Source organism: Caldimonas thermodepolymerans, from assembly GCF_015476235.1.
GTDB lineage: Bacteria > Pseudomonadota > Gammaproteobacteria > Burkholderiales > Burkholderiaceae_C > Caldimonas > Caldimonas thermodepolymerans.
Window position 1 is genome coordinate 1,504,249 of the sequence record NZ_CP064338.1, and the last position, 115,343, is coordinate 1,619,591.

83 protein-coding genes, 3 tRNA genes and 1 pseudogene (2 of these 87 only partly in view) are annotated in these 115,343 nt (G+C 70.5%); 51 read left to right on the forward strand and 36 right to left on the reverse strand.

The features are described from left to right. The 17 genes from IS481_RS07210 to IS481_RS07290 form a co-directional block, all read left to right on the forward strand. Positions 1-527 carry the 3' portion of an XrtA/PEP-CTERM system exopolysaccharide export protein gene (locus tag IS481_RS07210; RefSeq protein ID WP_232529498.1) on the forward strand. The gene continues 82 nt to the left of window position 1, outside the view, so 527 of the gene's 609 nt are visible here — the last part of the coding sequence; its start codon lies beyond the left edge, outside the window; its stop codon occupies positions 525-527. Between the two features lie 179 nt (positions 528-706). After that, the gene (locus tag IS481_RS07215; protein ID WP_104358123.1) at positions 707-2,251 is read left to right on the forward strand and encodes an XrtA system polysaccharide chain length determinant; all 1,545 of its coding nucleotides are present in this window, start codon (positions 707-709) and stop codon (positions 2,249-2,251) included. A gap of 14 nt (positions 2,252-2,265) precedes the next feature. Then, the gene (locus IS481_RS07220) at positions 2,266-3,207 is read left to right on the forward strand and encodes an XrtA-associated tyrosine autokinase (protein ID WP_104358122.1); all 942 of its coding nucleotides are present in this window, start codon (positions 2,266-2,268) and stop codon (positions 3,205-3,207) included. Between the two features lie 52 nt (positions 3,208-3,259). Next, positions 3,260-4,858, forward strand: a complete 1,599-nt coding sequence (locus IS481_RS07225; protein ID WP_170067477.1) for a TIGR03016 family PEP-CTERM system-associated outer membrane protein — start codon at positions 3,260-3,262, stop codon at positions 4,856-4,858. Positions 4,859-4,865: 7 nt separating this feature from the next. Next, complete coding sequence (locus IS481_RS07230; protein ID WP_104358120.1) at positions 4,866-7,013, forward strand: XrtA/PEP-CTERM system-associated ATPase; 2,148 nt, start codon at positions 4,866-4,868, stop codon at positions 7,011-7,013. A gap of 141 nt (positions 7,014-7,154) precedes the next feature. After that, positions 7,155-8,666 (forward strand): lipopolysaccharide biosynthesis protein, encoded by a 1,512-nt coding sequence (locus IS481_RS07235; RefSeq protein WP_104358119.1) that lies wholly within the window; start codon positions 7,155-7,157, stop codon positions 8,664-8,666. Next, positions 8,663-9,454, forward strand: coding sequence for a polysaccharide deacetylase family protein (locus tag IS481_RS07240; protein WP_104358118.1), 792 nt, complete (start codon positions 8,663-8,665; stop codon positions 9,452-9,454). The genes IS481_RS07235 and IS481_RS07240 overlap by 4 nt, the downstream gene beginning before the upstream one ends. Then, positions 9,451-10,626: a glycosyltransferase family 2 protein gene (locus IS481_RS07245; RefSeq protein WP_104358117.1), complete on the forward strand. Its 1,176-nt coding sequence runs from the start codon at positions 9,451-9,453 to the stop codon at positions 10,624-10,626. Before IS481_RS07240 ends, IS481_RS07245 begins: the two co-directional genes overlap by 4 nt. A 7-nt stretch (positions 10,627-10,633) precedes the next feature. Further along, complete coding sequence (locus tag IS481_RS07250) at positions 10,634-11,827, forward strand: glycosyltransferase (protein WP_104358116.1); 1,194 nt, start codon at positions 10,634-10,636, stop codon at positions 11,825-11,827. Continuing rightward, the gene (locus IS481_RS07255) at positions 11,811-13,001 is read left to right on the forward strand and encodes a glycosyltransferase (RefSeq protein ID WP_165908594.1); all 1,191 of its coding nucleotides are present in this window, start codon (positions 11,811-11,813) and stop codon (positions 12,999-13,001) included. The genes IS481_RS07250 and IS481_RS07255 overlap by 17 nt, the downstream gene beginning before the upstream one ends. A 43-nt stretch (positions 13,002-13,044) precedes the next feature. Next, the gene (locus IS481_RS07260) at positions 13,045-14,847 is read left to right on the forward strand and encodes an asparagine synthetase B family protein (protein ID WP_232529518.1); all 1,803 of its coding nucleotides are present in this window, start codon (positions 13,045-13,047) and stop codon (positions 14,845-14,847) included. Further along, positions 14,840-16,006: a glycosyltransferase gene (locus IS481_RS07265; protein WP_170067476.1), complete on the forward strand. Its 1,167-nt coding sequence runs from the start codon at positions 14,840-14,842 to the stop codon at positions 16,004-16,006. Before IS481_RS07260 ends, IS481_RS07265 begins: the two co-directional genes overlap by 8 nt. 39 nt (positions 16,007-16,045) lie before the next feature. Continuing rightward, positions 16,046-17,941 carry an asparagine synthase (glutamine-hydrolyzing) gene (gene asnB / locus IS481_RS07270; protein WP_104358112.1) on the forward strand — a complete coding sequence of 632 codons (1,896 nt, stop codon included), beginning with the start codon at positions 16,046-16,048 and terminating at the stop codon, positions 17,939-17,941. Between the two features lie 38 nt (positions 17,942-17,979). After that, positions 17,980-19,035, forward strand: coding sequence for a polysaccharide deacetylase family protein (locus tag IS481_RS07275; protein ID WP_146079550.1), 1,056 nt, complete (start codon positions 17,980-17,982; stop codon positions 19,033-19,035). A gap of 15 nt (positions 19,036-19,050) precedes the next feature. After that, on the forward strand, positions 19,051-20,385 hold the full coding sequence (locus tag IS481_RS07280) for an O-antigen ligase family protein (protein WP_104358110.1): 1,335 nt from the start codon (positions 19,051-19,053) through the stop codon (positions 20,383-20,385). Between the two features lie 460 nt (positions 20,386-20,845). Next, positions 20,846-22,225: an InlB B-repeat-containing protein gene (locus IS481_RS07285; RefSeq protein ID WP_147280031.1), complete on the forward strand. Its 1,380-nt coding sequence runs from the start codon at positions 20,846-20,848 to the stop codon at positions 22,223-22,225. Between the two features lie 312 nt (positions 22,226-22,537). Further along, positions 22,538-24,790 (forward strand): InlB B-repeat-containing protein, encoded by a 2,253-nt coding sequence (locus IS481_RS07290; RefSeq protein ID WP_114699292.1) that lies wholly within the window; start codon positions 22,538-22,540, stop codon positions 24,788-24,790. Between the two features lie 137 nt (positions 24,791-24,927). Here IS481_RS07290 and IS481_RS07295 read toward each other — a convergent pair whose 3' ends face one another. From IS481_RS07295 to IS481_RS07330, 9 genes and pseudogenes are all read right to left on the reverse strand, one after another. After that, on the reverse strand, positions 24,928-25,698 hold the full coding sequence (locus tag IS481_RS07295; RefSeq protein WP_104358107.1) for a YdcF family protein: 771 nt from the start codon (positions 25,696-25,698) through the stop codon (positions 24,928-24,930). 19 nt (positions 25,699-25,717) lie between these two features. Then, on the reverse strand, positions 25,718-27,019 hold the full coding sequence (locus tag IS481_RS07300) for a WD40 repeat domain-containing protein (RefSeq protein WP_104358106.1): 1,302 nt from the start codon (positions 27,017-27,019) through the stop codon (positions 25,718-25,720). Further along, positions 27,016-27,879, reverse strand: coding sequence for an alpha/beta fold hydrolase (locus IS481_RS07305; protein WP_104358105.1), 864 nt, complete (start codon positions 27,877-27,879; stop codon positions 27,016-27,018). Before IS481_RS07305 ends, IS481_RS07300 begins: the two co-directional genes overlap by 4 nt. Next, complete coding sequence (locus IS481_RS07310; protein WP_104358104.1) at positions 27,876-28,676, reverse strand: serine aminopeptidase domain-containing protein; 801 nt, start codon at positions 28,674-28,676, stop codon at positions 27,876-27,878. The genes IS481_RS07305 and IS481_RS07310 overlap by 4 nt, the downstream gene beginning before the upstream one ends. 16 nt (positions 28,677-28,692) lie before the next feature. Next, a complete protein-coding gene (locus IS481_RS07315; protein WP_104358103.1) occupies positions 28,693-29,394 on the reverse strand; it encodes a 4'-phosphopantetheinyl transferase family protein in 702 nt (233 codons plus the stop codon). A 310-nt stretch (positions 29,395-29,704) separates the two neighbouring features. After that, entirely contained in the window at positions 29,705-38,146 is an 8,442-nt protein-coding gene (locus tag IS481_RS07320) for a non-ribosomal peptide synthetase (protein WP_114699293.1), read from the reverse strand. A gap of 272 nt (positions 38,147-38,418) precedes the next feature. Continuing rightward, on the reverse strand, positions 38,419-38,871 hold the full coding sequence (locus IS481_RS18345) for a phosphopantetheine-binding protein (RefSeq protein ID WP_259376937.1): 453 nt from the start codon (positions 38,869-38,871) through the stop codon (positions 38,419-38,421). A 3-nt stretch (positions 38,872-38,874) separates the two neighbouring features. Beyond that, positions 38,875-39,882 (reverse strand): annotated as a pseudogene (locus IS481_RS18475) (amino acid adenylation domain-containing protein); the annotation flags it as partial. Continuing rightward, on the reverse strand, positions 39,807-51,461 hold the full coding sequence (locus IS481_RS07330) for a non-ribosomal peptide synthetase/type I polyketide synthase (RefSeq protein ID WP_259376936.1): 11,655 nt from the start codon (positions 51,459-51,461) through the stop codon (positions 39,807-39,809). The gene IS481_RS07330 and the pseudogene IS481_RS18475, both read right to left, overlap by 76 nt. Positions 51,462-51,713: 252 nt before the next feature. Here IS481_RS07330 and IS481_RS07335 point away from each other — a divergent pair, with 252 nt between their 5' ends. The 5 genes from IS481_RS07335 to IS481_RS07355 all read left to right on the forward strand — a co-directional run bounded on the left by IS481_RS07335 (position 51,714) and on the right by IS481_RS07355 (position 57,458). Beyond that, positions 51,714-52,937 carry an SGNH/GDSL hydrolase family protein gene (locus IS481_RS07335; RefSeq protein WP_114699296.1) on the forward strand — a complete coding sequence of 408 codons (1,224 nt, stop codon included), beginning with the start codon at positions 51,714-51,716 and terminating at the stop codon, positions 52,935-52,937. Between the two features lie 103 nt (positions 52,938-53,040). Next, the gene (locus IS481_RS07340) at positions 53,041-54,321 is read left to right on the forward strand and encodes a nucleotide sugar dehydrogenase (RefSeq protein WP_104358946.1); all 1,281 of its coding nucleotides are present in this window, start codon (positions 53,041-53,043) and stop codon (positions 54,319-54,321) included. Then, positions 54,309-55,352, forward strand: coding sequence for an SDR family oxidoreductase (locus IS481_RS07345; protein ID WP_272867894.1), 1,044 nt, complete (start codon positions 54,309-54,311; stop codon positions 55,350-55,352). Before IS481_RS07340 ends, IS481_RS07345 begins: the two co-directional genes overlap by 13 nt. A gap of 119 nt (positions 55,353-55,471) precedes the next feature. After that, positions 55,472-56,314 (forward strand): N-formylglutamate amidohydrolase, encoded by an 843-nt coding sequence (locus IS481_RS07350; protein WP_104358947.1) that lies wholly within the window; start codon positions 55,472-55,474, stop codon positions 56,312-56,314. 22 nt (positions 56,315-56,336) lie between these two features. Then, a complete protein-coding gene (locus IS481_RS07355) occupies positions 56,337-57,458 on the forward strand; it encodes an NAD(P)/FAD-dependent oxidoreductase (protein WP_104358948.1) in 1,122 nt (373 codons plus the stop codon). A gap of 4 nt (positions 57,459-57,462) precedes the next feature. Here the strand turns inward: IS481_RS07355 and IS481_RS07360 are convergent, their stop codons facing one another. After that, positions 57,463-58,500 (reverse strand): quinone-dependent dihydroorotate dehydrogenase, encoded by a 1,038-nt coding sequence (locus IS481_RS07360; RefSeq protein WP_104358949.1) that lies wholly within the window; start codon positions 58,498-58,500, stop codon positions 57,463-57,465. 58 nt (positions 58,501-58,558) lie between these two features. Between IS481_RS07360 and rpiA the strand changes: the two genes are divergently transcribed. After that, entirely contained in the window at positions 58,559-59,221 is a 663-nt protein-coding gene (gene rpiA / locus IS481_RS07365) for a ribose-5-phosphate isomerase RpiA (protein ID WP_104358950.1), read from the forward strand. A gap of 34 nt (positions 59,222-59,255) precedes the next feature. Here rpiA and IS481_RS07370 read toward each other — a convergent pair whose 3' ends face one another. The 5 genes from IS481_RS07370 to IS481_RS07390 all read right to left on the reverse strand — a co-directional run bounded on the left by IS481_RS07370 (position 59,256) and on the right by IS481_RS07390 (position 66,078). Continuing rightward, on the reverse strand, positions 59,256-59,897 hold the full coding sequence (locus IS481_RS07370) for a glutaredoxin family protein (protein WP_104358951.1): 642 nt from the start codon (positions 59,895-59,897) through the stop codon (positions 59,256-59,258). A gap of 38 nt (positions 59,898-59,935) precedes the next feature. Further along, a complete protein-coding gene (locus tag IS481_RS07375) occupies positions 59,936-61,969 on the reverse strand; it encodes a M3 family metallopeptidase (protein ID WP_104358952.1) in 2,034 nt (677 codons plus the stop codon). 5 nt (positions 61,970-61,974) lie between these two features. Next, positions 61,975-62,826 carry a bifunctional methylenetetrahydrofolate dehydrogenase/methenyltetrahydrofolate cyclohydrolase FolD gene (folD, locus tag IS481_RS07380; protein ID WP_104358953.1) on the reverse strand — a complete coding sequence of 284 codons (852 nt, stop codon included), beginning with the start codon at positions 62,824-62,826 and terminating at the stop codon, positions 61,975-61,977. 75 nt (positions 62,827-62,901) lie between these two features. Continuing rightward, entirely contained in the window at positions 62,902-63,525 is a 624-nt protein-coding gene (locus tag IS481_RS07385) for a response regulator transcription factor (protein WP_104358954.1), read from the reverse strand. 9 nt (positions 63,526-63,534) lie between these two features. Further along, positions 63,535-66,078 carry a PAS domain S-box protein gene (locus IS481_RS07390; protein WP_104358955.1) on the reverse strand — a complete coding sequence of 848 codons (2,544 nt, stop codon included), beginning with the start codon at positions 66,076-66,078 and terminating at the stop codon, positions 63,535-63,537. A gap of 163 nt (positions 66,079-66,241) precedes the next feature. Between IS481_RS07390 and aceE the strand changes: the two genes are divergently transcribed. From aceE to lpdA, 3 genes are read left to right on the forward strand one after another with little or no spacing between them, the layout of a single operon-like run. After that, positions 66,242-68,947, forward strand: coding sequence for a pyruvate dehydrogenase (acetyl-transferring), homodimeric type (gene aceE / locus IS481_RS07395; RefSeq protein ID WP_104358956.1), 2,706 nt, complete (start codon positions 66,242-66,244; stop codon positions 68,945-68,947). Positions 68,948-68,965: 18 nt separating this feature from the next. Then, the gene (gene aceF, locus IS481_RS07400) at positions 68,966-70,627 is read left to right on the forward strand and encodes a dihydrolipoyllysine-residue acetyltransferase (RefSeq protein ID WP_114699297.1); all 1,662 of its coding nucleotides are present in this window, start codon (positions 68,966-68,968) and stop codon (positions 70,625-70,627) included. A gap of 10 nt (positions 70,628-70,637) precedes the next feature. Continuing rightward, positions 70,638-72,416 carry a dihydrolipoyl dehydrogenase gene (gene lpdA, locus IS481_RS07405; protein WP_132763139.1) on the forward strand — a complete coding sequence of 593 codons (1,779 nt, stop codon included), beginning with the start codon at positions 70,638-70,640 and terminating at the stop codon, positions 72,414-72,416. Between the two features lie 60 nt (positions 72,417-72,476). Here the strand turns inward: lpdA and IS481_RS07410 are convergent, their stop codons facing one another. Then, positions 72,477-74,600, reverse strand: coding sequence for a sodium-translocating pyrophosphatase (locus IS481_RS07410; protein WP_104356439.1), 2,124 nt, complete (start codon positions 74,598-74,600; stop codon positions 72,477-72,479). Positions 74,601-74,823: 223 nt separating this feature from the next. On the opposite strand from IS481_RS07410, the gene ppa reads away from it, so the two are divergent. Both ppa and IS481_RS07420 read left to right on the forward strand, forming a co-directional pair. Continuing rightward, the gene (ppa, locus tag IS481_RS07415; RefSeq protein WP_104356440.1) at positions 74,824-75,360 is read left to right on the forward strand and encodes an inorganic diphosphatase; all 537 of its coding nucleotides are present in this window, start codon (positions 74,824-74,826) and stop codon (positions 75,358-75,360) included. 91 nt (positions 75,361-75,451) lie between these two features. Next, positions 75,452-76,087, forward strand: a complete 636-nt coding sequence (locus IS481_RS07420; protein WP_146079513.1) for a class I SAM-dependent methyltransferase — start codon at positions 75,452-75,454, stop codon at positions 76,085-76,087. Positions 76,088-76,106: 19 nt separating this feature from the next. Here IS481_RS07420 and IS481_RS07425 read toward each other — a convergent pair whose 3' ends face one another. Beyond that, complete coding sequence (locus IS481_RS07425; RefSeq protein ID WP_147280032.1) at positions 76,107-76,553, reverse strand: hypothetical protein; 447 nt, start codon at positions 76,551-76,553, stop codon at positions 76,107-76,109. Between the two features lie 343 nt (positions 76,554-76,896). Further along, entirely contained in the window at positions 76,897-77,316 is a 420-nt protein-coding gene (locus tag IS481_RS07430) for a GreA/GreB family elongation factor (RefSeq protein ID WP_104356443.1), read from the reverse strand. Positions 77,317-78,279: 963 nt separating this feature from the next. Here IS481_RS07430 and IS481_RS07435 point away from each other — a divergent pair. Next, positions 78,280-78,480: a hypothetical protein gene (locus IS481_RS07435; RefSeq protein WP_104356444.1), complete on the forward strand. Its 201-nt coding sequence runs from the start codon at positions 78,280-78,282 to the stop codon at positions 78,478-78,480. Between the two features lie 282 nt (positions 78,481-78,762). On the opposite strand, the gene IS481_RS07440 is transcribed toward IS481_RS07435, so the two are convergent. From IS481_RS07440 to IS481_RS07480, 9 genes are all read right to left on the reverse strand, one after another. After that, positions 78,763-78,838 (reverse strand) — tRNA-Asn (locus tag IS481_RS07440). Between the two features lie 54 nt (positions 78,839-78,892). Further along, positions 78,893-79,978 carry an NAD(P)/FAD-dependent oxidoreductase gene (locus IS481_RS07445; RefSeq protein WP_104356445.1) on the reverse strand — a complete coding sequence of 362 codons (1,086 nt, stop codon included), beginning with the start codon at positions 79,976-79,978 and terminating at the stop codon, positions 78,893-78,895. 8 nt (positions 79,979-79,986) lie between these two features. Further along, positions 79,987-80,310 (reverse strand): ferredoxin FdxA, encoded by a 324-nt coding sequence (fdxA, locus tag IS481_RS07450; RefSeq protein ID WP_104356446.1) that lies wholly within the window; start codon positions 80,308-80,310, stop codon positions 79,987-79,989. 102 nt (positions 80,311-80,412) lie between these two features. Beyond that, positions 80,413-81,195 (reverse strand): uroporphyrinogen-III C-methyltransferase, encoded by a 783-nt coding sequence (gene cobA, locus IS481_RS07455; RefSeq protein ID WP_104356447.1) that lies wholly within the window; start codon positions 81,193-81,195, stop codon positions 80,413-80,415. A gap of 20 nt (positions 81,196-81,215) precedes the next feature. Beyond that, positions 81,216-82,493: a sulfate adenylyltransferase subunit 1 gene (locus IS481_RS07460; RefSeq protein WP_104356448.1), complete on the reverse strand. Its 1,278-nt coding sequence runs from the start codon at positions 82,491-82,493 to the stop codon at positions 81,216-81,218. Continuing rightward, a complete protein-coding gene (cysD, locus tag IS481_RS07465) occupies positions 82,493-83,452 on the reverse strand; it encodes a sulfate adenylyltransferase subunit CysD (protein ID WP_104356449.1) in 960 nt (319 codons plus the stop codon). The genes IS481_RS07460 and cysD overlap by 1 nt, the downstream gene beginning before the upstream one ends. Then, complete coding sequence (locus IS481_RS07470) at positions 83,449-84,288, reverse strand: phosphoadenylyl-sulfate reductase (RefSeq protein ID WP_104356450.1); 840 nt, start codon at positions 84,286-84,288, stop codon at positions 83,449-83,451. The genes cysD and IS481_RS07470 overlap by 4 nt, the downstream gene beginning before the upstream one ends. Continuing rightward, a complete protein-coding gene (locus IS481_RS07475) occupies positions 84,285-84,680 on the reverse strand; it encodes a DUF934 domain-containing protein (protein ID WP_104356451.1) in 396 nt (131 codons plus the stop codon). Before IS481_RS07475 ends, IS481_RS07470 begins: the two co-directional genes overlap by 4 nt. Before the next feature lie 31 nt (positions 84,681-84,711). Further along, positions 84,712-86,499, reverse strand: a complete 1,788-nt coding sequence (locus IS481_RS07480; protein ID WP_104356452.1) for a nitrite/sulfite reductase — start codon at positions 86,497-86,499, stop codon at positions 84,712-84,714. Positions 86,500-86,710: 211 nt separating this feature from the next. Here IS481_RS07480 and IS481_RS07485 point away from each other — a divergent pair, with 211 nt between their 5' ends. Next, complete coding sequence (locus IS481_RS07485) at positions 86,711-87,658, forward strand: patatin-like phospholipase family protein (RefSeq protein ID WP_104356453.1); 948 nt, start codon at positions 86,711-86,713, stop codon at positions 87,656-87,658. A 174-nt stretch (positions 87,659-87,832) separates the two neighbouring features. Here the strand turns inward: IS481_RS07485 and phaP are convergent, their stop codons facing one another. After that, complete coding sequence (phaP, locus tag IS481_RS07490; protein ID WP_104356454.1) at positions 87,833-88,390, reverse strand: TIGR01841 family phasin; 558 nt, start codon at positions 88,388-88,390, stop codon at positions 87,833-87,835. Positions 88,391-88,596: 206 nt separating this feature from the next. Between phaP and IS481_RS07495 the strand changes: the two genes are divergently transcribed. The 8 genes from IS481_RS07495 (at position 88,597) to IS481_RS07530 (ending at position 96,034) form a co-directional block, all read left to right on the forward strand. Continuing rightward, positions 88,597-89,028, forward strand: coding sequence for an acyl-CoA thioesterase (locus IS481_RS07495; protein WP_104356455.1), 432 nt, complete (start codon positions 88,597-88,599; stop codon positions 89,026-89,028). Continuing rightward, the gene (locus tag IS481_RS07500; RefSeq protein WP_104356456.1) at positions 89,025-89,723 is read left to right on the forward strand and encodes a nitroreductase; all 699 of its coding nucleotides are present in this window, start codon (positions 89,025-89,027) and stop codon (positions 89,721-89,723) included. Before IS481_RS07495 ends, IS481_RS07500 begins: the two co-directional genes overlap by 4 nt. 10 nt (positions 89,724-89,733) lie before the next feature. Continuing rightward, positions 89,734-90,108, forward strand: a complete 375-nt coding sequence (locus IS481_RS07505; RefSeq protein ID WP_198425461.1) for a DnaJ family domain-containing protein — start codon at positions 89,734-89,736, stop codon at positions 90,106-90,108. 94 nt (positions 90,109-90,202) lie between these two features. Further along, positions 90,203-90,868 (forward strand): LutC/YkgG family protein, encoded by a 666-nt coding sequence (locus IS481_RS07510; protein WP_104356628.1) that lies wholly within the window; start codon positions 90,203-90,205, stop codon positions 90,866-90,868. A gap of 52 nt (positions 90,869-90,920) precedes the next feature. After that, positions 90,921-92,336 (forward strand): sodium:proton antiporter, encoded by a 1,416-nt coding sequence (locus IS481_RS07515; protein ID WP_104356458.1) that lies wholly within the window; start codon positions 90,921-90,923, stop codon positions 92,334-92,336. 20 nt (positions 92,337-92,356) lie between these two features. Continuing rightward, entirely contained in the window at positions 92,357-93,352 is a 996-nt protein-coding gene (locus tag IS481_RS07520; protein ID WP_104356459.1) for a 2-hydroxyacid dehydrogenase, read from the forward strand. Positions 93,353-93,386: 34 nt separating this feature from the next. Next, positions 93,387-94,841: a DNA recombination protein RmuC gene (locus IS481_RS07525; RefSeq protein WP_104356460.1), complete on the forward strand. Its 1,455-nt coding sequence runs from the start codon at positions 93,387-93,389 to the stop codon at positions 94,839-94,841. Then, the gene (locus tag IS481_RS07530; protein WP_104356461.1) at positions 94,838-96,034 is read left to right on the forward strand and encodes an MFS transporter; all 1,197 of its coding nucleotides are present in this window, start codon (positions 94,838-94,840) and stop codon (positions 96,032-96,034) included. Before IS481_RS07525 ends, IS481_RS07530 begins: the two co-directional genes overlap by 4 nt. On the opposite strand, the gene mnmC is transcribed toward IS481_RS07530, so the two are convergent. From mnmC to earP, 3 genes are all read right to left on the reverse strand, one after another. After that, complete coding sequence (mnmC, locus tag IS481_RS07535; protein ID WP_104356462.1) at positions 95,997-97,952, reverse strand: bifunctional tRNA (5-methylaminomethyl-2-thiouridine)(34)-methyltransferase MnmC2/FAD-dependent 5-carboxymethylaminomethyl-2-thiouridine(34) oxidoreductase MnmC1; 1,956 nt, start codon at positions 97,950-97,952, stop codon at positions 95,997-95,999. The genes IS481_RS07530 and mnmC overlap by 38 nt on opposite strands. Positions 97,953-98,019: 67 nt before the next feature. After that, positions 98,020-98,574 carry an elongation factor P gene (gene efp, locus IS481_RS07540; protein ID WP_104356463.1) on the reverse strand — a complete coding sequence of 185 codons (555 nt, stop codon included), beginning with the start codon at positions 98,572-98,574 and terminating at the stop codon, positions 98,020-98,022. Positions 98,575-98,752: 178 nt separating this feature from the next. Next, positions 98,753-99,832 carry an elongation factor P maturation arginine rhamnosyltransferase EarP gene (earP, locus tag IS481_RS07545; RefSeq protein ID WP_104356464.1) on the reverse strand — a complete coding sequence of 360 codons (1,080 nt, stop codon included), beginning with the start codon at positions 99,830-99,832 and terminating at the stop codon, positions 98,753-98,755. Between the two features lie 54 nt (positions 99,833-99,886). Between earP and uvrC the strand changes: the two genes are divergently transcribed. The 4 genes from uvrC (at position 99,887) to IS481_RS07565 (ending at position 103,915) form a co-directional block, all read left to right on the forward strand. Beyond that, positions 99,887-101,791 (forward strand): excinuclease ABC subunit UvrC, encoded by a 1,905-nt coding sequence (gene uvrC, locus IS481_RS07550; protein WP_104356629.1) that lies wholly within the window; start codon positions 99,887-99,889, stop codon positions 101,789-101,791. 51 nt (positions 101,792-101,842) lie between these two features. After that, on the forward strand, positions 101,843-102,349 hold the full coding sequence (locus IS481_RS07555) for a hypothetical protein (RefSeq protein WP_104356465.1): 507 nt from the start codon (positions 101,843-101,845) through the stop codon (positions 102,347-102,349). A gap of 75 nt (positions 102,350-102,424) precedes the next feature. Then, a complete protein-coding gene (gene pgsA / locus IS481_RS07560) occupies positions 102,425-102,994 on the forward strand; it encodes a CDP-diacylglycerol--glycerol-3-phosphate 3-phosphatidyltransferase (RefSeq protein ID WP_104356630.1) in 570 nt (189 codons plus the stop codon). 27 nt (positions 102,995-103,021) lie between these two features. Beyond that, on the forward strand, positions 103,022-103,915 hold the full coding sequence (locus tag IS481_RS07565) for a DMT family transporter (protein ID WP_104356466.1): 894 nt from the start codon (positions 103,022-103,024) through the stop codon (positions 103,913-103,915). On the opposite strand, the gene IS481_RS07570 is transcribed toward IS481_RS07565, so the two are convergent. Beyond that, positions 103,860-104,864 carry a LysR substrate-binding domain-containing protein gene (locus IS481_RS07570; protein ID WP_104356467.1) on the reverse strand — a complete coding sequence of 335 codons (1,005 nt, stop codon included), beginning with the start codon at positions 104,862-104,864 and terminating at the stop codon, positions 103,860-103,862. The genes IS481_RS07565 and IS481_RS07570 overlap by 56 nt on opposite strands. A gap of 158 nt (positions 104,865-105,022) precedes the next feature. Between IS481_RS07570 and IS481_RS07575 the strand changes: the two genes are divergently transcribed. From IS481_RS07575 to IS481_RS07610, 8 genes are all read left to right on the forward strand, one after another. Then, positions 105,023-105,478: a carboxymuconolactone decarboxylase family protein gene (locus tag IS481_RS07575; RefSeq protein ID WP_104356468.1), complete on the forward strand. Its 456-nt coding sequence runs from the start codon at positions 105,023-105,025 to the stop codon at positions 105,476-105,478. Between the two features lie 16 nt (positions 105,479-105,494). After that, positions 105,495-106,394 carry a sigma-70 family RNA polymerase sigma factor gene (locus tag IS481_RS07580; RefSeq protein WP_104356631.1) on the forward strand — a complete coding sequence of 300 codons (900 nt, stop codon included), beginning with the start codon at positions 105,495-105,497 and terminating at the stop codon, positions 106,392-106,394. 112 nt (positions 106,395-106,506) lie between these two features. Then, positions 106,507-107,403 carry an alpha/beta fold hydrolase gene (locus IS481_RS07585; protein ID WP_104356469.1) on the forward strand — a complete coding sequence of 299 codons (897 nt, stop codon included), beginning with the start codon at positions 106,507-106,509 and terminating at the stop codon, positions 107,401-107,403. Then, entirely contained in the window at positions 107,400-108,500 is a 1,101-nt protein-coding gene (locus IS481_RS07590) for a tartrate dehydrogenase (RefSeq protein WP_104356470.1), read from the forward strand. The genes IS481_RS07585 and IS481_RS07590 overlap by 4 nt, the downstream gene beginning before the upstream one ends. Positions 108,501-108,757: 257 nt before the next feature. After that, a complete protein-coding gene (locus tag IS481_RS07595; RefSeq protein WP_104356471.1) occupies positions 108,758-109,030 on the forward strand; it encodes an HU family DNA-binding protein in 273 nt (90 codons plus the stop codon). 59 nt (positions 109,031-109,089) lie between these two features. Then, a tRNA-Val gene (locus IS481_RS07600) sits at positions 109,090-109,165 on the forward strand. Positions 109,166-109,457: 292 nt separating this feature from the next. After that, positions 109,458-111,359, forward strand: coding sequence for a peptidylprolyl isomerase (locus IS481_RS07605; protein ID WP_104356472.1), 1,902 nt, complete (start codon positions 109,458-109,460; stop codon positions 111,357-111,359). Between the two features lie 64 nt (positions 111,360-111,423). Further along, positions 111,424-111,499: transfer RNA gene (locus tag IS481_RS07610), tRNA-His, on the forward strand. A 151-nt stretch (positions 111,500-111,650) separates the two neighbouring features. Here the strand turns inward: IS481_RS07610 and IS481_RS07615 are convergent. From IS481_RS07615 to IS481_RS07630, 4 genes are all read right to left on the reverse strand, one after another. Then, complete coding sequence (locus IS481_RS07615; RefSeq protein WP_104356473.1) at positions 111,651-111,932, reverse strand: hypothetical protein; 282 nt, start codon at positions 111,930-111,932, stop codon at positions 111,651-111,653. A 212-nt stretch (positions 111,933-112,144) separates the two neighbouring features. Then, complete coding sequence (locus IS481_RS07620) at positions 112,145-113,116, reverse strand: PDR/VanB family oxidoreductase (RefSeq protein ID WP_104356474.1); 972 nt, start codon at positions 113,114-113,116, stop codon at positions 112,145-112,147. Next, positions 113,113-114,165 carry an aromatic ring-hydroxylating dioxygenase subunit alpha gene (locus IS481_RS07625; protein ID WP_104356475.1) on the reverse strand — a complete coding sequence of 351 codons (1,053 nt, stop codon included), beginning with the start codon at positions 114,163-114,165 and terminating at the stop codon, positions 113,113-113,115. Before IS481_RS07625 ends, IS481_RS07620 begins: the two co-directional genes overlap by 4 nt. A 49-nt stretch (positions 114,166-114,214) precedes the next feature. Then, positions 114,215-115,090 (reverse strand): amidohydrolase family protein, encoded by an 876-nt coding sequence (locus IS481_RS07630; RefSeq protein WP_104356476.1) that lies wholly within the window; start codon positions 115,088-115,090, stop codon positions 114,215-114,217. A 225-nt stretch (positions 115,091-115,315) separates the two neighbouring features. Here IS481_RS07630 and IS481_RS07635 point away from each other — a divergent pair, with 225 nt between their 5' ends. Then, a protein-coding gene (locus IS481_RS07635; RefSeq protein WP_104356477.1) for a crotonase/enoyl-CoA hydratase family protein crosses the window boundary here: on the forward strand, positions 115,316-115,343 show its 5' end (the start). The gene runs 779 nt beyond the window's last position; only the first 28 of its 807 coding nucleotides appear in the window; the start codon lies at positions 115,316-115,318; its stop codon lies beyond the right edge, outside the window.

Below are 115,343 nucleotides of genomic sequence, written 5' to 3' on the forward strand. Positions count from 1 at the left end.
CGCCCGCCGTCGTCGATGCGCCCGATCATCGCTACAAGATCGGTGCGCTGGACACGCTCAACATCGTGGTCTGGCGCAACCCCGAGCTGTCGACCACGGTCACCGTACGTCCGGACGGCCGCATCTCGACGCCGCTGGTCGAGGACGTGATGGCGGCCGGCCGCGACCCGGCCGACCTGGCGCGCGAGCTCGAGAAGGTGCTGTCGAAATACATCCGTGACCCGGTCGTGACCATCGTCGTCAGCGGCTTCCAGGGCACGTTCTCCGAGCAGATCCGCATCGTCGGCGAGGCGGCGCGTCCGCAGGCCGTGCCGTACCGCCAGAACATGACCATCCTGGACGTGATGATCCAGGCCGGCGGGCTGACCGACTTTGCCGACGGCAATGGGGCGGTGCTGGTGCGCGGCGCCGAAGGCGGCAAGCAGTACAGCCTGCGCCTGAACGACCTGCTCAAGCGCGGTGACATCTCGGCCAACGTCGGCGTGATGCCGGGCGACATCATCATCGTGCCGCAAAGCTGGTTCTGAAGGCGGTACGGCGGCATGCACCGCAACGGCGATGCCGAGTGCCTTGCGGGCCGTCTCCTGCCGGGACCGGCACGCCGGTCCCGTTGCGTTTGTGGCAGGCGCAGCGCAGCCGCCAGTGCGGCTGGCGCGGCAGCGCCTCGGGGTGAATGAACAAGGCCGCCATGACGGGCGGAACCAGGATGGATACGACTGAGCTTCTACGCCAGATCAGGACGATACTGCGGGGCATGTGGCGCCGGCGCTGGTGGGGCCTGGCCGCTGCGTGCGTCACGGCCGTGCTCGGTGGCGTGGTGGTGGCGGTCATTCAGGACCGCTACGAGGCCAGCTCGCGCGTCTACGTGGACACGCAGTCGGTGCTCAAGCCGCTGATGGCCGGGCTCGCCTTCCAGCCGGACATCGACCAGCAGGTGCGCATGCTGGCACGCACGCTGGTGTCGCGTCCGAACGTGGAGCGCCTGATGGACTCGCCGGAGATCGGCCTGGCACCGGCGGACCCGCGCGACCGGGAAAAGGTGCTGATGCGGCTGATGGACCGGATCAAGGTCAACCCGAGCGGTGGCGGCAACCTCTACACGATCAGCTACCGCGACACCAGTCCTGAACGGGCACGGCGCCTGGTCGAGGGCCTGGTGAACCTGTTCATGGAGTCCAGCATCGACAGCAAGGCGCGCGACTCCCAGGAGGCCAGCCGCTTCATCGACGAGCAGATCGCCGACTACGAGCGCAAGCTGGTCGAGGCGGAGAACCGCCTGAAGGACTTCAAGCTGCGCAACTTCGGCATGACCGGGGTGTCCAACCAGGATTACTTCGCGCGCATCTCCGAGCTGTCCGACCAGGTGAGCAAGCTGCGCATCGAGCTGAGCGCTGCCGAGCAGTCGCGCGACGCGTTGCGGCGCGAGCTGGCCTCCGAGGAACCCCAGCTGCCCCCGGATGCACTGCCGGCGACCGGCGGTGCGGCGATGCTGTCGGAGCTGGACACCCGCCTGGAGGCGCAGAAGCGTCAGCTCGACGAGCTGCTGCGACGCTACACCGAGGAGCACCCGGACGTGGTGGCGACGCGCCGCACGATCGCGCAGATCGAGGAGCAGCGTCTGCGCGAGGCCCAGGCCCGCGGCGACAAGCGCGGTGCGGCGACCAACCCGGTGTTCCAGCGCATCCGCATGGCGCTGGCCGAGGCCGAGGCCAACGTCGCGTCGCTGCGCACCCGGCTGGCGGCGCAGCAGGCCCAGCTGGACCAGATCCGTGCGCGGGCCTCGCGCATCCCGCAGGTCGAGGCGGAGCTGGCACAGCTGAACCGGGACTACGACGTGATCCGGCGCAACTACGAACAGCTCGTGGCCCGCCGGGAGGCCGCCTCGCTCGGGGTGAAGATCGACCAGAGCTCCCCGCTGACCGATTTCCGGCTCGTCGAGCCGGCCCGGGTCGCGCCGACCCCGGTGTTCCCCAGCCGCAAGGTGCTGGCGGTGCTGGTGGTGCTGGCGGCGATCGGCGCGGGCGTGGCCGCGACCTTCGGCCTGTCGCAACTGAGCCCGTCGTTCGACAACGAACGCACGCTGCGTGAACTGTCCGGCCGCCCGGTGCTGGGCACTGTGTCGCTGGTGCTGAGCAACGCGGCCCGGGTACAGCAGCGCCGCGCGTTGGTCGGCTTTGCCGGTGCGGTGGCGTTGTTCTTCGTGGCCAATGCGGGGTGGGTGGCCTGGGTCGCCTTCCAGAGCCGCGTGTGAGAAAGGAAGCGTCGATGAGCATCATCGAACAGGCTGCCAAGCGACTGGAGGAGCTCCGGCGCGCGGGGGTCGAGGTGCCGTGGGCGGCCGCCGGGCTGAGCCGGCAGGAGTACGACCAGCTGGTGGAGGCCGGCCAGAAGGGCGGGCAGGGCGTCGCGCTGCGGGCGGTGGCCGGCACCGCGGAAAGCCTGGCGGAGCCGCCGGGCGTGCACCGCCTCGCGGAGTCCGACCGGCGCTCGCGCAAGGTCGACCTGCCGCTCGGGATGCTGGGGCAGGCCGGCTACCTCGTGCCGGACCAGCCGCGTACCAGCCTGGCCGACGAGTTCCGCGTGATCAAGCGTCCGCTGCTGAAGAACGTGCAGGGCGAGTCGGCCGCCCCGGTGGAGCGCGCCAACCTGATCCTGGTCACCAGCGCGATGCCCGGCGAGGGCAAGACCTTCACCGCGATCAACCTGGCCCTGAGCATCGCGATGGAGGTCGACAAGACCGTGCTGCTGGTCGACGCGGACGTGGTGCGCCCGTCGCTGATGTCGCGCCTGGGGCTGGACGAGCCGGCCAAGGGCCTGCTCGACGTGCTGAACGACCCGTCGCTGGACCTGGCCGACGTGCTGCTGCGCACCAACGTGCCCAAGCTCACGCTGCTGCCCGCCGGCACGCCGTGTCCCAATTCGACCGAACTGCTCGCCAGCGCGGCGATGGAGCAGCTGTTGCAGGAGCTGGCCACGCGCTATTCGGACCGCGTCGTCGTGTTCGACGCGCCGCCGCTGCTGCCGACCACCGAGTCGCGCGTGCTGGCGTCCCGTGCCGGGCAGGTGGTGATGGTGGTCGAGGCCGACCAGACCTCGCGCAACACGGTGGCCAAGGCGTTTGCCACCGTGGAGAGCTGTCCGGTCGTGATGTCGGTGCTCAACAAGTGTTCGAATCCTGCGGGAACCTACCGCTATGGCTACTACTGAGCGTTCCGGTGCCCCCCTGCGGCGGGTGAAGCCGCTGGCCTGGTTGATTGCCATGATCTGGGCGTCGGTGGCCCAGGCCCAGCAGCCCGCCGTCCAGCAGGAGCCCGTCCAGCCGGCGCAGACCGAGCCGTTGCAGCGCCCGCCGCGCACGACGGTCTGGGCGGTGCCGTTCGACGCCGAGCAGGCCGGCGTGCCCCGTGCCTGGCGCCTGGATGCCGGCGTGTCGGCCACGCTGACCGCGACCAGCAACAGCGGGTACACCGACCGGCAGCAGTCCCGCAGCGACAGGATCCTGAACCTGGAGCCCCGGCTGTCGTTCGCGCGGCGCGGCGGGCGGGTGCGTCTGGCGGGCGACCTGTCGGCCAGCGCGCTGCACTACTTCGACGACACGCAGCCCGACCGGGTGCTGCCCCGGGCGTCGCTGAACCTGGAGTCGATGCTGGTGGACCGCTGGGTCTACCTGGACGCCTCGGCCGAGGTGGACCAGACGGCCTCCGACCCGTATGCCTCGCGCCCGGACGGTCGCTCGGCGTTCAACCAGATCACCACCCGGCGCTTCCTGGTCAGCCCGCGCATCGACCACTGGTTCACGCCGTCCCTGTCGCTGCTGGCGCGCAGCGACTTCGCCTGGACCCGCCGCAACGGCGACTACGCCGCCGACGATCCGCGACGCGACTCGCGCGAGCAGCAGCATTTCGTGCGCCTCGAGCAGCAGCCCCTGCCGCTGGGCGGCTCGCTGGAGTACGTGCACCAGGACACCCGCTATGACGGCGACGTCGATTCGGTGCTCACGCTCGACACGCTGCGTGCCGTGGTCAGCTACGCGATCACGCCGCAGCTGTCGGTCGGCATCGTGGGGGGACGCGAGCACAGCGAGTTCTCGCTGAGCGAGCACACCGACAGCCTCTACGGCGTGCGCCTGCGCTGGCAGCCGACCGAGCGCACGCTGCTGACCGGCGCGGTGGAAGACCGCTTCTTCGGCACCGGCTGGGACCTGCAGTTCACCCACCGCATGCCGTTCCTCGCGGTGCATTTCCGCTCGTTCCGCGAGCCGACCGCGCAGCCGAGCTCGCAGATCCTGGAGCCGGGTGGCGGCTCGGTGCGCAACCTGCTCGATGCCATCCTGACCACGCGGTATCCGGATCCGGTGGCGCGCGAGGAGCTGGTGCGCCGCATCATCCGCGACCTGAACCTGCCCGAGACGCTGCGCGGGCCCATCGAGGTGTTCGCCGACTACGCGCAGCTGCTGCGCGGCAACCACCTGAGCGTCGCGCTCCTGGGGCGGCGCACCACGGTGGCCGTGAACCTGTACCAGCGCCGCTACTGGCAGCTGACGCGCGAGGACGACGTGCTCGCCCCCGACCCGTCGTTCGCGTCCGACCACGAGCAGGTGGGTGCGGCGCTGGACGTGACGCGCCGCCTGACGCCGCAGACCTCGCTGGGGCTGCTGCTGCAGTATTCCCGCATCGAGGGGCTGGGTTCGCGCGAAGACGACTTCAGCCGCGAGCGCATCGTCCGCGTCACGCTGCAGCACCAGCTCTCGCCGGACACCGCCGTCACGCTCGGGGCGCGGCGACAGCTGCTGCGTTCCAACGTGTCGTCCTCGGCACGGGAGGCGGCCGCCTTCGTCGGGGTGAGCCACAGTTTCTGAGCAGACGATGTACGAATCCCACTTCGGGCTCAGCGGCCCGCCGTTCCAGCTCAATCCTGATCCGGCCTTCTACTTCGACAGCCGGGGGCACAGCAACGCGCTGGCCTACCTGAAGTTCGGCGTCTACCAGGGCGAGGGCTTCATCGTCGTCACCGGCGAGATCGGTGCGGGCAAGACCACGCTCGTGCGCACGCTGCTCGAAGGCCTGAACCCGGACCAGGTCGTGGCCGCCCAGGTGGTCAGCACGCAGCTGGAATCGGGCGACCTGCTGCGCTCCATCATCACGGCCTTCGGCATCCCGCCGCTGGGCACGACCAAGGCCCACCTGATCGCGACGCTGGAAGGCTTCCTGACCGCGCTGGCCACCAAGAACCGGCGTGCACTGCTGATCGTCGACGAAGCGCAGAACCTCAGCCTGGAGGCCATCGAGGAGCTGCGCATGCTGTCCAACTTCCAGCTGGGCAAGCATGCGCTGCTGCAGAGCTTCCTCGTCGGGCAACCCGAGCTGCGCACCCTGCTCGAGTCCAAGTCGATGGAGCAGTTCCGCCAGCGCGTCATCGCCTCGTGCCACCTGGGGCCGCTGGACGACCTGGAAACCCGGGCCTACATCGAGCACCGCATGCGCCGTGTCGGCTGGAAGGATCAGCCGCACTTCGAGCCCGACGCGTTCGCGGCGATCCACCGTTGGACCGGAGGCATCCCGCGCCGCATCAACCTGCTGTGCAACCGGCTGCTGCTGGCCTGCTTCCTGAACGGCGAGAACGACATCAGCGCCGCGCAGGTGGAGCAGACGGCACGCGAGCTGCGCGGCGAGGTGGGCGAACCGACCGTGCTGCCGCAGACCAGCCCGTCGGCGGCCAGGGTGCAGCCCGAGCCGGGGCCCGAGACCGCGCCGGCGGGGGCCGAGCCGGTGCCCGCCGTCGACCGGGAGCGTGCCTTGTCCGAGGTGGTGCGCTATCAGCTGGGGCCGGCGGGGCCGTTGCATGCGCCCCTGGTCTGCCTGATCGACGGGCCCGTGGGCTACATGAAGGCCGGTGCGCTGGCGCAGGCGCTGCGCGAGCAGGCCGAGTTGCCGGTGCTGGTGGCGGTCAACCCCGGGCCGGAATCGGCGGTCTCGGCGGCCAAGGCCCTCGACGGCGCCTTGCCGCTGCCGGCGGTCGAGATGCACCTGGGTGCCGCACCGCAGGGGTATGCCGCGATGGCCGCGCAGGCGCAGGTCCGCTTCGACGCGCTGCTGGACGAGCTGCAACCGTGCGCCGTGCTCGCGCTGGGTGCGGGCGACGCGGTGCTGGCCTGCAGCCTGGTGGCGGTCAAGCGCGGCCTGCCGCTGCTGCGCGTCGATGCCGGGGTGCGGGGCACGCACCGTCCGGCGACCGACGAGCTGAACGCGGTGCTGATGGACCGCATCGCCGAGGTGCTGTTCACGAGCAAGCTGACCGCGCACTACACGCTGTACCGGGAAGGCATCGCGTCCAGCCGCGTGCACTGCGTCGGCAGCCTGATGGAGAACGTGCTGCACGTGGCGCTCGAGCGCGCGATGTCGCCGGAGCAGGCGCTGGCCAGCGCCGCGGTGCCGGACGACTGCCTGCGTCAGCCGCAGGGCTACCTGCTGGTCACGCTGGGCCTGTCGGGGCCTGACCCGGCGCGCGAGCTGCGCGAGGTGCTGCAGGTGCTGACGCTGCTCAAGGGCGAGATCCCGGTGCTGTGGCCGGCCGATGCCTCGGTGCTGGCGACGCTGCAATCGGCCGGGATGGAGAAGCAGCTGCGCAAGTCCGGGGTCGTGCTGTTGCCCGCGTTCGGCTACCTCGAGATGGCCGCCTTGGTCCGCCAGGCCACCTGCGTGGCGCAGGGGCCGGAGGCGCGCTGGCAGGAGGAGTGTGCGACGCTGGACGTGCCGAGCTTCGTGCTGGCGGTGCGCGCCGGCCAGGACCATACGGCCGAGGAGGCCGCGGGGCTGCCGGTGGCACGCAATGCCGACCAGGCCGTGCGCGCGGTGCAGGAGGCCATCCGCATGCGCAGCCTCAAGGAAGAACAGGTCGAGGCGTACTGGGACGGTGGTCCGGCCTTGCGCATCGTGCAGCACCTGCGCAGCGTGCTGCCCCGGCAGAGCGCGGTGGTGGACGACGGCGGCGTGACCTGGTCTGCCGTCTCGTGAGCACTGCATGGGCGACCGGCATGACGACAAGGAGGCGGGAACCGGGTCGGCCAGGCGCCTGAGCGCCGCACGCCGTGCCGCACGGGCGGCGCTGCCGTGGGCCCTGGAGCCCGCGGCAGCCACCAGCGTCCCACGTACACCATGTTGAAGCGCCTGATCGTTCACGTCACCAACTATTCGGCCGGCAGCCTGCTGGTGACGCTGGCGAGCATCGTCTCGTTTCCCATCCTGACCCGCCTGCTGAGCGTCGACGAGTACGGCGTGATGAACCTCATCGCCACCGCGCTGTCGCTGCTGGTGGGCATCGCCAAGCTGGGCGTGCAGCACTCGGCGGTGCGCTTCTACAGCGAGGTGCGCACCGGCAAGCGTCCCGGCGTCGACATGGACGGGTATGCGGCCACCGTGGTGTACGGGATGGGCGCGCTCGGGTTGATCGCCACGCTGCTGTGGGCGGCGGCCAGCCAGCTGGTGCCCGACGCCTTCTGGAACGACGAGCGGCTCAAGCCGCTGATGCTGTTGACGGCCTGCCTGGTCTTCGTGCGCGTGGTCGACAGCGCCTTCATCAACCAGCTGCGCGCCGAGGAGCGCAGCCGCGAGATCACGGTCTACAGCGTGATCCGGCGCTATGCGGGGCTGGCCCTGCTGCTGTTCGTGCTGTTCTTCGTGGCGCGCAACCTGTGGGGCTTCTACGTCGCGACCATCGTCGGCGAAGCGCTGGCGACGCTGGGGCTGGTGGCGTGGATGTGGAAGCGGCTGCAACCCCGGCCACGCGATTTCGATGCGCCGCTGTTCAAGGCCATGCTGGCGTTCGGCATCCCGATGATCGGCTACGAGCTGGCGTCGATCGTGCTGTCGATGGGGGATCGCTACGTGATCCAGGCCATGATGGGCGCGGAGCCGCTGGGTTACTACTCGGCGGCCTACAACCTGTGCGACTACGTGCGCGCGATCTTCCTGGCCTCCTTCGGTGCCGCAGTGCTGCCGATGTACGTGCGGCTGTGGGAGGAGAAGGGGCGCGACGAGACCGCGGCCTTCCTGCGCCGCTTCATGCACGTCTACGTGATGGTCGCCATGCTGGTGGTGGCCGGGCTGTCGGCGGTGGGCCCGGAGCTGATCGCGTTGCTGGCCTCGGACAAGTACCGCGCCGGTGCGCAGGTCGTGCCCTACGTGATCGGCGGCATGGCGCTCGACGGGCTGGTGATGGTCGCGGGCGCGGGCCTGTACATCGAGAAGCGGACCCGGACTGCCGCCTTGCTGGTGATGGGCACGGCCGTGCTCAACATCGCCCTCAACGTCGTGCTGATCCCGTCCTGGGGGCTGGTCGGCGCGGCGCTGGCGACGCTGGTGGCCTATGCCGTGCTGCTGGGGCTGTCGATGTGGGCCGGGCGGCGCTGCCTGGCCGTCTCGTTGCCGCCGCTGTCGCTGCTCAAGTTCGGCGGCATCGCGCTGCTGATGTATGCCGCCCTGATGCGGATCGCGGTGAGTGGCGACTTCGCGACGCTGGTGCTGCGCATGGCTGCCGGCGCGCTGATCTACGTCTCGCTGACGCTGGCCGTCGACGCGCCGGCGCGTCAGCTGGTCGTCCAGGGCTGGCAGCGGCTGCGCCACGGCGGCGCAGCGCCTGCCGCCGCGGTCCATACGGAGGCACCATGAACCGCAGCGTGACCGTCCTGATGTACCACGCGGTGAGCGATGCGCCGGCACGTGACGCCGGGGCCGACCCGCACTACGCGGTGTCGCGCGAGCAGTTCCGCCGGCACCTGCAGGTGGTGGCCGCAGCCGGCGCGCGTGCGGCCAGCGTGCTGGAGCTGCTCGAGCAGCCGCAGGTGCGCCAGCGGCGTGTCGCCTTCACCTTCGACGACGGGCACGTCAGCAATGCCGACGCCGCGGCCGACCTGCTCGCGCACGGCGGCGCGGCGGACTTCTTCGTCAACCCGAGCACGGTCGGCACGCGCCACCACCTGAGCTGGGCCGCGCTGCGCGACATGGCCGAGGCCGGGATGTCGATCCAGTCGCACGGTCAGCACCATCGCTACCTGGACGAGCTCTCGCCGCGCGAGGTCGAGGCCGAGCTGGCCGAATCCAAGCGCGAGATCGAGGACCGGCTGGGCCGTCCGGTGACGCTGTTCGCGCCGCCTGGCGGCCGGGTCGCGCCGGGGCTGGGCGCGCTGGCCGAGCGCCTCGGCTACCGCGCCGTCTGCAGCTCCCGCGTGGGGCTGTGGCAGCCTGGCCGCGGCAGCTGGGACGTGCCGCGGCTGGCGGTGCTGGCCACCACCTCGACGGCGCAGCTGCGCCGCTGGGTCGAACAAAGCGGCTGGGAGCTCGCGGTGCGCCAGCTGCGCTATCAGGTGCTGGCTGCCGCCAAGCGCACGCTCGGCAACGGAGGCTACGAGCGCCTGCGCCGGGTGCTGCTGGGCGGCGCGGGGGAGGGGGGGCGATGAGCGAGGTGCTGTTCTGGCTTGCGCTGGTCGTGCTGGCATACACCTACGCCGGTTACCCGGTGCTCGTCTGGCTGTGGGCCCGCTTGGCCCCGAAGCCGGTGGCTCGCGCGGACGTGCGCCCCTCGGTCGCGATCGTCGTGGTGGCGCACAACGAGGCCGCACGCATGCGCGACAAGCTCGAGACCTGCCTGGCGCAGGACTACGCCGGGCCGATGCGCGTCGTGGTGGCCTCGGACGGATCCACCGACGGCATGAACGAGCTGGTCGAGTCCTTCCGTGACCGCGGCGTCACCCTGCTGCCGTTCCCGCAGCGGCGCGGCAAGGCGGCTTGCCTGAACGATGCGGTGGCCGCCTGCGACGAGGAGGTGATCGTCTTCACCGACGCCCGCCAGCGCCTCAACCCGCAGGCCGTGCGCTGCCTGGTCGAGAACCTGGCCGATCCCGGGGTGGGGGCGGTCAGTGGCGAGCTGGTGTTCGTCTCCGACGACATGACGCCGTTCGCCGAAGGGGTGGATGCCTACTGGCGCTACGAGAAGTTCATTCGCCGTCAGGAAGCCCGGTCGCATTCGGTGGTGGGCGTGACCGGCGCGCTCTATGCGCTGCGCCGCGCGAACTTCCGGCCGATCCCGCCGCAGGCGGTGCTGGACGACGTCGCCATTCCCATGCAGGTGGTCGCACAGGGGCTGCGCGTGGTGTTCGAGCCGCGCGCCCACGCCTACGACCGGCCATCGCGCGCACCGCAGCAGGAACGGCTGCGCAAGGTGCGCACGCTGGCCGGGAACTTCCAGCTGATGGCGTTGTACCCGCAGCTGCTGCTGCCCTGGCGCAACCCGATCTGGTGGCAGTTCGTCTCGCACAAGCTGATGCGCCTGGTCGCGCCGCTGGAGATGCTGGTGCTGCTGCTGGCGAACCTCGCGCTGCTGCCGGCCGGGCGCTTCTACCAGGCGTGCTTCGCGCTGCAGCTGCTGGGCTACGCGCTGCCGCTGCTGGGGGCGCTCGTCCCGGCGGTCGGGCGCTGGAAGCCGACCAAGATCGCGCGCGCCTTCCTGCTGCTGAACTGGTGCGTGGTGCTCGGTGCGCGCGAGTTCCTGTTCAACAAGAACGCGCACCTGTGGCATTCGCGGCCGCAGGCCGGCAGCGCGGCGTCGACCGGCATGCAACCGCCGAGGTGAGGGTGAGGTGAGAGTCGTCTACTTCGTGTCGCTGTTTCCCTGCTGGTCGGAGACGTTCATCGTGCGCGAGCTGCACGAGCTGATGCGGCTCGGCGTGGACGTGCGCATCGTCTCGCTGAAGGACCCGGAGGAAAAGCTGGTCCAGTCCGACGCGCAGGCGCTGCTGGATCGCGTCAGCTACCCGGTGCGGGGCTGGCGTGGGGCGTGGAACGTGCTGCGCGCGGTCGCGGGCCGGCCGTGGCAGACGCTCAAGGAACTGGCAGCCATCGTCGGCCAGCTGATCGGACGCCCGGAGGAACTGGCGAAGAGCCTGGTGGTGTGGTGGCGTGCGCTGGCGCTGGCACCGGTGGTGCGCGGGCTGCGCCCCGATCACCTGCACGCGCACTGGGCCACCTATCCGTCGACCGCGGCGATGTTCGTCTCGCAGCGCATCGGTGTGCCGTTCAGCTTCACCGCGCATGCGCACGACATCTTCCTGCATGACCACCTGCTCGCGCGGAAGATCCGCACCGCGGCGTTCGGGGTGACGATCTCCGAGTTCAACGTGCGGTTCCTCGCCGAGCGCCTGCGGGCGCCGGTGCACGAGCGCCTGCGCATCGTGCACTGCGGCGTCACGCCGGCCGAGATCCCGTTCCGGCCGGACGGGCGCGAACCGGGGCTGATCCTTGCGGTCGGCCGGCTCGACGAGATCAAGGGCTTCAGGCACCTGGTCGATGCCTGCGTCCTGCTGCAGGCCTGGGGCGTGCCGTTCCAGTGCCTGGTGATCGGGGAAGGGCGGCTGCGCGGGGCGCTGGAGCAGCAGATCGCTGCGCACGGGCTGCAGGAGCGCGTGCACCTGCCCGGCGCCTGCCGGCAGGAGGAGGTGCGTGAGCACCTCTACCGCGCCAGCGTGTTCGCGCTGCCGTCGGTGGTGACCGACCGCGGCGACCGCGACGGCATCCCCGTCGCCTTGATGGAGGCCATGGCCAGTGGCACGCCGGTGGTGTCGACGCGGGTGTCGGGCATCCCCGAGCTGGTCGAGCACGAGGTCAGCGGCCTGCTGGTGCCGCCCGGCGATGCCGAGAGCCTGGCGCGCGCACTGCAGCGGCTGCTGACCGAGCCGGCGCTCGGTGCGCGGCTGGCGCACCACGCCCGCCAGACCGTCGAGCGGGATTTCGATGTCGCGAAGGAGGCGCGCAAGCTCTATGAAGCCTTCGCCTGAACGCCTGGCTGGCGGCATCGAGCGCCTGCGCGTGCTGCTGCTGACCGACGAGATGGAGGTCGGCGGCACCCAGCGGCAGATCGTCCACCTCGCGAAGGGCCTGGACCGTCGGCGCTTCGATCCGACGGTGCTGTACTTCCGCAACCGGTCGTTCTTCGTCGACGACCTGGAAGCGGCCGGCGTGCCGGTGATCCAGGTCGAGAAGCGCGGTCGCGTCGACCTGCGCTTCGTGCACGAGCTGGCGGCGCGACTGCGGGCAGGGCGCTACGACGTGCTGCACTGCTTCGCGTTTTCCGGTGAGCTGTGGGGCGCGGTGGCGCGCCGGCTGCTGCCCCGCGCGCAGCGGCCCGCGCTGCTGTCGTCGGTGCGCGGCACCTACGAGTGGTACCGGCCGCTGCACTGGCGCATCAAGCGCTGGGTGTCCGCGCAGTCGTGTGCGGTCGTGGCGAACTCGGTCGCCGGGGCTGCCTACGCGCGCGAGCGCATGTCGCTGGCCGAGGACGCGATCGACGTGATCTACAACGGCGTCGAGGTGCCGGCCGGGGCGGAAGACGCGGCCCAGGCGCTGCGGCGCGAGCTGGCGGGCGAGGGCGAGGCGCTGGGGCTGTTCGTCGGGCGCCTGGTCGAGCACAAGAACCTGCCGACGCTGCTGCGCGCCTGCGCGCTGCTGCGCGAGCGCGGCGTCATGCTGCGCGTGGCCCTGGCCGGCGACGGGCCGTTGCGCGCGCAGCTCGAGGAGGACATCCGTGCCGCCGGCCTGGAGGGGCGCGTGCGGCTGCTCGGCCAGCGTTCCGACGTCGCGGCCCTGATGCGTGCGGCCGACTTCGTGGTGCTGCCCTCCCTACGTGAGGGGCTGTCGAACGTCATTCTCGAAGCCATGATGTGCGGCAAGCCGGTGATCGCCTCGCGCGCGGGCGGCAACGTGGAGCTGGTCGAACACGACCGCACCGGGTTGCTGTTCGAGACCACCAGCGCCGAGGCGCTGGCCGACGCGATGCAGTCGCTGGTCGAGGATCCCGCACGGCGGCAGCGGCTGGCCGAGGCGGGCCGGGCGCGCGCCGAGGAACGCTACAGCGTGCCCGCGATGGTGCGCGCCTACGAGCAACGGTATGTCGAGGCCGCCGCGCTGCGCGGGGCGGCTGCGGCGTGGTCATCAAGAACAACGCTGGGGTGAGGACATGTCAGGGCCTTTGGGCGAATTCCTGGTTTGCGTGAGCATGGCGTCGGCGACGCCGGCACTGGACCGCTTGCGAGATCCCGCGCGCTGGCCGTCGTGGCAAGGCGCGCCGTCGGACATCCGCTTCAGCGCTCCGGCACCCGGGGTGTCGGTGTGGACGCGCGGGGAGGTGCGCGAGTCGCTGGAGGGCTCGCGCGGCGGCATCGGGCTGGCCATCGAGCCCGGCGGCGCCGGCGATCCGGCGGGCGCGGCGCTGCAGCGCTGGCGTGGCGAGGCGCGCTGGAGCAATGCCGGCTTGCGCGGGCGGTACGCCTACGTGCTGTGGGATGCCGATGCGCGGCGCGTGCACGCCTGCGTCGACCCGTTCCGCACCTATCCGATCTACCACGCCACGGTCGGCGACTGCCTGCTGGTGGCCAGCGACCTGCGGCTGATCCTGGCCACGGGCCTGCTGGAGGCGCGGGTCTCGGTGGGGGCGCTGTACCACTACCTGAACTTCTCCTACATCCCGGCGCCGTACTGTGCGATCGAGGGCGTGGCCAAGCTCCCGGCCGGGCATGCCCTCGAAGGGCGGCCCGGCGCGACGCGCGTCTTCAAGCATTGGGACGCGGTCTACCCGGCCGACCTGCGCGGCAGCGACGAGGAGCGCGCGGCCGAACTGCGGCAGCGCATGATCGAGGCCGTGTCCGGCTTCCGCCCGGCGGGCGAGACGAGCTGGGGCACCTTCCTCAGCGGGGGGACCGACAGCTCCAGCATCGCCAGCATCCTGTCGCGCAGCGCCGCACCGCAGAAGGTGACGAGCTTCTCGATCGGCTTCGCCGAGGAAGGCTATGACGAGCTGGGCTATTCGCGCCTGGCTGCGCAGTGCTTCGGGCTGGACGCGCGCGAGCGCAAGGTCGGCGAGGCCGACGCGCTGGAAGCGATCCCGCGCCTGGTCGAGGCCTTCGACGAGCCGTTCGGCAACTCCTCGGCCATTCCCACCTACTACTGTGCCGACCTGGCGGCGCAGCACGGGGTGCGCCTGCTGGTGGCGGGCGATGGCGGCGACGAGATCTACGGCGGCAACGAGCGCTACCGCAAGGACCAGATCTTCGAGTGGTTCCACCGCGCCCCCGGCATCGTCCGCGGCGCCGGCCGCGTGGTGGCCGGGGCGCTCAAGGGCGTGGACACGCGCCTTGCGAACCGCATCAAGAACTTCGTCTACCGCGGCTCGCTGCCCAACCCGGACCGCTTCTACAGCGACGACTCCTTTGCCTCCGACCACTTCGACGCGCTGCTGAGCGACGGCTTCCGCGCCCAGGTCGGGCGCGAGGACTCGCTGGACGTGCAGCGCGAGATCTACCGCGCCGCGCAGGCCGACTGCAACCTGCACCGCCTGATGTACCTGGACCTGAAGATGACGATCGCGGACAACGACGTCGTCAAGGTGGTGCGCTCGTCGCGGCTGAGCGGCACGCAGGTGGTGTTCCCCTACCTGGACCCGACGTTGATCGAGTTCACCGGCCGCCTGCCCGGCAGCGACAAGGTGCGGGGGCTGGAGAAGCGCTACCTGTTCAAGCGCGCGACCGAGGACATCCTGCCGGTGGAGATCCGGCAGAAGAAGAAGCAGGGCTTCGGCCTGCCGGTCAGCGTGTGGATGCGCCGTCCCGGACCGTTCCGCGACATGGTCCACGACATCCTGTTTTCGCCGCGGGCCACCGGCCGCGGGTATTTCCAGCCGGGGCACGTGGAGCACCTGATGAAGCGCCACGAGCGAGGTGCGTGGGACCACGCCTCCGAGCTCTACATCCTCCTGATGCTCGAGCTGTGGCATCGGCACTACATCGATGGTCAACATGGATAAGGCCGGCGCTTCCGTGCTGATGGTGCTGGAGAGCGTGTTCCCGAGCCAGGGCGGGGGCGGGGCCGAGTCGCAGGTCCGTACGCTCGGCCGGCACATGATGGGCCATCGCCTCGACGTGTCGGTGGTCGTGCCGATGGTGTCCTACGGGCCGCAACGCGAGCAGGACCACGTCGACGGCATCGCCGTGGTGCGCCTGGCGTACCCGAAGCTGCCGATCCTGGGCGCGCTGTCGATGCTGGGCAAGCTGTGCTGGTTGCTGTACCGGCGCCGCCGCGAGTACGCGGTGATCCATGCCCACATCGCCGGCAACATGGCTGCGGTCAGCTGCCTGATGGGGCGCCTGCTCGGCAAGCCGGTGGTCGTCAAGCTGACCGGCATGACCGAGATGCAGGGCGGCATCCTCGACCCGCGGCCGTCGTGCGTGACGCGGCTGAAGAAGCTGGCGCTGCGCTGTGCCAGCTACTACCAGGCCACCAGCTCGCGCATCGGCCGCATGCTGGTCGACAGCGGCTTCGACCACGCCAAGGTGCGCCTGATCCCGAACGCGGTGGACACCGACCGCTTCGCGCGGGTCGAGCGGGACTTCGACCTGCGGCAGCAGCTGTGCGGCGACCGGCCGCTGGCCGGCATCTACGTCGGCCGGCTGGTGCCGGAGAAGGGGCTGGAGCTGCTGCTCGACGGCTGGGCGCGCGTGTTCCGGGACCGTCGCGATGCCACGCTGATCCTGGTCGGCGACGGCCGGCTGCGCGGGCCGCTGGCCGAGCGCGCCCAGACGCTGGGCATTGGCGACCAGGTGCGCTTCGTCGGGCCGAGCGACTCGGTCGAGCGTTACCTGGCGGTGGCCGATTTCGGCGTGCTGACCTCGCTCAGCGAAGGCCTGTCCAACACCCTGCTCGAGTACATGGCCGCCGGCTTGCCGGTGGTCGGGTCGCGGGTCAGCGGCACCGAGGACTTCGTCAAGTCGGGCGAGACCGGCTGGCTGTTCGAGCCGGGCGACCTCGACGACTTCGAGCGGGCGATGCGCGCCGTCGCCGACGCACCGGCCGGGGTACTCGCCCACATGGGCGAGGAGGCCCGCAAGCTGGTGGTCTCGCGGGCGTCGATCGCAGCGGTGGTGGACCAGCTCACCCACCTTTACGGAATGTTTCCAATTGCCTGAAGCCGGGAAGACGGGGACGATGATGGCAAGGAGTACTGCATGTGCGGCATAGCTGGGCTGTATACGCTGGATGAGACCCGTCCGGCCGACCCGTCGATCGTCGACGCGATGTGCCGCATGATCGTGCACCGCGGGCCGGACGACCAGGGGGTGCACGTGCACGGCGGGGCCCAGATCGGCATGCGGCGCCTGAGCATCATCGACCTGGCCAGCGGCCACCAGCCCATCCACAACGAGGAGCGCACCGTCTGGGTGGTCTTCAACGGCGAGATCTACAACTTCCGCGAGCTGCGCCGCGAGCTGGAGGCGCTGGGCCACCGCTTCTACACGCAGACCGACACCGAGTGCATCGTGCATGCCTACGAGCAGTACGGCGAGGACTGCTTCCGTCGGCTGCGCGGCATGTTCGGCATCGCGATCCTCGACCTGCGCGAGCGCAAGCTGGTGCTGGCGCGCGACCGCCTGGGCAAGAAGCCGCTGTACTACACGACGACGCCCGACGGCACGCTGGCCTTCGCGTCGGAGCTCAAGTGCCTGTATGCGGTGCCGGGCTTCTGGCCGCGCATCTCGGCGGAGGCCACGCACGATTACTTCGCGCTCGGCTACGTGCCGGCGCCGGCGTCGATCTACGAGGGGGTGCACAAGCTGCCCCCGGCGCATTACCTGGTCGTGCGGCAGGGGCAGGTGTCGGTGCAGCGCTACTGGCAGCTCGACTTCGGGCCGAAATGGCAGGCCGGCGAGGCCGAGCTGAAGGGCCAGCTGCTCGAGAAGCTGGAGGACGCGGTGCGCGCCCGCCTGGTCAGCGACGTGCCGTTCGGCGCGTTCCTGAGCGGCGGCATCGACTCGAGCGTGGTGGCGGTGCTGATGGCGCGCAACCTCGCCGCACCGGTCAAGACCTTCACGATCGGCTTCAAGGAGGCTGCCTTCAACGAGCTGCCCGATGCGCGTTCGGTGGCGACCCACATCGGTGCGGACCACCATGAGCTGATCGTCGAAGCCGACGCGGTCGGCCTGCTCAAGGACCTGGTCTGGTACTTCGACGAGCCGTTCGGCGACTCGTCCGCGATCCCGACCTACCTCGTCTCGCGGCTGGCGGCGCAGCACGTGAAGATGGTGTTGTCCGGCGACGGGGGCGACGAACTGTTCGCCGGCTACGAGCGCTACCGCAGGTTCCAGCGCCTGGACGCCTTCGCGCGCGGCACGCTGGGCCTGGGCGGCACGGCCCTGCGCGCCGCCTCGCTCGTTGCGGGCAAGGCGCGCGGCGTGCGGCTGCGGCGCATTGCCGACCGGGTCGACCAGCCGTACCCGCAGCGCTACCTCTCGGGCGTGGCACTCAACACCGCGGCCGACCTGCGCATGCTGCTGGTCCCGGAGGTGGCCGGCAACGACCCGTTCGTGCGCGTCAGCGACCGCTTCACGCGTGCCGACATCGCCGACCCGATGGAGAAGATCCTCGCTGGCGACATCGACACCTACCTGGCCGACGACATCCTGGTCAAGGTCGACCGCATGACGATGGCCAACTCGCTCGAAGCCCGCTCGCCGCTGCTGGACCACGAACTGCTCGAGTTCGCCGCGCGCCTGCCGTTGGACCTCAAGCTGCGCAACGGTTCGGGCAAGTACCTGCTCAAGCAGGTCGCCCGCGACCTGCTGCCGGCGGCGGTGCTCGACAAGCCCAAGCAGGGCTTCGCGATCCCGGTGGCCAAATGGTTCCGGGAGGACCTGCGCGAGCTGATGCTGGACACGCTGGCCGACCGGCGCTTCCGTGAGCGGGGCATCTTCAACACGGCCGGGGTGCGGCGCTGCATGGAGCTGCACCTGGCCGGCTCGCACGACTACAGCGAGCCTTTGTGGCTGCTGCTCACCTACGAGATGTGGGCGCGACGGTTCATCGACGGCGGCGTGCAGGCCCGGCCGGTGCCGGTGGCCGCCTGACAGGCACAGCAAGCGATCGGAGAGGGTTGGAGGTCCAGATGCTGGCGCGGTATGCGAAGACGTTCGTGAAGGCCACGGTGTCGCCGGTGGTCGATGCATTGGGGGTGTACGACCGCCGCATCGCTGCCGCCGCCGGAGGTGCCGGGCACTGGACGATCCTGATGTACCACCGCGTCATCGCCGACCCGGCCGCTGATCCCTTCCGGCTCGGCATGTGCGTGCGCCGCGACCGCTTCGAAGCGCAGATCGCCTGGCTGCGGCGCCACTTCAACGTCATCGGGCTGCGCGAGGCGGTCGACCGGCTGGAACGCGGCGAACCCTTGCCCGAGCGGGCCCTGTCGGTCACCTTCGACGACGGCTACCGGGACAACCTGGACGTCGCGCTGCCCATCCTGGAGGCGCACGGCGTGCCGTTCACGCTGTTCGTGCCGACCGGCGGGCTGGACACCGACGAGCAGCTGTGGTGGGACCGCGTCATCGCCGCGCTGGCCGGCACCGGGCGCGAGACGCTGGACACCGGGGCGCTGGACCTGCCCGGGCAGCCCGTGCGGCTGTCGCTGTCGTCCTGGCGCCGTGCGATCACTGCCGAGGAGGTGCTGCAGCGCCTCTGGACGCTGCCGATCGACGAGACCCTGGCCGCGGTGGAGCGCATCGAGCGGGTGCTCGGCCCGGCGGTGCGGCCGGTGGTGCGCGCGCAGCGGCTGAGTTCGGCGCAGATCCGGGAGATGCACCGCCGCGGCGTGGAGATCGGCGCCCACTCGGTGCGCCATCCCAACCTGCAGCTGGTGTCCTGCGTCCACGAGCTGCAGCGCGAGATGACGGTCTCGCGCCAGCAGCTGGAAGCCCTGTGCCAGGCGCCGATCGACGGCTTCGCCTATCCCGGCGGCCGCATGAACGCGGACACGGTGGCGGCCGCACGTGCGGTGGGCTTCCGCTACGCCGTGGCCACGATCAGCGCCGTCAACCGGGCGCCGTACGAGCGCTTCCAGCTGTGCCGCATCGGGATGCCCGATGCGCCGCTGGCGGATTTCAAGCGCGCCTTCAGTACCAGCATGACGCGCCAGGAGGCAGGGCGGCATGCCTTCACGGCCTGAGTACGGAGACTGTGCATGACGGCATTGCGCCTGCTGCTGGCGGCGATCATCGTCTACCTGCCCAACCAGCAGCTGTTCAGGTTCGAGTTCACGGTCAAGGGGCTGAACGTCCTGAACATGCTGTTCCTGCTGTCGCTGCTGCTGATGCTGGCCTTCAAGCCGAAGACCCGCACCCCGGCGCCGCTCAAGGGGCCGTTCTGCTTCTTCTTCACGGTGCTGGTCTGGGCCTTCCTGGTCGGGATCGTCAGCGACCCGTCCGAGTGGGTGAACGACCTCACGGTGCTGAAGAACAGCATCTTCTACATGCTGCTGTTCTTCCTCTTCTACCACGGCGCCAACGACATGAAGACGGTGCGCTTCCTGTTCGCCGTCGTGCTGTTCGTGACCTTCATGGCCTCGTTCCAGGGGCTGCGGCAGGCACTGGACTACGGCATCACGACCTACAACGAGACGCGCCGCGTCTCGGCGCCGTTCGGCTGGCACTACAGCAACGCGAACCGCGCGGCCATCTTCTTCGTGATCTTCCTGCCGATGTTCGCCTCGGTGGCACTGTTCTACCGGTCGAAGCCGCTGTACCGGCTGGTCGCGGCCGGCTGCCTGGCGCTCGGGGTGTTCGTCGTGTTCTTCACCTATTCGCGCCAGGCCTACTTCATCCTCGCCCTGGTGGCCTTTCTGCTGTCCGTGCGCCGCAGCCTGTTCATCGCGGCCATGATCGCGGTCGCCGTCCTGACCTTCGAGTCGTGGGCACCGGAAACCGCGGTGGAGCGGGTCCGGTCGACCACGCAGCAGGAGGCCGACCGTCCCCCGCGGCCGGACGCCGAGCGCGAGCAGGCGTTCGACGAGAGCACCGAGAGCCGCTTCATCATCTGGAGCGGCGCCGCGCAGCTGTTCCTGGAGCGTCCGTGGGGCATCGGCCTGAACCATTTCAAGCGGGAGATCGGCGCCTACGTGCCGCAGTACCGCAACATGGACGCGCACAACTTCTACGTGCTGATCAACACCGAAGCCGGCTTCCTGGGGCCGGTGGCCACGCTGGTGCTGCTGTTCTCGCTGTGGCGGCTGGGACGGCGCGTGGAGAAGGTCGACGACAGCCCCGAGTCCCGCGTGCTCGGGGTGGGCTTCTCGATGGCGGTGGTCGCTGTGGTGTTCGGCAACATCTATGGCAGCCGCTTCCTCGACGGCGACGTGATGGGCAACTTCTGGATCCTGGCCGGCATCGTGGCGCGCTACTACACGCTGGTGCGGGAAACCCAGGCCGAGGCGGCACGCGCGACCGCCCCGTCCGCCGCCTCGCCGTCCCGCGCGAGCGCCCCACCAGCCTGGGAGGCCGGGTCTGCCGGCGCGAAATAACGCACGCCGGTCGTGTCAGACTCCTTCGAACATGTAACAGACCCTGCCACCGGCTTCGCGCGTCGGGCAGGGCGGAGCCGCCATCCGTTCCGACGGACGGACCCTCGCATCTCCGGGTTTGTGCGGATGGTGGACAGGCCGGAGCAGGTTTCGTTTAGTTACATCGACCGGTGCGGCGCGGGCACCATCGCGGCTGAAGGGGGGACGGCGCAGCCTGCTGCACGCCGGGGTCGCGTGTCGTGACGTGGCCTGCAAGGCGAGGGTCTCCCACCACCATGCCATGTCGTTGATCACTGCTGCCATCCGTTCGGCCAGTCTCGCTGCTTTGCTCCTCGGCCTCGCCGCCTGCGGCGGGGGCGGTGGTGCGTCGGCGGATGCGGGAGGGCCCGGGGAGGGCCGTGCGGCGGCGCTGGACGTGCAGGTCCAGGGTGGCGGCACCGTGTCCGTGCAGCCGGGGGGTGTGTCCTGCGACGACGGCAGCGCCTGCCACGAGGAGTACGAGCCCGGCACCGAGGTCACGTTGACTGCCCGCGCGCAGCCCGGCTACCAGCTGGCCGGCTGGACCGGGGTGCCTTGTCCCGCTTCGTCGACGACCTGCACCGTGGCGCTCGAGCAGCCCGCGTCGGTGACCGTCCAGTTCGCGCCGCAGGCCACCGCGCGCAGTGCCTGCGCGGACATCTACAAGGCCGGCTTCAACCTGGTCAGCGGGACCGCCGTGCACGCCATTCCGTCACTGCCGCGTCCGGCCAAGGGCCAGCCCTTTGCCGATCCCACCTACAAGACCTGCGTGGTGCGCGTGACCGACCACGCCAGGGAGCCCCCGCAGGACTTTGCCCGCAACGACTACTCGCGCCGGCAGGCCTTCAACGCGGACGGCAGCCGGCTGATCGTCTACGCCTACGACGGATCCTGGCATCTCTACGACGCCAACAGCTACGCGCACCTGCGCCGCCTCGACGGTCCGGCCGGCGACGCCGAGCCGCAATGGCATCCGACCAATCCGGACCTGCTGTACTACCTCCCGACCAACGGCGGGCTGACGGTGCACGAACTGAACGTGTCGACCAACACCAGCCGCGTGGTGGGCAACCTGCGCGGGCGGCTGCCCTGGCCCGACGTGGCGCGCCTGTGGACCAAGTCGGAGGGCTCGCCCTCGGCCGACGCGCGCTACTGGGCGTTCATGGCCGAAACCTCGAACTTCGCCCCGCGCGGCATCGTGGTGTGGGACCGGGTGACGGACACCATCGTCGCGACGATGGACAACAACGAGCGCCCGGACCACCTGAGCATGAGCCCGTCGGGCAACCACGTGGTGGTGTCGTGGCTGAACCGGGTGGTGGCGTACGACCGCAACCTCAAGAATCCCCGGACGCTGCAGGCCAGCAGCGAGCATTCGGACATCGCGCTGGCTCCGAACGGCGACGACGTCTACGTGTCGGTGGACTACAAGGCCAACGACGGTGCGGTGTTCATGGTCAACCTGCGCACCGGCGAGCGGACGAACCTGTTCCCGAGCTACATCAGCGGCACCGCGACGGCGATGCATTTCTCCGGCAAGGCGTTCGACAAGCCGGGCTGGGTGCTGGTGTCGACCTACGGCAACTACGGCGGTGCATTGCAGTGGCTGCACCGCAAGATCTTTGCAGTCCAGCTGGCAGCCAACCCGAAGATTTACCAGATCGCCCACACGCACGTGGTCGACAACGGTTATTGGACGGAACCTCAGGCCTCTGTCAGTCGTGACTTCCGGAAAATTCTTTTTACTTCCAATTGGGAAGTCAATACAAACAAAGACGTGGATGCTTATATGATCGAACTGCCTGAGGGGGCATTGAAATAAATACGGTCGGCAGCTCCGGTGTGTGTCGCCGCAGCTGTGTCGGTGCTGATCCAGCGTAGCCGCACGACAGGCCACACAGGATGATGGCCACAGGCTTCATTTGCCTCATGCGGATTCCGGATCGGCGCAGCGTTTCCATCCGGATTCGCGGGACTTCTGGATACAAATGCACAGCAAAAGGTTACTTCAGGAGAGGTTGGTTTTTCCGAAAGAAAGAATGAGGGCCGAAAAGGCCTGGCTTCGGAAAAGCCGCAGCGGGATGGCGTGAGGGGCCGTTCTTTCGACCAATTCGATACTCGTTGGGAAACTCAAATGCGTAAACGTTCATACCTGGCACCGGCGGCCATCTGGCTCGCCCTGCTCGTCGCCGGTTGCGGCGGCGGGGGCGGCGGCTCCACGTCCGGCACCGAGAGCGCGGCTCCGGTGGATGCACCGACCGACATCGTCGACGAGCTGGATCCGCAGGAAGAGGCGGATGCCGCCAGCGCGGACATGGAAAGCGCGCAGCGCGTCCTCAGCTCGAACTACTACCGCAAGCGTCCAGTCAAGGTCACGGTGACCGGTTCGGGCACCGTGACGGGCGACCGCGGCGGCATCAACTGCAACGCCAGCGGCGGTCCCCAGTGCTCGGCCAGCTTCTCGCAGCTGACCTACGTGCGCCTGACGGCCAAGCCGGCCAGCGGCAGCAAGTTCACCGGCTGGTCCGGCGCCTGCGCTGGCACCAACACGGTGTGCCGCGTCTCCAACACGGTGGCCCGCAACGTCAAGGCCAACTTCAGCCGCGTCCAGTCGGCGCCGGTGAACTACACGCTCAACGTGTCGGTCTCCGGCAACGGCGGCGTGATCAGCAACCCGGGTGGCGTCAGCTGCGGCACCGCCGGCAGCAACTGCTCTGCGTCCTTCGCCAGCGGCACGACGGTCAAGCTGACGGCCCAGGTGCCGTCGGGCTACGTATTCCAGGGCTGGAGCGGTGCCTGCTCGGGCACGGCCTCGACCTGTCAGGTCACGATGTCACAGGCGCGCAGCGTGAGCGCGGCGTTCGCGGTCGCGCAGCCGACCCGCTACTCGCTCGACGTGGCGGTCTCGGGTACCGGCAACGTGCGCAGCACCCCGTCCGGCATCGACTGCGGCAATTCGGCGACCAGCTGCAAGGCGTCCTACAACGCCGGCACCAGCGTCACGCTGACGGCCACGCCGGCGTCCGGCCAGGTGTTCAACGGCTGGGGCGGTGACTGCGTCGGCAGCGGCAGCAGCTGCACGGTCTCCCTGTCCGCCCAGCGTCGGGTGGAAGCGCGCTTCGTGGCTCAGCAGACCAGCCAGCCGGCGCCGGCTCCCGTGCCGCCGCAGCCTGCCCCGGGCATCGGCACGAGCGCGGGCCTGAGCCCGGCCTGCAGCGCGATCTATGGCTCGAGCAGCCTGTCGCTGAAGACCGGCAACTCGAACGACGCGATCCCGTCGCTGGCCAAGCCGGCCAAGGGCAAGGCGCTGTCCGAGCCGACCTACAAGACCTGCCTGGTGCGGGTGACGGATCACAACGTCGAGCCGCCGTCCGGCTTCGCGCGCAACGACTACTCGCGTCGCCAGGCGTTCAACGCCGACAGCAGCAAGCTCATCGTCTACGCGTATGACGGTCACTGGCACCTGTACGACGCCCAGACGTTCGCGCACCTGAAGACGCTGAACGGTCCCGCGGCCGACGCCGAGCCGCAATGGCACCCGACCGACCCGAACCTGCTGTACTACCTGCCGACCAATGGCGGCATGACGGTGCACGAGCTGAACGTCTCGACCAACACCAGCCGCGTGGTGGGCAACTTCAGCGGCCGCCTGCCGTGGTCCAACGTGGCGCGCCTGTGGACCAAGTCGGAGGGTTCGCCCTCGGCCGACGCCCGCTACTGGGCCTTCCAGGCGGAAACGTCGAACTTCGCGCCGGTGGGCATCGTGGTGTGGGATCGCGTGACGGACACCATCGTCGCGACGATGAACAACTCGGAGCGTCCGGACCACCTGAGCATGAGCCCGTCCGGCAACTATGTGGTGGTGTCGTGGCTGAACCGGGTGGTGGCGTATGACCGCAACCTGAAGAATCCGCGCACCCTGCAGAACAACAGCGAGCACTCCGACATCGCGCTCGACGCGAACGGCGATGACCAGTACGTTGCGGTCGACTACCAGTCGAACAACGGCGCGGTGTTCATGATCAACCTGCGCACCGGCCAGCGTACCGACCTGTTCGGCACCTACATCAGCGGCACGGCCACCGCCCTGCACATCTCGGGCAAGGCGTTCAACAAGCCGGGTTGGGTGCTGGTGTCGACCTATGCCAACTACGGTGGCGCGCAGCAGTGGCTGCACAAGAAGATCATGGCGGTGCAGCTGAAGGCCAACCCGACCATCTACCACCTGGCGCACACCCGCGTGGTCGACAACGGGTACTGGACCGAGCCGCAGGCGTCCGTGAACCGCGACTTCACCAAGGTCCTGTTCACCTCGAACTGGGGCGTCAACAGCAGCATGGACGTCGACGCGTACATGATCGAGCTGCCGGCCGGCGCCATCAAGTAAGCCTTTCCGGACCTTCCGTCCGCCCATGACAGGCCCCCGCAGCGATGCGGGGGCCTTTTTCGTTGGGGCGCGTGTACGGGGAGGCCGTTGCCGGGCCGGGCGGGATGTCCTCCTCGCACCGGCCGGGACCGCGCAGGTCACTGCGCCTGCCCGCGCAGGCGGTACAGCCACAGCCCGGCGATCTCGTGCAGGGCCGCGGCAAAGCGTTCAGGGCCGCCGTTGTGCGGCAGCCAGGCGCGCCAGGTCGGGTCGGCGATCTGCCGGTAATCGACCGGCCAAGGGCGCACGTCGAGCTGCAGCCGTCGCGCGACGGCCAGCGCGCGTGGCATGTGGAGGGCGCTGGTCACCAGCCACACCGGCCCCGGATGACGCCGGATCTCGTCCTGCACCTGCGCCAGGTCCTCGTAGGTGTTGCGCGACCGCGGCGAGTGGCCGATCGCCTCGGCCGGCACGCCGAGCTCCCGGGCGATGCCGCCCATCAGCGCGGCAATCGAGCCGGTATCGTCGCCCGGCGGGCCGCCGGTGAACAGCATGGCCCCACCGGTCTGCCGCCACAGCGCGACGCCCGCGTGCAGCCGTTCCCAGCCATGCTCGTCGAGACGGACCAGGCGGGTGCCGTTGGGGGCCCACATCTGGCCGCTGCCCAGCACGATCACCAGGCTGCCGTCGTGACGCTCGACCACGGGCCGCGGCGCGTCCGGGGGGCCTTCCAGCTGGCGCACCAGCAGGTTGCCGAGCGCCGGCGTGCTGAACACCCAGGCCCACAGCGCGAGGGCGGCCAGCCAGGGACGCCAGCGCCGCAGGGCGGGTGCAGAGGTTCGCCAGGCGTACAGCGCCAGCAGCACGAGGCCGGCGACCAGGTGGAACACCCCGGGCAGCGGCAGCTCGATCGGTGCATTGAAGAACACGGCGGCGGTCTGCGCAGGCTCAGCGGGGCAGGGCGCCCGGCGGCGGGACGACCATGTAGGTGTCGACGTCGGTCTCGCTGTCGGTGCCCCAGTTCGAGTTGAACAGCAGCCGGGTGAAGTCGCGGTTGACGGTGGCCTGCGGCTCGGTCCAGTACTTGGCGTAGCGGCTGCGGTGGTGCGCGAGGTGCACGATGCGCGGGCGGGCCTTCAGCTCGACCGCGAACAGCCGCCGGTGCAGCCATTGCGGCCCGCCGCGGCCGTAGTCCGCGTAGGTCGACACCAGCACCCAGCCGGGCCGCCGGTAGGCCTTGCCCGAGATGTGCAGCGCCGTGGCCGTGCCGTTGACGTAGGTGGGGAACAGGTCGGTGCGCTGGCCGGTGCGCAGGTTGACCATGAACACCGCGCCGTCGCCCGCCTTGTAGTCGACCGCGACGTAGGCGTCGTCGCCGTCGGCGGTCAGCGCGATGTCCGAGTGCTCGCCGGTGCGCTGCAGCGGCCTCGGCTGGGTCAGCTCGCGGGTGAAGGCGACCGGTCCGTCATTCCACGACACGACCACGTAGCGGCCCGACGGGCTCATGCTGAGGTGGTCGGGACGCGACTTGCCGTGCGCGGCGAAGTCGTAGGTGGCGAGGACGCGGTCCTCGACCAGGTCGTAGGTGACGATGCCGAGTCCCTGCCACTGGTCGTCGTCGACCATGAAGGCCCAGTAGCGGCCGTCGGCCGACGGCGAGCCTTCCGAGCGGGTCCAGGCCGCGTGCGCCCGGGGCCAGCGCGCACGCAACCGGCTGGCAAGGTCGGCGACCTCGCGGGCGTGGCCGGTCTCGACGTTGAGCTCGTACAGTCGCATGCCCACCCCGTTGTTCGGCAGGTGGTACAGCCGCTCGGGATCGGTGGGGTGCCATTGGGGCTCGGCGTCGCCGGCCAGCCCGGGCAGCACCTTGAGGTGCTCCAGCGTGCGGGCGTCATACAGGTGCCAGTGGCCGTCCTGGGCGATCACCAGCAGCCGGCTGCCGTCGGCGTTGAAGGCCTGCCGGCGCGAGTAGTCGTGGCGGGCGAAGCCCTGCGGCGGTTCGTTGGCATGGTCGGTGACGCGCACGACGCAGCTGCCGTGCACCGGGTCCAGCAGCGGTCGTCCCTTGGGCGGACGCGGCAGGTCCGGGACCGGGGCAGGCACCATGCCGACCGGCGCCGGCCGGGGCTGGCCGGCCATCAGCGCAGCGCAGTCATCGGCCACCGGACGTGCCTGTGCCGTGCCTGCCATCGTGCAGGCGAGCAGCGTCGCGAGCCACGGGCCGAGGGGACGATGGCGCCGGGCGCTCATGCGGCGTTCCTCTGCGGCAGGGCCTGGACGCGCGAGGCGAGCGCGCGGGCCCAGTCGCCCACCAGTCGCAGCGTCTCGTGCTGGGCCGCCAGCGGCGTCACGGTGTGATCGATGTCGGGCCGGAACTCGCAACGGATGCGTTGCGCGAAGGGATGGTCGCCGAACACGTCCTGGAACTGCTCGGGGTAGTTGTAGGTATTGAGCAGGCTGCCCGAGTACAGCATGACGATGTCGACGCCGCGGTCGACCAGCGCCTGCGTGGCGCGGGCGAAGTCGGCCGCCGGGGGCGTTTCCCGACCGTCGGACGTGTCCGGGGCGTCGCTGCGGCCGAGCAGCCGTGCCGGCAGGTCGGCGGCGCGCTGCACGGCCCAGCCGAGCGACGAGCGCCAGCCGCGTTCCTCGAACTTGCGCTGGTAGAGCAGCCAGCGCGTCTTGCGGGTCGGGTAGGCGTAGCCGTCCAGCATGAACAGGCCCACCAGGCGCTCGTCCTGCTGGGCGCAGGCCCAGCCGTGGTCGGCGCCCGAGCAGATGCCGAACACCGCGAAGCGCTGCACCCCGGTCATGCGCTCGAACTGGTCCATGGCTGCACGCAGGTCGGCCACGGCCTGCTCCCGGTAGGGGGCGGGGCTGCTGCTGGCCCGGCTGTCGCCTTGGCCGGAGAGGTCGAAGCGCAGGCTGGCGATGCCGAGCGAGGCCAGATGGCGTGCCAGCTTGACGTTGATGCGGTGCGGCCCGATGCGATGGATGACGCCGGCGTTGAACAGCAGGACGCCCACCGGTGCGGGTGGCGTGGCGCCGGGCAGCGTCAGCGTGCCGCACAGGTGCCGCTCTGTCCCGAACTGCGTGCAGATCTCGTTCATGGCGCGGTCTCGATGTGCGAGGCCAGCAGCTGTACCGCCTCGGACGGCACCAGCGCTGTGTTGATGGCTTCTTCCGAGGTCCAGTCGAACTGGTGGGTGAAGGCGACGACCTCCGGGACGTTGCCCTGCTCGCGCAGGGCCGCGGCCAGGTCGTCGGCGTGCGCGTCGCCGGGCGGCGCGACCAGGGTGACGCGGCTGCTGCGGGGCAGCGGCATGCGCCGCAGGTCCGCGGCGCGCAGCTGCTGCCGCAGGGCCGCGCCGAGCCCGAACCCGAGCGCTTCGTCATGGGTCTCGACCTGCAGCAGGACGGGCGGGACGATGCTGTAGCTTTCCGCGAGCGCCTGCCGGTGGCGTTGTGCGAGGTGGTCGAGGTAGTGCTGGCCGGAGACGACGGGCTCCCACAGCACGAGTGCGGTCGGGGGGCGGGGCGCGTCCGGGGCGGCCATCAGGGCCAGCGTGGCCCCGAGCCGTGCGCCCACCCAGACGCTGGCCGTGCAGCCCGAGCGTTGCAGCAGTTCCGCATGGGCCGTGCAGAGATCCTGGCGCCAGCCGAGCAGGTCGCCCTGCTCGTCGTCGCCGGCGGCTTCGCCGGTGCCGTAGTAGTCGAACCGCAGCACGTGGCGCCCGGCGCGGGCGAGCCGCTCGGCCAGGACGCGGAACATGCGATGCGTACGCACGGCTTCCTGGCCAAGCGGGTTGCAGATCAGCACCGCCGTGCTGCGCGGCTGCGATCCCATGGGCGGGTGGTGCACGCCGTAGAGCTGTCGGGAGGGGGCACCGAATCGGAAAGGCTGCATGGACGGGTGAATCAGGTCAGGAGGTGGCGGCCAGCGAGGCGGGCAGGGGACCGACGAGCTGCGCCAGCGCGCAGACCAGATCGGCGTCGACCGGTTCGGTCCACACGCGCACGCGAGCCGGGCTCGACGGGGTCGGGATGGTGACGTCGCGCTCGACCGGGGCGAGTCCGGCCTCGAAGGTCTCCGGCGTGATGCTGAGGCCGGAGCCGATGGCCTTCAGGCAGGCTTCCTTGCGGGTCCAGCCACGCAGGAAGGCCAGGTCGCGCCGTGCGGTGCCGGCGGCAGCCAGTTCCTGCTGCTCGGTCGCGGTGAAGTTGCGCCCGGCCAGCGCCTCGGCATCCGGCATCGCGTGCAGCACCTCGACGTCGACGCCGATCTCGCCCTCGGGCGCGAGCGCGATCACGGCCACGTCATCGCTGTGGCTCATGTTGAAGGCGCAGCGCGGCAGGTGGTCGGCCAACCGCGGCTTGCCGAACGGCCCCTCGGCGTAGGCGAGCGCGTGCGGCGGCATGTCCACGTACCGCGCCAGCACCCGGCGCAGCGCCACGTGGGCAGCCAGGTAGCGGCGCCGGTCGCGCTCGAAGCGAAAGCGTGCCGCGCGTGCACGCTCGGCGTCCGACAGCGTGGCGATGTCTTCGTCGTGCGGCGCCTGCCCGAGCGACGCGAGCCACAGCTGGAAGGGCGGACGCACGGGCAGGGCAACGAGGGCGGTGCTCATCGGCGGAACCCGGCCGCGGCGGCGAGGCCGGGCATCATCGGACGGACGGGCGCGGGGCACAAGGCAGGAGTACCGAGGGGAACTGCACGGGGTGTCGTCATGGTGCGTGTGGACAGCCGAGGGGGCGGTGCGGCGGCGGCACGTTCCGTCCCTGCAGCGGCACCGTCACATCGGCCGTTTTTGTTACGCGAGGTTAAGCGGCGCGGGCGCGTGCACCTACCCCTCGTCCGAGGGATGGCCGGCCCGGGCCGTGCGCTGCGTCACGGCCCCGGGTGACGGCCGGGCGGGTGGCAAGTCCCCCGGGGCGCCTTCAGTCCTCGACGGACGCGCGTGCCCGCGCGCGACGGCTGCGAGGCAGGCGGTCCAGCCACGAGCGCCGGGGCGGCGGTGCGGCTTCGGGCGCCATGGAGGCCGCGATCTGCGCGAGGGTTTCGAAGATGAGGCGACGCACGGGGATGCGGGAGCCGAGGGCGGCCTCCATTTCGCCGACGGCGCGCATGGCCAGCAGGGAGTGGCCGCCGAGGTCGAAGAAGTTGTCCGAGGGGCTCACGTGGTCGATGCCCAGCAGGCGCTTCCAGATCTCGGCCACCGCGGCCTCGGCCGGGGTGCGCGGTGCGGCCGCATCGCGCACGGGCGCCGAAGCGTCCGCGCTGGCCTCGGTGGGTGCGGGCAGCGCCTTGCGGTCGATCTTGCCGTTGGGCAGCAGCGGGATGGCCTGCAGCTGCACGTAGTGCTGCGGCAGCATGTACTCGGGCAGGCTCTGGCGCAGGTGCTCGCGCAGCGCCTGCGCGCCGGGCATCTCGTCGCGGGGCACGACGTAGGCCACCAGGCGCGCGTCGCCGGGGCGGTCCTCGCGCACGATCACGACGTTGCGCGCGACCTGCGGGTGCGTGGCCAGGTTGGCCTCGATCTCGCCGAGCTCGATGCGGTAGCCGCGCACCTTGACCTGGAAGTCCATGCGCCCGTGGTGCTCGAGCAGCCCGTCATGGCGCCAGCGGCCGCGGTCGCCGGTGCGGTACAGGCGGGCGCCGGGGCGCCACGGATCGTCGATGAAGCGCTCGGCGGTCAGCTCCGGGCGGCGCAGGTAGCCCAGCGTGACGCCGTCGCCGCCGATGCAGATCTCGCCGGGCACGCCGATGGGGCACGGCTGGCCGCGAGGGTCGAGGATGTGCACCTGGGTGTTGGCGATGGGTCGGCCGATGGTGATGTCGCGCGCATCGGTGATGCGCATGATGGTGGACCACACCGTGGTCTCGGTGGGGCCGTACATGTTCCACAGCTGGCCGCAGCGCTCGAGCAGCTGCGCGGCCAGGTCCGGCGGCAGGGGCTCGCCGCCGATGAGCGCCTTGAAGGCCGGGGAGCCGGCCCAGCCGGCCTCGACGAGCATGCGCCAGGTTGCCGGGGTGGCCTGCATGACGGTGGCCTGCGAGGACAGCAGCAGCGCGCACAGCGCCTGGCCGTCCATGGCCTCGTCGCGGCTGGCCAGCACGATCTGTGCGCCCACGCTCAGCGGCAGCAGCAGCTCCAGCACCGCGATGTCGAAGGACAGCGTGGTCACGGCCAGCAGGCGGTCCGAGGCGCTCAGGCCCGGCGCGCGGGCCATGCTCAGCAGGAAGTTGACCACGGCGCGGTGGGGCACGACCACGCCCTTGGGGCGGCCGGTGGAGCCGGAGGTGTAGATCACGTAGGCCGCGTCCTCGGGGCGGGCGGCGAGCTCGTCGGCGGGCGGGGGCGAGTCGGGCTGGGCGGCAAGGAGCGCGGCGTCGGCGTCGACGAGCAGGGTGCGCTCGCGCGGCCAGGGCAGCAGGCCGGTGAGCGAGGACTGGGTCAGCAGCAGGGCGAGCTGGGCGTCCTGGGCCATGTAGGCCAGGCGCTCGGCGGGGAAGGCCGGGTCGAGCGGGACGTAGGCGGCGCCGGCCTTGAGGATGGCCAGCTGGGCGACGAGCATCTCGGGGCTGCGCTCCAGGCACAGGCCGACGAGCTGGCCGCGGGAGATGCCGCGCGCGCGCAGGGCGTGGGCCAGGCGGTTGGACAGCGCCTCCAGCTCGGCGTAGGTGAGCGAGCGCGGCCCGCGGCGCAGGGCGACGGCCGCGGGGTGGCGCTGCACGGGGCCGGCCAGCAGCTGCGGGATCGTGGCCGCAGCAGGGTCGTAGCCCATGCCCGTGTCGTTCCAGCGCGCGAGCTGGGCCCGTTCGGCGTCGGTGCACAGGCGGTAGGCCGTCACCGGTTGCCCGGGGTCGGCCAGCACCTGTTCCAGCAGCAGGACGTAGTTGTCGAGCAGGCGCTGCGCGGTCTCGGGCAGGAACAGGTCGGTGCTGTATTCCAGGTAGGCCCGGCCGGTGACCTCGGTGTCGACGTGCAGCGACAGGTCGAACTGTGCCGAGCCGCGGTCGAAGTCGAACGGCTGCGGCGTGAGCCCGTCCAGGCGCAGCTGGCCCATCGGGGCGTTCAGCACGTTGAAGAGCACCGACACGTTGAGCGGATGCTCGCTCTGGCGGTTGCCTTCCAGCACCTCGACGAGATGGTCGAAGGCGATGTCCTGGTGGGCGTAGGCATCCAGTGCGGTCGAGCGCACGCGTGCCAGCAGCTCGGTGAAGCTGATGGGGTCGGCCAGCGAGGTGCGCATCACCAGGGTGTTGACCAGCGTGCCGATCAGGTGTTCGGACTGGTAGTGGGTGCGGTTCGCGATGGGCGTGCCGACCGCGATGTCGTCCCCGCCGGTGTAGCGCGCTAGCAGCAGCTGGAAGCAGGCCAGCAGCGTCATGAACGGCGTCGCCCCGTGGCGCGCGCTGAAGCGCTGCAGGGCGACCCGGGTCTGCGGCGACAGCTCGACCATCGCGTGGCTGCCGCGGAAGCTCGGTTGCGCCGGACGAGGGCGGTCGAAGGGCAGCGCCAGCGGCTCGATGCCGGCCAGCTGCCGGCGCCAGTACTCGAGCTGTCCGGCCAGGGCTGCGCCATCAAAGTGGCGGCGTTGCCATACGGCGTAGTCGACGTAGCCGATCTCGGGCGCCGGCAGCTTCTGCAGCGTGGCCTTGCCGGGCTGGTACAAGGCGGCGAACTCGCGCAGCAGCACCATGCCGGACCACTGGTCGCCGATGGCGTGATGCGCCAGCCACATCATCACGTGGTCGTCCTCGTCCAGGCGGGCAAGGAAGGTCCGGTGCAGCGGGTAGCGGGCCAGGTCGAAGGGCACGCCGGCCTGCTCGCCCAGCCAGGCCGCGACCTGGCGTTCGCGCTGGTCGGCGGGCAGGTGGCTGAAGTCGGCCTCCGTGATGGCCACCGGTTGCGGCGGATGGATGAACTGCATCGGCTCGCTGCCGACCAGCTCCAGCGTGGTGCGGAAGGCTTCGTGGCGCTCGACCAGGGCGTCCAGGGCCCGCTGCAGTGCGGCGCGGTCGAGCCGGCCGCGCAGCCGCACCGCGCACGGCATGTTGTAGGCGGTGCTGTGCGGGGCCATCTGCTGGACCAGCCACATGCGGCGCTGCGAGAACGACACCGGCAGCGGGCCGTCGCGCGGCACGCGTTCGATCGCTGGCAACAGCGCCCGTGCACGTTCCGGGGCGTCCAGCAGCCGGGCGAGCCGGGCGATGGTGGGCGCTTCGAACAAGGCGCGCAGCGGCAGCTCGGCCTGCATCACCTGACGCACGCGCGAGACCACCTGCGTGGCCTGCAGCGAATGCCCACCCAGCTCGAAGAAGCCGTCGTGCACCCCGAAGTCACCATGCCCCAGCACGTCGCGCCAGATGTCCCACAGGATCTGTTCGACGGGATTGCGCGGTGCCACGCGCGCCGCGTCTTCGGCCTGCGGCGCCGGCGCAGGCAGCGCGCGGCGGTTCAGCTTGCCGTTGGGCAGGCGGGGCAGGGCATCCAGGCCGACGAAGGCGGCCGGCACCATGTAGTGCGGCAGGCGGGCCTGCAGCCGCGCGCGCAGCGCGGCCGGGTCCACGCCCGGGGCGACCACGTAGGCCACCAGCTGGGGCTGGCCGGGGCGGTCCTCGCGCAGCACGACGGCGCTGTGCTGCACGCCCTCGCAGGCGTTCAGCGCGGCCTCCACCTCGCCCAGCTCGATGCGGAAGCCGCGCAGCTTGACCTGGGCGTCGAGGCGGCCGAGGAACTCGATGTGACCGTCGCGCAGGTAGCGCGCCCGGTCGCCGGTGCGGTACAGGCGTTCGCCCGGGTGGAAGGGATCCGGCACGAAGCGCTCGGCGGTGAGCGCCTCGCGTCCCAGGTACCCGCGGCCCACGCCGGCGCCGCCGATGTACAGCTCGCCGGGCACGCCGATCGGCACCGGCTGCCCGTGCGCGTCGAGGATGTGGCAGCGCACGTTGGCGATCGGCTTGCCGATGGGCACCAGGCCCGGGCCTTCCGGCGGCGCGGTCAGCTCGTAGTGGGTGGCGTCGTCGCTCGCTTCGCTGGGGCCGTAGAAGTTGCCCAGCGTCACGCCGGGCAGGCGCTGCAGGACCTCGCGCGCCAGCCCGCGTTCCAGCGCCTCGCCGCCGCTGATCAGGTGGCGCAGGCGGGTGCAGCGCGACAGCCCGGGCTCGTCCAGCAGCGCGCGCAGGGCCGACGGCACCATCTGCACGGCGGTGATCGACTCGGCTTCCAGGGTGCGCACCAGCGCACCGGTGTCGAGGTGCTCGCCCGGGCGGGCCAGCACGACGGCCGCGCCCGCGGCCAGTGGCGTGAAGAACTCCCAGATCGCCGCGTCGAAGCTGATCGAGGTTTTCTGCAGCACGCGGTCGCCGGCGTCCAGACGCAGCGTCTCGCGCAACCACAGGATGTGGTTGGTCAGCCCCTTGTGCGTCAGCAGGGCGCCCTTGGGCTGGCCGGTCGAGCCGGAGGTGTAGATCACGTAGGCCAGGTCGTCCGGCCGCGTGGTCACCGCCGGAGGCTGCGTCGGCTGGTCCTGCAGCAGTTGCCAGCCGTCCAGCACCACCGCGGGGATCGCGGTGGCCGGCAGGCGCTCGCGCGTGTGCGGCTGGGTCAGCAGGGCGCTCGGGGCGCTGTCCTGCAGCATGAAAGCCAGGCGCTCGGCGGGGTAGTCGGGGTCCAGCGGCACGAACGCGGCACCGGCCTTGAGCACGGCCATCAGCGCGACCACCAGCTCCAGCGAGCGCTCCATCGCCACGGCCACCAGGCTGCCGGGGGCCACGCCATGCGCGGCCAGCAGGTGGGCGGCCTGGTTGCTCAGGCGGTCGAGCTCCGCGTAGCTCAGCTCCTGGCCGTCGAAGCGGGCGGCGAGCGCGTGGGGATGCTCGCGGGCGATCTGCCCGAACAGCTGGTGCACGCCCAGCTCGAGCGGGTACGGCCGGGAGGTGGCGTTCCACTCGTGGACGATCTGGCGCCACTCCACCTCGTCCAGCAACGGCAGGCGCGAGACCGGCTGCGCGGGATCGCGCACGACGGCTTCCAGCAGGTGGCGGTAGTGCCGGGCCAGGCGCTCGATGGTGTCGGGCTCGAACAGGTCGCGGCTGTACTCGAACTCGCCGCGCAGGGCGCCGTCCGTCTCGAAGAACGAGGCCCACAGGTCGATCTTGGCCGTGCCGGTGTGCAGCGGCAGGGGCGACACCTTTGCGCCCTCGAGCGCCATGGCGAGGTCGGGCATGTTCTGCAGCGCGAAGGCCACCTGGTACAGCGCGTTGCGGCTCGGGTCGCGCGGCAGCCCCAGGGCGGCCACCAGCTTGTCCGAGGGCAGCGACTGGTGCGCGTAGGCGTCCAGCGCGGTCGCACGCACGCGGGCCAGCAGCTCGCGGAAACCGGGATCGCCGCCCAGGTCGGTGCGCAGCACCAGCGTGTTCGAGAAGAAGCCGACCGTGTCCTGGAACTCGGGCCGCAGCCGGGCCGCCACCGGCGAGCCCACCGCGATGTCGTCCTGTCCGGTGTAGCGCATCAGCAGCGTCTTGAACACCGCGAGCAGCACCATGAACAGGCTGGCGCCCTCGTCGCGCGCCAGGGTGCGCAGCTGGCGCACCAGAGGCTCGGGCAGCTCCAGCGTCACCATGCCGCCGGCATGGCTCGGGCGCGGCGGGCGCGGGTGGTCGGTCGGCAGCTCCAGCGGCTGCAGGCCGGCCAGGCGCTCGCGCCAGTGCTCGATGTCGGCCAGGGCGGCGCCCTGGTCCAGGTGCTCACGCTGCCACCGGACGAAGGCGCCGTAGGGTGTCGCGGCAGGCAGGGACGGCACCTCGCCCTGCACATGGGCCGCGTACAGCCGGCCCAGTTCGCGCGCGATCACGCCCATCGACCAGCCGTCGGCCACCAGGTGGTGTACCACCAGCAGCAGCACGTGGCGACGGGCGTCCAGCCGGAACAGGCGAGCTCGCAGCAGCGGCGGCCAGGCGAGGTCGAACGGCTCGCGGGCGTGCTGCTCCAGCAGGCGCTGCAGCGCCTGCCCGGTGGTGTCGGGGGGCAGCTCGGTCACCGGCAGGGGCAGGTCGATCGCCGGGGTGACGGTTTGCGTCGGCACGCCGTCGAGGTCCTGCAGCCCTGTGCGCAGCGCGTCATGGCGCGCGACCAGGGCCTGCAGGCTGCGCTGCAAGGCCGCCATGTCGAGCGGGCCGTCGATGTGCAGTGCCTGGGCGATGTTGTACATCGCGCTGGGCCCGGCCAGCCGCTCGACGAACCACACGCCTTCCTGGGTGGCCGACAGCGGCTGCCGGGACGCGGGCGGCGCAAGGGGCGGCTCCGGACGGGCGGGTTCGGTCACCGGCGCCGGGGCTGCCAGGGCATGCGCCAGATGACCGAGGTTCGGTTGCTGCAGCAGCAGGCCCGGCGGCAGTTCGCGGTCGAGCAGCTGTTCGAGCTGGTGGGCCAGCCGGAAGGTGGACAGCGAGTCCAGGCCGGCCTCGAACAGGTTGGCGTCCAGCGGCACGTCCTGCGGGTCGCGACGCAGCAGGCGCGCCGCCAGGCGTCGGATGGCCCGGCCCAGGGCCGCCTCGCGGTCGGGGCTGGCCTCCACCTCGGCGCGCAGGGTCGCGAGCAGCGCGGCGTCATCCTGGTCGGGGGCGGCCTCGGCTTCGGCCTGCAGGTCCAGGTGCAGGATCTCCAGCCGGCCGGCGAGGTAGTCCTGCTTGCAGCTGGAGCGCCGGATCTTGCCGCTGGAGGTGCGTGGCACGCTGCCGCTGCGCACCAGGGCGATGGCATGGACCGGCAGGTCATGTTCCTCGGCGATCGCGCGGCGGATGCCGGCCGCGATGGCGGGCAGGTCCGGCGCCGCCACGCGGCGTTCCAGTTCCTGCACCAGCACCAGCCGCTCGCCGTTTTCTGCATCGGGTCCCTCGATCGCGAAGGCGGCGCCGTAGCCCTGGCGCAGCGCGGCGTGGGTGCGCTGCGCCGTCCACTCGATGTCCTGCGGGTAGTGGTTGCGCCCGCGGATGATGATCAGGTCCTTCAGTCGTCCGGTGACGAACAGCTCGCCATCGTCGACGAAGCCGAGGTCGCCGGTGCGCAGGAAGGGGCCTGCGCCTTTCGCGGTGCGCGCGTCGAAGCTGTTGGGGCCGTCCTGCGCCTGGCGCCAGTAGCCCCGGCCGACGCTGCTGCCGCGCACCCAGATCTCGCCGACCTGGCGCGCCGCGCATTCGCGCCGGGTCTTCGGGTCGACGATGCGCATCTCCATGCCGTCGATGGCGCGGCCGCAGCCCATCACCAGGCGCGCAGGCCGGCCCGGGCGGGCGGGTTCCGCGCGGCCGGCGGCCAGGGCCTCGGCGTCGCAGGCCTCGACGCGCTGCACTCCGTCGGCGGGCTTGAGGGTGACGGTCAGCACCGTCTCGGCCATGCCGTAGCCGGCCGCGAAGGCGGTGCGGCGCCAGCCGTGCGGACCGAACGCGGCCTCGAAGCGGCGGATGGTCTCGTGCTGGATCGGCTCGGCGCCGCAGGTGGCCGACAGCAGGCTGTCGAGCCGGCCCCGCCAGGACGGCGCCTGCTGCAGGGCCCGCGTGCACGCGGCATAGGCGAAGTTGGGCGCGCCGGTGTGCGTGATCCCGAAGTGCCCGATCGCGTCGAGCCAACGCAGCGGGCGGCGCAGGAAGGTCAGCGGCGACATCAGGTAGCTGGCCGCACCGGCATGCAGGGGCCACAGCAGGCCCGAGACCAGGCCGTAGTCATGGTGCTGCGGCAGCCAGCACAGGGCGCGGCTGTCCCGGTCCATCGCCAGCGCGGCCACGGCGCCGCGGCACTGGGCCACCACGTTGGCGTGCGTGAGGATCGCCCCGCGTGGCGCGCTGGTCGAGCCGGAGGTGTATTGCAGGTAGGCCACGTCGTGCGGCGTGACGGCAGGATCCGCGTCCGCCTGCGGCAGGGGATCGAGTCCGTCCAGCGCGCACCAGGGCGTGGGGCCGGGCGCCTGCGCCGCGGCGGGCAGCAGGTCGGCCGTGGTCAGCACCAGGGTCGCCTCGGCATCGTCGATGATGGCCTGCAGTCGTGGCAGGCTGTTCTTCGCGCGCACCGGGTCGGGCGCCGGCACCGGCACCGCGATGCGGCCGCTCAGCACGCAGCCCCAGAAGTCACGGACGAAGGCGAGGCCCGCCGGGTGGGCCAGCAGGACCCGGTCGCCCGGGCGGGTGCGGGCGGCGATGTGGGCGGCGGCAGTGCGGGCCTGTTGCAGCAGTTCGGCGTAGGTCCAGCGCGCGTCCTGTTCGAGCGTGTCGCGTACGTAGGCGTAGGCCAGGTCGTGCGGGTGCTGCTCGCACCTCCAGAGCAGCAGGGCGGCGAGGGTGTCGACCTCGGGGGGCGGCAACGGACGGGAAGCAGATTGCATAAGTCCCAAAGGGGGCGGGCCGGGCCATGGCGCCGGAAACTCGCGTCGATCGGAGGTGTCGGCAGCGCCCGCATTGCAGGCCTGTGACACCGCGTTTCTACTTGTGACTGAAGGGTAGGCAGCCTCTGCAGCCGCCCCTATCCCCCGTCCGAGGGGTGTCTTGCAGGAGGCGTGAGGTTTCTCACGGGAACGCGGGACACGCGTCCTGCGGCGGGAGCCGGGCGGGGCTGGTGCGCCCCCGGGGCGGCCGGGCCCCGGGAGCGTGGGCAGGGTCAGCCGTTGCCGGCCGACGTGCGCATGCCGACGGCGTTCAGCAGCCGGTTGAACCAGGGCTTGCGTGGCGTGTCGGCAGTGCGTGCGTGCCGGGGGGGCTCGGTGGTCGTCGAGGTCTCGGCCAGCTGCGCGAGGGTTTCGAAGATGAGGCGGCGCACGGGGATGCGGGAGCCGAGGGCGGCCTCCATTTCGCCGACGGCGCGCATGGCCAGCAGGGAGTGGCCGCCGAGGTCGAAGAAGTTGTCCGAGGGGCTCACGTGCTCGATGCCCAGCAGGCGCTTCCAGATCTCGGCCACGGCGGCCTCGGCCGGGGTGCGCGGTGCGGCCGCATCGCGCACGGGCGCCGAAGCGTCCGCGCTGGCCTCGGTGGGTGCGGGCAGCGCCTTGCGGTCGATCTTGCCGTTGGGCAGCAGCGGGATGGCCTGCAGCTGCACGTAGTGCTGCGGCAGCATGTACTCGGGCAGGCTCTGGCGCAGGTGCTCGCGCAGCGCCTGCGCGCCGGGCATCTCGTCGCGGGGCACGACGTAGGCCACCAGGCGCGCGTCGCCGGGGCGGTCCTCGCGCACGATCACGACGTTGCGCGCGACCTGCGGGTGCGTGGCCAGGTTGGCCTCGATCTCGCCGAGCTCGATGCGGTAGCCGCGCACCTTGACCTGGAAGTCCATGCGCCCGTGGTGCTCGAGCAGCCCGTCATGGCGCCAGCGGCCGCGGTCGCCGGTGCGGTACAGGCGGGCGCCGGGGCGCCACGGATCGTCGATGAAGCGCTCGGCGGTCAGCTCCGGGCGGCGCAGGTAGCCCAGCGTGACGCCGTCGCCGCCGATGCAGATCTCGCCGGGCACGCCGATGGGGCACGGCTGGCCGCGAGGGTCGAGGATGTGCACCTGGGTGTTGGCGATGGGTCGGCCGATGGTGATGTCGCGCGCATCGGTGATGCGCATGATGGTGGACCACACCGTGGTCTCGGTGGGGCCGTACATGTTCCACAGCTGGCCGCAGCGCTCGAGCAGCTGCGCGGCCAGGTCCGGCGGCAGGGGCTCGCCGCCGATGAGCGCCTTGAAGGCCGGGGAGCCGGCCCAGCCGGCCTCGACGAGCATGCGCCAGGTTGCCGGGGTGGCCTGCATGACGGTGGCCTGCGAGGACAGCAGCAGCGCGCACAGCGCCTGGCCGTCCATGGCCTCGTCGCGGCTGGCCAGCACGATCTGTGCGCCCACGCTCAGCGGCAGCAGCAGCTCCAGCACCGCGATGTCGAAGGACAGCGTGGTCACGGCCAGCAGGCGGTCCGAGGCGCTCAGGCCCGGCGCGCGGGCCATGCTCAGCAGGAAGTTGACCACGGCGCGGTGGGGCACGACCACGCCCTTGGGGCGGCCGGTGGAGCCGGAGGTGTAGATCACGTAGGCCGCGTCCTCGGGGCGGGCGGCGGCGCCGTCGGCGGGCGGGGGCGAGTCGGGCTGGGCGGCAAGGAGCGCGCGGCGTCGGCGTCGACGAGCAGGGTGCGCTCGCGCGGCCAGGGCAGCAGGCCGGTGAGCGAGGACTGGGTCAGCAGCAGGGCGAGCTGGGCGTCCTGGGCCATGTAGGCCAGGCGCTCGGCGGGGAAGGCCGGGTCGAGCGGGACGTAGGCGGCGCCGGCCTTGAGGATGGCCAGCTGGGCGACGAGCATCTCGGGGCTGCGCTCCAGGCACAGGCCGACGAGCTGGCCGCGGGAGATGCCGCGCGCGCGCAGGGCGTGGGCCAGGCGGTTGGACAGCGCCTCCAGCTCGGCGTAGGTGAGCGAGCGCGGCCCGCGGCGCAGGGCGACGGCCGCGGGGTGGCGCTGCACGGGGCCGGCCAGCAGCTGCGGGATCGTGGCCGCAGCAGGGTCGTAGCCCATGCCCGTGTCGTTCCAGCGCGCGAGCTGGATGCGATCGGCCGGCGACAGCAGGGGGTATGCGGCCAGCGGGCGCTCGGCATCGGCCACGACCTGCTGCAGGATCTGCTCGAAGCCCGCGGCGAGGCGGACGATGCTGTCGTGCTCGAACAGGTCGGCCGCGTAGGTGAAGTTGCACTCCACCCCCGACGGGGTCTCGACGCACCACAGGCCGATGTCCTCGGCGGCGCTGTGCAGGCGGATGATGGCCCGCTCGTGCGACAGGTCGGCCCAGCGCAGCGGGCGTTCGCGCACGTCCTGGAACGAGAACAGGGCCTGAAACACCATCGGGCGGCTCGGGTCGCGCGGCACGTTGAGCTCGCGCACCAGGTGCTCGAGCGGCACGTCGGGGTAGGCGAAGGCGTCGACCACCACCTCGTGCACGCGCTCCAGCCAGTCGCGGAAGCGGGTCTCGGCCTGCGGCTGCAGGCGCAGCGGCAGCGCGTTGACGAAGAAGCCCATCAGCGGCTCGAGCTCGGGCTGCTCGCGGCCGCGCACCGGCGTGCCGATGACGAAGTCCTCTTGCTGCGTGACGCGGTACAGCAGCGCCGAATAGGCGGCCAGCAGCGTCGCAAACAGCGTGCGGCCCTGGCGCTGCGCGAGCGCATGCAGCCCGCGGGTCAGCTTCGGCGAGAGCAGGATGCAGTGCGAGGCCCCGCGGCCGGACATGCGCGGCGGGCGCGGGTGGTCGAGCGGAAGCTCCAGCGGCGCGGGCAAGGGACTCAGCCGTTCCTTCCAGTGGGCGGTCTGGCGCGCCAGTTCCTCGCCCTGCATCCAGTCGCGCTGCCAGGCGGCGTAGTCGCCGTAGCTGACCGGCAGCTCCGGCAGGCGCGGCGCGCGGCCTGCGCAGCAGGCCGCGTAAAGCTCGGCCAGCTCGACGTAGAACAGGTCGAACGACCAGCCGTCCCAGACGGCGTGGTGGACCATGAAGAACAGCACATGCTCCTGCGGCGCCATACGGAACAGGTGCACGCTGAACAGCGGCGCCTGCTCGAGCAAGAACGGGGTCGTGGCGAGTTCGTCGCACCTGGCCTGCATCGCGGCCTCGCGCTCGTCCTGCGGCAGGTGCTGCAGGTCGGTCAGCGGCAGCGGTCCGACGGTGAACCGATCCAGCACGCGCTGGACCGCGCCGTCCGGGGTCTTCTCGAAGTACGTGCGCAGGGCACTCTGGCGATCGACCAGCATCTGCAGCGCGCGCTCCAGGGCTTCCACGTTCATCGGGCCCTTGAGCCGGTGCGCCGACGGCAGGTTGTGGACCGCGGTGCCGGGCGTCAGCTGCTCGAGGAACCAGATGCGCTGCTGCATCAGCGACAGCGGCGCGCTGCGCTGGTCCTCGCGGGCCGGGATGCGTGCCACCGGCGCTGCCGGCGCGGCGGCCGACTGCGGGGCCAGTGCCGCGGCCAGCGCACGCGGGGTGGGGGCGTCGAATAGCACCTTCAGCCCGATGCGCCGTCCATGCTGCTGGCTCAGACGCGCGGCCAGGCGGGCGGCGAGCAGCGAATGCCCGCCCAGCTCGAAGAAGTGATCGTCCGGCTGCAGGGGCGCGGTGCCCAGCACTTCGCCCATCAGCCGGGCGATCTCCTGCACCGCTGCATCCGGCGCTGCGGTCGCCGCCGGTGCGGGGGCCGGGGCAGGTGCCGGCACAGGCACCTGTGGCGTGGCCGTGGATGCCGCGGCGGGCGGCACCGGCAGCGCCTTGCGATCGATCTTGCCGTTGGGCAGCAAGGGCAGTTGCGCCATCGCGACGAACTGCGTCGGGACCATGTAGTCCGGCAGGTGCTTCTTCAGGTGGGCGCGCAGCGCGGCCGGCTCCAGCGCGGTGCCCGCGGCCGGCACGGCGTAGGCCACCAGGCGCACGTCGCCGGGCTGGTCCTCGCGCGTGACGACCACGCTGCGCGAGACGCCGGGGGCCGAGTCGAGCTGGGCCTCGATCTCGCCGAGCTCAATGCGGTAGCCGCGCACCTTGACCTGGTGGTCCAGCCGGCCCATGTGGTCGAGTCGCCCGTCCTCGCGCCAGCGGCCGAGGTCGCCGGTGCGGTACAGGCGCGCACCGGGCTCCTTGGCGAACGGGTCGGGGAAGAAGCGCTCGGCGGTCAGGTCGGGGCGGTTCCAGTAGCCGCCGGCTACGCCCGCGCCGCCGATGCAGATCTCGCCCGGCTCGCCGATGGGGCAGCAGCGGCCCTGCTCGTCGAGGATCCAGACCGTGGTGTTGGCGATCGGGCGGCCGATGGTGATGTCGTCGGCGCTCGTGATCGGCATGACGGTCGACCAGACGGTGGTCTCGGTCGGGCCGTACATGTTCCACAGCGTCACGCCGGCGTCGAGCAGGCGGCGCGCCAGCGCGGGCGGCAGCGCCTCGCCGCCGCACAGGGCACGGAAGCCGGCCGGTGCCTTCCAGCCTTCGTCGAGCAGCAGGTGCCAGGTGGTCGGCGTGGCCTGCATGATGGTGATGCCGTGCTGCGCGATCAGCGCGGCCAGCGCCTGGCCGTCCATCGCGTCCTCGCGCTGGGCCAGGATGGTGCGGGCGCCGGTGACCAGCGGCAGCAGCAGCTCGAGCACGGCGATGTCGAACGACAGCGTGGTCACGGCCAGCAGCCGGTCGTCCGGGCGCAGCCCCGGTTCGCGCTGCATGCTGGCGAGGAAGTTGACGACGCCGCGCTGCAGCACCACCACGCCCTTGGGCTTGCCGGTGGAGCCGGAGGTGTAGATCACGTAGGCCGGCGCGGCGGCGTCGGCCAAGGCGAGCAGCGGGGCGTCGGACGCCGCGGCGATCGATGCCTCGTCCTCGTCGACGCGCAGCTGCCGTTCGCGCGGCAGGTCGACCAGCTCGGCATGGCGGGACTCGGTGATCACCATGCCGAGGCCGGCGTCCTGCTGCATGTACTGCAGGCGCTCGCGCGGGAAGTTCGGATCCAGCGGCACATAGGCGGCACCGGTCTTCAGCACGGCCAGCAGCGCGGGCAGCAGGTCCACGCTGCGGCCCAGGCACAGGCCGACCCGCTGGCCGCTGCCGACGCCGCGCGCGTGCAGCAGCTGCGCGATGCGGTTGGCCCGGGATTCGAGCTCGCGGTAGGTGAGCTGGCGTCCCTGGGCCTCGACGGCGACGCGGTCCGGGGTCTGCGCGGCCTGGGCGATGACCCACTGCTCGACGCGCAGATGCGGCGGCAGCGGCGCGGCGGTGGCGGCGTTCCACTCGAGCAGGCGCGCGTCGACGGCCGGTGCGGGGGCAGCAGCGACCGGCAGCTCCAGGCTGTCGGCCAGGGCGGTGCACACGGCCTGCAGCTCGCGCACCAGTTCGCCGGCGCGTTCGAGGCTGTAGTACTCGCTGCTGTGGTGCAGGTCCAGCGTCAGCCCGTCGGCCGTCTCGTAGAAGTTGAAGAACAGCTCGCTCAGCAGGCCGCGCTTGCGCCCTTCATGGGTGCGCGCTTCCAGCGGCGCGAAGCCCGACAGGTCGATGCGCGGATTGAGGTTGAAGAACACGCCGGAGAAGGCCGGGCGGTCGCCCTTGGCGGGAAGGTTCAGCGCGCGCGCGACGGTGCCCTGCGTGACCAGCGGGTGTTCCAGCGCGTCCATCAGGCGATCGCGCACGTGCGCCAGCAGGGTGCGGGCATCGTCGCCGGCCGACCAGCGCAGGCGCAGCGGCAGGTCGAGCACGCCGTCGGCGATCAGCGGGCCGTGGCGTTGCAGGCTCTGTCCGGCGTAGGGGATGCTGACGACGAAGTCCTGCTGGCCGCTGCGGCGCGCCAGCACGACGGACACCGCGGTCAGCAGCAGCTGGAACAGCGTCGCGTTGTGGCGCCGTGCCTGGGCCAGCAGGCGGCCGTGCAGGGCGGCGTCGAAGTGCGCGCGGACGGTGTCGGCGGCATAGCGGCGCGGCGCGGGCGGCGTGCGGTCGCCCAGGCTCAGCAGAGGCGGCGGATCGCGCAGCACCTCGCTCCAGTAGGCCAGGTCCTCGCGCCCGCGCGGGCTGTCCATGCGTGCCACTTCCTCGGCCGCGAAGCGGCGCGGCGATTCGGCGGCCGGCAGCACCGGCGGGTTGCCGGACAGGCGCGCGCGGTAGGCCTCGGCCAACTCGGCCAGCATCACGGTCGAGGCCCAGCCGTCGAACACCAGGTGGCTGGCGACCAGGTGCACGACCACGCGGCCGTCGAACAGCTGCAGCAGGCTCACCGCCGCCAGCGGGGCCTGGTCGAGCGGGAAGTCGTGCTCGCTCGCCTGGGTGCAGAAGGCATCCAGCGCGGCGTCGGCGTCGGGCTGCGAGCGCAGGTCGATCTTCTGCACCTCGAGGCGGGCCTGCGGGTCGAGGACCTGGCGCGGCTCGTCGAGGTCGAAGCGCAGCCGGAATGCCTCGTGCCGTCCGATCACGTCGCGCACCGCCTGCTCCAGGGCGGCGAGGTCGACGTCGCCGCGCAGCGTCAGGCACAGCGACTCGTTCAGCGCGCGCCGCGCGTGGGGATCGAAGCTGCCGGCCAGCCAGCGCTCGGTCTGGCCGGGCGTCAGCGGCCCGGATGCCTCGCTGCCGGACGACAGGCCACCTCCGGGCGGCGTGCTGCCGGGACGCGGCTTGATGAAGCCGAGCGCCATCAGCTCGTCCAGTGCAGAGGTGAACACCGTGAAGATGCGGTCCAGCTCGGCCTCGCCCATCGCGTCGGTCACGAAGTGGCCGAACTGTTCGTACAAGTGCAGGCCGTGGTAGCGCACCAGGTAGTAGAACAGGCTGACGTACTTCTGGCCGTCATCCCAGGCCAGCCGCCACAGCGAGGCGCAATGCACCGCCTTGACCGGCGCGCCGCGCACCGCGAAGGCGGTGTTGAGCCGGTCGATCAGCCGCTGGGTGCGCTCGTTGAGGCTGCGGTAGAGCTCGCGGCCGCCGCGCTTGAGGTGCAGCAGCGCGGCGCGGGCGGCGGCCAGCGCGAGCGGGTGGCGCACGAAGGTGCCGGCGAAGTAGGTGACGCCCGCCTCGGGGTAGGAGTCGTCGCCGTACTGCCAGTGGCCGCCGTCCAGGGCGTCCATCCAGTGCGAGCGGCCGGCGATCGCCGCGAAGGGCAGGCCGCCGCCGATCACCTTGCCGTAGGTGCAGATGTCGGCGCGCACGCCGTAGAACTCCTGCGCGCCGCCCGGCGCGACGCGGAAGCCCGTGACCACCTCGTCGAAGATCAGCGCGCAGCCCGAGGCATCGGCGATGCGGCGCAGCTCCTGCACGAACTCGCGCGGCTGCAGCGTCGGGCACTTGTTCTGGATCGGCTCGATCATGATGGCCGCCAGCTGCGGGCCGCGCTCGCGCAGCACGCGCAGCGACTCCTCGCTGGCGTAGTCGAGCACGAGCACGTTCTCGACCGCGTTGGCCAGGATGCCGGGCGCGGCGGAGATCGAGCGCAGCTGCCTGGTGCCGCGCACGATCACCTCGTCGAAGATGCCGTGGTACGAGTTGGTGAAGATCGCGATGGTCTTGCGGCCGGTGACGGTGCGGGCGATGCGCATCGCGCCCATCACGGCTTCCGAGCCGGTGTTGCAGAACGCGACGCGCTCGTGCCCGGTGAACTCCGAGATCAGCTGCGCGACCTCGGCGGCCAGCGGATGCTGCGGGCCGACCTCGATGCCGGCCTGGAGCTGCGCCATCATCGCCTCGACGATGTCGTCGGGCTGGTAGCCGAGCAGGTTCGCGCCGAAGCACGACAGCAGGTCGATGTACTCGTTGCCGTCGATGTCCCAGATGCGCGCGCCTTTGGAGCGGTCGGCGACGATGGGGTAGACCAGGTCCTTCCACAGCGGGTTGAAGCCGGTGACCACGCGCGGGTCGGCCATGAGCTTGCGGTGCTGCTGGCTGAAGGCCTTGGACTTGCCGGTCCTGGCGTTGTAGCGGGCGATGAAGTCTTCCAGCCAGCGGCGCTGCTCCGGCGTTTCCTCGTGCTGGGCATCCAGCGTGATGCGCGCGGCCGCGCCGAACGGCTTTTCGATCAGCGCCTTGATCGAGGGCTGCTCCGGCTCGGCCGGCTCCGCCGCGGGCTGGGCCGCCGGGGAGGCCGGGGCGACACCCGTGGTCGCGGACGCCGGCAGGGCCGGCGCTGCCGCCACCGCGGAGGGCTGCACGGCCGCGGGGGCGGTGGCGGCAAGCGGCTGTCCGGCCAGCAGCGCCAGCTGCTGCGACATCAGCTGCATCTGCTGCTGCAGCAGCAGGTGCAGGGCGTTGCCGCCGGCGTCGAGGCTGGCAGCCGGCTGCGGGGCGAGCGCCGTGACCACGGGCTGGACGGCAACGGCAGGGGCGGCCTGCACCGCAGCCACGGGGGCGACCGGCGCGGCCGCCGGCGCAGGGGCCGGCTCGGGGGCGAATCGGTCGGCCGGCAGCTCGCCATCGAGGAAGCGGGCGAGCTTGCCCGGGGTGTCCAGGTCTTCCAGCAGGCGACGGAAGCGCAGCTTCACGCCGAACACGCGCTCCAGTTCCAGCGTGGCCTGCGTCAGCGACAGCGAGTCGAGGCCCTGGTCGACGAAGCTGGCATCGGTGGCCATCTCCTCGGCCGGCACGCCGGAGACGTCGCTCAGGATGCGCTTCAGTTCGGTTTCGAGGCGGGGCAGTCGGCTCATGGCGGGCTTCACGTCGATGGCAGGAGGGGAAACAGGTGTCGCCGCGGTGGCGGTGCCTGTCGTGACGAGGGAGGCGGTGGCAGGGGTGGCCACGGCGGCAGCGGGGGGGCGGCGCTTGAACCAGTAGCGCTCACCCTGGAAGGGGTAGGTCGGCAGCGGGACGCGACGCGCGCCGGCGGCCACCGGCCAGGCGATCGCGACGCCGGTGCACCACAGCGCGCCCAGCGCCTTGAGCGCATGCAGTGCGGCATCGCCCGGATCGTTGGCCGGACCGAGCAGGGGCACGACCCGCGGCACCGCATTGGCGCGGGTACGGTGCTGGCGCAGCAGCGCGGTCAACGCCTGGCCGGAGCCGACCTCGATGAAGACGCTGTCTTCCGGGCGGTCCAGCTCGGCTTGCACGGCACGCGTGAACTGCACGGTCGCGCGCACCTGGCGCGCCCAGTAGGCCGGTTGCGTCGCTTCGTCGGCCTGCAGCGGGGCCCCGCTGACGCAGGAATACAGCAGGCGCTGCGGCGCGCGCAGCGGCGCGCGCGACAGGGCCGCTTCCACGGCGGGCAGCGCGCCCTCCATCGAGGCGCTGTGGAAGGCGTGCGAGACGCGCAGCCGCGTGGTGCCGATCTCGCGTGACTCCAGCAGCACCGCCGTCGCGTCGATCGCCGCGTGGTCGCCGGCCAGCACCGTCAGGCCCGGGGCGTTGCAGCCGGCGATCTCCACGCCGGCCGGCAGCAGGGGCAGCAGGGTGTCGACGCCGGCACGCGCGGCCAGCATCGCGCCGGGGGGCTGGGCGTACATCGCTGCGCCGCGCGCGATCACCGCGGCCATCGCATCCTCGACCGACAGCACGCCGGCATGGCAGGCGGCGGCGTACTCGCCGATGCTGTGGCCGATCATCGCGTCGGGCTGCACGCACAGGCTGTCCAGCCAGGCGGTCAGCGCGTACGACAGCGCGAACAGTGCCGGCTGTGCATGCCGGGTCTCGGCCAGGGCCGCGGCGGCCTCGGCATCGCCCGGTTCGGCGGCGACCATCCATTGCCGCAGGCGCGGGCCCAGCTCGGCCCCGGCCAGCTCGAAGCAGCGGTCGAGTGCGACGCGGAACGCCGGTGCCTCGTCGTAGAGCCGGCGCGCCATGCCGGGATGCTGCGAGCCCTGGCCGGGGAACAGGAACACGACGCGCGGCTTCGCCAGGGCGGCGACCGGGCTCTTGAGCGCGCGCAGCGCGGTGACGGCCGAGGCGGTGTCGCCGGCCACCGCGCACAGCCGCTGTGGCATCGGGCGGCGGCCGCGCATCAGCGTCGCGGCCACGTCGGCGAGCGCCAGTCCGGGATGCCGCTCGAGGTGGTCGGCCAGGTCGCGCGCACGTTGCAGCGCTGCGTCGGCGGTGCGTGCCGACAACGGCAGCAGGAACAGCCGTCCGTCGTCCTGCGCGGGCGCGTGCGCCGGAGCCGGCGCTTCCTCCAGCACCAGGTGCGCGTTGGTGCCGCCCACGCCGAAGGAGCTCACCGCCGCGCGGCGCGGCTCATGGCCGCGCGGCCAGGGGGTGTTGCTCGCGATCACCCGGAACGGCGTGGACGCGAAATCGATCTGGGGATTGGGACGGCGGAAATGCAGCGTCCCCGGGATCAGCTCGCGGTGCAGTGACAGCGCCGCCTTGATCAGCCCCAGCACGCCGGCGGCCGCGATGGTATGGCCCAGGTTGCTCTTGAGCGAGCCGATGCCACAGAACTGCACGTCCTGGGTGTCTTCCTGCCAGGCCCGGGTCAGCGCGGAGACCTCGATCGGGTCGCCCAGGGCCGTGCCGGTGCCGTGCGCCTCGACATAGCCGATGCTGCGCGCGCTGACGTTGGCGTGTTCCAGCGCCATGCGGATCGCACCGGCCTGGCCGGTGACGCTGGGTGCCGTGAAGCTGGCCTTGTCGCCGCCGTCGTTGTTGAGCCCGATGCCGCGGATCACCGCATAGATGGTGTCGCCGTCGGCCAGCGCATCCTCCAAGCGCTTGAGCACCACCACCGCGCCGCCGCTGGCGAACACCGTGCCGCTTGCGTCGGCATCGAACGGGCGGCAGTGCCCGTCGGCCGACTCCATGCCGCCTTCGACATGCAGGTAGCCGCCTTCCTGCGGCACGATCACCGTGGCACCGCCGGCCAGCGCCACGTCGCACTGGCCGCCGGCCAGCGCGTGGGCGGCCAGCGCCACCGCCACGAGGCCGGTGGAGCAGGCGGTGTGCACGCTGACGGCCGGGCCGTCGAGGTTGAGCCGGTTGGCCACGCGCGTGGCCACGTAGTCCTTCTCGCTGGCCAGCATCGCGGCGAACTCGCCCATCTGCTGGATCAGCTCGGGCTGCTCCTGGCGCAGCGCGGTGATGTAGGTGTTGTTGGCCACGCCACCGTACACGCCGACGCGCTGCCCTGGCCCGGGGTCGATCGCCGCGTGTTCCAGCGCGCTCCAGCACAGTTCGAGGAACAGGCGCTGCTGCGGGTCGAGCACCGTCGCCTCGCGCGCCGGGATGCCGAAGAAGCCGGCGTCGAAGCGCGCCACGTCGTCGAGCACGCCGCGCGCGGCGACGAAGTTGGACCGGCTGCGCAGCGACTCGGGGATGGAGGGGTCGAGCTCCTCGGGCCTGAAGTGGCGGATGCCTTCGCGCCCGGCGACGAGGTTGTCCCAGAACTCCTCGACGTTGCGCGCACCGGCGGTGCGGGTGGCCATGCCGACGATGGCGATGCCGCCCTGGCCCGAGGCCTGGCGGCCGGTGCGCGCGCGGCGGGCCTGGGGCCAACCTTCCAGCACCGAACGGATGCCGGCGATGGTGGGGCGGTCGTAGACGTCGGCCACCGACAGGCCTTGCACGCCCGCCTCGCGCAGGCGGGTCACGAAGCGCAGCACCAGCAACGACTTTGCGCCCAGCTCGAACAGGTTGGCGTCCTCCGGGATGCCGGGGACGCCGAGCAACTCCTCCCACAGGCGGTGCACCAGCGTGGCAGCGTCGGCCGGAGTGCCCGGGTCCACCTCGGGCAGCGGCAGGTGGCGGCGGTCGATCTTGCCGCTCGGCGTGGTGGGCAGGCGCTCCAGCACCATGTAGCGCACCGGCACCATGTATTCGGGCAGGCGTTCGCGCAGGTGGGCGCGCAGCGTGGCGGACAGCTGCGGCGTGTCGGCATGGCCCGGGCGCAGCACCAGGTGCGCCATCAGCTGCTTGCCGATGCCGGGCAGCTCGGGGGCGGTCACGACCGCTTCGCGCACCGCCTCGTGCGCCATCAGCACGACCTCGATCTCGCCCGGCTCGATGCGGAAGCCGTCGACCTTCAGCTGCTGGTCGGCACGGCCCAGGTAGGTGCAGGTGCCGTCGGCGTCGCGCTGTACCAGGTCGCCGGTGGTGTACCAGCGCCCGGACAGCCCGGGGATGTCGTCGCGGAAGCGCTCGCGGCTGAGGTCCTCGCGGCCGAGGTAGCCGTGCGCCAGCGTGTCGCCTCCGAGCAGCAGCTCGCCCGTGCCCGCTTCGGCGTCGATCAGCGCGCCGCCGTCGCCATCGCGCAGCGCCAGCTGCACGTGGGGCAGGGCGCGGCCGATCGGCGGGATCACCGGCCAGGTGTCGGGATCGCCGTGCAGTTCGTGCGCGGTGACCACGTGGCTTTCGGTGGGCCCGTAGTGGTTGTGCAGCACGGCGTCGGCGAGCTGCCCGAACAGCCAGCGGATCGCGGGCGTGACCTGCAGCTGCTCGCCGGCGCTGACCACGTCGCGCAGGTGGCGCGGCAGCACCTCGCGCGCCGCGTCGGCCAGCATCTGCAGCGCGACGTAGGGCAGGAAGATGCGCTCGACACGCTGTTCCAGCAGCACCTGGCACAGCCGGGCCGGGTCACGCCGGCGCGCGTCGTCCACCAGCACGAGCGTGCCGCCACAGGCCAGCGTCGAGAAGATCTCCTGGAAATGCACGTCGAAGGACAGCGGCGCGAACTGCAGCGTCACGGCCGGCTGCCCGAGCCGTGGATGCTCGGCGTGCCAGGCGATCAGGTGACGCAGCGGCCGCGCGCCCATGGCCACGCCCTTGGGCCGTCCGGTCGAGCCGGAGGTGAACAGCACATAGGTCAGGTCCGGTTCGGCGCCGAACGTCGCTAGGCCGGGCGGGGCCGGCGCCGCCAGCGTGGGCAGCTTCCCGGTGGCCGCTTCCAGGCGCGCGAGCGCCTCGGGCTCGCCCAGCACGGTGCGCGGGCGGGCGTCCTCCAGCATCGCGGCCAGGCGGTCGGCGGGATAGCCGAGGTCCAGCGGCACGTAGCCCACCCCGGCCTCGACCGCCGCCAGGATGTCGACCACGGTCGCGATCGAGCGCGTGGCCGCCAGCGCCACCCGATCACCCGCGCGCAGCCCGGCGGCGCTCATCTCGCGGGCGCGCGCGGTGACCGCCGCGGCGAGGGCCCGGTAGTCCAGCGTGTCACCGTCGACATGGACCAGGGCCGGGCGCTCGGGCCACCGCGTGGCGGCCTCATGCAGCCAGAGATGCAACGGCGGAGGTTCGGGCAAGGGGTCCGGACGGCTCCCCCCGGCAGGCAGGTGATGATTCATTGCGCTCTCCGTCAGGCAACGCGTCGTGTCGCCGTGTAGGGGTATGGACGGGCGGTCGGGGTGCGCGGGCGACGAGGACGACCAGGACCAGTGGCCGGGTTGCAACCACGGTTGCCGCCACTGTCTCCACCTGTTACCGATTATGCGAAGCGGTCCCTCCCTTGCCTGCCCCCCAAATGAGTGAGTGGGCGCCGCTGCCTTCCCCCTGAATGAGTGAGTGCGGCCGGACGGGGATGTCACAGATACTTACGCATGCCCCGATGGAGCCGACTTCTCTGTGGCCTGCTGACCTGCGTGGTCGTCGTGGCCGTGGGTGCGGCGGTCGCCATCGTGCAGCTGGATGCTGATGCGGGGCGCGACGTCGTGGAGGGCGCCATGTCGCAATGGGCCGTACCCTTGGCCGTGCTCGGGGACTCCGACAGCCATGCATACCACGATACGCTGCACTTCCCGCCCGGCTCGCCCGCGCGGGGCGGGCCGTATCGCGCGATCACGTTCCAGTGGACCGAGGTGCTGGCCCGTCTGCGGCCGGAGGCGATCGACCTGGGGCCTTGGGGGCGTTGGGGCATGCGCCGGTCGTGGGCGCGCGTGCTCGGCCGCCTGGGCCGGACGGTGCGCGCACCCCGCAAGGAAGACCACCGCCACAACTTCGCGGTGTCCGGCGCGCGTTGCGAGGACCTGCTCGATGGCTGGCGGCAGACGTACGCCCTGAAGCAGCTGATGGACGAGGACCCCGACCGCTGGGCACGCGGCGTGGTCGTCGTGCGCATCGGAATCAACAGCTTTGGCAGCGAGGCCGACCTGGATCGTCTGGCGCACGATCCCCGGGATCCGCAGGTCCAGGCGGAAGTCGCCCGCTGCCTCGATGCGATCGCTGCGAGCGTCGACCTGATCCGGGCGTCCCACCCCCGGACGCGCTTCGTGCTGGTCGGCATCTTCGACAACAGCCGTTGGGCCCGGGCGGACGTGCGATGGCAGGACCCGGTGGCGTTGCATCGCATCGCCAGTGGCCTGGACCGCTTCGACGACGGCTTGCGACGCCTGGCGCGCGAGCGCCGCGACGTCGCCTTCTTCGACGACCGGGCCTGGTTTGCCGCTCGCTGGGGGGGACGCGACCCCGAGGGCCGGCCTGCCTATCGCGACGTCATGCTGGGCGGTGTCCTGCGGGTGTCGAACACCGCCGGTGATGCGCCCCACAACGCGGTGCTTGCGGACAGGCACGCGGGCACCGTCTGGAACGGCTGGTGGGCAGCCGCGCTGGTCGAGCTGATGAACCAGCAGTTCGGCCTGGGCATCGCACCGATGACCGATTGCGAGATCGCGAGCCTGCTCGTCCAGGACGGCGAACCCGATCGCTTGGGAGCCTGCATGGCGGCCGACCCGGTCGATGGCGATGCCGCGACGCCGGCCTGTGTGCCTTCATGCCGCGGCGCCGAGCCCGGCGGCTCCATCGGCATGGCCGAGCCGGCACGATGATCGGCGCGCATCGACACCAACCCGTGAATCGGGGATATGCCGGAGCGGCCCGTTCTGGAACCATTCCGCGATCGCATGCATTGCGTCCGCACTGGGAGAACCGATGAAAACAGTTGCCGTCGTCGGACTGGGCTATGTCGGCCTGCCACTGGCCGTGGAGTTCGGCAAGAAGTTCCGCACGATCGGGCTCGACCTCTCCGCCGAGAAGATCGAGGCCTACAAGCGTCACGTGGATCCGACCGGTGAGGTCAGCACCGAGGAGCTGCAGGCTGCCCGGCTGCTGGAGCCCACCACCGACGCGAGCGCACTGAAGGAGGCGGACTTCATCGTCGTGGCCGTGCCCACGCCGGTCGATGACGCGCACATCCCGGACCTGTCGCCGCTGGTCGGCGCGAGCACCAGCGTGGGGCGCAACCTCAAGCCCGGCGCGATCGTGGTGTTCGAGTCCACCGTCTATCCCGGCGCGACCGAGGAGGTGTGCATTCCCATCATCGAGCGCGAGTCGGGCTTGAAGTGGAAGGAAGGCTTCTTCGTCGGCTACTCGCCCGAGCGCATCAACCCCGGCGACAAGAAGCACACGCTGACGACCATCGTGAAGGTGGTCTCCGGCGACACGCCCGAGACGCTGGAGCGGGTGGCCGAGATGTATGGCGCGATCGTCACCGCCGGCGTCTACAAGGCCAGCAGCATCAAGGTCGCCGAAGCGGCCAAGGTGATCGAGAACACCCAGCGCGACCTGAACATCGCGCTGGTCAACGAGCTGGCGCTGATCTTCCACCGCATCGGCATCGACACGATGGAGGTGCTGGAAGCCGCCGGCACGAAGTGGAACTTCCTGCCGTTCCGTCCCGGCCTGGTCGGTGGCCACTGCATCGGCGTGGACCCGTACTACCTGACCCACAAGGCCGAGCGCCTGGGCTACACGCCGCAGGTCATCCTGGCCGGCCGGCGCATCAACGACGGCATGGGCAAGTACATCGCCGAGCAGACCGTCAAGCAGCTGATCCAGGGCGGCAACCCGGTCAAGGGTGCGCACGTCATCGTGCTGGGCCTGACCTTCAAGGAAAACTGCCCGGACCTGCGCAACTCCAAGGTCATCGACGTGATCCACGAGCTGGAAAGCTACGGCGTCACGGTGCACGTGCACGACCCGCTGGCCTCGCCGCACGAGGCCTGGGAGGAGTACGGCATCGAGCTGGTGCAGTGGGAGCACCTGCCGCGCGCCAACGCCATCGTCGCGGCCGTGCCGCACAAGCGCCTGCTCGAGCGCAGCGTGGACGAGTACGTTGCCAAGCTGGCCCAGGGCGGCCTGTTCGTCGATGTCAAGTGCACCGCGGACGCGAAGGCGCTGCGGGAACGCGGGATCACCGTATGGCGGCTGTGATGATGCAGGAAGTGCTCGACCTCGTCGCCTCTCAGCGCCGCCGCTGGCTGGTCACCGGCAGCGCCGGGTTCATCGGATCGCACCTGCTCGAGGCGCTGCTGCGCGCCGGGCAGCAGGTGGTGAGCCTGGACAACTTCGCCACCGGGCATCGCGCCAACCTCGATGACGTGCGTGCGCGCGTCGGCGAGGAGGCCTGGGCGCGGCACGAATTCATCGAAGGCGACATCGCCGATCCCGAGACATGCCGGCGCGTCTGCGAAGGCGTGGACATCGTGCTGCACGAGGCGGCGCTCGGTTCGGTGCCGCGCTCGATCAAGGATCCGCTCGCGACGCACCGGGCCAACGCGACCGGCTTCGTCAACATGCTGTTCGCCGCCTGCGAGGCCAACGTCAAGCGCTTCGTCTACGCGGCCTCCAGCTCGACCTATGGCGACTCGCCGACGCTGCCCAAGGTGGAGGACAAGATCGGCCGGCCGCTGTCGCCGTATGCGGTGACCAAGTACCTCAACGAGCTGTACGCGGACGTGTTCAGCCGCTGCTACGGCATCGAGACCATCGGGTTGCGCTACTTCAACGTGTTCGGCCCGCGCCAGGACCCGAACGGCGCCTATGCCGCGGTGATTCCGCGCTGGGTCAGCGAGATGCTGCGTGGCAAGCGCTGCGTGATCTACGGCGACGGCGAGACCTCGCGCGACTTCTGCTACGTGGCCAACGTGGTGCAGGCCAACCTGCGCGCGGCGCTGACCGACAACCCCGAGGCGGTGAACCAAGTCTACAACATCGCCGTGGGCGACCGCACCACGCTGAACCAGCTGCACGAATCCATCGCCCAGGCACTGGGCAGCCAGCGCACCGACCTGCGCATCGAGACGCCCGAGTACGCCGACTTCCGTCCTGGCGACGTGCGCCATTCGCTGGCCGACATCGGCAAGGCGCGCCGCCTGCTCGGCTACGCGCCGACGCACAACGTCGGCGCCGGCCTGCGCGAGGCGATCGGCTGGTACGTGCAACGCGCGTCCCAACCGGCCTGACACCGTCTGTACTCAAGCGTTCATGGCCCGCTTCGGCGGGCCGCTTTTTTTCTTGGCCCTGCCGGGCTCGTCGGTTTCCACATCGGCGCGGGGGCGCGCATGGACCACAATCTGCAGGCATGCGATACGTCACCTGCCGTCCCGGCACCACGGCGCTGGTGCTGGATTCCCCGCACAGCGGGACCTGGTATCCCGAAGACTTCCGCCACGCCTGCGACCTGGCGACGCTGCGGCGGGCGGAAGACACGCACGTCGAGAAGCTCTACGACTTCGCGCCCGCGCTCGGCGTGGCGTGGATCGAGGCGCATTTCCCGCGCAGCTACCTGGACGCCAACCGCGACCTGACCGAACTCGACGTCAGCCTGCTGGCCGACCCATGGCCTGACCCGGTGGTCGATGGCCCCAAGGTGCGCCTCGGCAAGGGGCTGGTGTGGCGGCTCACCGATGACGGCGTGCCGCTGTACGACCGCCTGCTCACGGCCGAGGAAGTGCGCCTGCGCATCGAGCGCTGCTGGCGCCCGTACCACGAGGCCGTGGCGCAGGCAATCGACGCGGCGCACCGCCGCCACGGCCACGTGATCCACATCAACTGCCACTCGATGCCTGCCGTGGCCGGCTCGCATGCGACCGAGTTCCCGGGGATGGTGCATCCCGACTTCGTGATCGGCGACCGCGACGGCACCACCGCCGACCCGGCGCTCACCCGCTGGATCGCCGGCTTCCTCGAACAGCGCGGCTACTCGGTCAGCATCAACCATCCGTACAAGGGCGTGGAGCTGGTGCGCCGCTACGGCCGGCCCGCCGGGCAGCGCCACTCGATCCAGCTCGAGATCAACCGGCGCCTGTACATGGACGAGGCGACGCTGGAACTGCACGCGGGCTACGAGCGCCTCAAGCCGCACCTGCGCGAGCTGGTCGAGGCCTTGCTGGCGCTGGACCCGCGCGGCCTGCACGACGACTGAGCTCCCCGCACCGACACGCAACATGGACCGCGTCGACGCCGTCGTGATCGGGGCCGGAGTGGTGGGGCTGGCCGTGGCCCGCGCCCTGGCCCTGCGAGGACTCGAAACCGTGGTGCTGGAGGCGGAAACCGCCATTGGCACCGGCACCAGCTCGCGCAACAGCGAGGTCATCCACGCCGGGCTGTATTACCCGCAAGGCTCGTGGAAGGCCCGCCTGTGCGTGCAGGGCAGGCAGATGCTGTACCGGTATGCCGAGGAACGTGGCATCGCGTACCGCCGCTGCGGCAAGCTGGTCGTCGCGACCAGCAAGGCGCAGCTGCCCGCGCTGCGCCAAGTGATCGAGGCGGCCGGGCGCAACGGGGTGACCGACCTGCAGTGGCTGGAGGCCGACGCTGCGCACGCGCTCGAGCCCGCGCTGTCCTGCGTGGCCGCGGTGCTGTCGCCTTCGACGGGCATCATCGACAGCCACGACTACATGCTGGCCCTGCAGGGCGACCTGGAGGCCGCGGGCGGCATGATCGCCTTCGCCTCGCCGGTCGAGCGGGTGCGCTGCGGGGCCGACGGGCATGTCGTCGAGGTGGGCGGCGAAGGGGCCGGCGAGCTGCAGGCCCGCGTGGTGGTCAACGCCGCCGGGCTGTGGGCGCCGGCGCTGGCGGGGCGCTTGGACGGGCTGGCGGCGCCGCATGTGCCGCGGGCGTATTTCGCCAAGGGCAACTACTACGCGCTGGCCGGGCGGGCGCCGTTCTCGCGCCTCATCTACCCGGTGCCCGAGGCCGCCGGCCTGGGCGTGCACCTGACGCTGGACCTGGGCGGGCAGGCACGTTTCGGTCCGGACGTCGAATGGATCGAGCCCGATGCGCAGGGGCGGCTGGACTACCGCGTCGACCCGCGCCGCGCCGAGCGCTTCTACGCCGAGATCCGCCGCTACTGGCCGGCGCTGCCCGATGAGGCCCTGCAGCCGGCCTACAGCGGCGTGCGCCCCAAGATCCAGGCGCCCGGCGAGCCGGCGCGCGACTTCGTCCTGCAGGGGCCGGCCGAGCACGGCGTGGCCGGGCTGGTCAACCTGTTCGGGATCGAGTCGCCCGGGCTCACCGCCGCGCTCGCGCTCGGCGAGGCGGTGGCCGGGATGGTCGCACCGGCCTGAGCGGTCAGCGGCGGCGCAGGGCCAGCGCGGCCTCGCGCACCAGCGCCGGGCCGCGGTAGATCAGGCCGGTGTAGAGCTGCACCAGGTCGGCGCCGGCGGCCACCTTGGCGCGGGCATCCTCGCCGCTCATCACGCCGCCCACCCCGATGATCGGGAAGCCTGGCCCGAGCGCAGCGCGCAGCAGGCGGATCACGCGGTTGCTGGCCTCGAACACCGGCCGGCCGCTCAGGCCGCCCGTTTCCTGGCCGTGCGGCAGGTGCTGCACGGCGTCGCGCGCGATCGTGGTGTTGGTCGCGATCACGCCGTCGATGCGGTGCTTCTGCAGGGTGGCGGCGATCACCCCGACCTGTGCGTCGTCCAGGTCCGGCGCGATCTTCACGAACATCGGCACGTTGCGGCCGTGCGTGGCGGCGAGCTGCGCGCGCCGTTCCTGCAGGGCGCCGAGCAGCGCGTCCAGCGCCTCGTCGGATTGCAGCGAGCGCAGGTTCTGCGTGTTGGGCGACGAGATGTTGACCGTCACGTAGTCGGCATGCGGGTACACGCCGTCCAGGCCGGCCAGGTAGTCGTCCACGGCGCGCTCGATCGGCGTCGTCGCGTTCTTGCCGATGTTCAGGCCCAGGATGCCGCCCTGCTCGCGGAAACGCGCCGAGCGCACGTTGGCGATGAAGGCCTCCAGGCCGTCGTTGTTGAAGCCGAGCCGGTTGATCAGCGCGCCGGCCTCGGGCAGGCGGAACATGCGCGGCTTGGGGTTGCCGGGCTGGGGCTTCGGCGTGACGGTGCCGACCTCGATGAAGCCGAAGCCCATCGCGGCCAGGCCGTCGATGCAGCGGCCGTTCTTGTCCAGGCCGGCGGCCAGGCCGACGCGGTTCGGGAAGCGCAGCCCGGCCACCGTGACCGGGTCGTCGACGCGGCGCTCGCCGTACAGGCAGGCCAGCGGCGTGCGCTGGACGCGTGCCAGCGTGTTGAGGGTCAGCTCGTGGGCCGTTTCAGGATCCAGCCCGAACAGGAACGGGCGGGCAAGGGAGTAGGGCAACAGGGACATGGGCGTCTTGGATAATCGCGGGATTGTCTCAAAAGAGGCCGGCAGGCCTTCGCTTCCCATGACACAGGATGAACTCAAGGCCCTCGTGGGCCGCGCGGCGATCGACTACGTGGTGCCCGGCACCGTGGTCGGCGTCGGGACCGGATCGACCGTCAACTGCTTCATCGACGAACTCGCACGCATCAAGGACCGCATTGCCGGCGCCGTGTCCAGTTCCGTCAAGAGCACCGAGCGACTGCAGGCACTGGGCATCCCGGTGCTGGATGCCAACGAGGTCGAGCGCCTGCCGGTCTACATCGACGGCGCCGACGAGATCGACCACGGCGGCTACATGATCAAGGGCGGCGGGGCGGCGCTGACGCGCGAGAAGATCGTCGCCGACATCGCCGAGCGCTTCATCTGCATCGCCGACGAGTCCAAGCTGGTGCAGACCCTGGGGCGCTTCCCGCTGCCGGTCGAGGTGATCCCGATGGCGCGCGCCCAGGTGGCGCGGCGCCTGGCCGCGCTCGGCGGCGAGCCGGTGTGGCGCGAAGGGGTCGTGACCGACAACGGCAACGTGATCCTGGACGTGCGGGGCCTGTCGATCACCGACCCGGCCGCGCTGGAGGCGGAGATCAACCAGTGGCCCGGGGTCGTGACCTGCGGCATCTTCGCCCGCAACAAGGCCAGCGTGTGCCTGCTCGGCACCGCGCAGGGCGTGCGGACGCTGACCTGGGCGTGAGGTGCGCCGGCGGCCGCGGGGCCGCCGTGCCGCATCAGAAGCGGAAACCGGGCGGGGCATTGCCCGCCGGCGGCGGGGGCGCCTCGGCGGCCCGTGCCGGGGCCGGCGCGGGGGCGGCCGGTTGGGCCGGCGCTGCCGGGGCGGGTTGCACGGCCACCAGCGGCGTGGCCGGCGCATGCACGTAGTTGGCGGGCAGCAGGGACTGCTTCGGGTAGCCGGCCGCGTCCAGGTAGGAGGACCACTCGGTCGACGAGAAGCCGCGCACCTGCTGCTGGCCGATCTGCAGCGTCGGCAGCTCGTTGCCACCGGTCAGCCGGGCCAGGGCCTTGGAGTCCTCGGCAGTCGAGACGGTGCGCTCGGTGTAGGGGATGCCCCGTTGGCGCAGCAGGGCGCGCCCGGCGTCGCAGGGCTGGCAGTCGCTGCTGGTGTACAGCGTCACCGGGTAACGCGCGACGACCTGGCGCAGCTCGTACGGCAGCGCCTGGCCGCCGCCCGTGCTGCCTGCGCCGGGGGCGGAAACCACCTGGGCCCGCCCGGCATCGGCCGGCGGCCGGTCGGTGTAGGTGACCTTGCCGTCCGGACCCACCACCTTGTACAGCGCCTGTGCGGGCAGGCTGGCGGCCAACGCGAGCAGGCCGGCCCCTGCGCCCAGCGCCCAGCGAGCTGTCTGTTTCATCCCGATTCCCTCAACTCGGTGCCGAAGCCCCGATGCTATCAGGCCATGCCGGAGTGGCGTAGCAGCGCATCGATGCGTGGTTCACGGCCGCGGAAGGCGCGGAAGCTCTCGTCGGCCGGACGGCTGCCGCCGGCTTCCAGGATCTCCCGGCGATAGCGCCGGCCGGTCTCGACGTTCAGCACCCCGGCTTCCTCGAAGGCGCTGTAGGCGTCGGCGGACAGCACCTCGGCCCACTTGTAGCTGTAGTAGCCGGCCGCGTAGCCGCCCGCGAAGATGTGCGAGAAGCTGTGCTGCATGCGGTTGAAGGCCGGCGGGATCACCACCGCGACCTCGTGCCGCACCTCGTCGACCACCTCCTGGATGCGCGCTTCGCTGCCCGGCTCGGCGTGCAGGCGCATGTCGATCAGCGCGAACTCGATCTGGCGCAGCATCTGCATGCCGCTCTGGAAGTTGCGCGCCGCGACCATCTTGTCGTACAGCTCGCGCGGCAACGGCTTGCCGGTGTCGACATGGGCGGTCATGTGCCTGAGCACGTCCCACTCCCAGCAGAAGTTCTCCATGAACTGGCTGGGCAGCTCGACCGCGTCCCATTCGACGCCGGAGATGCCGGCCACGCCGATCTCGTCGACCTGGGTCAGCAGGTGGTGCAGCCCGTGGCCGAACTCGTGGAACAGCGTGGTGACCTCGTCGTGCGTCAACAGTGCCGGCTTGCCTCCCACGCCCTCGGCGAAGTTGCACACCAGGTGCGCCACCGGGGTCTGCAGGCCGCCGTCGGGCCGGGCCCAGCGACTGCGCACGTCGTCCATCCAGGCGCCCGAGCGCTTGCCGGCGCGGGCGTACGGGTCCAGGTAGAACTGGCCGACCAGCTGGCCGCCGCGCTCGATGCGGAAGAAGCGCACGCTCGGGTGCCACACCGGCGCGGTGTCGGGCCGGATCTGGACCTCGAACAGCGTCTCGACGATGCGGAACAGGCCCTCCAGCACCTTGGGCTCGGTGAAGTACTGCTTCACCTCCTGGTCGCTGAAGGCGTAGCGCTTTTCCTTGAGCTTCTCGGAGGCGTAGGCCATGTCCCAGGCCTGCAGCTCCTCCAGGCCCAGCTCGGTGCGGGCGAACTCGCGCAGCTCGGCCAGGTCCTTCTCGGCGTAGGGGCGGGCGCGCCGGGCCAGGTCGCGCAGGAACGCCATCACCTGCTCGGGCGACTCGGCCATCTTGGGCACCAGCGAGACCTCGGCGTAGTTGCGATGGCCCAGCAGCCGGGCCTCCTCCTGGCGCAGCGCGAGCAGCTCGGCCATGATCCAGGAGTTGTCGAACTTCGGGTCGCCCAGCTCGGAGGCGCGCGTCGCGTAGGCGCGGTAGAGCTTCTCGCGCAGCGGGCGGTGGCTGCCGTACTGCATCACCGGGTAGTAGCTCGGGAACTGCAGCGTGATCTTGTAGCCGTCCTTGCCCTCGCGCTCGGCCGCCGCCCGGGCCGCGGCCCGGGTGTCCTCGGGCACGCCGGCCAGCTCCTCCTCGCTCGCGTAGTAGGCGAAGCTGTCGGTCGCGTCCAGCACGTGCTCGGAGAACTTCTGTGCCAGCTCGGCCTGCCTTTCCTGGATCTGGGCGAAGCGCTCCTTGGCCGCGCCCTGCAGCTCGGCGCCGGACAGGACGAAGTTGCGGATCGCGTTGGACAGCGCCTGGCGGCGCGCGGGCGGCTGCTGGGGCGCATCGGGCCGGGCCGCCAGCGCCTTGTACTTGGCGTACAGGCGTTCGTCGGCGCCGAGCCGCGTGTAGAACTGCGTGACCTTGGGCAGGTTCTCGTTGTAGACCGCACGCAGCTCGGGGCTGTCGGCCACCGCGTTGAGGTGGCTGACCATGCCCCAGGCGCGGCCGAGCCGCTCGGTGGCCACGTCCAGCACCGCGGCGATGGCGTCATGGTCGACCGGCACCGCGTCGCTGACCACCTGCTCCAGCGCGGCGTCCGCCGCGGCGAGCAGCTGGTCGATCGCGGGGCCGACGTGTTCGGGCCGCACCTCGGCAAAGCGGGGCAGGGCGGAGAAGTCGAGCAGCGGGTTGGTGACGGTCGGCGTGGTCATGGATCTCAGTTGGCGGCGCGTTCGGCCGATTCAATGGTGTTGACGAGCAACATTGTGATGGTCATCGGACCCACCCCGCCCGGAACAGGGGTGATCGCCGAGGCGACCTGGGAGACGCCCGGGAAGTCCACGTCGCCGCACAGCTTGCCCTCGTCGTTGCGGTTCATGCCGACGTCGATCACCACCGCCCCCGGCTTGACCATGTCGGCGGTGAGCACGTTGCGCTTGCCGACCGCGGCGACCACGATGTCCGCCTGGCGGGTGTGGTAGGCCAGGTCCGGCGTGGCGCTGTGGCAGATGGTCACGGTGGCGCTGGCCTGCAGCAGCATCATCGCCATCGGCTTGCCGACGATGTTGGAGCGGCCGATGACCACCGCGTGCTTGCCCTTCGGGTCGCAGCCGATCGACTCCAGCAGCTTCATGCAGCCGTAGGGCGTGCAGGGCTTGAAGCCGGGCTGGCCGACCATCAGCGCGCCGGCGCTGGCGACGTGGAAGCCGTCCACGTCCTTGGCCGGGGAAATGGTTTCGATGACCTTGTGGGCATCGATGTGCGGCGGCAGCGGCAGCTGCACCAGGATGCCGTGGATGGTCGGGTCGGCGTTCAGTGCCTCGATGCGCGCCAGCAGCTCGGCCTCGGTCAGCGTCGCCGGGTATTGCTCCAGCACCGAGTGCAGGCCGTTTTCCTGGCAGGCCTTGACCTTGTTGCGCACATAGACCTGCGAGGCCGGGTTGTCGCCGACCAGCAGCACGGCCAGGCCGGGTTTCACCCCGCGGGCGGTCAGCGCGGCGGCGCGTTGCGCCACTTCGGCGCGGATCTGTCGGGACACGGCGAGGCCGTCGATGATGCGTGCGGTCATGATGGGGTCCGAATGCGGGGTTCCGAAAACGAAAAGGGCCGCTTGCGTGAAGCGGCCCCGGGGGGATGCGGGCGGTCAGGTCTTGGCCTGCGCACCGAGGGCGATCTTGAGCAGGTCGGCCACGGTGTTGGCGTTGAGCTTTTCCATGATGTTGGCGCGGTGCGCCTCCACCGTCTTGATGCTGATGCCCAGGTCGTCGGCGATCTGCTTGTTCAGGCGGCCGGCGACGATGCGGTCCAGCACCTGGGCCTCGCGGGTGGTCAGGCGCGACAGCAGTGCGTCACGGCTGGCGGCTTCCTGCTGTTGCGAGAACAGGGTGCGCGCCTGCTCCAGCATGCGCTCGACCAGGGCGACGAGCTCGTCTTCCTTGAAGGGTTTCTCGATGAAGTCCATCGCTCCCTTCTTCATCGTGCTGACCGCCATCGGCACGTCGCCGTGGCCGGTGATGAAGACGATGGGCAGCGGGGACTTGCGTTCCAGCAGGCGGTCCTGCAGCTCCAGCCCGCTCATGCCGTCCATGCGGATGTCGGCGATCAGGCAGGCCACCTCGCGCGGGTCGAAACGGGAGAGGAAGGATTCGGCCGAGTCAAAGCACTTGACGCGGTAGTCCTTGCCTTCCAGCAACCATTGCAGTGAGTCGCGAACGGCCTCGTCATCGTCGACGACGTACACGGTGCCTTTCTTGGGAATCAAGCTCATGGGAGGTTCTCAATGGTTGGAGTGACTGGAAAGGTCCACCGGAAGCGTGAACGAGAACCGGCAACCGACCACGCTCGGCCCATTGTATAAGTTCTCGGCCCGGATCCGGCCACGGTGAGACTCGATGATCGAGCGGCACAGGCTGAGCCCGATGCCCAGCCCGTCCGACTTGGTCGAGAAGAACGCTTCGTACATCCGGTTGAGCACTTCCTCCTTCAGGCCGGGGCCATTGTCGGTGACGCTGAACTCGATCACGCCGCCTTCCTCGGGGGTGTGGCGGGGGATCACCCTCAACTCGATGTTGCGCCGCGACGGCGGCAGCTTGGCATTGTCGATCGCTTCGGCCGCATTTTTCAGCAGGTTGAGCAAAACCTGCTCGATCAGGATGGGGTCGACCATCAGCGAAGGCAGGCGCTGCGCGACGTAGGTGTGGATCTGGACGTTGCGCCGGCGCAGCTCGATCATGGCCAGCTCGACCGCGTCCTCGACGATGTCCCGGGCCTGGGCCGGCTGGCGCTGCGGCTCGCTCTTCTTGACGAACGCGCGGATGCGGTGGATCACCTGGCCGGCGCGCTGGGCCTGCTTGGCGGTCTTTTCCAGCGCGGCGATCAGGTCGTCGTCGCTGATCGAGCCGGACTTCAGGCGCGAGATGATGCCGTTGCAGTAGTTCGAGATGGCGGTCAGGGGCTGGTTCAGCTCGTGCGCCACCGAAGACGCCATCTCGCCCATGGTCACCAGGCGGCTGGTCACCTGCGCCTTCTCGGCCTGCAGCGCGGCCTGCTCCTCGGCGCGGCGGCGCGCCGTGATGTCGGTGGCGATCAGCATCTGGGCCAGCCGGCCGTCGGTCCATTGCAGGTAGCGCGCGCGCACGTCGAACCACTTGTCCAGCGACTCGATGTAGACCTCGCGCGGGGCCGAGGCCACGTCGGTCAGCTCCTGGGTCGGCAGCCCGCTCAGGTTGTCCACGCTGTCGTCGCCGTCGGGCAGCGGCACGTCGACTTCGGTCGGGTACTCGCCGGCCAGCTGGGCGTGCCCGCGCGCGTCCGCGCCGAACCACAGCCGGTAGGAGCGGTTGGCGAACAGCAGCTCGCCTTCCTGCACCGACAGCACCGAGACGGCCGCGTCCAGCCCCTCCAGCACGGTGGTGAAGCGCTCGTGCGAGGCCGACAGCTGGTCGCGGATGCGCTTGGCCTCGGTGATGTTGGTCATCGAGGTCATCCAGCCGGTCTGGTTGCCCTTGGCGTCGATCAGCGGCGAGACGTACATGCGCGCGTCGAAGATGGTGCCGTCCTTGCGCATCACCTTCACCTCGATGCCGCCGGGCGGGCTGCGCCCCTGCAGCTCCTGCTCGAACAGGCGCCGGTTTTCCTCCATGCGGTCCGGCGGCCAGTGCGGGAAGGGCGGCAGCTTGCCGATCAGCTCGGACTCGGAGAACCCGGTCATCGAGCAGTAGGCCGCATTGACATAAGTGATGCGGCCCTCCATGTCCATCGCCCGCATGCCGGTCAGCATGGAGTTTTCCATCGCCCGGCGGAAGTTGGTCTCGGCGATCAGGGCGTTCTGCACCTGCAGCCGGCGGCGCATGTGCCGCCAGGTGCCCAGCAGCATCCAGACGGTCAGCACGCTCAGCGCGGTCACCATCCAGAACAGCGTGTTGCCGATCAGGCCGGGCGAGGTGCGGTAGCCCAGGCCGCGCAGGATCAGCCCGTTGCCCACCGGCGCGACCGGGATCTCGTGGAAGATCGAGGGCCGCTCGCCCTTGGCCGCCGCGCGCGAGATGGTGCTGGCCAGCACCCGGTCGTTGGCGTCCAGCAGCATCATCCCGTGCCGGTTGGCGACCTCGGTGGGCACGAAGTAGCGCAGCAACGCCTCGACCGAGTACTCGGCGACCACCGTGCCGACGAAGGCGCTGCGGTCGATCAGCGGCACCTGGACCTGGAACACGTACAGGCCGTTGGTGGTGGCGTAGGGGCGGGAGTAGACCGGCTGGCGCAGGTCGCGGGCCGCCTCGAAGGTCCATTCCGGCTCGCTCTTGGTGACCTTGGGGCCACCGGCGGCCGACGAGGCCACCGCCTCGGCGCCCGGCGCATAGCGGCTGCCGTTGAAGGTGTGGCTGGGCGACAGGTAGCTGACGCGCGGGCGGCGGCCGGCGTCCAGCCAGGTCAGGCTGACCACTTCCGGACGCTCCCGGGCGAAGGTGGTGGCCTGGCCGAGGAACTCGTCCTGGTCGATCGCCCGGGTGGTGATCTCCCGCGCCACGCGCACCAGCTGTTCCTGGTTCTCGATCAGGCGCAGGCGGATCTGCTGCTGGGCGACCTCGGTGTCGCGCTTGACCGACTCCTGCTCGCGCTCCATTTCTTCCAGGCGCAGGTACCAGAAGGCGGTGATGATGGCCGCCAGGAACAGCAGGACGGAGACCAGCGGCCCCAGCGTCGCAAAGCGGTCCTGGCGGGCGGGGGATTGCCGGCGCCACCATTTGCCGAACAGACGACGGGGTCTGGGTGGCAATTCGTGGGTGCTGGAACGAAACTCGCTGGGGATACTGCTGGCCATATGTATTAGTGATTATCCAGTGCCCGGCCGTCGTGCGGGGCCGGACGGTGACGGCGCGAGGGCGCAATGTAATTCATATTATGAAATTTGCTTGCGCTATTTGAAAAATGGGTGTTCTGTGCCAAACTCCGGGCCTGCAGCTGAACCTATGCGAGGAGACCCCATGTCTGCACTGCCGGATTCCTTCCCGGGCGCAGCGGCCAACGACGCCGACGCCCAAGAAACCCGCGAATGGCTGGACGCGCTGTCCGCCGTCATCGAAACCGAGGGCCGTGAGCGCGGCCACTTCCTGCTGGAGCAGCTGCTCGAACATGCCCGCCAGTCGGGCATCGACATGCCGTTCTCCGCGACCACGGGCTACGTCAACACGATCGAGCCCGAGGACGAGGAGCGCTGCCCCGGCAACCTCGAGATCGAGGAGCGCCTGCGCGCGTACATGCGCTGGAACGCGATGGCCATGGTGGTGCGCGCCAACCGCCTGAACCCGCCCGACGGCGGCGACCTGGGCGGCCACATCTCCAGCTTCGCCTCGCTGGCGACCATGCTGGGCACCGGCTTCAACCATTTCTGGCACGCCGACACGCCCGACCACGGCGGCGACCTGATCTACTTCCAGGGCCACAGCGCGCCCGGCATCTATGCGCGTGCCTTCCTGGAAGGCCGCATCACCGAGGAGCAGCTCAACCACTTCCGGCAGGAAGTCGACGGCAAGGGCCTGTCCAGCTACCCGCACCCCAAGCTGATGCCGGAGTTCTGGCAGTTCCCGACCGTCTCGATGGGCCTGGGCCCGCTGATGGCGATCTACCAGGCTCGCTTCCTGAAGTACCTGCATGCCCGCGGCATCGCCGACACCAGCAAGCGCAAGGTCTGGGTGTTCTGCGGTGACGGCGAGATGGACGAGCCCGAATCGCTGGGCGCCATCGGCATGGCCGCGCGCGAGAAGCTCGACAACCTGATCTTCGTCGTCAACTGCAACCTGCAGCGCCTGGACGGCCCGGTGCGCGGCAACGGCAAGATCGTGCAGGAGCTCGAGGGCGAGTTCCGCGGCGCGGGCTGGAACGTGATCAAGCTGCTGTGGGGCAGCTACTGGGATCCGCTGCTGGCGCGCGACAAGGAAGGCATCCTGCGCAAGATCATGATGGAGACCGTCGACGGCGACTACCAGGCCTGCAAGGCCAACGACGGTGCCTTCGTGCGCAAGCACTTCTTCGGCCGCCATCCCAAGGCGCTGGAGATGGTCGCCAAGATGAGCGACGACGACATCTGGCGCCTGCAGCGCGGCGGCCATGACCCGCAGAAGGTCTACGCGGCCTACCACCGTGCGGTCAACCACAAGGGCCAGCCGACCGTGATCCTGGTGAAGACCGTCAAGGGCTTCGGCATGGGCAAGAGCGGCGAGGCTCGCAACACCGCGCACCAGGTCAAGAAGCTGACGGACGACGACATCCGCGCGTTCCGCGATCGCTTCAACATCCCCATCCCGGACGACAAGATCCCCGAGGTGCCGTTCTACAAGCCGGACGACAGCACGCCGGAGATGCGCTACCTGCACGAGCGTCGCCAGGCGCTGGGCGGCTACCTGCCCAAGCGCCGCACCAAGGCCGACGAGCAGCTGCCGGTGCCCGAGCTGGGCACCTTCCAGGCCATCCTCGAGCCCACCGCGGAAGGCCGCGAGATCTCGACCACGCAGGCCTACGTGCGCTTCCTGACCCAGCTGCTGCGCGACAAGACGCTGGGCCCGCGCGTGGTGCCCATCCTGGTCGACGAGGCGCGCACCTTCGGCATGGAAGGCCTGTTCCGCCAGATCGGCATCTACAACCCGGAAGGCCAGAAGTACACCCCGGTCGACAAGGACCAGGTCATGTACTACAAGGAGGACAAGGCCGGCCAGATCCTGCAGGAAGGCATCAACGAAGCCGGCGGCCTGGCCTCGTGGATCGCTGCGGCGACGTCGTACTCGACGAACAACCGCATCATGATCCCGTTCTACGTCTACTACTCGATGTTCGGCTTCCAGCGCGTGGGCGACCTCGCCTGGGCGGCCGGGGACATGCAGGCGCGCGGCTTCCTGCTGGGTGGCACGTCTGGCCGCACGACCCTCAACGGCGAGGGCCTGCAGCACCAGGACGGCCACAGCCACATCCTGGCCGGCACGATCCCGAACTGCGTCTCCTACGACCCGACCTTCGCGCACGAGGTGGCGGTGATCATGCACGACGGCCTCAAGCGCATGGTCGAGCGCCAGGAGAACGTTTTCTACTACATCACCCTGCTCAACGAGAACTACGCGCACCCGGGCCTGAAGCCGGGCACCGAGGAGCAGATCATCAAGGGGATGTACCTGCTGGAAGAAGGCGCGAAGAAGACGCTGCGCGTCAACCTGCTGGGCTCCGGCTCGATCCTGCGCGAATCGATCTTCGCCAAGGAACTGCTCGAGAAGGACTGGGGCGTGGCCGCCAACGTGTGGAGCTGCCCGAGCTTCAACCAGCTGGCACGCGACGGCCAGGACTGCGAGCGCTGGAACCTGCTGCACCCGAGCGAGACGCCGCGCGTGCCGTTCGTGGCCCAGCAGCTCGAGAAGCACAAGGGCCCGGTGGTCGCCTCGACCGACTACATGAAGAACTACGCCGAGCAGATCCGTCCGTTCCTGCCCAAGGGCCGCACCTACAAGGTGCTGGGCACCGACGGCTTCGGTCGCAGCGACTTCCGCTACAAGCTGCGCGAGCACTTCGAGGTCAACCGCCACTACATCGTGGTTGCCGCGCTGAAGGCGCTGGCCGAGGAGGGCTCGGTGCCGATGAGCAAGGTGGCCGAGGCCATCCAGAAGTACGGCATCAACACCGAGAAGATCAACCCGCTGTACGCATAACAACGACGGGGACACGCAATGGCATTGGTGGAAGTGAAGGTCCCCGACATCGGGGATTTCAAGGACGTCGAGATCATCGAGGTGCTGGTGCAGCCCGGCGACACGATCAAGGCCGAGCAGTCGTTGGTCACCGTCGAGAGCGACAAGGCGTCGATGGAAATCCCCTCGTCGCATGCCGGGGTGGTCAAGGAGCTGAAGGTCAAGCTCGGTGACAAGGTCAGCGAGGGCAGCCTGCTGCTGCTGCTCGAGGCGGCCGATGCCGCTGCGGCGGCGCCGGCCCCGGCGGCTGCCGCGCCTGCGGCCGAGCCTGCACCCGCGCCGGCCCCGGCCGCTGCGGCCGCCCCGGCGCCGGCTGCCGCGGGCGGCACGGTCGAGGTGGTCGTGCCGGACATCGGCGACTTCAAGGACGTGGCGGTCATCGAGGTGCTGGTGCAGCCGGGTGACCGGGTGCAGGCGGAGCAGTCGCTGATCACCGTGGAAAGCGACAAGGCGTCGATGGAGATCCCGTCGTCGCACGCCGGCGTCGTCAAGGAGCTGAAGGTCAAGGTCGGCGACAAGGTCAGCCAGGGCAGCCTGATCGCCGTGGTCGAGGCCGAGGGGGCCGCAGCGCCGGCGCCGGCCGCCGCGGCACCGCAGCCTGCGCAGCCGCCGGCCGCGGCGGCCGGCCCCGCCGAGCTGGCCAGCCAGCCGGTGGCGCGTACCTCGCCGACGGCCGCACTGCCGGCGCACGAGCCGACCGCCCCGCGCGGCAAGCTGCCGCACGCCTCGCCGAGCATCCGCAAGCTGGCGCGCGAGCTGGGCGTGCCGCTGGAGGAAGTGCCGGGCACCGGCCCGAAGGGCCGCATCACCCAGGAGGACGTGCAGAACTTCGTCAAGAAGGTGATGGCCGGCGACGTGCAGACCCAGGCCCAGAAGGGCAAGGGCGCCGGCACCGCGGGCGGGGCGCTGCCCGGCCTGCTGCCTTGGCCGCAGGTGGACTTCGCCAAGTTCGGCCCGGTCGAGCGCAAGGACCTGTCGCGCATCAAGAAGATCAGCGGTGCCAACCTGCACCGCAACTGGGTGATGATCCCGCATGTCACCAACCACGAGGATGCGGACATCACCGAGCTGGAAGCCTTCCGCGTCTCGCTGAACAAGGAGTACGAGAAGGCGGGCGTGAAGGTCACGATGCTGGCCTTCCTGATCAAGGCCTGCGTCGCGGCGCTGAAGAAGTTCCCCGAGTTCAACGCCTCGCTGGACGGCGAGACGCTGGTGCTCAAGAAGTACTACCACATCGGCTTTGCCGCCGACACGCCCAACGGGCTGGTGGTGCCGGTGATCAAGGACGCCGACAAGAAGGGTGTCCTCGAGATCGCCAAGGAAACCGCCGAGCTCGCCGCCAAGGCGCGCGAAGGCAAGCTGAGCCCGGCCGAGATGTCCGGTGGCTGCTTCTCGATCTCGTCGCTGGGCGGCATCGGCGGCACCTACTTCACGCCGATCATCAACGCGCCCGAAGTCGCGATCCTGGGCGTGTGCCGCTCGGCGATGAAGCCGGTGTGGGACGGCAAGCAGTTCCAGCCGCGCCTGATCCTGCCGCTGTCGCTGAGCTGGGACCACCGGGTCATCGACGGCGCGGCGGCGGCCCGCTTCAACACCTACCTGGCCAACGTGCTGGCGGACTTCCGCCGCGTGTTGCTGTAAGGAGCCTGCCGTGGCAGTGATCGAGATCAAGGTCCCGGACATCGGCGACTTCAAGGACGTGGCGGTCATCGAGGTGCTGGTGCAGCCGGGTGACCGGGTGCAGGCGGAGCAGTCGCTGATCACCGTGGAAAGCGACAAGGCGTCGATGGAGATCCCGTCGTCGCATGCCGGCGTGGTCAAGGAGCTGAAGGTCAAGGTCGGCGACAAGGTCAGCGAGGGCTCGGTGATCCTGACGCTGGACGCCGAGGCCGAAGGCGCCGCGGCGCCTGCGCCGGCTCCGGCCGCAGCCCCTGCGGCGGCCCCTGCCGTGACGGCGGCCGCGCCTGCGCCGGTGGCGGCGAGCTACGGCGGCGGTGCCGACCTCGAATGCGACATGCTGGTGCTGGGCGGCGGCCCGGGCGGCTACTCGGCCGCCTTCCGTGCCGCGGACCTCGGCATGAAGGTGGTGCTGGTCGAGCGCTACGCGACGCTGGGCGGCGTGTGCCTGAACGTGGGCTGCATCCCGTCCAAGGCGCTGCTGCACGTCGCGTCCGTGATGGACGAGGTGAAGCACTTCGCCGACCTGGGCGTGAGCTTCGGCGAGCCCACGGTGGACCTGGCCAAGCTGCTCGCGCACAAGAACAAGGTGGTCGGCAAGCTGACCGGCGGCCTGGCCGCGATGGCCAAGATGCGCAAGGTCACCGTGGTGCGCGGCTACGGCAGCTTCCTCGACCCGCACCACGTGCAGGTGGAGGAAACCACCGGCACCGGCCAGGACAAGACCGGCAAGACGCAGACCATCCGCTTCAAGCAGGCCATCATCGCGGCCGGCTCGCAGGCGGTGCGGTTGCCGTTCCTGCCCGACGACGAGCGTGTCATCGACTCGACCGGCGCGCTGGAGCTGCGCCGCATCCCGAAGCGCATGCTGATCATCGGCGGCGGCATCATCGGCCTGGAGATGGGCACGGTGTACTCGACGCTGGGCGCGCGGCTGGACGTGGTCGAGATGCTCGACGGCCTGATGCAGGGCGCCGACCGCGACCTGGTCAAGGTGTGGCAGAAGATGAACGCCTCGCGCTTCGACCACATCATGCTCAGGACGAAGACCGTCGGCGCCGAGGCGACCGCCGACGGCATCCTGGTGCGCTTCGAGGGCGAGGGGGCGCCGAAGGAGCCGCAGCTGTACGACCTGGTGCTGCAGGCGGTCGGCCGTGCGCCCAACGGCCGGAAGATCGGCGCCGACAAGGCCGGCCTGAACGTCACCGAGCGCGGCTTCATCCCGGTCGACATCCAGATGCGCACCAACGTGCCGCACATCTTCGCGATCGGCGACATCGTCGGCCAGCCCATGCTGGCGCACAAGGCCGTGCACGAGGCCCACGTGGCGGCAGAAGCCGCGGCGGGCGAGAAGGTGGCCTTCGAGGCGCGCGTGATCCCGAGCGTGGCCTACACCGACCCGGAAGTGGCCTGGGTGGGCCTGACCGAGGACCAGGCCAAGGCCGAGGGCCGCAAGGTGAAGAAGGGCCTGTTTCCCTGGACGGCCTCGGGCCGCGCGATCGCCAACGGCCGCGACGAGGGCTTCACCAAGCTGCTGTTCGACGAGGAGACGCACCGCATCGTCGGCGGCGGCATCGTCGGCACGCATGCAGGCGACATGATCGGCGAGATCGCGCTGGCCATCGAGATGGGCGCCGACGAGGTCGACATCGGCAAGACCATCCACCCGCACCCGACGCTGGGCGAATCCATCGGCATGGCCGCCGAGGTCGCGCACGGCACCTGCACCGACGTGCCGCCGCAGCGCAAGTGAGCCTGCGTGCCTGAAAGAAAAAACGCCCGCGATTGCGGGCGTTTTCCGTGGGTGAGGGCGTCAGCGCGAGGGCGATGCCTGCACCACCACCGCAGCCGGCGGTGACGCCGGCGCCTCGGCCTTCGCGGCCATGGTGCCGGGCAGCAGCGGCACGATCAGCAGCGCGACGATGTTGATGATCTTGATCAGCGGGTTGACCGCGGGGCCGGCCGTGTCCTTGTAGGGGTCGCCCACGGTGTCGCCGGTCACGGCCGCCTTGTGCGCCTCGCTGCCCTTGCCGCCGTGGTTGCCTTCCTCGATGTACTTCTTGGCGTTGTCCCAGGCGCCGCCGCCGGTGCACATCGAGATCGCGACGAACAGGCCGGTGACGATGGTGCCCATCAGCAGGCCGCCGAGCGCCGCCGGGCCGAGCAGCAGGCCGACCAGGATCGGTACCACCACCGGCAGCAGCGACGGGATCACCATCTCCTTGATCGCCGCACTGGTCAGCATGTCCACCGCGGTGCCGTACTCGGGCTTGCCGGTGCCTTCCATGATGCCGGGGATGGTCTTGAACTGCCGGCGCACTTCCTCGACCACGCTGCCCGCCGCGCGCCCGACGGCTTCCATCGCCATCGCGCCGAACAGGTAGGGGATCAGGCCGCCGATGAACAGGCCGACGATCACCTCATGGTTGGAGAGGTCGAAGCTGATGCTCATGCCCTGCGCCTCGAGCGCGTGGGTGTAGTCGGCAAACAGCACCAGCGCCGCCAGGCCCGCCGAGCCGATCGCATAGCCCTTGGTCACCGCCTTGGTGGTGTTGCCCACCGCATCCAGCGGGTCGGTGATGTCGCGCACGCTGTCGGGCAGCTCGGCCATCTCGGCGATGCCGCCCGCGTTGTCGGTGATCGGGCCGTAGGCGTCCAGCGCGACGATGATGCCTGCGAGGCTCAGCATCGAGGTGGCCGCCACCGCGATGCCGTACAGGCCGGCGAGCCAGTACGAGACGATGATCGCCGCGCACACGAACAGCACCGGCCAGGCGGTCGACTTCATGCTCACGCCCAGGCCGGCGATGATGTTGGTGCCGTGGCCGGTGGTCGAGGCCTGCGCGATGTGCTTGACGGGGCCGTAGTCGGTGCCGGTGTAGTACTCGGTGATCCACACCATCAGCGCGGTCAGCACCAGGCCCACCACCGCCGAGCCGAACAGGCGCAGCTGCGAGCCGCCGCTGCCCAGCGCGTCGTCGGGGATGACCCAGGTGGTGATGAAGTAGAAGCCGATCAGCGCGAGCACGCCCGAGACCACCAGGCCGCGGTACAGCGCCGGCATCACGTTGCGCATCTGCGGACTGGCCTTGACGACCATGCAGCCGATGATGGAGGCGATGATCGAGAAGCCGCCCAGCGCCAGCGGATACAAAGCCGCCGCCTCGGGGGCGGCGGTGACCATCAGGGCGCCCAGCACCATCGTCGCGATGAGCGTGACCGCATAGGTCTCGAACAGGTCCGCTGCCATGCCGGCGCAGTCGCCGACGTTGTCGCCCACGTTGTCGGCGATCACCGCCGGGTTGCGCGGGTCGTCCTCCGGGATGCCCGCCTCGACCTTGCCGACCAGGTCGGCGCCGACGTCGGCCCCCTTGGTGAAGATGCCGCCGCCCAGGCGCGCGAAGATGGAGATCAGCGAGGAGCCGAAGGCCAGGCCCAGCAGCGGCTTGAGCTGCGCCGCCAGCCCGCCGTCGGCCGCGCCGCTGGCAGTCAGCGCCCAGTAGAACACGCTCACGCCCAGCAGCCCGAGGCCCACCACCAGCAGGCCGGTGATCGCGCCGCCCTTGAACGCGACGTTGAGCGCTTCATTGATGCCCTGGGTGGCCGCCTGGGCGGTGCGCACGTTGGCGCGCACCGAAGTGTTCATGCCGATGAACCCGCAGGCCCCGGAGAGCACGGCCCCGACGACGAAGGCGACCGCCGTGACGACGTCGATGAAGATCGCGATCAGCACCGCCAGCACCACGCCGACGATCGCGATGGTCTTGTACTGTCGTGCCAGGTAGGCTGCGGCACCCTGCTGGATGGCCGAGGCGATCTCCTGCATGCGGGGATTCCCGGCGTCCTGCCTGAGGATCCAACTGCGTGACACGAAGCCGTACACGACGGCGGCAAGGCCGCACGCAAGCGCAAAGTAAAGCGCCAAAGAACTGGACATGAGGCTGTCTCCTTCCTCGTGGTGATCCGGAAATGAATCGACGCGCCCGGATCTTGGTGCCCGGGTCGCCGTTGCATGCTACGGGATGGCTACTGGCGCCGCAATCGAGCCCGCCCGGGGAAGGCCGCCACGTTGCAGGGGCGCCGCAGGGGCCGGCGTCAGGGCGCCGTCAGCGCAACCGCTACACTTCGGGTTTTCCCTCGCCAAATCTTCCCGAAACATCATGAGCCTGCATCACGTCACGCCGGGCAAGAACGCCCCGGAAGAGTTCAATGTGGTCATCGAAATCCCGATGAACTCCGACCCGATCAAGTACGAGGTCGACAAGGAGACCGGGGCGCTGTTCGTCGACCGCTTCATGACCACGGCGATGTACTACCCGTGCAACTACGGCTACGTCCCGCAGACCCTGTCGCAGGACGGCGATCCGGTCGACGTGCTGGTGATCACGCCGTTCCCGCTGTTCTCCGGCGTGGTGGTGACCTGCCGCCCGATCGGCATGCTGCAGATGGAGGACGAGGCGGGCGGCGACGCCAAGCTGCTGGCCGTGCCGACCACCAAGATCCTGCCGATCTATGACCACTGGAAGAAGCCGGAGGACATCAACCCGATGCGCCTGAAGGCGATCCAGCACTTCTTCGAGCACTACAAGGACCTCGAGTCCGGCAAGTGGGTCAAGGTCACCGGCTGGCAGGGCCCGGAGGCCGCCAAGAAGGAAATCATGGACGGCATCGCGAACTTCGCCGCCAACAAGAAGTGAGCCCGCGTTTCGCGCTCGCATCGGACGACAGGCCGGCTTTGCCGGCCTGTTTCTTTTCGGGAGCGAGCATGCCGCTTGCTCCATGCCCGGCATGAAGACCTCTTCCGCCATCCCCGGGAGGAACGTGCCTGCATCCGCCGCCTCGACCTGGTGCTGGGCGCGCCGCGTGGCCGTCCAGTGGCTGCGGCGCCGGCTGGGCCTGGCGGTGCGCCTCGACACCGACGACCGGCGCCTGCTCGAGCAATGCATCCTGCCGTACTACGCGGCGCGGGCGGACGTGCGCCGCGTGCTGTTCGTCGGGGTGGGCTGGTACACCGAAGCCTACGAGGCCCTGTTCGCGGGCCGTCGCTACGTGACGCTGGACATGGACCCGCGCGTCGCCCGTCACGGCAGCCGCCAGCACCATGTGGTCGGCTCGGCCGTCGAGGCGGGGCAGCTGTTCGGGCCGGGGGCGTTCGACCTCGTGGTGTTCAACGGCGTGTTCGGCTGGGGGCTGGACGAGCGCGCGGACGTCAATGCGGCGCTCGAAAGCTTCCACCACGTCCTGCGGCCGGGGGGCGAACTGGTGGTGGGCTGGAACGACGTCGCCTTGCGGCGCCCGTACGAGTTCTCGTCCAGCGAGGCGCTGCGGCATTTCGAGCCGGTGACGCTGCCGCCGCTGGGCGTGGCGCAGTTGCAGCTGGAGACCGACAACCGGCACCGCTTCGAGTTCTATCGCCGGCCTTGAAGACCGCGTGGGCGGCTGGCTACTGCTGCCGGTCGATCCGGCGGGCCGCATCGGGTACCGTGACGGTCACGCGGGCGCTGCCGTCGTCCGCATCCGGCGGGTACACACCGGCCGCGCCATGCCGGAGCATCACCTCGCGCACCCGCGTGGCCTGGGCCGCATCGTCGGCTTGCACGCACAGGGCCGTGCCACCGCCGCGCAGCGCCGCTTCGTACAGCTGTGTGTCGCTGCTCGATCCGCCGAAGTCGACGAACAGCGAGCGGACCAGGTCCTCGATCGATGCCTGCACCGACATGCTGCGCGCCACCGACCGGTCTTCGTCATCCGGCCCGCCGGCCAATGCGATCCGTTCGGGCGCGATGCCCAGTGCCAGCAGTTCCTGCCGGGCCTGCTGCGCCGCCTCGCGCCGGTCGAAGACGCCTGCCTGTACCTGATTCATCGCTCGCTCCTTGTCCCGGCCGGCCACCGGCCGTGTCTCCGACTTCGGCAAACGACGGTCCCGGTATGCAGGCGTGAGCAAGGCCTGCGAACCGAGAGCAGGTCGGCGTTTGTGTAACCCGCTGCGTCGCCTGCGGGCCGATCGGCAGGGCCGGCTAGCGATTGCTTACGGTGCCGGGTCCACAGCACCAAGAATCCCAAGACGCAGCGACGGCCTCTGCCGCCGGCCGCCTCCGTGCGACGAAGCCGCAGTGCTTCGCGCTTTGGGTCCATGCGTCGTTGGGATGTTCCGGGAGGTCCTCCATGCGTCGGTGCGCGGGTGGACCTCCCCTTGCTTCATTGCAGGGGGCGGGTCGTGCCGTACGCGTGCCTCAGGCCCCGTAGTCGCCCGCGGCTTCCGGCTGGTACACGACCTCCAGCACCTGCGCGGTGTGCGGCTCGCCGGTGGGACCGGTCCAGCTGACGGTCTGCCCGGTCCGGGCGCCGAGCAGGCTCAGCCCCATCGGCGTCAGCACCGACACCGTGCCTTCAGGCGGCGGGCTGCCTTCCACCGGATAGGACAGGGTGAACTCGACGGGCGCCTCGCCGGTGCGGGCCACCCGCACCCGGGAGCGCATCGTCACCACGTCGGCGGCAATCTCCGTGGCCTCGACGACGTCGGCGAAATCCAGGATTTCCTCGGCCAGCGCCGCCAGCTTGGGGGGCAGGCCCGCACGCGAGCGGGCCAGCAACGAAGTGAGTCGGGCGTGGTCCAGTTTGGTGAGCACGCGCTCTTGGGTCAGTACCTCCATGCAGCACTCCTGAGTCTGGTGGGGAGGGCCCGGTTCAGGCGCCTCCATTGCGCGGGTGGGGGCCCGGCGACCTGGGTTTGCGCGAAGAGGAACGGGAAGAAGGGGGAGGGGTCGCCGGGCTCAGGGATGTGCGGCCAGTTCGGGCCGCAGGCCGGCGCTATCGTCACGTCGGTTCAACGGACGGCAGGCCACCCGCGGCATGGCCGCGCCGGCGCGAGGCGCGCAGGACGGATTGCGGTTCGGGTGGCACGTCATGGCTTCAATATACACCGGCGTGACGCGCCTCCGGCAAGACGCGCGCTGCATGTCGCAGTCGGTGGCCCGGTTTCTTGACTGGGGCCGGGCAGGGCGATGCCGTGCCGCACCGTCGCCTGCCTCGTCAGCCCATGGACGGCGATGCGGCGCACGGCCCTGCAGGCGGGGGCGCATGGCGCGCAGGCGAGGGGCCTTCGCATCGGTGCATGGGTCGTCGGTCTCGGGCCCGAGGACGCTGCTACAGAAAGTAGCAATCTGATCCGGCCCCAGGAAGGATGCGGGGTCGGGCAGGTTGCTCCGATCCGATGCACAGGGTTTTCCACAGCAACCGTGGATTTCCGAAGGGCCCTTCACGATCGCCTCGGTCTCGGCCCGGTGCGCGCCGCGCAACGATGGTGCGCCCTGCGTGCAGGGCGGGTGGGTGTCGGTGCGGTGCGCCAGGATGCCAGGCCCCCCGAGGCCGGCGTGCGCGTCGCGTGCTGCGTGTCGGCAGGAGACCTCGGCGGGCATGCGGCGTACCCCTGCTTCGCAAGCCGCGCGCGAGTGCATCTCTCGCCTGGGCGGGCAACCGCGTTGCACGGGCTTGCTGCGCTTCCGGCGGGCACGATTGACCGAGCGCAAAAGTTCTTCGCGGCAACCCCCTTGGGGGGATTGGCAGTGCGAAGGCTGACCGGCTAGTTTTCCGGGGCCGAATGACAGGAGGGTTCTATGTACGTGCGTATGGTTCCCTTGCCCACCAACAGAGGAACGGTCTACATCAATCCGCAGAACGTGGTTGCGGTGGAGCGAGCGTCCGACGACAGTTGTCGCATCCAGTTCGTCGGGGCGAGCGCGGCGCTCGATGTCCTGCTGCCACAGCACAAGGTCGTCGGAGAACTGGCCGGCAGCGAAGCTCCGAAAGGCGGTTGAGCGGACGTCGTCGACCACCCTTGCCGGGCCACGATCGTCGTGACCGACCCGGGCCGGCGTGGTCGTGGCCTAGTCAACGGCAACAAGCATGGGTCGCTTGGTGCAATGCCAGGCATCGGCTCCCATGCGCACCAAACCAACCGGTGGCAGCCGCGGCGATGCAGTGCAGGTCGCCGCGATCACGCTGTCGCAGGGGACGGCGGGCCGCGGCCGATCGATGCGCGCCGATGTCGCAAACCAAAAGAAAAGGGGCCGCCTGGACGGGCGGCCCCTCGTGTTTTTTGGCTCCCCGACCTGGGCTCGAACCAGGGACCTACGGATTAACAGTCCGGCGCTCTACCGACTGAGCTATCGGGGAACAGAGCCTCGCATTATAGGACGTTTTTCAAACGATGTGCAAGTGGTCTTGCACTCAATCGTCGAACGTCGGCGTCTCGACCCCCAGCGCCTTGTGCAGCTTGGGGCTGGTGGTCGTGTACTGCAGGTGGATGGCCTTGCCCGGGAACACGTACGACGTCGCGCCGAATGCAGCCAGCGCGGCTTCGTGGAAGCCGCACAGGATCAGCTTCTTCTTGCCGGGATAGGTGTTGATGTCGCCCACCGCGAAGATGCCCGGGATGCTGGTCTCGAACTTCTCGGTGTCGACGACGACCTGCTTGCGCTCCAGCGCCAGGCCCCAGTCGGCGATCGGGCCGAGCTTGGGACTGAGGCCGAAGAACACCAGCAGCATGTCCAGCGGCACGACGCGCGTGACGCCGTCGCTGCCGGTGACCTTCACGCCGCTGAGGCGGCCGTCGGCTTCCTCGTAGCCGGTGACCTGGCCGACGAGGAACTGCATCTTCATCGCCTCGCACAGCTCGCGCATGCGCGCCACGGAGGCCGGCGCGGCGCGGAAGCCGTCGCGGCGGTGGATGAGGACCACGCTCGCAGCCTGGTGCGGGCCATCCTGCGCGAAGTGGTTCGCCCAGTCGAGCGCGGAATCGCCGCCGCCGACGATGACGAGGTGCTTGCCGGCAAACTGCGCCGGGTCCTTGACGCGGTAGAAGAGCTGCCGCTCCTCGTGCCGCTCGATCCCGTCGAGCTTGAGGCGCCGCGGCTGGAACGCGCCCACGCCGGCGGCGATGAACACCGTGCGGGCGAGGAAGCGCGTGCCGCGGGAGGTCTCGACGCGGAACCGGCCGTCGGCCTGCTTCTCGACCACGGTCACTTCCTGGCCGAGGTGGAAGGTCGGATGGAACGGCTCGACCTGCTTGAGCAGGTTGTCGGTCAGCTCGCGGCCGGTGCACACCGGCACGGCCGGAATGTCGTAGATCGGCTTGTCGGGATAGAGCTCGACGCACTGGCCGCCGGGATAGGGCAGGGCGTCGACGACGTGCGCCTTGATCTCCAGCAGCCCGAGCTCGAACACCTGGAACAGCCCGACGGGGCCGGCCCCGACGATGAGCGCGTCGGTGTCGATGACCTCCGCCTGCGGCTGCTGCGTCGGGGCGACGGACATGGCGGGCGTCAGCGGATCAGCTCGTCCAGCTTGCCGGTGCGGTTGCGCCACTCCTCGGCGTCAGGCAGCGGGTCCTTGCGCTTGGTGATGCTGGGCCACTTCTTGGCCAGCTCGGCGTTCAGCGCGATGAAGTGCTGCTGGTCGGCCGGCACGTCCTCTTCCGGCAGGATGGCATTGACCGGGCATTCCGGGATGCACACCGCGCAGTCGATGCACTCGTCGGGGTCGATGGCCAGGAAGTTGGGGCCTTCGCGGAAGCAGTCCACCGGGCAGACGTCGACACAGTCGGTGTACTTGCAGCGGATGCAGGCCTCGGTCACTACGTGGGTCATGGTGGGTCTCGTTGGGTTTGACGGTTGTCTCCGGTGCGCCGCGACGAGGCGAACATCAGGCGGCGAGCTGGGCCGTCGCGCTCGTGCACCGAACGCGTGATTCTAGGGCTTCAGGGTTTGTCCCAGCCCTTGATCGGGCGCAATGCCCTCCCTGCAGGCGGCAGATGCGGATGCGACCGGCGCCCGCGCGGCGTCCACGGCGCGCGCACCGGCACCGACCACGACCACGGTCGGGCGGCCGGCGTGCAGCAGGCTGGCCTGGGCCAGGGTGTCCAGGGTGTGGTCGCTGTGCAGCTGGTCGGGCCAGCCGGCGCGCGAGACCACGCTGACCGGCGTGGCGGGGTCCCAGCCGGCCTCGCGCAGGCGCCGCGACAGGGGGCCCAGCTGCTTGCCGGCCATGTAGAAGACTTCGGTGTCGGCGCTGCGGCTGGCGTGCAGGTCGCCGGTGCGGGTCATCGCGGTGGTGAGGCTGACGCTGCGCCCGCTGCCGCGCCGCGTGAGCGGCCGCAGCGTGTCGGCGGCCGCGGCCAGCGCGGCGGTCACGCCGGGCACCACCTCGACTTCCAGGCCCGCCTCGGCGCAGGCCTGCAGTTCTTCCTCGAGGCGGCCGAAGACGCTCGGGTCGCCGCCCTTGAGGCGCACGACCAGCCCGTCTTCGCGCCCATGGCGCACGATCAGCGCGTTGATCGCGGCCTGCCCGGTGCTGTCGCAGAAGCCGCGCTTGCCGACGTGGATCCATTGCGCGCGCGGCGCGAGTTCGCGCAATGCCGGGTCGGTGAGCGCGTCGTGCAGCACCACGTCGGCCCGGGCCAGCAGGCGGGCGCCGCGCAGCGTGATCAGGTCCGCCGCGCCGGGGCCGGCTCCGATGAATGCGACCTTGCCCACGCCTGCCAGGCCTTCCTGCCTCAGGCCGCGGCCTTGACCAGCAGCGCGCCGCTGGTGCGGTTGCTGGCCGGGTCGACGATGATCAGCGCGCCGCCGACGCGGTTGTCCTCGTAGGGCTCGACCGGCAGCGGCTGCTGGGTTTCGACGATCACGTGGCCGATGTCGTTGACGGCCAGCTCCTGGGCCTCGGTGGCCTGCAGCGTGTGGATGTCCAGGCGGCTCTCGATCGCGGCGATGCGGGCCTGCACCCAGCGGTTGCCGTGGCGCACCCAGTACTTGCGGCCGACCACGGCCGGCTCGGTGTCCAGCCAGGCCAGCGTCGCGGAGAAGCGCTGCGTCGCCTGGACGGAGTGCGGCGTGGCGATCCAGTCGCCGCGCGAGACGTCGAGCTGGCGGTCCAGCACGATGCCGGCCGACTCGCCGGCCGAGCAGCTGTCCACCACCGAGCCGGCGCGACGCACCTCGGCCACCGTGGCGATCTCGCCGCTCGGGAAGATCTGCACCGTGTCGCCGGCCCGCACCTGGCCGTGCGCGATGCGGCCCCACAGCGTGCGCGGCTGGTTGCCGGTGCCTTCGCCTTCGCGGGCGACGTACTGCACGGGGATCAGCAGGTTGCCGGTCTTGCGTTCCTGCGTGGTGGGCAGCGACTCGAGCAGCTGCAGCAGCGACGGGCCCTGGTACCAGGGCGCATCCAGCGGTTGCGTGACGTTGTCGCCGCGCAGCGCCGACACCGGGATGATGCCGGCGACCTGCACGCCCGCGCGCTCGGCGAAGTCGAGCAGGGCGTTGCGCACCGCCTCGTAGGCGGCCTGCGGCTGCGCGACCGCATCCAGCTTGTTGACCGCGAACACGATGCTCGGCACGCGCAGCAGGTGCGCCAGCAGCGCATGGCGGCGCGTCTGCGGCAGCAGCTGCACCGGGCGGGCGCTGGTGTCGAGCTTGGTGATGTCGACCAGCACCACGGCGGCATCGCTGCCGGCCGCGGCCGTCACCATGTTGCGGGTGTACTGCTCGTGGCCCGGTGCGTCGGCGATGATGAACTTGCGCTGCTTGGTCGCGAAGTAGCGGTAGGCCACGTCGATCGTGATGCCCTGCTCGCGCTCGGCCTCCAGGCCGTCGGTCAGCAGCGACAGGTCGATCTGGTCGCCCACGGCACGCTTTTGCAGCGTGTCGAGCTGGTCGGCCAGGATCGCGCGGCTGTCATAGAGCAGCCGGCCGATCAGCGTGCTCTTGCCGTCGTCCACGCTGCCCGCGGTCAGGAAGCGCAGCGCGCGGTGGGGCGTTTGTTCCAGAGTCATCAGAAATACCCTTCCTTCTTGCGGCGTTCCATCGAGGCGTCGGAGGTGCGGTCGTCCATGCGGGTGGCACCGCGCTCGCTGATCGTGACCGTCAGCGTCTCGGCGACGATCTCGGCCGGCGTGGCGGCATCGCTTTCCACCGGGCAGGTGCAGGTCATGTCGCCGACGGTGCGGAAGCGCACCCGCGCGGTCTCGACGGTTTCGCCCGGCTGCACCGGGGTCACCTCGGTCACCGGCACCAGCAGGCCCTTGCGGCGCACCACCTGGCGGTTATGCGCGTAGTACAGGCTCGGCAGCGGGATGTTCTCGCGCGCGATGTACAGCCACACGTCCAGCTCGGTCCAGTTGCTGATCGGGAAGGCGCGCATGTGCTCGCCCGGCTTGATGCGGGTGTTGAACAGCGTCCAGAGTTCAGGGCGCTGCTCCTTGGGCTGCCACTGGCCGAAGCTGTCGCGGTGGCTGAAGATGCGTTCCTTCGCGCGCGCCTTTTCCTCGTCGCGGCGTGCGCCGCCGATCAGCACGTCGAAACGGTGCTCCTCGATGGCCTCGAGCAGCGTGACGGTCTGGTGGCCGTTGCGCGATTCCAGCGGATGCGCGAGGCGCACCGTGCCGCGCTTGATCGAGTCCTCCAGGTGGCCCACCACCAGGCGCTCGCCCATCTCGGCCACGCGGCGGTCGCGGAACTCGATCACTTCGGGGAAGTTGTGGCCGGTGTCCACGTGCAGCAGCGGGAAGGGCAGGCGGCCCCTGAACTGGCCGTTGCCCAGGCTGTTCTTGAACGCTTTCTCGGCCAGGCGCAGCACCACGCACGAGTCCTTGCCGCCGGAGAACAGCAGCGCCGGGCGCTCGAAGGCCGCGGCGGTCTCGCGCAGGATGAAGATGGCTTCTTCTTCCAGCCAGTCCAGGTGGCGATGGTCCAGTTCGGGCAACAGCTTGTCCACGCTCAGCGGGGCGTTCATGCTTGGGCTCCAGTGTTCGATGCGGCAGCGGGCGATGGCGCAGCGCGCTGGCCGCCGTTCCGTGTCTGATCCGGTTGCGACTTGACGTGCAGGCCGCACTCCTTGGCGTCCTCCGCCTCCCACCACCAGCGGCCGGCGCGGAAGTCCTCGCCCAGCGCGATGGCGCGGGTGCACGGCGCGCAGCCGATGCTGGGGTAGAAGCGGTCGTGCAGCGGGTTGTAGTCGACGCCTTCGGTGGCGATGTAGTGCCACACGTCGCCCCAGGTCCAGTTGGCCAGCGGGTTGTACTTGGTCAGCCCCTTGGTGGCCACCTCGCTGGTGTCGACCAGTCCCACGTTGGCGCGCGCCTGCGACTGCTCGCGGCGCAGGCCCGTGATCCAGCCGCGCTGCCCGGCCAGCGCGCGGCCCAGCGGCTCCATCTTGCGGATGGAGCAGCAGGCCTTGCGCAGCTCGATGCTGCGGTACATCGCGTCCTGGCCGTGGGTGCGGATGAACTGGATCACCGCTTCCTGCTGCGGCCGGTAGACCTTGACCGGCGCGCGCGAGGCGGCCTGGGTGCGTTCCAGCAGCGCCAGCGTCTCGTGGTGCAGCATGCCGGTCTCCAGCACGAACACCGGGATGTCCAGGCCCAGCGCGTTGATCAGGTGCGTGATCACCACGTCCTCGGCGCCCAGGCTGCTGGCCTGCGTCACGCCGCCTTCGGCCGCGGCGCGTTGCAGCAGCGCACGCGCCTCCTGCCGCTTGGCGTCGTGGTCGACGCTCGGGCGGTCGTACAGCTGCGTGGCCTTCTTGGGCGCCGCGCCGCCGCCGGCCAGGGAGACGGCGGACACGCTCATGCGGCCCTCCGCGCGAAGCGAGGCAGCGGCTGCAATGCGTCGCCCTGGTAGAAGCCGGGGAAGCGGTCCAGCTGGCGGCGGCCCTCGGCCGGGTCCAGCCCGGGGCTGAGCACCGCGGAGTCGAAGCCGCAGCGCTGCATCTGCAGCAGCTGGTCGATCAGCACGTCGCCGGTGGCGCGGATCTCGCCCTTGAAGCCGTAGCGGCGGCGCAGCAGCACGGCCTGGCTGTAGGCGCGGCCGTCGGTGAACTTCGGGAAGCTCAGTTCGACGCGGTCCACGCCCTGCAGCGCGCCGCTGCGGGCCAGCTCGGGCAGGTCCGCATCGTTCGGGATCTGCAGCACCTTCGCGTCGGCGGGGTCGGCGGGAACGGCGTTGGCAGCAAAGATGTTCATGTCGTGGATCTCGTGGATCGGCGCCGGCCGGTCAGGCCGCGGCCAGGTGTTCGGTGCGGGCGTGGCGGGCGCCGTTGGCGGCGGCCTTGAACGGGTCGTGGCCCACGCGGCGCAGCGTGTCGATGAAGAGTTCGCCGGGCTGGCGCAGCTCGCGGTAGACCTCGAGGATGGCCTCGATGGCGTCGGGCACCTCGTCGGCACGGAACGAGGGGCCGACCACCTTGCCGGGCTGCGCCGGGCCGGACAGGTCGCTGCCGTCGGTGCCGCCCAGCGTGATCTGGTACCACTCCATGCCGTCCTTGTCGACGCCGAGGATGCCGATGTGGCCGCTGTGGTGATGGCCGCAGGAGTTGATGCAGCCGCTCATGTGCAGGTCGATCGGGCCCAGGTCGAACAGCTCGTCGAGGTCCTGGTAGCGCTCGGTGATCGCCGCCGCGATCGGCAGCGAGCGGGCGTTGGCCAGCGAGCAGAAGTCGCCGCCCGGGCAGGCGATCATGTCGGTCAGCAACCCGATGTTGGGCGTGGCCAGGCCCAGCGAGCGGGCCGTCTCGTACAGCGCGGGCAGGTCGGACTCGTGCACCCAGGGCAGCAGCAGGTTCTGCTCGTGCGTCAGGCGCGCCTCGCCGGCGCTGAACTGCTCGGCGAGTTGCGCGAGCGCATCCAGCGTGTCGGCATCGGCGTCGCCGGGGGCGAAGCCCACGCGCTTGAACGACAGCGTGACGGCCTTGAGGCCCGGCAGGCGGTGGTTGCGCACGTTCTGCTTCAGCCAGCGCTGGTAGAGCAGGCCGTTGGTGTCGACCTTGGACGGCAGGTTGGCCGGCTTGAGCTCGGGCACCGCGAAGCCCGCCTGCACGCGGTCCAGCTCGGCCTGGGTGATGGTGTGCGGGGCGCCGTCCTGCTCGACGATGGCCTTGTATTCGGCCTCGACCGCATCGATGAAGCGCTGGCCTTCGGCCTTGACCAGGATCTTGATGCGCGCCTTCCACTTGTTGTCGCGCCGGCCGTAGCCGTTGTAGACGCGGATGACGGCCTCGAAGTAGTTCAGCAGCTGGTGCCAGGGCAGGAACTCGCGCACCACGGTGCCGATGACGGGCGTGCGGCCCATGCCACCGCCGACGCGGACCTTGAAGCCGACCTCGCCGTCGTCGGTGCGCACGGCCTGCACGCCGATGTCATACCAGCCGGTGGCGGCGCGGTCCTCGCGGGCGCCGTTGAAGGCGATCTTGAACTTGCGTGGCAGGAAGGCGAACTCGGGATGCAGCGTGCTCCACTGGCGCGCGATCTCGGCGAACGGGCGCACGTCGACGATGGTGTCATCGGCGATCCCGGCATCGGCCTCGCAGGTGATGTTGCGGATCGCGTTGCCGCTGGTCTGGATGCCGTGCATGTTCACGCTGGCCAGCAGCTCCATGACTTCGGCGGCCTTGGCCAGCGGGATCCAGTTGAACTGCACGTTGGTGCGCGTCGTGAAGTGGCCGTAGCCGTACTTCAGCCGCGGCGCGGCGAGCTTCTGGCCGGGCTGGGCGGCCTGCAGCGCGTCCTGGGTGGCCTGGGCATGGGCCAGCAGCTCGGGGTCGGGGCGGTCGTACTCGCGCGCGATGCGGGCCAGCATGCGCAGCTGCTTGCTGTTGATCTCGCCGTAGGGCACGGCGATGCGGGCCATCGGGGCATAGCGCTGGATGTACCAGCCGTTCTGCAGGCGCAGCGGCAGCAGCTGCTCGTCGGTCAGTTCGCCGCGCTGCCAGCGCTCCAGCTGGTCGCGGAACTGCGCGGCACGCTGCCTGACGAACTGCTGGTCGAACTCGTTGTATTGATACATCGTGGCTTCTTCAGTGAATGTCCTTCTGGCCGGCCTCCGGGAACCTCCCGCGCCCCTCGGGGCGGACCATGCCGATCGCCGGCCGCACGGGGCCGAACGGCGACTGTAGAAGCCCTCTATATAAAAGAGAACTACAGTTTTGTTGGTTGTTTATCGAAGAACGTTATTTGGAAAGCGTCGGGTCCGACCGGCCCCGATAGAATGCGCAGCCATGCCTGACTGCATCCGTGTGGCGCCACGCCGCATCTTCCTGGCGCAGTCGCTGCGGCGCTGCGCCCTGTTGGCGGCGGGCGCGCTGCTGGCGGCATGCCAGACCCCGCCCAGCCCGCCGCCTGCCCCTCCGCAAGAGCCTCCACCGGTCGCCACCCCGGCGCCGCCACCCCGGCCGCCGCGCATCGGGCTGGCGCTCGGCGGCGGTGCCGCGCGCGGCTTCGCGCACGTGGGCGTGCTGCAGGTGCTGGAGGAGCACGGCATCCGGCCCGACCTGGTGGTCGGCACCTCCGCCGGCAGCCTGGTCGCGACGCTGTATGCCTCCGGCAAGAGCGGCCAGCAGCTCGCCGCGCTGGCCGACAGCATGGACGAGCTGATGATCACCGACTGGTCGTTCCCGTTCCGCGGCGTGCTGCGCGGCCAGGCGCTGGCGCGCTACGTGCGGCAGCACACCGGCGGCAAGCTGATCGAGCAGATGGCCATCCCGCTGGGCATCGTCGCCACCGACCTGCGCAGCGGGCAGGGCGTGCTGTTCCGGCGCGGCGACGCGGCCACCGCGGTACGCGCTTCCAGCGCCGTGCCGGCCGTGTTCCAGCCGGTCAGCATCCAGGGGCGCGAGTACGTGGACGGCGGGCTGGTCTCGCCGGTGCCGGTGCGCCATGCGCGCGAGATGGGCGCGGAGCTGGTGATCGCGGTCGACATCTCCGCGGTGCCCGAGGGCAACCCGGTGGGGGACGCGATGAGCATGCTGCTGCAGACCTTCGCGATCATGGGGCGCAGCATCAACCAGTGGGAGCTGCGCGACGCCGACATCGTGATCCGTCCGCGGCTGGCCGGCATCGCCGGCGCGGACTTCGCGGCGCGCCGCCGCGTGATCCAGGCCGGGCGCGAGGCGGCGCAGGCCGCTATCCCGGAGCTCAAGCGCAAGATCGCCGCGGCGACCCCCTGAACGCGGGCAAAAAAATGCCCGGTGGCAAGACCACCGGGCAAAGGTACCTTGAAAGAGGATTTCGAGAGGTACCGAGGAGACAACCTTTCAGGGAGACCGTGACGTCACGGTGCTCCGGAGAGTGGGGGCCGGTCCGGAAAGTTCAAGCCCCCGCACACATCCTGTTACGCAGGCTCAGGCCGCGGCGCCGCGCTTGCCCTTGGTGGCCTGTTGCGTGGCCTTGACCGCGGTGTTGGTCACGGCCTGGAAGTTCGCTTCGGCCACGTCGGCAGCCTGCTTGACGGCCTTCTGCATGCTTTCGAACGCGTTGTTGGCGGCGGCGACGGCCGACTTGACCAGCGCGACGGCGTTCTCGGTGCCGGCCGGCGCGTTCTTCACCGCGTTGTCGACCACGGCCATGAACTTGCGCTGGAATTCGGCGACCTGTTCCTCGACCAGCTTGCCGACTTCGGCATTGGTGCTGGCGGCGATGTCGTACACGTGGCGGCCGTAGGCGGCGGCCTTCTCGGCGCTGGGCTGCAGCAGGCCGGCCTGCAGGGCCATCAGCTCCTGGGCGTCCTTCACCGACAGCACGGCCTGGGCATGGCTGGTGGCCTCGTCCAGGGCGGTCTTCGCGACTTGCACGTTCAGCCCGATCAGCTTCTCGGCGCCTTCGAAGGCTTTCTGGGTCAGGCCGAAGAGGGCCTCGACGTTGGCTTTCTGGGCTTCGATGATTTGTTCGGCAGTCAACATGTTTACCTCCTGGTGGGCGGGTTGCTGGGCGCTGCATCATGTTGCGCTGCAGCATGGAAGGAAGTATAGGGACTGGGGCCGGGCTTGCAAGCCTTTTTTGCTGCAATGCAGCAATTTTAGGTGGGGTCCTCTAAAACCGGGCCGGGGGGGTCGGTGTCGCGTTGCGGACAGCCGTCCGGCGCCGCGATGGAATAATCGTCTGCGCCATGTCCCGACCGCAGCCCGAGGCGCGCAGCGCCTACCGCCACTTCCTGCCGATCACCACCCGCTGGATGGACAACGACATCTACGGGCACGTCAACAACGTCGTCTACTACAGCTACTTCGACACGGTGGTGAACCAGTACCTGATCGCGCAAGGGGTGCTGGACATCCACGCCGGCGAGGTGATCGGGCTGGTGGTCGAGACCCAGTGCAACTACTTTGCGCCGCTGGCCTTCCCGCAGACGGTGGAAGCCGGCCTGCGCGTGGCCCGCCTCGGCACGTCGAGCGTGCGCTACGAGGTGGGGTTGTTTGCCGAAGGCGAGCCGCTGACCGCGGCGCGCGGTCACTTCGTGCACGTGTATGTGGATCGCACCACGCGCCGGCCGGCACCGCTGCCGGCATCGCTGGTGCAGGCCTTGGAGAAGCTCCGATGACGGGACTGCCCGACACCGCCGCGATCGTCGATGCGGCCATCACCTCGCGCCGCTCGGTGCGCGCCTTCCTGCCCACGCCGGTGCCGCGGCGCGTGATCGAGGACATCCTGCGCGTGGCGTCGCGCGCCCCCTCGGGCACCAACACCCAGCCGTGGAAGGTCTACGTGCTGACCGGTGCGGCGCGCGAGGCGCTCAGCCGCAAGATCCTGGCCGCCCACGACGACCCGGCGGTGGCTGCGACGCACCGGGAGGAGTATCCCTATTACCCGCGCGAGTGGGTCTCGCCCTACGTCGACCGGCGTCGCAAGGTGGGCTGGGACCTGTACGGGCTGCTGGGCATCGCCAAGGGCGACAAGGCGCGCATGCACGCCCAGCACGGGCGCAACTACTCGTTCTTCGACGCCCCGGTGGGGCTGATGTTCACGATCGACCGGGTGATGGAGCTGGGCAGCTGGCTGGACTACGGCATGTTCCTGCAGAACATCATGATCGCGGCGCGAGCCCGCGGGCTGGACACCTGCCCGCAGGCGGCGTTCACGCAGTTCCACCGCATCGTGATGGAGCACATCGGCGCGCCGGCCAACGAGATGCTGGTGTGCGGGATGTCGCTGGGCTACGCCGACCCCGAGGCGGTCGAGAATCGCCTGCAGACCGAGCGCGAGCCGGTCGAGGGCTTCACGACCTTCCTGGAATGACGCGATGGTGATGTCCGCGCTCGAGTGGGTGGCCGAGGAGCGCATCGCGCGCGCCGTGGCTGCCGGCGAGCTGTCCGGCCTGCCGGGCGAAGGCCGGCCGCTCGAGCTGGACGACGACCGCCTGGTCCCGGTGGAGCAGCGCGCTGCGCTGCGGGTGCTGAAGAACTCGGGCCACGTGCCCGAGGAGGTGCGCCTGCTCAAGGCCCTGCGCGAAGCCGAACGCGAGGCCGCCGATGCCGAGGGCGAGGCGCGCCTGGCCGCGCAGCGGCGCCTGCTGTCCTTGCGGGTGCGGCTGGAGGCGGCCGGCGTGCCATGTGGCAGTGGCACGGCCTGGGCCGAGTACGAGCCGCGCATCCGTGCACGGCTGGGACGCCAATCCGGCTGAACGGGCCATCGGTATTTTCCTGAGGCCGGGGCTTTCGGCAGTGAAGGTCCGCGTAAGGGACCCCTTCCTATAATCCGCCGCCATGCGGAGACCTCTGGAGACCACCCCCGCCCGCGAGCGCATCCTGGCGCGCATCCGGCGGCAGCAGCACCGCGACGAGGGCCAGCGGCCGGCGGAAGAACGGGAAGCGGACGAGTGGCTGCAAAGGCATCCGCGCGGTCCCTTGCCGGCGCTCGGCGCCGCACCCATCGAACGGTTCCGCGAGATGGCCCAGCGCATGCAGACCACGCTGGACGAAGTCGCCACGTGGGACGAGGCGCCGGCTGCGGTGGCGCGCTACCTCGCCGCACACGGGCTGCCCCCGGCGGCCGTCGCCTACGACAACCTGCAACACCTGCGCTGGCTGGAGGCGGGCCTCGCGGTGGAGCACCGCCCGCCGCGCGACGAGGACCTTGTCAGCATCACCGACTGCTTCTGCGCCGTGGCCGAGACCGGCTCGCTGGTGTTCGCGACCAGCCCGTCCATCTGGGCCACCGCCCACCTGCTGCCCGAGACGCACATCGTGCTGCTCGATGCGCGTCGCATCGTCAGCCACCAGGAAGACGCCTTCGACCTCATGCGCACCGAGCTGGGCGAGATCCCGCGCGGCTTCAACACCGTCTCGGGCCCATCCCGCACCGGTGACATCGAACAGACCATCGTGCTGGGCGCCCACGGCCCGTACCGGGTGCATGTCGTGATCGTCCGGACGCAGGGCTGAGCGCATGCGGTCCGGTCGCCCACCCACCCATCATTCGAGAGAAGAGAAGACGATGATCAGACACCTGCCGCGTCATGTGGCGCTGTTGTGCGCCGGCCTGCTCGCGCCGGGGCTGGCCCTGGCCGCCGACATCGATGGCGCCACGCTGTCGGTGTGGTGGGCCGTGCCGTTTGCCGGCATCCTGCTGTCGATCGCGATCGTGCCGCTGGTGGCGCCGTTCGTCTGGCACCACCACTACGGCAAGATCGCCGCCGGCTGGGCGCTCGCCTTCCTGATCCCGTTCGCGATCGCGTTCGGTCCGTCGACCGCGGCCGCCGGGTTGGTGCACGCGATGCTGGCCGAGTACATCCCGTTCATCATCCTGCTGACCGCGCTGTTCACGGTGGCCGGCGGCATCTTCGTGCGCGGCAACCTGCACGGCAGCCCGGCGCTGAACACCGGCCTGATGGCCATCGGCGCGTGCCTGGCCAGCGTGATGGGCACCACCGGCGCGTCGATGCTGCTGATCCGTCCGCTGATCCGTGCCAACGACAACCGCAAGCACGTCGCGCACGTCATCATCTTCTTCATCTTCATCGTCTCCAACATCGGCGGCTCGCTGACGCCGCTGGGGGATCCCCCGCTGTTCCTCGGCTTCCTGAAAGGGGTCGACTTCTTCTGGACGCTCCAGAACATCCTCCCTGAGACGCTGTTCCTGGTCGGTGCACTGCTGGTGATCTTCTACGTGCTCGACACCTGGTACTACCGGAAGGAGGGCGTGATCCCGCAGGACCCCACGCCTGACAGCCCGACCTTCGGCATCGAGGGCAAGGTGAACTTCGTGCTGCTGCTGGCCATCGTCGGCCTGGTGCTGATGAGCGGCATCTGGAACCCGGGCATCGAGTTCGACATCTGGGGCACGCACGTGGGCCTGCCCCAGGTGGTGCGCGACGTGGCGCTGGTGGCGATCACCTTCATCTCGCTGGTCGTCACGCCGCAGTCGGCGCGCGAGCAGAACCAGTTCGGCTGGGCGCCGATGGCCGAAGTGGCCAAGCTGTTCGCCGGCATCTTCCTGACCATCATCCCCGTGCTGGCGATGCTCAAGGCCGGCCTCGACGGCCCGTTCGCGCCGGTGGTGCAGCTGGTCACCTCGTCCGAAGGCCAGCCCATCCCGGCGATGTACTTCTGGGCCACGGGCCTGCTGTCGTCCTTCCTTGACAACGCCCCGACCTATCTGGTGTTCTTCAACCTGGCCGGCGGCGATCCGCAGGAGCTGATGACCACGCTGGCGCCGGTGCTGGTGGCCATCTCGGACGGCGCGGTGTTCATGGGCGCGGTGACCTACATCGGCAACGCGCCGAACCTGATGGTCAAGGCGATCGCCGAGGACCGCGACATCCGCATGCCGAGCTTCTTCGGCTACATGCTGTGGTCGGTGGGCATCCTGATGCCGCTGTTCGTCATCACCACGTTGATCTGGCTGCGCTGAGACGCGCAAGGAGGTCCGGCATGAAACCCTCAGTCCTGGTGGCCCGCAAGGTGTTCCCGGAGGTGATCGAGCGCCTGCGGCAGTACTTCGACGTCGAGGTCAACGAGGAGGACCGGACCTGGACGCCCGAGGAGTTCATCGCCCGGCTGCAGGGCAAGCAGGGCGTGTACCTGACGCCGACCAACCGGATCGACGCGGCGCTGCTGGATGCCTGCCCCGAGCTCAAGGTGGTGGCCAACATGGCGGTGGGCTACAACCACATCGACGTGGCGGCCTGCACCGCGCGCGGCGTGCTGTGCACCAACACGCCCGACGTGCTGACCGAGACCACCGCCGACTTCGGCATGGCGCTGCTGCTGGCCACCGCCCGGCGCGTGACCGAGGGCGAACGCTTCCTGCGCAGCGGGCAGTGGAGCAGCTGGTCGTACGACATGCTGATGGGTCGCGATGTGCACGGCGCGACGCTCGGCGTGCTGGGCATGGGGCGCATCGGGCAGGCCATCGCGCGCCGCGCCGCGCACGGCTTCGGCATGCGCGTGATCTACCACAACCGCCGGCGCCTGGCGCCCGAGATCGAGGCGGCGTTGAACGCGCGTTACGTCGGCAAGGAGGAGCTGCTGCGCGAGTCGGACCACCTGATCCTGGTGCTGCCGTACTCCCCGCAGAGCCACCATGCGATCGGCGCGGCCGAACTGGCGCTGATGAAGCCGACCGCCACGCTGGTCAACATCGCGCGCGGGGGCATCGTCGACGACGCCGCGCTGGCCGAGGCGCTGCGCGAGCGGCGCATCAGCGCGGCCGGGCTGGACGTCTTCGAAGGCGAGCCGCAGGTGCATCCCGGCCTGCTGGACGTGCCCAACGTGGTGCTGACGCCGCACATCGCCAGCGCCACCGTCGCGACGCGGCTGGCGATGGCCAACCTCGCGGCCGACAACCTGATCGCCGGGCTCGGCTGCGGGCCCCAGGCCGGTCACCCGCCGACGCCGGTCAACCCCGAGGTGCTGGCCCGCCGCTGAGCGCCGATCGCGGCGCCCTGCGACAATCCGGGGCATGACGATCGAGCATTGGCTGGCCGCGCTGGGCGCGGCCAATCTGATTCTGCTGTTGTGGCTGCTGCTGCGCCTGCGCGAGCGCGCGCGGCCGGCCAGCATCGACGACCTGCAGCGCCTGGTGCACGGCCAGGCCGACGCGCTCGGGCGCCTGGAGCGCGAGTTCCGCGACGAGCTGGGCCGCACCAGCGTGGCCACGCGCCAGGAGCTGGGCGGCACGCTGGCGCACCTGCAGCAGACGCTGCTGACCCAGCAGGGCGACGTGGCCCGCACCCAGAACGAGCAGATCGACAGCTTCCGCATCCAGCTCGCGACCATGCAGCAGATGGTCGCCGACACCCTGCGCGAGACCACCTCGGCGCTGACCGCGCAGGCGCATGCCGCGCGCGAGGCGCAGGAGGCGGCGCTCAAGCGCTTCGCCGATGCGCAGGGCGAGCAGCTGCGCGCGCTGTCCGAGGCCAACGAGCGGCGCCTGCTGGAGGTGCGCAACACGGTCGAGCAGCGGCTCGCCGCGCTGGCCGCGGACAACGAGAGGAAGCTCGAGCAGATGCGCCAGACGGTGGACGAGAAGCTGCACGCCACGCTCGAGCAGCGCTTGGGCGAGAGCTTCAAGCAGGTGGCCGAGCGGCTCGAGCAGGTGCACCGCGGCCTGGGCGAGATGCAGACGCTGGCGCAGGGTGTGGGCGACCTCAAGCGCGTGCTGACCAACGTGAAGACGCGCGGCGTGTTCGGCGAGATGCAGCTCGCGGCACTGCTCGAGCAGGTGTTCACGCCCGAGCAGTATGCGGTCAACGTCGCGACCGTGCCGGGCAGCCGCGAGCGGGTCGAGTTCGCGATCCGCCTGCCCGGGCGCGGCGACGACGGCGCGCCGATGTGGCTGCCGTTGGACGCGAAGTTCCCGCGCGAGGACTACGAGCGCCTGCTCGACGCGCAGGAACGCGCCGACCGCGAGGGGGCCGAGGCCGCGGCCAGGGCGCTGGAGCAGCGCATCCGCGACGAGGCGCGCACGATCAGCGCCAAGTACCTCGCGCCGCCGCACACCACCGATTTCGCGGTGCTGTTCGTGCCCACCGAAGGCCTGTACGCCGAGCTGCTGCGCCGCCCGGGCCTGGTCGAGGCGCTGCAGCGCGAGCACCGCGTGACGCTGGCCGGCCCGACCACGCTGCTGGCCATGCTCAACAGCCTGCAGATGGGCTTCCGCACGCTGGCGCTGGAGCGCCGCTCGTCCGAGGTGTGGAAGGTGCTGGGCGCGGTCAAGACCGAGTTCGCCAAGTTCGGCGAGGTGCTCGCGAAGGTGCGCGACCAGACCCAGACCGTGCTCAACACGCTCGACAAGGCCGAGGTGCGCACGCGCCAGATGACACGCGCGCTCAAGACCGTCGAGGCGCTGCCCGAGGCCGATGCGGCCGGGCTGCTGCCGCATGACGCGGCGGGAGAGGAGCGCGACGGATCATGATCTCCCGGCCGCTGGTCGCGCTGATCGGCGGTCAGGTGTGCCTCCATGCATGCATGGCGGGCACGCGCATGGCCGCTCCGCTGCTGGCCCTGAACCAGGGCCATTCCACCTGGGCCGTCGGCATCCTGCTGGCACTGTTCGGGCTCGGGCCGGCGTGCGTGGCGCTGAGCGCCGGGCGCCTGGCCGACCGCCATGGCTACCACCGCCCGGTGGCGATCGGGGTCGCGATGGTGGTGTCGGGTGCGCTGCTGGCGCTGGTGTTCCAGCACTACCTCGCGCTGTGCGTCGCGGCGGTGCTGACCGGCGGCGGCACCACGCTGGGCGGGCTGTCGATCCAGCGCACTGCCGGGCGCAGCGCCTCGGACCCGACGCAGCTCAAGCGCATCTTCAGCTGGCTCGCGCTCGGGCCGGCGTTCTCCAACTTCTTCGGCCCGCTGGCCGCGGGCGTGCTGATCGACGCGGCGGGCTTCCGCGCGGCGTTCGCGTTCCTCGCCCTGCTGCCGCTGCTGACGCTGTGGTGGGCGCGCCAGGTGCCGCGCGAGCCGGTGACCCCGGCCGCGGGCGGGCGGCGCTCGACGCTGTCGGCCCTGGACCTGCTGCGCCACGCGCCGCTGCGGCGCCTGCTGGTGGTCAACTGGACCATGTCCACCTGCTGGGACGTGCACGCCTTCGTCGTGCCCATCCTCGGGCACGAGCGGGCGCTGAGCGCCTCGGCGATCGGCTCCATCCTGGGTGCGTTCGCGGTGGCGTCGGTCGGGGTGCGGCTGCTGATCCCGCTGGTCGCCCACCGCGTGAAGGAGTGGCAGGTGCTGCTGGGGGCGATGGCCGCCTCGGCGCTGGTGTTCGCGCTGTACCCCCTGTCGGTGGACGCCTGGACCATGGGCCTGTGCTCGGTGCTGCTGGGCACCTCGCTCGGCGCGGTGCAGCCGATGGTGATGGCCACGCTGCACCAGGTCACGCCGCACGACCGCCAGGGCCAGGCGCTCGGGCTGCGCAGCCTGACGATCCATGCCTCGGCGTCGGTGATGCCGATGCTGTTCGGCGCGGCCGGGGCGGCGATCGGCGCGGCCCCGCTGTTCTGGGCGGCCACGGCGCTGATCGGCGTGGGTGCCTCGCGCATCGGCGGGCTGCGCCGCGACCTGGAGGCGCCGTCGCTCAGCCCGGCGGCGCCGGACGCCGCACCGCGCGGCTGACGAAGCGCGCCGCGTCGAGCGCCTCGCGCAGGTCGGCCTCGAGCGGGCAGGGCGCGCCGTCGATGCCCGCGGCCAGCACCTGCGCGGCGAGCGCCGACCAGGTGATGCCGCGCGAGCCCAGGCCTGTGTAGACGTACAGCCCGGGCACCCGCGGCACGAAGCGCGGGTGGTCGAGTCGCTCGCCGGGCTGCTGCAGCGCGCTTTCGTCCGGCACCCCGCCCAGCACGGGCAGGCGGTCGTCGGCCACGCAGCGCCAGCCGACCCGGCCGGGCAGGGTGGCGGCGTCGACATGCGGGCGGCTGCCGGTCAGGCGCTCGACCTGGGCCAGGTTGTGCAGGTGGTCGGCCTCGCGCAGCGCCGGGTCGGGGTCGTGGTGCAGCGTGGTCGCGCCGCACAGCACCTGGCCGTCGTGCGCCGGCAGCAGGTAGCCGGCCCCGGCCACCGGGCGCAGCGGCACGCGCAGTCCGGGCGTGCCGGCCGGCAGGAAGGTGGTCTGCCCGCGCACCGGCGCCAGCGGCCAGTGGCGCAGCCCGAGCAGCAGGGCCGCGTCGTTCGCGTTGGCCAGCACCACCACCGGCGCCTGGGCCAGCACCCGGCCGTGCGCATCCAGCAGCTGCCACCGTTCGCCGGCGCGCCGCAGGGCCTGCACCGCCAGGCCCGGGCGCCAGCGGATGCGCGGCTCGTCCTCGATCCAGGCGCGCGCCAGCTCGCCCGGGCGCAGCCAGCCGCCGCCGGGGTAGAACCAGGCCGGGCCCGGCAGGGGCAGGCCGCTCAGCGCGCGGGCTTCGGCCATGTCCACCGCGCGCACGTACTCGGGGGGCAGGCCGGTCGCAGCGATGGCCTGCTGCATGGCCTGCAGCGCCGCGTCCTCGCTGGGCCTGGGGGCCTGCAGGCGCAGCAGCCCGTCGAAGCCGCCGGCCAGCGGCCGTGTCGCGCGCAGCGCCTTCAGCATGCGTTCCAGGTGCAGGGCGGCGGCGCGGTTGAAGCGGGCGTGCGCGCCGTCCTGCGGGTTGACGATGCCGTGGAACAGCCCGCCCGGGTTGCCCGATGCCTCCTGCGCCGGGGCCGGGTGGCGGTCGACCAGCTCGCAGTGCCAGCCGAGCGCGGCCAGCGCGTGCGCCGCGGCGCAGCCGGCCAGGCCGGCGCCGACGATCACCGCCTCGCGGGTCGCCGCTGCGGCCGGCTGCCAGCCGCGCGGGCCTTCGGCGCGGAAGCGCGGGGCATGGCGGGCCACGGTCATGTCGCGCTTGCCACCGAAGCCGGGGGCGCGCTCGACCTCGAAGCCCGCGGCAGCCAGCCCGTCGCGCACGCCGCGCGCGGCGCTCCAGGTGGCGGCCGTCGCGCCCGGGGCGGCCAGCCGCCCCAGCGCCTTGAGCACCTGGGGCGCCCACATCTGCCCGTTCTTCGCCGGGGCGAAGCCGTCGAGGTAGAAGGCGTCGACCGAGGCGGCCAGCTGGGGCAGCCAGTCGGCCACATCTCCCAGCGCCAGCAGCAGCGTCACGCGCCCGTCGTCGAAGCCGAGCGTGTGCAGGCCCGGCGCCAGCGGTGGCCAGGCGTCGACCAGCGCGCGGGCCAGCTCGGGCAGGGCGTGGCCGGCATGCACGCGTTCCAGGTCGGGGCGCCGCAGGGGGTGCTTCTCGACCGAGACGAAGTACAGGCGCTCGCAGCGCTGCGGATCCTCGCGCCAGGCAGCCCAGGTGGCGAGGAAGTTGTTGCCCAGGCCGAAGCCGGTCTCCAGCACCGTGAAGCGCTCGCGGCCCTGCCAGCGGCCCGGCAGCCCGTTGCCGCCGAGGAACACGTGCCGCGCCTGCGCCAGCGCGCCGGCGGCGGTGTGGTAGACGTCGCCGAACAGCGGCGACCAGGGCACGCCCTCGGGGGTGAATCCGATCTCGGCCGGTTGCAGGGGGGCGCTCTTCATCGCGGCTCAGAAACGCAAAAGGGCACCGGTCGGTGCCCTTCGCTTGCAGTCCATGGGAACAAGGCGCTCAGACGCGCTTCTTGTACTCGTGGGTGCGGGTGTCGATTTCGACCTTGTCGCCTTGCGAGACGAAGATCGGCACCTGGATCTCGAAGCCGGTGGCGATCTTGGCCGGCTTCAGCACCTTGCCCGAGGTGTCGCCCTTGACGGCGGGTTCGGTCCAGGTGATCTCGCGCACCACGGTGGTGGGCAGCTCGACCGAGATGGCCTTGCCTTCGTAGAAGACCACCTCGCATTCCATGCCATCTTCCAGGTAGTGGATGGCGTCGCCCATGTTCTCGGCCTCGACCTCGTACTGGTTGTACTCGCTGTCCATGAACACGTACATCGGGTCGGCGAAGTAGGAGTAGGTGCACTCCTTCTTGTCGAGGATGATCTGGTCCAGCTTGTCGTCGGCCTTGAAGACGACTTCGGTGCCCGAGTTGCTCAACAGGCTCTTGAGCTTCATGCGCACGGTCGCGGCGTTGCGGCCCCCGCGGCTGTACTCGGTCTTGAGAACGACCATCGGGTCCTTGCCCTGCATGATCACGTTGCCGGCGCGAATTTCCTGTGCAAGCTTCATAGCGGTCCCTTTAGCGGGTGTCTGGTACCTGTTCGAGTCCGTGGTAACGGAAAAAGTGTGGCGCGTCCTACCGGCGCAAGATGAAAGACATCAACAGTCGACGGGTGTGCGCCACCTGCATTCGGTTCCGCACCGACCCGGAAACCGCACAAACCCAGAACGCGCAAAGCCCTATATTCTAGCGGGTTTGCCGGACGAACCGCAGCAACTGCGTCGCGAGGTCGGGTTGTGCGAGCAGTCCGTCGCGCCAGCGGCGCACCTGTGCCGCCCAGGCGTCGGCCGGCGGCCAGGTGGCCGGCAGCGCCGGGGCCATGCCGTTCCAGCCGTGCCACAGCGCCCGCAGCGGCGCGGCCAGCGCCGGGGCGGCGTCGGCCAGGAAGCGGTCCAGGAAGGCGTCCAGCTTGACCTCGTGTGCCGCGTCGCCTTGCGGGTAGATGTGCCAGACGAAGGGCTGCCCGGCCCACTGCGCGCGCACGAAGGAATCCTCGCCGCGCACGAAGTTCAGGTCGCAGGCCCACAGCAGCCGGTCGAAGCCGGTCTGCGGCAGCGGCGGCAGCCAGCCCAGGCGCAGGTTCCCTGCGACCGCCGTGCGACCCGGCTGCACCGGCAGGCCCAATGCCTCGGCCACCTGCTGCGCGGCCAGCCCCGGCGTGACCAGCAGCAGGGTGGGCGCCTGCGCGAGCTGCGCGAGCAGCGTCGGCAGCGCCGGGTTGCGGTAGCAGAAGAGGCTCGCGACCCGCTCGCCGGGCTGGCGGGCGAAGCCCAGCTGCGCCAGCCACGCGTCACCGTCGAAGGCCGGCCGCTCGGCCATCAGCCCGGGTTCGCGCAGCAGGCCGCCGGTGCGCGGCGTGAAGCCCGGGTAGAAGAAGTGCTTGCGCAGTCCGGCGCCCGGGCCGCTGAACTGCGGCGACAGCAGGCCGTGGCAGCGCTCGACGTAGTCCTCGGCGCTCAGGTACTCGAGGTTGATCCAGGCCGGCTGCGGTTGGCGCGCGGCCATGCCGGCGACGACCTCGGCGGGCAGCTCGCAGCCGAAGGCCTCGATCACCACGTCGCCCGGGGGCGGGAAGCGCGTCGCCGTGGTCCAGGCCTGCACCTCGACACCCGGCGCACCGTGCGGCGCCATCCAGTCCAGGGCGGAAAGGTCGTCGGCCCACAGCCGCACCTGCTCGCCGCGCGCGCCCAGGTCGGCCGCCAGCCGCCAGCACACGCCGATGTCGCCGTAGTTGTCGATGACCCGGCAGAAGATGTCCCAACGCATGCGGCGATTGTCGTGCAGCGGCGGCGTGTGCCGGCCTCGCGGCACAATTTCGCCATGACCGATGCCGTTGAGTCCGTTCCCGCCGACCCGGCCCGCGAGCGGCTGCTCGCCGAAGTGGCCGCGCTGCCGGGCCTGCCGGGCGTCTACCGCTACTTCGATGCGCAGGGCAACGTCCTGTACGTGGGCAAGGCGCGCAACCTGAAGAAGCGGGTCTCGAGCTACTTCCACAAGAACCATGGCGGCACGCGCATCGGCCACATGGTGTCCAAGATCGCGCGCATGGAGACCACGGTGGTGCGCTCCGAGGCGGAGGCGCTGCTGCTCGAGAACAACCTGATCAAGACGCTCAACCCGCGCTACAACATCCTCTTCCGTGACGACAAGAGCTACCCGTACCTGAAGATCGCCTCGCACGAGTACCCGCGCATGGCCTACTACCGCGGGTCGGTGGACCGCAAGCACCGCTACTTCGGCCCGTACCCCAGCGCCTGGGCGGTGAAGGAGTCGATCCAGCTGCTGCAGAAGGTGTTCCGCCTGCGCACCTGCGAGGACACCGTGTTCAGCAACCGCACGCGGCCCTGCCTGCTGTACCAGATCAAGCGCTGCTCGGGCCCGTGCGTCGGGCTGATCGGCGCGCAGGACTACGCGCGCGACGTCGACAACGCGGTGCGCTTCCTGGAGGGCGAGCAGCAGGAGGTGATGGACGCGCTGCAGGCGCAGATGATGGCGCACGCCGAGAAGCTGGAGTTCGAGAAGGCGGCCGAGATCCGCAACCAGCTTGGCGCGCTGTCGCGCGTGCTGCACCAGCAGGCGGTGGACACCGGCTCGGACAAGGACGCCGACGTGCTGGCCGTCAAGGTGCTGGGCGGCCGGGCCTGCGTGAACCTGGCGATGGTGCGCGGCGGCCGGCACCTGGGGGACCGGGCCTACTTCCCGAAACACGTCGAGGAGGCCACCGCGCTGCCGACCGAGGAGGAAGACACCGCGCCCGAGGCGCCGGTGGAGGTGCAGGTGCTGGAGGCCTTTATCGCCCAGCACTACCTCGAAGGCGGCGCGCCGCCGCTGCTGGTGCTCAGCCACCCGGTCGACAAGGCGCTGATGGAGGCGCTGTCGCAGCAGTGCGGCGTGAAGATCACCGCGGTGCACCAGCCGCGCGAGCAGCGCCGTGCCTGGCTGGAGATGGCGGTCAAGGGGGCCGAGCTGGCGCTGGCGCGGCTGCTGGCCGAGGAAGGCTCGCAGCAGGCGCGCACCCGCGCGCTGGTCGAGGCGCTGCAGCTGCCGGTCGAGAACCTCGACGCCTTCCGCATCGAGTGCTTCGACGTCAGCCACACCGCGGGCGAGGCGACGCAGGCTTCCTGCGTCGTCTACGAGCAGCACCGGATGCAGCCCTCGCAGTACCGCCGCTACAACATCGAGGGCGTGACCGGCGGCGACGACTACGCGGCGATGCGCCAGGTGCTCACGCGCCGCTACGCCAAGCTCGCCGAGGCGGCGCAGCAGGGCGAGGCGCGCCTGCCGGACCTGGTGCTGGTCGACGGCGGCAAGGGGCAGGTGTCGGTGGCGCGCGAGGTGTTCGAGGAGCTGGACCTGGACCTGGGCCTGATCGTCGGCGTCGAGAAGGGCGAGGGGCGCAAGGTCGGCCTCGAGGAACTGGTGTTCGCCGACGGGCGCGAGAAGGTCTACCTCGGCAAGGACTCGGCCGCGCTGATGCTGGTCGCGCAGATCCGCGACGAGGCGCACCGCTTCGCGATCACCGGGATGCGTGCGCGGCGCGCCTCGGTGCGCACCGGTGGCTCGAAGCTGGAGGACATTCCGGGCGTCGGCCCCAAGAAGCGGGCTAGACTCCTGCAGCGCTTCGGCGGCCTCAAGGGCGTGAGCAGCGCCGGCGTCGAGGACCTGGCCTCGGTCGACGGCATCTCCCGCGAGCTGGCCGAAGAGATCTACCGTGCATTGCACTGAACCACCAAGGTGAGCGGCACGCGCCCCGCGCGTGCGGAAGAGGGACACGAGATGGACAAGCAACGTGGCAACGGCCGGGCATGGCGCCTGCCTGCCGCCGTGGCGACGCTGGGCGCGGCGGTCGCGGCGATCATGAGCGGCTGTGCGCAGAAGGGCCCGACGCCGGCGCCGTCCGCCGGACGGCCGGAAACCCCGCCCGCGACCCGGCCGGCGCCGCCGGCGCCCCAGCTGCCGGCGCGCAACTGGACGCAGTACAAGTTGCAGGCCGGGCAGCGCATTGCGGCGGCCAACGCCGACGCGGTGTACCTGGATGCGCCGCCGGACGTCCTGCTGGCGATCCCGGTGCTGGAAATCGAGCTCAACGCCAACGGCAGCGTGCGCCGCATCGAGGTGCTGCGCCACCCTCGCCAGGCCAGGGACACCACCCAGCTGGCGATCGACGCGGTGCGCCGCGCCGGCCCGTTCGCGAGCGTCGCGCACCTGCCCAAGCCCTGGAAGTTCACCGAGACCTTCCTGTTCCGCGACGACCGCAAGTTCAAGCCCCGTTCGCTCGACTGAACGCCCGGCCCTGGCCCGCCGGCGCCGTGGCTGCGCGCCAGCGGGGTGGGCCCGGTTTGCGCCACAATGGCCGCCATGTTCTTCAACCTTCCCACGTTGCTGACCTGGGCGCGCATCGTCGCCATCCCGCTGATCGTGGGCGTGTACTACCTGCCCCAGCTCGACGGGCCGACGCGCAACCTGATCGCGACAGTGCTGTTCATCGTGTTCGCGGCCACCGACTGGCTCGACGGCTGGCTGGCACGCCGCCTCAACCAGACCTCGTCGTTCGGCGCCTTCCTCGACCCGGTGGCGGACAAGTTCCTCGTCTGCGCGTCGCTGCTGATCCTGGTGCAGCTGGACCGGGTCAATGCGCTGGTGGCGCTGGTCATCATCGGCCGCGAGATCGCGATCTCGGCGCTGCGCGAGTGGATGGCACAGATCGGCGCGTCGCGCAGCGTGGCGGTGCACCTGCTGGGCAAGGCCAAGACCATGACCCAGATGGTCGCGATCCCGTTCCTGCTCTACGACGGGCTGCTGTTCGGCGTGCTCGACACCAAGATCTGGGGCACCGGCCTGATCTACATCGCCTGCATCCTGACCATCTGGTCGATGGTCTACTACCTGCGCAAGGCGCTGCCCGAAATCCGCGCGCGGTCGCGCTGAACCCCGCGGCCCGTACCGAGCAGCGCCATGCCCGCCGACCGGTCCGTCCTGCTGCGCGTGATGCCCTGGGTGTTCGTGCTGATCTGGAGCACGGGCTTCATCGTCGCGCGCTACGGCATGCCCTACGCGCCGCCCCTGGGGTTCCTGTGCTGGCGCTACGGGTTGTCGATCGCCTGCTTCCTGGTCTGGATCCGGCTCGCGCGCGCGCCCTGGCCGCAGGGCCGCGAGCAGTGGCTGCACCTGGCCGTCAGCGGCGCGCTGATGCACGGCACCTACCTCGGCGGCGTGTGGGCCGCGGTCAAGGCCGGCATGGGGGCGGGCACGGTGGCGCTGATCGTCGGCCTGCAGCCGGTGCTGACCGCGGTGTGGATCAACGCGACCGGCTCGACCCACGCCCGCGTCAGTCGCCGCCAGTGGACCGGGCTGCTGCTCGGCCTGCTGGGGCTGGTGCTGGTGGTGCAGCGCAAGCTGGGCGTCGGCGAGCTCAACCTGCACAACTTCGCGCTCGCGCTGCTGGCGCTGGCCGCGATCACGGTGGGTACGCTGTACCAGAAGCGCCACGTGCGCACCGGCGATGCGCGCACCGCGAACACGGTGCAGCTGCTCGCGGCGCTGGCGGTGTCGTTGCCGTTCGCGCTGCTCGAGAGCGAGCCGATCCAGCTGCACCCGCACTTCATCGGCGCGCTGGCCTGGTCGGTGTTCGGCCTGACGCTGGGCGGCAGCTCGCTGCTCTACATCCTGATCCAGCGCGGCGCCGCGACCATGGTGACCAGCCTGCTGTACCTCGTGCCGCCGTGCACCGCGGTGATGGCCTGGGTGCTGTTCGACGAGCCGCTGGGCTGGTCCACGCTGGCCGGGATGGCGCTCACCGCCTGCGGGGTGGGGTTGGTCGTGCGCTCGCCGGGCCAGCGCGCCGGCTGACGCCCTCGGTGGCCGTGCCCGGCAGCGGTTGCAGCCAGGGCGGGTCGGCCAGGTGCCGGGCCAGGTGCTCCTGCAGCAGGCGCAGCCGCAAGGGCACCGCGCTGCCCGGGCGGCGCGGCGGCAGCACCCAGTGCACGTCGGCATCCAGCATCGCGTACTCGGGCAGCACGTGCACCAGCCGGCCCTCGGCGAGCAGGGCGTGCACGTCCCACAGCGAGCGCAGCATGATGCCGTGGCCGGCCAGCGCCCAGTCGCGCGCCACCTCGCCGCTGTTGGTCGACAGCGCCCCGTGCACCTGCACCGTCACCGGCCCGCCGCGCCGGCCGTCCACCGGGGCGAGCTTCCAGGCGGTGGACTTCGCCTCGTCCTCGCGGACCACCAGGCAGGCGTGCTGCGCCAGTTCCTGCGGGGTCCGCGGCAGGCCGTGGCGTTGCGCGTAGGCGGGCGCGGCCACCAGCACGCGCCGGTTCGACGCCAGCTTGCGCGTCACCGTGCTCGCGCGACGCGGCGACCACAGCCAGACCGCCGCGTCGAACCCGGCGGCGGCCAGGTCGGGCAGGCGCTCCATCAGGTGCAGCTGGATCTCCACGTGCGGGTGGGCGCGCTGGAACCCGGCCAGCGCGGGTGCGACCCAGCGCCGCCCGAAGCCGAACGAGGAGGCCAGGCGGACCGTGCCGCGCGCCTCGCCGACGCTATCCTGCAGTTCCGACTCCAGCGACGCCAGCCCGGCCAGCAGCTCGCGCGCCCGCGCGCAGAACAGCTCGCCCTCGTCGGTCAGTGCCAGGCGCCGCGTGGTGCGGTGGAACAGGCGCACGCCCAGCCGCGATTCCAGCGCGGCGAGCCGCTTGGTGACGGCCGGCGGCTCCAGGTCCAGCGCGCGGGCGGCCGCGGCCAGGCTGCCCTGTTCGGCCGCCTGCACGACCAGCAGGAGTTCGTGGTGCTCGATCATCGTTTCCCGCGGAGAAGGAATCCCGGGGCGATTATTGACTTGACGGCAAGGTCGGCGCGCAAGTCCCATGCGGTGGTGCGGGCAGGCGCCGATGTCACACTGGTCGCGGCTGCTTCGTCTTGTGGGTGTCATCCCCAACCGTCAAGGAGAAGCAAGCCATGCAACAACGCATCGATGCCCTGCGTGTCGTTCCCGAACTGATGCAAGCCATGGTGGCCCTGGAGGAACGCGTGGCCGCCGCCGGACTGGAGCCGGCGCTGCGTCACCTGGTCAAGACCCGCGCCTCGCAGATCAACGGCTGCGCCTTCTGCGTCCACATGCACACCCGCGAAGCGCGCCGGGACGGCGAAAGCGAGGAACGTCTCTACCTGCTGAGCGCCTGGCGCGAGTCGCCGCTCTACACCGAGCGCGAGCGCGCCGCGCTGGCCTGGACCGAGGCCGTCACGCGGGTGGCCGAAACCGGCGCACCGGATGCAGACTACGAGGCCATGCGACAGCATTTCGACGAGAAGGAAGCCGCGGCGCTGACATTCCTGATCGCGACGATCAACGCCTGGAACCGGCTGGGCATCGCCTTGCGCAAGGTGCACCCGGTGGGAAAGGAGGCCGCCTGACGTGACGACCACGGCGTTGCAGCCCTCCGCAGGCGCGGCCGAGAGCTTCCTGGCCCACCGGGGGCTGCTGTTCCGGCTGGCCTACCGCATGCTCGGCTCCGTCGCCGAAGCCGAGGACGTGGTGCAGGAGGCCTACCTGCGCTGGGAGGCGGCCGATCGCGCCCGCGTGCTGAATCCGCGCGCCTTCCTCGCGCGCACGGTGACCCACCTGTGCCTGGACCACCTCAAGTCGGCCCGCGTGCAGCGCGAGGAGTACGTCGGCCCCTGGCTCCCGGAGCCGCTGGTGGTCGACTGGGACACGGGCGTGGACACCACGCCGGCCGAGGATCTGTCGACCGCGCTGATGCTCGCGCTCGAGCGCCTGTCGCCGCTGGAGCGCGCGGTGTTCCTGCTGCACGACATCTTCGAGATGGATTTCCCGGAGATTGCCCAGCTGCTCGAGCGCAGTCCCGCCGCCTGCCGGCAGCTGGCCGTGCGCGCCCGCGCCAACCTGCGGCACGAGCGACCGCGCTTCCCGGTCTCGGTGGAGGAGGGGGCGGCCATCGTGTCCGCGTTCAACCGGGCGGCCCGCGAGGGCGACGTGGCGGCGCTGCGCGACCTGCTGGCCGAGAACGTGGTGCTGTATTCGGACGGCGGCGGGCGGCGCGCCGCCGCCTTGCGCCTGGTGAGCGGCTGGCAGAAGGTCGCGCGCTTCTACGCCGGCCTGGCACGCAAGGGGCTCATCGCGCCGGCGCGCGTGCAGCGCCTGGCCTGGGTCAACGGGTTGCCCGGTCTCGTGACCGTGGAGCCCGACGGATTGCCGCAGTGCCTGAGCCTGGACATCCGCGACGGACGTGTCCACGCGATCTACGTGGTGCGCAATCCGGACAAGCTGCGGCACCTGGGCCTCGCCCCGGCAGGCCAGGGCGACGCTTGAACGAGCGGGGCGAGCCGGCCCGGGGATGGTTTCCCGGTGTTTCCTGCCGGGAAGGAATCGATTGCCTGATTGTTGCTTGTGGGCGCTGCGCCCCGGGCGCAGAATCCCGCGCATGTTCGCAGGCTTCGAATCCCGCACCATCGAACTGCCCGGCCGCCCCGGCGCCCATGTGTACGCGCGCATCGGCGGCCGCGGGCCGGCGCTGCTCCTGCTGCACGGCCATCCCCAGACCCACGTGATGTGGCACCGTGTGGCCGGGGCGCTGGCGCAGCGCCACACGGTGATCGCGATGGACCTGCCTGGCTACGGCGACTCCTGGCGGCCCGCACCGGACGAGCAGCACCTCAACCACAGCAAGCGGCACATGGCCGAAGCCGTCGACGACGCGATGCAGGTGCTCGGCCACGCGCGCTACGCGGTGTGCGCGCACGACCGCGGCGCGCGCGTCGCGCACCGGCTCGCGGTGGACCGCCCGCAGCGCGTCAGCCGCCTGATGCTGCTCGACATCGCACCGACGCTGGCGATGTACGAGCACACCAGCGATGCCTTCGCGCGCGCCTACTGGCACTGGTTCTTCCTGATCCAGCCGGCACCGCTGCCCGAGCGCCTGCTCGGGCACGACCCGGTGTTCTACCTGCGCAGCGTGCTGGGCCGCCGCTACGCGGGACTGGCCGCCTTCGACCCGCTGGCGATGCGCGAGTACGAGCGCTGCATCGCGCTGCCCGGCACCATCGCCTCGATCTGCGAGGACTACCGTGCCTCGGCCACCATCGACCTCGAGCACGACCGGGCCGACATGGCCGCCGGCCGGCGCGTGGAGCAGCCGCTGCGCGTGCTGTGGGGCGCGCGCGGCGTGGTGGGGGCGAACTTCGACGTGCTGGCGCTGTGGCGCGAACGCGCGCGCGAAGTCGACGGCCGCGCGCTCGACTGCGGCCATTACATTGCCGAGGAGCTGCCGCAGGCGCTGCTCGAAGAGATGCAGGACTTTTTTCCAGGAGTGACGGAATGACCCAGGCAGGCAGCAAGCTGCGCATCGCGGTGATCGCCGGTGACGGCATCGGCAAGGAAGTGATGCCCGAGGGGCTGCGGGTGCTCGACGCGGCCGCACGGCGCTTCGGCATCCCGCTGCACTTCGACGAGTTCGAATTTTCCAGCTGGGACTACTACGAGCGCCACGGCAAGATGCTGCCGGACGACTGGAAGGAGCAGATCGGCGGGCATGACGCGATCTACTTCGGCGCGGTCGGCTGGCCCGAGAAGATCCCCGACCACGTCTCGCTGTGGGGCTCGCTGCTGCGCTTCCGCCGCGAGTTCGACCAGTACGTCAACCTGCGCCCGGCGCGCCTGATGCCCGGCATCCGCTCGCCGCTGGTGCGGCGCGACGGCAGCGCGCGCCAGCCCGGCGAGATCGACATGGTGATCGTGCGCGAGAACACCGAAGGCGAGTACTCGAGCATCGGGGGGCGCATGTTCGAGGGCACCGACCGCGAGGTGGTGATCCAGGAAACCGTGATGACCCGCACCGGCGTGGACCGTGTGCTGAAGTTCGCGTTCGACCTGGCGCAGTCGCGCCCGAAGAAGCACCTGACCTCGGCCACCAAGTCCAACGGCATCTCGATCACGATGCCGTACTGGGACGAGCGCGTCGAGGCGATGGCGAAGTCGTATCCCGAGGTCCGCGTCGACAAGTTCCACATCGACATCCTCACGGCGCACTTCGTGCAGCGGCCGGAGCACTTCGACGTGGTGGTGGCGAGCAACCTGTTCGGTGACATCCTGAGCGACCTGGGCCCGGCGTGCACCGGCACCATCGGCATCGCGCCGTCGGCCAACCTCAACCCGGATCGCCGCTTCCCGTCGCTGTTCGAGCCGGTGCACGGCTCGGCGCCGGACATCGCCGGGCGGCACATCGCGAACCCGATCGGCCAGATCTGGTCCGGCGCGCTGATGCTCGACTTCCTCGGCCATCGGCAGGCGCACGATGCGATCCTTGCGGCCATCGAGACGGTGCTCGACCCGGCCAACGACGGGCCGCGCACGCCCGACCTGGGCGGCAAGGCGAGCACCAGCGACCTGGGGCGCGCGATCGAGGCGGCACTGGCCTGATCGTGCTGCGGTGCGGCAGGCCTCGCCCCTCGGTCCTGCCGCGCCTTCCCTCCGATGGGGGAGCCCGTGTCGCGCACGCATGCACCACCCTGGGCCTGCGTGAAATACGCATAGAATCCCGCGCTTGACACTGCGTAGGGCGATGGCTGTAATTGGTCGCGCAGTGACGGCGCTGCCTGCGGACCTTCCCGACGCGCTCTTGCACCGCGACCTCGCACAGAATCCATCCGTGAGACACCTTTGAGAGGGGGTATTTCGTGAACAAGACAGAACTGATCGAGCACATCGCCAAGCAGGCCGACATTTCCAAGGCTGCTGCCAGTCGCGCGCTCGAAGCCATGATCAGCGGCGTGCGCACCACGCTGAAGAAGGGCGGCACGGTTTCCCTGGTCGGCTTTGGAACCTTTGCCGTCAGCAAGCGTGCCTCCCGCACGGGCCGCAACCCCCGCACCGGCGCAGTCATCAAGATCAAGGCGGCCAAGGTGCCGAAGTTCCGTCCGGGCAAGGCGCTCAAGGACGCGGTCAACTGAGCGACGTATGATTGCGGATGCCGGGAGGGAGCGCATCCCTCCCGGCATCGTTCTGTTTCGGGTGCTTAGCTCAGCTGGTAGAGCGGCGCCCTTACAAGGCGTAGGTCGGCGGTTCGATCCCGTCAGCACCCACCACGAGACAGACATCGGCGATGCAGCGGGCTTGGAGCGATTCCGGGCCTTTTGTTTTTGCGGGCGCTGCACCGAAAGCGGGCATCGAGGTCGGCTAAACTAGCCGCTCGTCACGCCCGGGGGCGATCCGGCCAGGCCAGCCGGGCCCCGACATTCCAGGCAGCCCGTCACTCGCGACTGCAAGGTGAACAAGGCGAACCGCGGTTCGCCTTTTCTGCTTTTCTGACAGCAGCCTTACAGGCGCGGGCGTATCCGGTTGCCGGGCGGTCATCGAGTCAGAGGTCGAGGTTTCTTCATGTTCGATTTCGTTCGCAACAACACGCGCGTCCTGTTCTTCGTGTTGCTGTTGCTGATCATTCCTTCGTTCGTCTTCTTCGGCGTGCAGGGCTACACCCAGTTCCGCGAAGGGGCCAACGAAGTGGCCCGGGTGGCCGGCAAGCCCATCAGTGCCGCCGAGCTGGATGCCGCGCATCGCGAACAGATCGAGCGCATCCGCCAGCAGATGCCGGGCCTGGACATCAAGCTGCTCGACACGCCGGAGATGAAGCGCGAGACGCTGGAGGCCCTGGTGCGCCAGCGCGTGATGGCCGAAGCGATGGCCGACATGCACCTGGTCACCGACGACGTGCGCCTGCAGCGCCTGTTCCAGACCGATCCGCAGCTGGCCTTCCTGCGCAACGCCGACGGCACGCTCAACCGCGACCTGCTGGCCATGCGCGGCATGACGCCGGCCATGTTCACCGAAAGCCTGCGCCGCGAATACTCGCTGCGCCAGGTGATGCAGGGCGTCTCGCAGAGCACCGTCGCAGGCCAGGGCGTGACCGATGCCGCGCTGGATGCCTTCCTGCAGCAGCGCGAAATCCAGGTCGCGCTCTTCGATGCCAAGGAGTACACCGGCCGCATCGACCCGAGCGAGGAAGAGCTGAAGGCGTATTACGACAACCCGGCGAACGCGACGCTGTTCCAGCAGCCTGAGCAGGTCAGCATCGAATACGCCGTGCTCGACCTGGAAACCGTCAAGCGCGGCATCAGCGTGCCGGAAGACAAGCTGCGCGAGTACTACACGCAGAACGAGTCGCTCTACGCGACGCCGGAAGAACGCCACGCCAGCCACATCCTGGTGCAGTCCGCGGCCAGTGATCCGGCCGAGAAGCGCCAGGCCGCCAAGGCCAAGGCCGAACAGCTGCTGGCCGAGGTGAAGCAGAACCCGGCGCGCTTCGCCGAGGTTGCGAAGCAGCACTCCGACGATCCCGGCTCCAAGGGCAACGGCGGCGACCTGGGCTTCTTCGGCCGCAGCGCGATGGTCAAGCCGTTCGCCGACACCGTGTTCGCGATGAAGCCGGGCGAGATCAGCGACGTGGTCGAGACCGACTTCGGCTACCACATCATCCGCCTGCACGAAGTGCGCGGCGGCGACAAGAAGCCCTTCGAGGCGGTGCGCGCGCAGATCGAGGAGGACGTGCGCAAGCAGCTGGCCCAGCAGGAGTACGCCGAGGCGGCCGAGCAATTCAGCAACCTGGTCTACGAGCAGGACGACAGCCTTGCGCCGGTGGCCGAGAAGCTCAAGCTCGAGGTGCGCACCGCGCAGAACCTCACCCGCGAGCCCGGCGTCGACGCCCAGGGCCCGCTGGCCAACCCGCGCTTCCTGGAAGCCGTGTTCGACGAAGAGGCCGTGCGCAGCAAGCGCAACACCAAGGCCGTCGAGATCGGCCCGAACCAGCTGGCGGCTGCGCGCGTGCTCGAGCACGTGCCGGCGCGCACGCTGCCCTTCGAGGAGGTGAAGGACCGCGTGCGCGAGCGCGTGATCGCCCAGCAGGCCGCTGCCGCGGCGCGCCAGGACGGCGAGGGCCAGCTGGCCGCCTGGAAGGCCGCGCCGGACAGCGCCCAGTTGCGCTCGCCCGTCACCGTCTCGCGCGTGCAGCCGCAGCAGCTGCCGCGCCAGGTGATCGACGCCGCGCTGAAGGCCGATCCCGAACAGCTGCCCGCCTGGGTGGGCGTGGACCTGGGCGAGCAGGGCTACGCGGTCGTGAAGGTCAACAAGCTGGCCGGTCGCGCCGAGCTGCCCGGCGGCCGCAAGCTCGACGACGAGTACCGCCAGGCCTGGTCGGCCGTGGAGGCCGACGCCTACTACGAGATGCTGAAGAAGCGCTACAAGGTCGAGATCAGCTACCGCGGCGACGGCGCTTCGGTGCAGTGATCGCGCAAGCTTTCACGACGCTGGCACAACTTGAGGCAAGCACGCTATAATCTCTGACTCTTCGGTGGCTGTAGCTCAGTTGGTAGAGTCCCAGATTGTGATTCTGGTTGTCGTGGGTTCGAGTCCCATCAGCCACCCCAGATAACGAAGGCCCTCCTTGCGAGGGCCTTTTCTTTTGTCCTCGGCGCCGCGGCCTCGCGGGGCCCAATGGCTGCGGTGGATGGGTGCCCGCGGCACTGGCGCGGGATGTTCGTGTCGAGGGCGGCAGGACCGATTCGTGGTCTCAGGGCCTCAGGCGCCCAGGTACAGCTGCTTCGTGTGCGCAACGACCTTGAGCGTGTCGTCCCAGGAACCGTCGCCGCGGAACAGTTGCAGCTGCGCCAGCGTTGCCGCCGTGGCGCGCGCCCAGTCGTCGCGGATGTGTTCGGGCAGGCGCCGGGTGCGGTGGTCGAGGTACCAGCCCTGCTTCTCCCGCGTGAGCTGGCCCTGCTTGGCCATCGAGACCGCCGCGTAGGTGTACTTGAACAGCGCGTCGTCCATCTCGGCGGAGTGGCACGCGGCCTGGCGGCGCATGGCTTCATCTTCGGCCGGCTGGCAGCCTTGGAGCAAGGCGGCGAGGGGAAGGGCCAGCAGGGCGGACGTCGCCAGCCGGGCGAGGGGAGGACCAAACTGCATCGCGCGGATTTTGCGTCATTTTGTAAACGGCGCTCCTGCATGACGGGTGCCAGCCCAGCCTTTCCCCATGTCCGGCGTGCAGGCGGTCCGCTGGTGCCCGCTGCGGCGCGCTACAGGTCCAGCACCAGCCGCGGCGTCTTCGCGCGCGAGCAGCAGGGCGTGAACTGGTCGTTCGCCGCCTGTTCCTCGGGGGTGAGGTAGAGGTCGCGGTGGTCGGGGATGCCGTCGAGCACGCGCGTGAGGCAGGTGCCGCACACGCCCTGTTCGCAGGAGGTGGGCACGAAGATGCCGGCCGCGCTCAGCGCCTGCGTGACGGTCTGGTCGCCGGGCACCGCGATCACGCGGCCGGTGCGGGCGAGTTCCACCTCGAACGCGCCGTCGCCGGCCGAAGGCGCGACTTCGGCGCTGAAGTACTCGTGGTGCAGCCGGGACGCATCCCAGCCGCGCGCGCGGGCGAGCGCCAGGGCTTCGTCGATCAGGCGCAGCGGCCCGCAGACGTAGAGGTGCGTGTCGGTCGGCACGCGGGCGAGCAGGGCGCCAAGGTCCAGCCGCTGCGCCCCGGGGCCGCTGCTGTAGTGGAAGCGCACCTGCCCGGCAAAGCGCGAGGCGGCGATGCGTGCGGCAAACGCCGCGTGCGCGGGCGAGCGGGCGCAGTAGTGCAGCTCGAAGGGCTGGCCGTCGCGCGCCAGCTGCTCGGCCATCGCGAGCAGCGGCGTGATGCCGATGCCGCCGGCCAGCAGCAGGCTGGGACCGCCGTCCGCGGCCAGCGGAAAGCGGTTCCGCGGGGCGCTGACCGTGAGGCGGTCGCCGACCTGCACGCGCTCGTGCAGGGCCTGCGAGCCGCCGCGCGAGGCCGGCTCGCGCCGCACGGCGATCAGGTAGCGGTGGCGCTCGGCCGGGTCGTTGCACAGCGAGTAGGGCCGCACCAGGCCGGGGGCGATCTCGACCTCGACATGCGCGCCGGCCGTGAACGCGGGCAGCGTGCCGCCGTCGGCCGCGACCAGCTCGAAGCTGCAGATGTCCTGCGCCTCGACCGTCCGGGCCGCCACCCGCACCTGCAGGGTGGGCGTGGCCTCGCTCATGCAGCGGCCCCGGCCGTCGCGCCGGCGCGTTCGGCGGCGATCAGGCGCTCGATCACGCGGCGCGACTGCACGCCGCCGGCGTCGATGTTGAGCGCGAGCAGCTGGCGGTCGGGCCAGTGCTCGAGGTTGCGCTGCTGGCGCTCCAGCATCTCGAGGTCTTCGCTGAAGATCTTGCCCTGGCCCTTGCGGATGGCTTCGGTGAGCTCCGGATCGTCGGGCTTGAAGTGGCGCGCCATGCCCCAGAAGTACCACATCGTGTTCTCGGTCTCGGGGGTGAGGAAGTCCACCACGATGCTGTAGACCTTGTCCTTGTTGTCGGCGTGGTAGCCGCCGCGGCCGGCCAGCGCGACGCCGACCTCGATCATCACGTGGCTGGGCGGGCTGAAGCGGCAGATCTGCCAGCGGTCCACCGGCTGGTCCTCGGGCAGGCCTGCGCCGCGCAGCGCCATGCGCCAGAAGGGCGGGGCGCTGATGTTGTTCATGAAGCGGCTGGTGACGACCTCGTCGCCCTCGACGTGGGTGGTCGGCGTGGTCTCGTCGATCTCCTTCTGGCCGATGCTGTCGGCGTGCACGTAGGTCTCGTGCGTGAGGTCCATCAGGTTGTCGATCATGAGCCGGTAGTCGCAGCGGATGTGGTAGAGCCCGCCGCCGTAGGCCCACTCGGGGTGGCCGGCCCAGTGCAGGTGGTGGATCCTGGCCGGGTCGGCCTGCGCCGGGTCGCCGGGCCAGACCCAGATGAAGCCGTAGCGCTCGACGGCCGGGTAGCTGCGCACCGGCGGGAAGCCGCGTACGCGCTGGTTGGGCATGGCCACCGTGCGGCCGTCGCAGCCCATCTGCAGGCCGTGGTAGCCGCACACCAGCTTGCCGTCGACCACGCGGCCGAGCGACAGCGGCGCGCCCCGGTGCGGGCAGAAGTCCTCCAGCGCGACGACCTGGCCCTCCGGGCCGCGGAAGAAGACGATCGGTTCGTTGCAGATGGTGCGTCCCAGCGGCTTGCCGTCGATCTCGTCGGGCGTGCAGGCCACGTACCAGGCGTTCTTCGGGAACATCGGCTTGTCTCCTCTTCTCGTCATGTGGCGGGGTGCAGGCCGGCAGGCTTCAGCCGGCCGCCGGCTGCAGGCCCAGCAGGCGCGCCGCGTTGTCCTTCAGGATCAGCGGATGCACCTCGGGCCGGAAGCCGGCTTCCTGGAAGTCCTTCATCCAGCGGTCCGGCGTGATGAGCGGGAAGTCCGAGCCGAACAGCACGCGGTCCTTGAGCAGCGTGTTGGCGTACTGCACCAGCTGCGGCGGGAAGTACTTCGGGCTCCAGCCGGACAGGTCGATCCAGACGTTGGGCTTGTGCATGGCCACGGACAGCGCCTCGTCCTGCCAGGGCCAGGACGGGTGCGCGATGACGATCTGCATGTCGGGGAAGGCGATCGCCACGTCGTCCAGGTGCATCGGATTGGAGTACTCCAGGCGCAGCCCGCCGCCGCAGCGCATGCCCGAGCCGATGCCCGAGTGGCCACTGTGGAAGATGGCCGGCATCCGGTGTTCGGCGATCACCTCGTAGATGGGCCAGGCCATCCGGTCATAGGGGTAGAAGCCCTGCACCGTGGGGTGGAACTTGAAGCCCTTGACGCCGTACTCGGTGATCAGGCGGCGCGCCTCGCGTGCCCCCATCTTGCCCTTGTGCGGGTCGATGCTGGCGAAGGCCATCATCATGTCGCTGTTCTTCTGCGCGGCTTCGGCGATCTCCTCGTTGGGGATGCGGCGGCGGCCGATCTGTGCCTCGGCGTCGACCGTGAACATCACCAGGCCGATGCGGCGTTCGCGGTAGTACTGCACCGTCTCCTCGATCGTGGGGCGCCGGTTGGACTTGAAGTACTTGTCCGCGGCCCGGTCGAACTCCTCCCCGTAGTTGTCGAACGGGTTCCAGCACGACACCTCCGCGTGCGTGTGCATGTCGATGGCGATCAGGTTCTCGAGCTTCATGGGCGGCTCCGGGATGGCCGGTCGTTGCGATCTGCATTGATTAAATCATTTAACGGATATCGTGTCACCGCATCCCCTGGGCGGGACCCCGGTTTGACCCATGAAGTCAGGGTTTTACCTGACTCACCACGGAGGATCGTGCAAGCCTGCTGCGGGTTAGTCCCAGGTCCCTGGAATCGGCATTTACTTAATATCAATAACGATTCGCGCCGACTCCAAGCATCCATGAGCTCAATCTCCGACTTTCCTCACC

Excerpts from the sequence above, each read along its gene's own strand:
- IS481_RS07215 (WP_104358123.1), top strand. The coding sequence starts at position 707 with ATGGATACGACTGAGCTTCTACGCCAGATCAGGACGATACTGCGGGGC.
- IS481_RS07220 (WP_104358122.1), top strand. The coding sequence starts at position 2,266 with ATGAGCATCATCGAACAGGCTGCCAAGCGACTGGAGGAGCTCCGGCGC.
- IS481_RS07225 (WP_170067477.1), top strand. The coding sequence starts at position 3,260 with ATGATCTGGGCGTCGGTGGCCCAGGCCCAGCAGCCCGCCGTCCAGCAG.
- IS481_RS07230 (WP_104358120.1), top strand. The coding sequence starts at position 4,866 with ATGTACGAATCCCACTTCGGGCTCAGCGGCCCGCCGTTCCAGCTCAAT.
- IS481_RS07235 (WP_104358119.1), top strand. The coding sequence starts at position 7,155 with ATGTTGAAGCGCCTGATCGTTCACGTCACCAACTATTCGGCCGGCAGC.
- IS481_RS07240 (WP_104358118.1), top strand. The coding sequence starts at position 8,663 with ATGAACCGCAGCGTGACCGTCCTGATGTACCACGCGGTGAGCGATGCG.
- IS481_RS07245 (WP_104358117.1), top strand. The coding sequence starts at position 9,451 with ATGAGCGAGGTGCTGTTCTGGCTTGCGCTGGTCGTGCTGGCATACACC.
- IS481_RS07255 (WP_165908594.1), top strand. The coding sequence starts at position 11,811 with ATGAAGCCTTCGCCTGAACGCCTGGCTGGCGGCATCGAGCGCCTGCGC.
- IS481_RS07260 (WP_232529518.1), top strand. The coding sequence starts at position 13,045 with ATGGCGTCGGCGACGCCGGCACTGGACCGCTTGCGAGATCCCGCGCGC.
- IS481_RS07265 (WP_170067476.1), top strand. The coding sequence starts at position 14,840 with ATGGATAAGGCCGGCGCTTCCGTGCTGATGGTGCTGGAGAGCGTGTTC.
- asnB (WP_104358112.1), top strand. The coding sequence starts at position 16,046 with ATGTGCGGCATAGCTGGGCTGTATACGCTGGATGAGACCCGTCCGGCC.
- IS481_RS07275 (WP_146079550.1), top strand. The coding sequence starts at position 17,980 with ATGCTGGCGCGGTATGCGAAGACGTTCGTGAAGGCCACGGTGTCGCCG.
- IS481_RS07280 (WP_104358110.1), top strand. The coding sequence starts at position 19,051 with ATGACGGCATTGCGCCTGCTGCTGGCGGCGATCATCGTCTACCTGCCC.
- IS481_RS07290 (WP_114699292.1), top strand. The coding sequence starts at position 22,538 with ATGCGTAAACGTTCATACCTGGCACCGGCGGCCATCTGGCTCGCCCTG.
- IS481_RS07300 (WP_104358106.1), bottom strand. The coding sequence starts at position 27,019 with ATGAGCGCCCGGCGCCATCGTCCCCTCGGCCCGTGGCTCGCGACGCTG.
- IS481_RS07305 (WP_104358105.1), bottom strand. The coding sequence starts at position 27,879 with ATGAACGAGATCTGCACGCAGTTCGGGACAGAGCGGCACCTGTGCGGC.
- IS481_RS07310 (WP_104358104.1), bottom strand. The coding sequence starts at position 28,676 with ATGCAGCCTTTCCGATTCGGTGCCCCCTCCCGACAGCTCTACGGCGTG.
- IS481_RS07315 (WP_104358103.1), bottom strand. The coding sequence starts at position 29,394 with ATGAGCACCGCCCTCGTTGCCCTGCCCGTGCGTCCGCCCTTCCAGCTG.
- IS481_RS07320 (WP_114699293.1), bottom strand. The coding sequence starts at position 38,146 with ATGCAATCTGCTTCCCGTCCGTTGCCGCCCCCCGAGGTCGACACCCTC.
- IS481_RS18345 (WP_259376937.1), bottom strand. The coding sequence starts at position 38,871 with ATGCTGCCGCAGCACTACGTGCAGCTGCAGGCCATCCCGCTGCTGCCC.
- IS481_RS07330 (WP_259376936.1), bottom strand. The coding sequence starts at position 51,461 with ATGAATCATCACCTGCCTGCCGGGGGGAGCCGTCCGGACCCCTTGCCC.
- IS481_RS07335 (WP_114699296.1), top strand. The coding sequence starts at position 51,714 with ATGCCCCGATGGAGCCGACTTCTCTGTGGCCTGCTGACCTGCGTGGTC.
- IS481_RS07340 (WP_104358946.1), top strand. The coding sequence starts at position 53,041 with ATGAAAACAGTTGCCGTCGTCGGACTGGGCTATGTCGGCCTGCCACTG.
- IS481_RS07345 (WP_272867894.1), top strand. The coding sequence starts at position 54,309 with ATGGCGGCTGTGATGATGCAGGAAGTGCTCGACCTCGTCGCCTCTCAG.
- IS481_RS07350 (WP_104358947.1), top strand. The coding sequence starts at position 55,472 with ATGCGATACGTCACCTGCCGTCCCGGCACCACGGCGCTGGTGCTGGAT.
- IS481_RS07355 (WP_104358948.1), top strand. The coding sequence starts at position 56,337 with ATGGACCGCGTCGACGCCGTCGTGATCGGGGCCGGAGTGGTGGGGCTG.
- IS481_RS07360 (WP_104358949.1), bottom strand. The coding sequence starts at position 58,500 with ATGTCCCTGTTGCCCTACTCCCTTGCCCGCCCGTTCCTGTTCGGGCTG.
- rpiA (WP_104358950.1), top strand. The coding sequence starts at position 58,559 with ATGACACAGGATGAACTCAAGGCCCTCGTGGGCCGCGCGGCGATCGAC.
- IS481_RS07370 (WP_104358951.1), bottom strand. The coding sequence starts at position 59,897 with ATGAAACAGACAGCTCGCTGGGCGCTGGGCGCAGGGGCCGGCCTGCTC.
- IS481_RS07375 (WP_104358952.1), bottom strand. The coding sequence starts at position 61,969 with ATGACCACGCCGACCGTCACCAACCCGCTGCTCGACTTCTCCGCCCTG.
- folD (WP_104358953.1), bottom strand. The coding sequence starts at position 62,826 with ATGACCGCACGCATCATCGACGGCCTCGCCGTGTCCCGACAGATCCGC.
- IS481_RS07385 (WP_104358954.1), bottom strand. The coding sequence starts at position 63,525 with ATGAGCTTGATTCCCAAGAAAGGCACCGTGTACGTCGTCGACGATGAC.
- IS481_RS07390 (WP_104358955.1), bottom strand. The coding sequence starts at position 66,078 with ATGGCCAGCAGTATCCCCAGCGAGTTTCGTTCCAGCACCCACGAATTG.
- aceE (WP_104358956.1), top strand. The coding sequence starts at position 66,242 with ATGTCTGCACTGCCGGATTCCTTCCCGGGCGCAGCGGCCAACGACGCC.
- aceF (WP_114699297.1), top strand. The coding sequence starts at position 68,966 with ATGGCATTGGTGGAAGTGAAGGTCCCCGACATCGGGGATTTCAAGGAC.
- IS481_RS07410 (WP_104356439.1), bottom strand. The coding sequence starts at position 74,600 with ATGTCCAGTTCTTTGGCGCTTTACTTTGCGCTTGCGTGCGGCCTTGCC.
- ppa (WP_104356440.1), top strand. The coding sequence starts at position 74,824 with ATGAGCCTGCATCACGTCACGCCGGGCAAGAACGCCCCGGAAGAGTTC.
- IS481_RS07420 (WP_146079513.1), top strand. The coding sequence starts at position 75,452 with ATGAAGACCTCTTCCGCCATCCCCGGGAGGAACGTGCCTGCATCCGCC.
- IS481_RS07430 (WP_104356443.1), bottom strand. The coding sequence starts at position 77,316 with ATGGAGGTACTGACCCAAGAGCGCGTGCTCACCAAACTGGACCACGCC.
- IS481_RS07435 (WP_104356444.1), top strand. The coding sequence starts at position 78,280 with ATGTACGTGCGTATGGTTCCCTTGCCCACCAACAGAGGAACGGTCTAC.
- IS481_RS07445 (WP_104356445.1), bottom strand. The coding sequence starts at position 79,978 with ATGTCCGTCGCCCCGACGCAGCAGCCGCAGGCGGAGGTCATCGACACC.
- fdxA (WP_104356446.1), bottom strand. The coding sequence starts at position 80,310 with ATGACCCACGTAGTGACCGAGGCCTGCATCCGCTGCAAGTACACCGAC.
- IS481_RS07460 (WP_104356448.1), bottom strand. The coding sequence starts at position 82,493 with ATGACTCTGGAACAAACGCCCCACCGCGCGCTGCGCTTCCTGACCGCG.
- cysD (WP_104356449.1), bottom strand. The coding sequence starts at position 83,452 with ATGAACGCCCCGCTGAGCGTGGACAAGCTGTTGCCCGAACTGGACCAT.
- IS481_RS07470 (WP_104356450.1), bottom strand. The coding sequence starts at position 84,288 with ATGAGCGTGTCCGCCGTCTCCCTGGCCGGCGGCGGCGCGGCGCCCAAG.
- IS481_RS07475 (WP_104356451.1), bottom strand. The coding sequence starts at position 84,680 with ATGAACATCTTTGCTGCCAACGCCGTTCCCGCCGACCCCGCCGACGCG.
- IS481_RS07480 (WP_104356452.1), bottom strand. The coding sequence starts at position 86,499 with ATGTATCAATACAACGAGTTCGACCAGCAGTTCGTCAGGCAGCGTGCC.
- IS481_RS07485 (WP_104356453.1), top strand. The coding sequence starts at position 86,711 with ATGCCTGACTGCATCCGTGTGGCGCCACGCCGCATCTTCCTGGCGCAG.
- phaP (WP_104356454.1), bottom strand. The coding sequence starts at position 88,390 with ATGTTGACTGCCGAACAAATCATCGAAGCCCAGAAAGCCAACGTCGAG.
- IS481_RS07495 (WP_104356455.1), top strand. The coding sequence starts at position 88,597 with ATGTCCCGACCGCAGCCCGAGGCGCGCAGCGCCTACCGCCACTTCCTG.
- IS481_RS07500 (WP_104356456.1), top strand. The coding sequence starts at position 89,025 with ATGACGGGACTGCCCGACACCGCCGCGATCGTCGATGCGGCCATCACC.
- IS481_RS07505 (WP_198425461.1), top strand. The coding sequence starts at position 89,734 with ATGTCCGCGCTCGAGTGGGTGGCCGAGGAGCGCATCGCGCGCGCCGTG.
- IS481_RS07515 (WP_104356458.1), top strand. The coding sequence starts at position 90,921 with ATGATCAGACACCTGCCGCGTCATGTGGCGCTGTTGTGCGCCGGCCTG.
- IS481_RS07520 (WP_104356459.1), top strand. The coding sequence starts at position 92,357 with ATGAAACCCTCAGTCCTGGTGGCCCGCAAGGTGTTCCCGGAGGTGATC.
- IS481_RS07525 (WP_104356460.1), top strand. The coding sequence starts at position 93,387 with ATGACGATCGAGCATTGGCTGGCCGCGCTGGGCGCGGCCAATCTGATT.
- IS481_RS07530 (WP_104356461.1), top strand. The coding sequence starts at position 94,838 with ATGATCTCCCGGCCGCTGGTCGCGCTGATCGGCGGTCAGGTGTGCCTC.
- mnmC (WP_104356462.1), bottom strand. The coding sequence starts at position 97,952 with ATGAAGAGCGCCCCCCTGCAACCGGCCGAGATCGGATTCACCCCCGAG.
- efp (WP_104356463.1), bottom strand. The coding sequence starts at position 98,574 with ATGAAGCTTGCACAGGAAATTCGCGCCGGCAACGTGATCATGCAGGGC.
- earP (WP_104356464.1), bottom strand. The coding sequence starts at position 99,832 with ATGCGTTGGGACATCTTCTGCCGGGTCATCGACAACTACGGCGACATC.
- uvrC (WP_104356629.1), top strand. The coding sequence starts at position 99,887 with ATGACCGATGCCGTTGAGTCCGTTCCCGCCGACCCGGCCCGCGAGCGG.
- IS481_RS07555 (WP_104356465.1), top strand. The coding sequence starts at position 101,843 with ATGGACAAGCAACGTGGCAACGGCCGGGCATGGCGCCTGCCTGCCGCC.
- pgsA (WP_104356630.1), top strand. The coding sequence starts at position 102,425 with ATGTTCTTCAACCTTCCCACGTTGCTGACCTGGGCGCGCATCGTCGCC.
- IS481_RS07565 (WP_104356466.1), top strand. The coding sequence starts at position 103,022 with ATGCCCGCCGACCGGTCCGTCCTGCTGCGCGTGATGCCCTGGGTGTTC.
- IS481_RS07570 (WP_104356467.1), bottom strand. The coding sequence starts at position 104,864 with ATGATCGAGCACCACGAACTCCTGCTGGTCGTGCAGGCGGCCGAACAG.
- IS481_RS07575 (WP_104356468.1), top strand. The coding sequence starts at position 105,023 with ATGCAACAACGCATCGATGCCCTGCGTGTCGTTCCCGAACTGATGCAA.
- IS481_RS07585 (WP_104356469.1), top strand. The coding sequence starts at position 106,507 with ATGTTCGCAGGCTTCGAATCCCGCACCATCGAACTGCCCGGCCGCCCC.
- IS481_RS07590 (WP_104356470.1), top strand. The coding sequence starts at position 107,400 with ATGACCCAGGCAGGCAGCAAGCTGCGCATCGCGGTGATCGCCGGTGAC.
- IS481_RS07605 (WP_104356472.1), top strand. The coding sequence starts at position 109,458 with ATGTTCGATTTCGTTCGCAACAACACGCGCGTCCTGTTCTTCGTGTTG.
- IS481_RS07615 (WP_104356473.1), bottom strand. The coding sequence starts at position 111,932 with ATGCGCCGCCAGGCCGCGTGCCACTCCGCCGAGATGGACGACGCGCTG.
- IS481_RS07620 (WP_104356474.1), bottom strand. The coding sequence starts at position 113,116 with ATGAGCGAGGCCACGCCCACCCTGCAGGTGCGGGTGGCGGCCCGGACG.
- IS481_RS07625 (WP_104356475.1), bottom strand. The coding sequence starts at position 114,165 with ATGTTCCCGAAGAACGCCTGGTACGTGGCCTGCACGCCCGACGAGATC.
- IS481_RS07630 (WP_104356476.1), bottom strand. The coding sequence starts at position 115,090 with ATGAAGCTCGAGAACCTGATCGCCATCGACATGCACACGCACGCGGAG.